At 67.2% G+C, this 111,290-nt stretch carries 107 protein-coding genes, 3 tRNA genes and 2 pseudogenes (1 of these 112 only partly in view); 53 read left to right on the top strand and 59 right to left on the bottom strand.

Annotated features, from left to right (window positions below):
* Positions 1-288 precede the first annotated feature (288 nt).
* Both D106_RS0102170 and D106_RS0102165 read left to right on the top strand, forming a co-directional pair.
* On the top strand, positions 289-531 hold the full coding sequence (locus D106_RS0102170; protein ID WP_018139194.1) for a type II toxin-antitoxin system Phd/YefM family antitoxin: 243 nt from the start codon (positions 289-291) through the stop codon (positions 529-531).
* Positions 528-791, top strand: a complete 264-nt coding sequence (locus D106_RS0102165) for a Txe/YoeB family addiction module toxin (RefSeq protein ID WP_018879057.1) — start codon at positions 528-530, stop codon at positions 789-791. Before D106_RS0102170 ends, D106_RS0102165 begins: the two co-directional genes overlap by 4 nt.
* 43 nt (positions 792-834) lie before the next feature.
* Here D106_RS0102165 and D106_RS15330 read toward each other — a convergent pair whose 3' ends face one another.
* The 3 genes from D106_RS15330 to D106_RS0102150 form a co-directional block, all read right to left on the bottom strand.
* Positions 835-960 (bottom strand): hypothetical protein, encoded by a 126-nt coding sequence (locus tag D106_RS15330; RefSeq protein ID WP_018879056.1) that lies wholly within the window; start codon positions 958-960, stop codon positions 835-837.
* Positions 961-1,258: 298 nt separating this feature from the next.
* Positions 1,259-1,909, bottom strand: coding sequence for an SOS response-associated peptidase (locus D106_RS0102155; RefSeq protein WP_018879055.1), 651 nt, complete (start codon positions 1,907-1,909; stop codon positions 1,259-1,261).
* Positions 1,910-2,042: 133 nt separating this feature from the next.
* Positions 2,043-2,405, bottom strand: coding sequence for a DUF1622 domain-containing protein (locus D106_RS0102150; RefSeq protein ID WP_017942547.1), 363 nt, complete (start codon positions 2,403-2,405; stop codon positions 2,043-2,045).
* 142 nt (positions 2,406-2,547) lie between these two features.
* Between D106_RS0102150 and D106_RS0102145 the strand changes: the two genes are divergently transcribed.
* Complete coding sequence (locus D106_RS0102145) at positions 2,548-3,357, top strand: Mut7-C RNAse domain-containing protein (protein ID WP_018879054.1); 810 nt, start codon at positions 2,548-2,550, stop codon at positions 3,355-3,357.
* A gap of 133 nt (positions 3,358-3,490) precedes the next feature.
* Here the strand turns inward: D106_RS0102145 and D106_RS15045 are convergent.
* The 7 genes and pseudogenes from D106_RS15045 to D106_RS0102110 form a co-directional block, all read right to left on the bottom strand.
* Positions 3,491-3,679, bottom strand: a pseudogene (locus D106_RS15045) (transposase); the annotation flags it as partial.
* Positions 3,680-3,743: 64 nt separating this feature from the next.
* Positions 3,744-4,883: a DNA polymerase IV gene (gene dinB / locus D106_RS0102135; protein WP_231372843.1), complete on the bottom strand. Its 1,140-nt coding sequence runs from the start codon at positions 4,881-4,883 to the stop codon at positions 3,744-3,746.
* A 403-nt stretch (positions 4,884-5,286) separates the two neighbouring features.
* Positions 5,287-6,417 carry a DUF5610 domain-containing protein gene (locus D106_RS0102130; RefSeq protein ID WP_018879051.1) on the bottom strand — a complete coding sequence of 377 codons (1,131 nt, stop codon included), beginning with the start codon at positions 6,415-6,417 and terminating at the stop codon, positions 5,287-5,289.
* 481 nt (positions 6,418-6,898) lie between these two features.
* On the bottom strand, positions 6,899-7,243 hold the full coding sequence (locus D106_RS14415) for a PilZ domain-containing protein (RefSeq protein WP_038028152.1): 345 nt from the start codon (positions 7,241-7,243) through the stop codon (positions 6,899-6,901).
* A 185-nt stretch (positions 7,244-7,428) separates the two neighbouring features.
* A pseudogene (locus D106_RS14515) lies at positions 7,429-8,037 on the bottom strand (SOS response-associated peptidase).
* 11 nt (positions 8,038-8,048) lie between these two features.
* Entirely contained in the window at positions 8,049-9,299 is a 1,251-nt protein-coding gene (locus tag D106_RS0102115; protein WP_018879049.1) for a ribonuclease H-like domain-containing protein, read from the bottom strand.
* A complete protein-coding gene (locus tag D106_RS0102110; RefSeq protein WP_018879048.1) occupies positions 9,286-11,721 on the bottom strand; it encodes a DEAD/DEAH box helicase in 2,436 nt (811 codons plus the stop codon). The genes D106_RS0102115 and D106_RS0102110 overlap by 14 nt, the downstream gene beginning before the upstream one ends.
* Before the next feature lie 105 nt (positions 11,722-11,826).
* Between D106_RS0102110 and lexA the strand changes: the two genes are divergently transcribed.
* Entirely contained in the window at positions 11,827-12,477 is a 651-nt protein-coding gene (gene lexA / locus D106_RS0102105; RefSeq protein WP_018879047.1) for a transcriptional repressor LexA, read from the top strand.
* Between the two features lie 146 nt (positions 12,478-12,623).
* Here the strand turns inward: lexA and D106_RS0102100 are convergent, their stop codons facing one another.
* The gene (locus D106_RS0102100; RefSeq protein ID WP_026280543.1) at positions 12,624-13,388 is read right to left on the bottom strand and encodes an SDR family NAD(P)-dependent oxidoreductase; all 765 of its coding nucleotides are present in this window, start codon (positions 13,386-13,388) and stop codon (positions 12,624-12,626) included.
* A gap of 532 nt (positions 13,389-13,920) precedes the next feature.
* Here D106_RS0102100 and D106_RS15355 point away from each other — a divergent pair.
* The 4 genes from D106_RS15355 (at position 13,921) to D106_RS0102080 (ending at position 18,041) form a co-directional block, all read left to right on the top strand.
* Positions 13,921-14,295, top strand: coding sequence for a hypothetical protein (locus tag D106_RS15355; protein ID WP_018875403.1), 375 nt, complete (start codon positions 13,921-13,923; stop codon positions 14,293-14,295).
* Positions 14,296-14,724: 429 nt separating this feature from the next.
* Positions 14,725-15,483 carry a bifunctional 2-polyprenyl-6-hydroxyphenol methylase/3-demethylubiquinol 3-O-methyltransferase UbiG gene (gene ubiG, locus D106_RS0102090; RefSeq protein WP_026280213.1) on the top strand — a complete coding sequence of 253 codons (759 nt, stop codon included), beginning with the start codon at positions 14,725-14,727 and terminating at the stop codon, positions 15,481-15,483.
* A gap of 16 nt (positions 15,484-15,499) precedes the next feature.
* Positions 15,500-16,399 (top strand): histone deacetylase, encoded by a 900-nt coding sequence (locus D106_RS0102085; protein ID WP_018879045.1) that lies wholly within the window; start codon positions 15,500-15,502, stop codon positions 16,397-16,399.
* Positions 16,400-17,090: 691 nt separating this feature from the next.
* The gene (locus D106_RS0102080) at positions 17,091-18,041 is read left to right on the top strand and encodes a PDC sensor domain-containing protein (RefSeq protein ID WP_018879044.1); all 951 of its coding nucleotides are present in this window, start codon (positions 17,091-17,093) and stop codon (positions 18,039-18,041) included.
* A gap of 278 nt (positions 18,042-18,319) precedes the next feature.
* Here the strand turns inward: D106_RS0102080 and D106_RS0102075 are convergent, their stop codons facing one another.
* Together D106_RS0102075 and D106_RS0102070 are read right to left on the bottom strand one after the other, a co-directional pair.
* Entirely contained in the window at positions 18,320-18,967 is a 648-nt protein-coding gene (locus D106_RS0102075) for a bifunctional 2-polyprenyl-6-hydroxyphenol methylase/3-demethylubiquinol 3-O-methyltransferase UbiG (protein ID WP_018875399.1), read from the bottom strand.
* A 141-nt stretch (positions 18,968-19,108) separates the two neighbouring features.
* On the bottom strand, positions 19,109-20,680 hold the full coding sequence (locus tag D106_RS0102070) for a deoxyribodipyrimidine photo-lyase (RefSeq protein WP_018879043.1): 1,572 nt from the start codon (positions 20,678-20,680) through the stop codon (positions 19,109-19,111).
* A gap of 216 nt (positions 20,681-20,896) precedes the next feature.
* Here D106_RS0102070 and D106_RS0102065 point away from each other — a divergent pair, with 216 nt between their 5' ends.
* From D106_RS0102065 to D106_RS0102055, 3 genes are read left to right on the top strand one after another with little or no spacing between them, the layout of a single operon-like run.
* Positions 20,897-21,670, top strand: a complete 774-nt coding sequence (locus D106_RS0102065; protein WP_018875397.1) for an SDR family NAD(P)-dependent oxidoreductase — start codon at positions 20,897-20,899, stop codon at positions 21,668-21,670.
* A gap of 6 nt (positions 21,671-21,676) precedes the next feature.
* Entirely contained in the window at positions 21,677-22,636 is a 960-nt protein-coding gene (locus tag D106_RS0102060; RefSeq protein WP_018879042.1) for an NAD(P)/FAD-dependent oxidoreductase, read from the top strand.
* On the top strand, positions 22,633-23,889 hold the full coding sequence (locus tag D106_RS0102055; protein ID WP_018879041.1) for an FAD-binding domain-containing protein: 1,257 nt from the start codon (positions 22,633-22,635) through the stop codon (positions 23,887-23,889). The genes D106_RS0102060 and D106_RS0102055 overlap by 4 nt, the downstream gene beginning before the upstream one ends.
* A 15-nt stretch (positions 23,890-23,904) precedes the next feature.
* Here the strand turns inward: D106_RS0102055 and D106_RS0102050 are convergent, their stop codons facing one another.
* Complete coding sequence (locus D106_RS0102050; protein ID WP_026280542.1) at positions 23,905-24,447, bottom strand: cyclin-dependent kinase inhibitor 3 family protein; 543 nt, start codon at positions 24,445-24,447, stop codon at positions 23,905-23,907.
* Positions 24,448-24,576: 129 nt separating this feature from the next.
* Here D106_RS0102050 and D106_RS0102045 point away from each other — a divergent pair, with 129 nt between their 5' ends.
* Positions 24,577-27,720, top strand: coding sequence for an error-prone DNA polymerase (locus tag D106_RS0102045; protein ID WP_026280541.1), 3,144 nt, complete (start codon positions 24,577-24,579; stop codon positions 27,718-27,720).
* A gap of 200 nt (positions 27,721-27,920) precedes the next feature.
* Here the strand turns inward: D106_RS0102045 and D106_RS0102040 are convergent, their stop codons facing one another.
* The 5 genes from D106_RS0102040 to D106_RS0102020 all read right to left on the bottom strand — a co-directional run bounded on the left by D106_RS0102040 (position 27,921) and on the right by D106_RS0102020 (position 33,879).
* Positions 27,921-28,973, bottom strand: a complete 1,053-nt coding sequence (locus tag D106_RS0102040) for a glycosyltransferase family 10 domain-containing protein (RefSeq protein ID WP_018879038.1) — start codon at positions 28,971-28,973, stop codon at positions 27,921-27,923.
* A complete protein-coding gene (locus D106_RS0102035; protein ID WP_018877742.1) occupies positions 28,970-29,935 on the bottom strand; it encodes a GDP-L-fucose synthase in 966 nt (321 codons plus the stop codon). The genes D106_RS0102040 and D106_RS0102035 overlap by 4 nt, the downstream gene beginning before the upstream one ends.
* Positions 29,928-31,013: a GDP-mannose 4,6-dehydratase gene (gene gmd / locus D106_RS0102030; RefSeq protein ID WP_018879037.1), complete on the bottom strand. Its 1,086-nt coding sequence runs from the start codon at positions 31,011-31,013 to the stop codon at positions 29,928-29,930. Before gmd ends, D106_RS0102035 begins: the two co-directional genes overlap by 8 nt.
* Before the next feature lie 86 nt (positions 31,014-31,099).
* The gene (locus D106_RS0102025) at positions 31,100-32,530 is read right to left on the bottom strand and encodes a mannose-1-phosphate guanylyltransferase/mannose-6-phosphate isomerase (RefSeq protein WP_018879036.1); all 1,431 of its coding nucleotides are present in this window, start codon (positions 32,528-32,530) and stop codon (positions 31,100-31,102) included.
* 5 nt (positions 32,531-32,535) lie between these two features.
* The gene (locus D106_RS0102020; protein WP_018877745.1) at positions 32,536-33,879 is read right to left on the bottom strand and encodes a phosphomannomutase/phosphoglucomutase; all 1,344 of its coding nucleotides are present in this window, start codon (positions 33,877-33,879) and stop codon (positions 32,536-32,538) included.
* Between the two features lie 182 nt (positions 33,880-34,061).
* Here D106_RS0102020 and D106_RS0102015 point away from each other — a divergent pair, with 182 nt between their 5' ends.
* Positions 34,062-34,823 carry a class I SAM-dependent methyltransferase gene (locus D106_RS0102015; RefSeq protein ID WP_018867422.1) on the top strand — a complete coding sequence of 254 codons (762 nt, stop codon included), beginning with the start codon at positions 34,062-34,064 and terminating at the stop codon, positions 34,821-34,823.
* Between the two features lie 136 nt (positions 34,824-34,959).
* Here the strand turns inward: D106_RS0102015 and D106_RS0102010 are convergent, their stop codons facing one another.
* The 4 genes from D106_RS0102010 to D106_RS0101995 all read right to left on the bottom strand — a co-directional run bounded on the left by D106_RS0102010 (position 34,960) and on the right by D106_RS0101995 (position 38,581).
* A complete protein-coding gene (locus D106_RS0102010) occupies positions 34,960-36,234 on the bottom strand; it encodes a diguanylate cyclase (protein ID WP_018879035.1) in 1,275 nt (424 codons plus the stop codon).
* Positions 36,235-36,322: 88 nt separating this feature from the next.
* Entirely contained in the window at positions 36,323-36,715 is a 393-nt protein-coding gene (locus D106_RS0102005; RefSeq protein WP_018145798.1) for a CBS domain-containing protein, read from the bottom strand.
* 11 nt (positions 36,716-36,726) lie between these two features.
* Positions 36,727-37,074 (bottom strand): hypothetical protein, encoded by a 348-nt coding sequence (locus D106_RS0102000; protein WP_018879034.1) that lies wholly within the window; start codon positions 37,072-37,074, stop codon positions 36,727-36,729.
* 4 nt (positions 37,075-37,078) lie between these two features.
* Positions 37,079-38,581, bottom strand: coding sequence for a DUF1538 domain-containing protein (locus tag D106_RS0101995; RefSeq protein ID WP_018867419.1), 1,503 nt, complete (start codon positions 38,579-38,581; stop codon positions 37,079-37,081).
* A gap of 60 nt (positions 38,582-38,641) precedes the next feature.
* Between D106_RS0101995 and D106_RS0101990 the strand changes: the two genes are divergently transcribed.
* Positions 38,642-39,346, top strand: a complete 705-nt coding sequence (locus tag D106_RS0101990) for an SDR family NAD(P)-dependent oxidoreductase (RefSeq protein ID WP_018879033.1) — start codon at positions 38,642-38,644, stop codon at positions 39,344-39,346.
* Positions 39,347-39,441: 95 nt separating this feature from the next.
* Positions 39,442-40,089: an OmpW family protein gene (locus D106_RS0101985; protein WP_018879032.1), complete on the top strand. Its 648-nt coding sequence runs from the start codon at positions 39,442-39,444 to the stop codon at positions 40,087-40,089.
* A 26-nt stretch (positions 40,090-40,115) separates the two neighbouring features.
* Here D106_RS0101985 and D106_RS0101980 read toward each other — a convergent pair whose 3' ends face one another.
* From D106_RS0101980 to D106_RS0101970, 3 genes are read right to left on the bottom strand one after another with little or no spacing between them, the layout of a single operon-like run.
* Entirely contained in the window at positions 40,116-40,538 is a 423-nt protein-coding gene (locus D106_RS0101980; protein ID WP_018879031.1) for an HIT domain-containing protein, read from the bottom strand.
* A complete protein-coding gene (locus tag D106_RS0101975) occupies positions 40,528-42,498 on the bottom strand; it encodes a M1 family metallopeptidase (protein WP_018879030.1) in 1,971 nt (656 codons plus the stop codon). Before D106_RS0101975 ends, D106_RS0101980 begins: the two co-directional genes overlap by 11 nt.
* A gap of 3 nt (positions 42,499-42,501) precedes the next feature.
* Positions 42,502-43,659, bottom strand: a complete 1,158-nt coding sequence (locus D106_RS0101970) for a ChaN family lipoprotein (RefSeq protein WP_026280210.1) — start codon at positions 43,657-43,659, stop codon at positions 42,502-42,504.
* 126 nt (positions 43,660-43,785) lie between these two features.
* On the opposite strand from D106_RS0101970, the gene D106_RS0101965 reads away from it, so the two are divergent.
* Both D106_RS0101965 and D106_RS0101960 read left to right on the top strand, forming a co-directional pair.
* On the top strand, positions 43,786-44,565 hold the full coding sequence (locus D106_RS0101965) for an FkbM family methyltransferase (RefSeq protein WP_038032756.1): 780 nt from the start codon (positions 43,786-43,788) through the stop codon (positions 44,563-44,565).
* 31 nt (positions 44,566-44,596) lie between these two features.
* On the top strand, positions 44,597-45,400 hold the full coding sequence (locus tag D106_RS0101960; RefSeq protein WP_018879029.1) for a creatininase family protein: 804 nt from the start codon (positions 44,597-44,599) through the stop codon (positions 45,398-45,400).
* Positions 45,401-45,408: 8 nt separating this feature from the next.
* On the opposite strand, the gene ribA is transcribed toward D106_RS0101960, so the two are convergent.
* Entirely contained in the window at positions 45,409-46,554 is a 1,146-nt protein-coding gene (ribA, locus tag D106_RS0101955) for a GTP cyclohydrolase II RibA (RefSeq protein ID WP_026279290.1), read from the bottom strand.
* Between the two features lie 194 nt (positions 46,555-46,748).
* Between ribA and D106_RS0101950 the strand changes: the two genes are divergently transcribed.
* On the top strand, positions 46,749-47,534 hold the full coding sequence (locus D106_RS0101950; protein ID WP_018877753.1) for a RibD family protein: 786 nt from the start codon (positions 46,749-46,751) through the stop codon (positions 47,532-47,534).
* Positions 47,535-47,591: 57 nt separating this feature from the next.
* Here D106_RS0101950 and thrC read toward each other — a convergent pair whose 3' ends face one another.
* From thrC to alaC, 3 genes are all read right to left on the bottom strand, one after another.
* Positions 47,592-48,734 carry a threonine synthase gene (thrC, locus tag D106_RS0101945; protein WP_018867409.1) on the bottom strand — a complete coding sequence of 381 codons (1,143 nt, stop codon included), beginning with the start codon at positions 48,732-48,734 and terminating at the stop codon, positions 47,592-47,594.
* A gap of 40 nt (positions 48,735-48,774) precedes the next feature.
* Positions 48,775-50,088 (bottom strand): homoserine dehydrogenase, encoded by a 1,314-nt coding sequence (locus tag D106_RS0101940; protein WP_018877755.1) that lies wholly within the window; start codon positions 50,086-50,088, stop codon positions 48,775-48,777.
* Between the two features lie 73 nt (positions 50,089-50,161).
* On the bottom strand, positions 50,162-51,385 hold the full coding sequence (alaC, locus tag D106_RS0101935) for an alanine transaminase (protein ID WP_018875376.1): 1,224 nt from the start codon (positions 51,383-51,385) through the stop codon (positions 50,162-50,164).
* A 189-nt stretch (positions 51,386-51,574) separates the two neighbouring features.
* Between alaC and D106_RS0101930 the strand changes: the two genes are divergently transcribed.
* Positions 51,575-51,949 (top strand): Mth938-like domain-containing protein, encoded by a 375-nt coding sequence (locus D106_RS0101930; protein ID WP_018879028.1) that lies wholly within the window; start codon positions 51,575-51,577, stop codon positions 51,947-51,949.
* 26 nt (positions 51,950-51,975) lie between these two features.
* Here D106_RS0101930 and rpoS read toward each other — a convergent pair whose 3' ends face one another.
* From rpoS to surE, 5 genes are read right to left on the bottom strand one after another with little or no spacing between them, the layout of a single operon-like run.
* Positions 51,976-53,064, bottom strand: coding sequence for an RNA polymerase sigma factor RpoS (gene rpoS, locus D106_RS0101925; protein WP_018867405.1), 1,089 nt, complete (start codon positions 53,062-53,064; stop codon positions 51,976-51,978).
* Between the two features lie 23 nt (positions 53,065-53,087).
* A complete protein-coding gene (locus D106_RS0101920) occupies positions 53,088-53,873 on the bottom strand; it encodes a peptidoglycan DD-metalloendopeptidase family protein (RefSeq protein ID WP_026279289.1) in 786 nt (261 codons plus the stop codon).
* Between the two features lie 3 nt (positions 53,874-53,876).
* On the bottom strand, positions 53,877-54,461 hold the full coding sequence (locus tag D106_RS0101915) for a YqaA family protein (protein WP_018879027.1): 585 nt from the start codon (positions 54,459-54,461) through the stop codon (positions 53,877-53,879).
* Positions 54,462-54,517: 56 nt separating this feature from the next.
* Entirely contained in the window at positions 54,518-55,183 is a 666-nt protein-coding gene (locus tag D106_RS0101910; RefSeq protein WP_018867401.1) for a protein-L-isoaspartate(D-aspartate) O-methyltransferase, read from the bottom strand.
* Positions 55,173-55,943, bottom strand: coding sequence for a 5'/3'-nucleotidase SurE (gene surE, locus D106_RS0101905; RefSeq protein WP_018875374.1), 771 nt, complete (start codon positions 55,941-55,943; stop codon positions 55,173-55,175). The genes D106_RS0101910 and surE overlap by 11 nt, the downstream gene beginning before the upstream one ends.
* Before the next feature lie 109 nt (positions 55,944-56,052).
* Here surE and D106_RS0101900 point away from each other — a divergent pair, with 109 nt between their 5' ends.
* The 3 genes from D106_RS0101900 to D106_RS0101890 all read left to right on the top strand — a co-directional run bounded on the left by D106_RS0101900 (position 56,053) and on the right by D106_RS0101890 (position 58,480).
* Positions 56,053-56,610: a Smr/MutS family protein gene (locus D106_RS0101900; RefSeq protein ID WP_018867399.1), complete on the top strand. Its 558-nt coding sequence runs from the start codon at positions 56,053-56,055 to the stop codon at positions 56,608-56,610.
* Between the two features lie 608 nt (positions 56,611-57,218).
* Positions 57,219-57,827, top strand: a complete 609-nt coding sequence (locus D106_RS0101895; protein WP_018867398.1) for a DUF3365 domain-containing protein — start codon at positions 57,219-57,221, stop codon at positions 57,825-57,827.
* Between the two features lie 221 nt (positions 57,828-58,048).
* A complete protein-coding gene (locus D106_RS0101890; RefSeq protein ID WP_026279288.1) occupies positions 58,049-58,480 on the top strand; it encodes a PAS sensor domain-containing protein in 432 nt (143 codons plus the stop codon).
* Between the two features lie 11 nt (positions 58,481-58,491).
* Here the strand turns inward: D106_RS0101890 and truD are convergent, their stop codons facing one another.
* The 5 genes from truD to mrcB are packed head-to-tail and all read right to left on the bottom strand — an operon-like array spanning position 58,492 to position 65,128.
* Positions 58,492-59,568 (bottom strand): tRNA pseudouridine(13) synthase TruD, encoded by a 1,077-nt coding sequence (gene truD / locus D106_RS0101885; RefSeq protein ID WP_018879026.1) that lies wholly within the window; start codon positions 59,566-59,568, stop codon positions 58,492-58,494.
* On the bottom strand, positions 59,565-60,248 hold the full coding sequence (gene tsaB, locus D106_RS0101880; protein WP_018879025.1) for a tRNA (adenosine(37)-N6)-threonylcarbamoyltransferase complex dimerization subunit type 1 TsaB: 684 nt from the start codon (positions 60,246-60,248) through the stop codon (positions 59,565-59,567). Before tsaB ends, truD begins: the two co-directional genes overlap by 4 nt.
* Entirely contained in the window at positions 60,239-62,251 is a 2,013-nt protein-coding gene (locus D106_RS0101875; RefSeq protein ID WP_155986296.1) for an ATP-dependent DNA helicase, read from the bottom strand. Before D106_RS0101875 ends, tsaB begins: the two co-directional genes overlap by 10 nt.
* Positions 62,208-62,732 carry a tetratricopeptide repeat protein gene (locus D106_RS0101870; RefSeq protein ID WP_018879023.1) on the bottom strand — a complete coding sequence of 175 codons (525 nt, stop codon included), beginning with the start codon at positions 62,730-62,732 and terminating at the stop codon, positions 62,208-62,210. Before D106_RS0101870 ends, D106_RS0101875 begins: the two co-directional genes overlap by 44 nt.
* A gap of 41 nt (positions 62,733-62,773) precedes the next feature.
* Positions 62,774-65,128 (bottom strand): penicillin-binding protein 1B, encoded by a 2,355-nt coding sequence (gene mrcB, locus D106_RS0101865; protein WP_081620047.1) that lies wholly within the window; start codon positions 65,126-65,128, stop codon positions 62,774-62,776.
* A gap of 140 nt (positions 65,129-65,268) precedes the next feature.
* Here mrcB and D106_RS0101860 point away from each other — a divergent pair, with 140 nt between their 5' ends.
* The 4 genes from D106_RS0101860 (at position 65,269) to D106_RS0101845 (ending at position 68,858) form a co-directional block, all read left to right on the top strand.
* Positions 65,269-66,831, top strand: a complete 1,563-nt coding sequence (locus tag D106_RS0101860; protein WP_018879021.1) for a bifunctional aminoglycoside phosphotransferase/ATP-binding protein — start codon at positions 65,269-65,271, stop codon at positions 66,829-66,831.
* Between the two features lie 61 nt (positions 66,832-66,892).
* Positions 66,893-67,693, top strand: coding sequence for a hypothetical protein (locus D106_RS0101855; RefSeq protein ID WP_018875365.1), 801 nt, complete (start codon positions 66,893-66,895; stop codon positions 67,691-67,693).
* Positions 67,671-68,225: a C40 family peptidase gene (locus tag D106_RS0101850; protein WP_018879020.1), complete on the top strand. Its 555-nt coding sequence runs from the start codon at positions 67,671-67,673 to the stop codon at positions 68,223-68,225. The genes D106_RS0101855 and D106_RS0101850 overlap by 23 nt, the downstream gene beginning before the upstream one ends.
* Positions 68,226-68,330: 105 nt before the next feature.
* The gene (locus tag D106_RS0101845) at positions 68,331-68,858 is read left to right on the top strand and encodes a DUF302 domain-containing protein (RefSeq protein WP_038045500.1); all 528 of its coding nucleotides are present in this window, start codon (positions 68,331-68,333) and stop codon (positions 68,856-68,858) included.
* Positions 68,859-68,954: 96 nt separating this feature from the next.
* On the opposite strand, the gene secF is transcribed toward D106_RS0101845, so the two are convergent.
* The 5 genes from secF to queA all read right to left on the bottom strand — a co-directional run bounded on the left by secF (position 68,955) and on the right by queA (position 74,408).
* The gene (gene secF / locus D106_RS0101840) at positions 68,955-69,902 is read right to left on the bottom strand and encodes a protein translocase subunit SecF (protein ID WP_018867387.1); all 948 of its coding nucleotides are present in this window, start codon (positions 69,900-69,902) and stop codon (positions 68,955-68,957) included.
* Positions 69,903-69,918: 16 nt separating this feature from the next.
* Entirely contained in the window at positions 69,919-71,787 is a 1,869-nt protein-coding gene (gene secD, locus D106_RS0101835) for a protein translocase subunit SecD (protein ID WP_018875361.1), read from the bottom strand.
* 25 nt (positions 71,788-71,812) lie between these two features.
* Positions 71,813-72,142: a preprotein translocase subunit YajC gene (yajC, locus tag D106_RS0101830; RefSeq protein ID WP_018867385.1), complete on the bottom strand. Its 330-nt coding sequence runs from the start codon at positions 72,140-72,142 to the stop codon at positions 71,813-71,815.
* Positions 72,143-72,226: 84 nt separating this feature from the next.
* Complete coding sequence (tgt, locus tag D106_RS0101825) at positions 72,227-73,342, bottom strand: tRNA guanosine(34) transglycosylase Tgt (RefSeq protein WP_018879018.1); 1,116 nt, start codon at positions 73,340-73,342, stop codon at positions 72,227-72,229.
* The gene (queA, locus tag D106_RS0101820; RefSeq protein WP_018879017.1) at positions 73,332-74,408 is read right to left on the bottom strand and encodes a tRNA preQ1(34) S-adenosylmethionine ribosyltransferase-isomerase QueA; all 1,077 of its coding nucleotides are present in this window, start codon (positions 74,406-74,408) and stop codon (positions 73,332-73,334) included. The genes tgt and queA overlap by 11 nt, the downstream gene beginning before the upstream one ends.
* Positions 74,409-74,666: 258 nt before the next feature.
* On the opposite strand from queA, the gene D106_RS0101815 reads away from it, so the two are divergent.
* The 6 genes from D106_RS0101815 (at position 74,667) to D106_RS0101790 (ending at position 77,044) form a co-directional block, all read left to right on the top strand.
* Positions 74,667-74,753 (top strand) — tRNA-Leu (locus D106_RS0101815).
* Positions 74,754-74,811: 58 nt separating this feature from the next.
* Positions 74,812-74,887, top strand: a tRNA-Thr gene (locus D106_RS0101810).
* 199 nt (positions 74,888-75,086) lie between these two features.
* The gene (locus D106_RS0101805) at positions 75,087-75,299 is read left to right on the top strand and encodes a DUF2892 domain-containing protein (protein ID WP_018879016.1); all 213 of its coding nucleotides are present in this window, start codon (positions 75,087-75,089) and stop codon (positions 75,297-75,299) included.
* A 123-nt stretch (positions 75,300-75,422) separates the two neighbouring features.
* Positions 75,423-75,626, top strand: coding sequence for a DUF2892 domain-containing protein (locus D106_RS0101800; RefSeq protein WP_018867381.1), 204 nt, complete (start codon positions 75,423-75,425; stop codon positions 75,624-75,626).
* A 130-nt stretch (positions 75,627-75,756) separates the two neighbouring features.
* Entirely contained in the window at positions 75,757-76,410 is a 654-nt protein-coding gene (locus tag D106_RS0101795; protein WP_026280539.1) for a phosphoribosyltransferase, read from the top strand.
* A complete protein-coding gene (locus D106_RS0101790; protein WP_026280538.1) occupies positions 76,397-77,044 on the top strand; it encodes a dienelactone hydrolase family protein in 648 nt (215 codons plus the stop codon). Before D106_RS0101795 ends, D106_RS0101790 begins: the two co-directional genes overlap by 14 nt.
* Here D106_RS0101790 and D106_RS0101785 read toward each other — a convergent pair.
* Positions 77,034-78,089: an NAD(P)-dependent alcohol dehydrogenase gene (locus tag D106_RS0101785; protein WP_026280537.1), complete on the bottom strand. Its 1,056-nt coding sequence runs from the start codon at positions 78,087-78,089 to the stop codon at positions 77,034-77,036. The two genes, D106_RS0101790 and D106_RS0101785, sit on opposite strands and share 11 nt — an antisense overlap.
* A 165-nt stretch (positions 78,090-78,254) precedes the next feature.
* On the opposite strand from D106_RS0101785, the gene D106_RS0101780 reads away from it, so the two are divergent.
* Together D106_RS0101780 and D106_RS0101775 are read left to right on the top strand one after the other, a co-directional pair.
* A complete protein-coding gene (locus D106_RS0101780) occupies positions 78,255-79,025 on the top strand; it encodes a hypothetical protein (protein WP_018879011.1) in 771 nt (256 codons plus the stop codon).
* Between the two features lie 194 nt (positions 79,026-79,219).
* The gene (locus D106_RS0101775; protein WP_018867376.1) at positions 79,220-79,720 is read left to right on the top strand and encodes a heme-binding protein; all 501 of its coding nucleotides are present in this window, start codon (positions 79,220-79,222) and stop codon (positions 79,718-79,720) included.
* Between the two features lie 63 nt (positions 79,721-79,783).
* Here D106_RS0101775 and D106_RS0101770 read toward each other — a convergent pair whose 3' ends face one another.
* Positions 79,784-80,416 (bottom strand): MarC family protein, encoded by a 633-nt coding sequence (locus D106_RS0101770; protein ID WP_018867375.1) that lies wholly within the window; start codon positions 80,414-80,416, stop codon positions 79,784-79,786.
* Positions 80,417-80,560: 144 nt separating this feature from the next.
* Here D106_RS0101770 and D106_RS0101765 point away from each other — a divergent pair, with 144 nt between their 5' ends.
* Together D106_RS0101765 and D106_RS0101760 are read left to right on the top strand one after the other, a co-directional pair.
* Positions 80,561-82,687 carry a TonB-dependent siderophore receptor gene (locus D106_RS0101765; RefSeq protein WP_018879010.1) on the top strand — a complete coding sequence of 709 codons (2,127 nt, stop codon included), beginning with the start codon at positions 80,561-80,563 and terminating at the stop codon, positions 82,685-82,687.
* A 34-nt stretch (positions 82,688-82,721) separates the two neighbouring features.
* A complete protein-coding gene (locus tag D106_RS0101760; RefSeq protein WP_018879009.1) occupies positions 82,722-83,801 on the top strand; it encodes a lipoate--protein ligase in 1,080 nt (359 codons plus the stop codon).
* Between the two features lie 97 nt (positions 83,802-83,898).
* Here the strand turns inward: D106_RS0101760 and D106_RS0101755 are convergent, their stop codons facing one another.
* A complete protein-coding gene (locus tag D106_RS0101755; protein ID WP_026280536.1) occupies positions 83,899-84,252 on the bottom strand; it encodes a metalloregulator ArsR/SmtB family transcription factor in 354 nt (117 codons plus the stop codon).
* Positions 84,253-84,604: 352 nt separating this feature from the next.
* Here D106_RS0101755 and D106_RS0101750 point away from each other — a divergent pair, with 352 nt between their 5' ends.
* Positions 84,605-86,560: a DEAD/DEAH box helicase gene (locus D106_RS0101750; RefSeq protein ID WP_018879007.1), complete on the top strand. Its 1,956-nt coding sequence runs from the start codon at positions 84,605-84,607 to the stop codon at positions 86,558-86,560.
* Between the two features lie 86 nt (positions 86,561-86,646).
* On the opposite strand, the gene D106_RS0101745 is transcribed toward D106_RS0101750, so the two are convergent.
* Complete coding sequence (locus D106_RS0101745; protein WP_018875348.1) at positions 86,647-87,165, bottom strand: DUF302 domain-containing protein; 519 nt, start codon at positions 87,163-87,165, stop codon at positions 86,647-86,649.
* 159 nt (positions 87,166-87,324) lie between these two features.
* Positions 87,325-87,945 carry a methyltransferase domain-containing protein gene (locus D106_RS0101740; RefSeq protein WP_018879006.1) on the bottom strand — a complete coding sequence of 207 codons (621 nt, stop codon included), beginning with the start codon at positions 87,943-87,945 and terminating at the stop codon, positions 87,325-87,327.
* Between the two features lie 72 nt (positions 87,946-88,017).
* On the opposite strand from D106_RS0101740, the gene D106_RS0101735 reads away from it, so the two are divergent.
* From D106_RS0101735 to D106_RS0101680, 12 genes are all read left to right on the top strand, one after another.
* The gene (locus tag D106_RS0101735) at positions 88,018-88,725 is read left to right on the top strand and encodes an MBL fold metallo-hydrolase (protein WP_018875347.1); all 708 of its coding nucleotides are present in this window, start codon (positions 88,018-88,020) and stop codon (positions 88,723-88,725) included.
* 81 nt (positions 88,726-88,806) lie between these two features.
* Positions 88,807-88,883 (top strand) — tRNA-Arg (locus D106_RS0101730).
* A 617-nt stretch (positions 88,884-89,500) separates the two neighbouring features.
* Complete coding sequence (locus D106_RS0101725; RefSeq protein WP_018879005.1) at positions 89,501-91,183, top strand: NADH-quinone oxidoreductase subunit L; 1,683 nt, start codon at positions 89,501-89,503, stop codon at positions 91,181-91,183.
* 1 nt (position 91,184) lies between these two features.
* The gene (locus tag D106_RS0101720) at positions 91,185-91,934 is read left to right on the top strand and encodes a hypothetical protein (RefSeq protein WP_026280535.1); all 750 of its coding nucleotides are present in this window, start codon (positions 91,185-91,187) and stop codon (positions 91,932-91,934) included.
* Complete coding sequence (locus D106_RS0101715) at positions 91,931-95,068, top strand: DUF2309 domain-containing protein (protein WP_018879003.1); 3,138 nt, start codon at positions 91,931-91,933, stop codon at positions 95,066-95,068. The genes D106_RS0101720 and D106_RS0101715 overlap by 4 nt, the downstream gene beginning before the upstream one ends.
* The gene (locus D106_RS0101710) at positions 95,065-95,391 is read left to right on the top strand and encodes a P-II family nitrogen regulator (RefSeq protein WP_018867364.1); all 327 of its coding nucleotides are present in this window, start codon (positions 95,065-95,067) and stop codon (positions 95,389-95,391) included. The genes D106_RS0101715 and D106_RS0101710 overlap by 4 nt, the downstream gene beginning before the upstream one ends.
* Positions 95,392-95,556: 165 nt before the next feature.
* Positions 95,557-95,877 (top strand): rhodanese-like domain-containing protein, encoded by a 321-nt coding sequence (locus tag D106_RS0101705; protein WP_018867363.1) that lies wholly within the window; start codon positions 95,557-95,559, stop codon positions 95,875-95,877.
* A 24-nt stretch (positions 95,878-95,901) separates the two neighbouring features.
* Positions 95,902-96,636: a glycosyltransferase gene (locus D106_RS0101700; protein ID WP_018879002.1), complete on the top strand. Its 735-nt coding sequence runs from the start codon at positions 95,902-95,904 to the stop codon at positions 96,634-96,636.
* Positions 96,637-96,720: 84 nt separating this feature from the next.
* Positions 96,721-97,926: a succinyldiaminopimelate transaminase gene (gene dapC, locus D106_RS0101695; RefSeq protein WP_018879001.1), complete on the top strand. Its 1,206-nt coding sequence runs from the start codon at positions 96,721-96,723 to the stop codon at positions 97,924-97,926.
* A gap of 20 nt (positions 97,927-97,946) precedes the next feature.
* Positions 97,947-98,768, top strand: coding sequence for a 2,3,4,5-tetrahydropyridine-2,6-dicarboxylate N-succinyltransferase (gene dapD, locus D106_RS0101690; RefSeq protein ID WP_018867360.1), 822 nt, complete (start codon positions 97,947-97,949; stop codon positions 98,766-98,768).
* Complete coding sequence (locus D106_RS0101685; protein ID WP_018879000.1) at positions 98,761-99,114, top strand: arsenate reductase; 354 nt, start codon at positions 98,761-98,763, stop codon at positions 99,112-99,114. The genes dapD and D106_RS0101685 overlap by 8 nt, the downstream gene beginning before the upstream one ends.
* Positions 99,115-99,127: 13 nt before the next feature.
* The gene (locus D106_RS0101680) at positions 99,128-99,655 is read left to right on the top strand and encodes a DUF2062 domain-containing protein (protein ID WP_018878999.1); all 528 of its coding nucleotides are present in this window, start codon (positions 99,128-99,130) and stop codon (positions 99,653-99,655) included.
* Between the two features lie 6 nt (positions 99,656-99,661).
* Here the strand turns inward: D106_RS0101680 and D106_RS0101675 are convergent, their stop codons facing one another.
* The 3 genes from D106_RS0101675 to D106_RS0101665 are packed head-to-tail and all read right to left on the bottom strand — an operon-like array spanning position 99,662 to position 101,440.
* Positions 99,662-99,874 (bottom strand): hypothetical protein, encoded by a 213-nt coding sequence (locus D106_RS0101675; protein ID WP_018878998.1) that lies wholly within the window; start codon positions 99,872-99,874, stop codon positions 99,662-99,664.
* A complete protein-coding gene (locus D106_RS0101670) occupies positions 99,862-100,641 on the bottom strand; it encodes a type III pantothenate kinase (RefSeq protein WP_018878997.1) in 780 nt (259 codons plus the stop codon). Before D106_RS0101670 ends, D106_RS0101675 begins: the two co-directional genes overlap by 13 nt.
* Positions 100,634-101,440 (bottom strand): biotin--[acetyl-CoA-carboxylase] ligase, encoded by an 807-nt coding sequence (locus D106_RS0101665; RefSeq protein ID WP_018878996.1) that lies wholly within the window; start codon positions 101,438-101,440, stop codon positions 100,634-100,636. Before D106_RS0101665 ends, D106_RS0101670 begins: the two co-directional genes overlap by 8 nt.
* 143 nt (positions 101,441-101,583) lie before the next feature.
* Here D106_RS0101665 and D106_RS0101660 point away from each other — a divergent pair, with 143 nt between their 5' ends.
* A complete protein-coding gene (locus tag D106_RS0101660; protein ID WP_018878995.1) occupies positions 101,584-102,303 on the top strand; it encodes a lytic transglycosylase domain-containing protein in 720 nt (239 codons plus the stop codon).
* 1 nt (position 102,304) lies between these two features.
* On the opposite strand, the gene D106_RS0101655 is transcribed toward D106_RS0101660, so the two are convergent.
* The gene (locus tag D106_RS0101655) at positions 102,305-102,625 is read right to left on the bottom strand and encodes a DUF2007 domain-containing protein (RefSeq protein ID WP_081618691.1); all 321 of its coding nucleotides are present in this window, start codon (positions 102,623-102,625) and stop codon (positions 102,305-102,307) included.
* 48 nt (positions 102,626-102,673) lie between these two features.
* Positions 102,674-103,291: a hypothetical protein gene (locus D106_RS0101650; RefSeq protein ID WP_018878994.1), complete on the bottom strand. Its 618-nt coding sequence runs from the start codon at positions 103,289-103,291 to the stop codon at positions 102,674-102,676.
* A 465-nt stretch (positions 103,292-103,756) separates the two neighbouring features.
* Between D106_RS0101650 and ppk1 the strand changes: the two genes are divergently transcribed.
* Both ppk1 and D106_RS0101640 read left to right on the top strand, forming a co-directional pair.
* The gene (ppk1, locus tag D106_RS0101645; RefSeq protein WP_018878993.1) at positions 103,757-105,841 is read left to right on the top strand and encodes a polyphosphate kinase 1; all 2,085 of its coding nucleotides are present in this window, start codon (positions 103,757-103,759) and stop codon (positions 105,839-105,841) included.
* A 128-nt stretch (positions 105,842-105,969) separates the two neighbouring features.
* A complete protein-coding gene (locus D106_RS0101640; protein ID WP_018878992.1) occupies positions 105,970-107,181 on the top strand; it encodes a response regulator in 1,212 nt (403 codons plus the stop codon).
* A 283-nt stretch (positions 107,182-107,464) separates the two neighbouring features.
* Here the strand turns inward: D106_RS0101640 and D106_RS0101635 are convergent, their stop codons facing one another.
* From D106_RS0101635 to egtD, 4 genes are read right to left on the bottom strand one after another with little or no spacing between them, the layout of a single operon-like run.
* Positions 107,465-108,055 carry a hypothetical protein gene (locus tag D106_RS0101635; RefSeq protein WP_018867349.1) on the bottom strand — a complete coding sequence of 197 codons (591 nt, stop codon included), beginning with the start codon at positions 108,053-108,055 and terminating at the stop codon, positions 107,465-107,467.
* A gap of 26 nt (positions 108,056-108,081) precedes the next feature.
* The gene (gene ppx, locus D106_RS0101630) at positions 108,082-109,581 is read right to left on the bottom strand and encodes an exopolyphosphatase (RefSeq protein WP_018878991.1); all 1,500 of its coding nucleotides are present in this window, start codon (positions 109,579-109,581) and stop codon (positions 108,082-108,084) included.
* Positions 109,582-109,583: 2 nt separating this feature from the next.
* Complete coding sequence (locus tag D106_RS0101625; protein WP_018878990.1) at positions 109,584-110,096, bottom strand: histidine phosphatase family protein; 513 nt, start codon at positions 110,094-110,096, stop codon at positions 109,584-109,586.
* Between the two features lie 5 nt (positions 110,097-110,101).
* Positions 110,102-111,124 (bottom strand): L-histidine N(alpha)-methyltransferase, encoded by a 1,023-nt coding sequence (gene egtD / locus D106_RS0101620; protein WP_018878989.1) that lies wholly within the window; start codon positions 111,122-111,124, stop codon positions 110,102-110,104.
* Between the two features lie 83 nt (positions 111,125-111,207).
* On the opposite strand from egtD, the gene egtC reads away from it, so the two are divergent.
* A protein-coding gene (gene egtC, locus D106_RS0101615; RefSeq protein ID WP_018867345.1) for an ergothioneine biosynthesis protein EgtC crosses the window boundary here: on the top strand, positions 111,208-111,290 show its beginning. The gene runs 700 nt beyond the window's last position; only the first 83 of its 783 coding nucleotides appear in the window; it begins with the start codon at positions 111,208-111,210; the stop codon falls past the right edge of the window.

The raw sequence follows: 111,290 nt of genomic DNA, 5'->3' as shown, positions 1-111,290 counted from the left end.
AGAGAACACCCACCTTCTTCGAAGTACCACACTGCCATCCCGGCCGGAGCGATGCGCAGAGCCGAGATCTCTGACGTCCGCCCCGGCCCCGGAGCCCGAGGTCCCGGATAACCGCTTTGCGGTTTTCGGGATGACGTTGCAGGCTGGACGAAAGGACAATTCCTGGAACGATCCGAACGGTTGGCGCAGTTTCTGCGGTGTCTGGCAGTGACGGAATAGCCGTACGGTTTACGGAACGTACGCCAAGCCGTACTCTTGATCTAAGCCCACACACTTGCGAGGTGCGCCATGACGGGAATTACGGCTACAGAGGCGCGCAGCAACCTCTACCGGCTGATCGACGAAACGGCGGAATCCCATGAGCCGATTGTCATCACCGGCAAGCGGAACAACGCAGTCCTGCTATCCGAGTCGGACTGGTCGGCGATTCAGGAGACCCTGTACCTGCTATCGGTTCCGGGTATGCGCGAGTCGATCCGCGAGGGCATGGATACTCCGGCGGATGAATGCCACGAGGAGCTGGATTGGTGACATGGAAGTTGGTCTACACGCGGCAGGCTCAAAAGGATGCGAAGAAGCTGGCGGCCAGCGGCCTGAAGCCGAAAGCACAGGAACTGCTGACGTTGATCGCGGAAGATCCGTATCGAAAGCCCCCACCGTTCGAGAAGCTGGTGGGTGATCTCTCCGGCGCGTACTCGCGGCGCATCAATATTCACCGCCGGCTTGTGTACCAGGTGCTTGAAGACGACAGAGTGGTCAAGGTGATTCGTTTATGGAGCCACTACGAGTAAGCCGGCTACACGATTCCCCGGAAACGGGGACAGATTGATTTTCTCATGCGTGACGTGACGGCGGACGGCCTGGACGCCGCCGCTCAATGCGACAGCCGATGACCTGCTCCACCTCATCCACAAAACGCTGGTTGCCGGTGAGTTGGCCGCGCTGCAGCGCCTCGCGCATCAGCGACAATCGTTACCGGAAGAGGACATCCATCTTGTTTACATGCCGCAGCAGCCCCACCTCCCGCAGGAGCCCAGGCCTTCGGGCGGCGGGGCGCTGGATACGCCCGATCGGCGAGAGGGCTCGCCTCCTACAGTTATAGGGCCCCAGCCTCGAGAAAGAGGACACCCATCTTCTCCCTGGCGGCAGACCGCGTGGTCTCCGGGGTCAGACCTTGCTTTTTTCCCTTGGTCAGCTAAGGAGGCAAGAAGCAAGGTCTGACCCTCTACCACCTTCCCACCCATCTTCTTCCCTCACATCAGCGCTTCGGCTCGATCAGGCCCGGGTCGTCCTCGACCGGACGATTCACTCGGCTCGAAACGGCGTAATAGCGCAACATGTCCGGCGGAAAGCGGCGAGTCTTGGCCCGGATGTCGTCACGCTCGGACAGTCCTGGATCGAGCCAGTCCCACCGACACTGTGCGTCGAGTATCAGCGGTTGGCGGTCATGGATATGTGCAAGTTGATCGTTGGCGGGTTCAGTGATGATTGCGCAGCAGGCACCCCCATCGACCATGGGTTCCCAGATACCTGCCATCATCAGGATGTCCTGCGCTGCGTCCTCGGTCAGGGTGATGTAGTGCGGCTGCTTGCCCTGTTCGGTCTTGCGCCATTCGTACCAACCGTCGGCCAGCACGATGCAACGCCGGTGCGCAAACGCTGATCGAAAATACCGACTGGTGGCGACCGTCTCGGCCCGAGCGTTGATCGGTCGCGGCCCGTCCTCGACGCGCCTCGGCCGAAAGCCCCAGAACATCGGCTGGAAGGCCGCTGGCGCATCCTCGCCGGCCCGGAACGCTTCCAGATGGGTACCGGGGGCAACGTTGTACCTGGGTACGTCGAACCCCTCGTCGACGGGGACCTGGAAGTACCGCATGGCGAGTTCGCTGGTCGCGCTATAGCGCGTCATCCGTCCGCACATGGCGTCTCTCCCTCCTGGGGTCGTGGGGGTAGCAGCATTCTCGTGTGGCCGACCTCCCGATCGCCTTCCAGTGCTGCTCCAGCATCATCACACCGGACATTGGCCCACCGCTGCGAGTGGGTCAGGTCTTGCTATCGTCCTCCGACTGGTTCCACGGGAGACGGCCCTCGATCTCCAGGTGCAGGGCAAAGACCAGCAGTGTGCGTATGAGAATAATCAGGGCCAGCATGAGTACGTTTTCCATGGAGTACTCGATCGCTACGGTCATGATGATGTCGGCCGCGACCAGGAACTCCAGTCCGAGAATCAGCCCGCGCACGCTACGACGGCGATAATCGACGTAGGCCTCGTGTGTGCTCATGCGGCGCATGTTCACCAGCCAAACCACTGTTGCCAGCACGAATCCACCGATGATCACGGCGATGCCGACTGCTTCGAGCCCTAGTACCAGTGCGTTAGCGATCTGAAGAAAGACATCGTTCATGTCTGCATCCTTTTCGGGTCAGCGACTTGCGGCAAGTCTACTGCCGGCGGTTGGTCGCCGCCCAATGTTGAACCGCCAGGAGTCTGTCGGGCCCGGGGAAGAACGGGGCTGAAGCGCGCCTCTTCCGTGGGGTGGTTTCGGTATGCTCGAAGGCATGTGCCCGCCCAAGGACCGCGAATCCGCATCCCTCGGCCGCGCGACCGCGACCTTCCGGTTGTATGCCGAGCTGAACGACTTCCTCGCGCCCGAACGGCGATACCAGAGCTTTGAACACGCGTTCGACGGAACCCCTTCGGTCAAGGACCGCATCGAGTCGCTGGGCGTGCCGCACACGGAGGTTGACCTGGTACTGGTCGACGGGCGGGCAGTGGATTTCGGCCACCGGCTGCGCGGCGGTGAGCGGGTGGCGGTCTACCCGGTGTTCGAGGCCTTCGACGTAGGCGACGTCTCCCGCCTGCGACCCCAGCCGCTGCGCGAACCACGCTTCATCCTCGATGTGCATCTGGGACGGCTGGCCGGTTACCTGCGTGCGCTGGGCTTCAACTGCCTGTATGCCAACGACTTCTCCGATGGGTTCATCATCCGCACCGCGCAGGACGAGCACCGCATTATCCTCACGCGTGACACTGGCCTGCTGAAGGACGGCCGGGTGACTCACGGGCGGTACGTGCACGCTACGGACCCATTGCAACAGCTTCGCGAGGTGGTCGACCGCTTTCAGCTCGCCGGGCTGTTCGAGCCGTTCTCGCGTTGCATGCGGTGTAACGGCGAACTCCGGTCTATCGATGGCGCTGCACTCGCCGACTCGGTCGAGCCGAGCGAGGTGCCGCCCGGGGTGCTCGAGCGCTTCGTCGCATTCGTGCGCTGCAGCGGCTGCGGCAGGGTCTACTGGCGCGGCAGCCACTACGATCGACTGCGTCAGCGCTTTCGGTCGGTCGGCATCGACATCTGACCCTGTTCGGCCCGGCATGATCTCCGAGGTCATCAAGCCCCTGAAAACGGCGATCTGCAAGATGTTCAGAAGCCAGTGCGCAGGCCCCGGATGGGGCGCGTTACACCCGGGAAACGGGGACAGATTGATTCTCTCATGCCTGACGTGACGGCGGACGGCCTGGACGCCGCCACTCAATGCGACAGCCCATGACCTGCTCCACCCCATCCACAAAACGCCGGTTGCCGGTGAGTTGGCCGCGCTGCAGCGCCTCGCGCATCAGCGACAGCTCCTGTTCCGGTACGCCCTGCTCCACGAACCGCGCATACCGGACACGTCGTTCATCGACATCATCCCCTCAACGTGCTCGCGCGCCGCGTGGCAGCAGCAATGTGCTCCGCGAGCATCTACAGGGGCAGCGTCGTTTGTCGGCTGGCTTCCAGCTGGGTGTTCCGCGACGCCGAGGCCAGCTTGGTGACGCGCACGCCCAGCAGTCGCAGCGGTTGACCCAGGTCGATCCGGCGCAAGCAGCCACGGGACGCGGCCAGAATCGCCTGAGGGTCGTCCGTCCATGTGTCCAACGTAAGGTCGCGAGTAACCGTGCGGAAATCGCTATAGCGCAACTTGATCCCGATCGTCCGGCCCAAGTAGCCCTTGCTACGGAGATCCCTGGCAACCCGTTCGCACAGGGCCACCAGGATGCGAGTCAGCTCGTCCCGATCCGCCCGTGGATGCAGGTCCCGCTCGAAGGTGGACTCTCGGCTGATGGATTTAGGCTCCCGCTCGGTGACTACGGGGCTGTCGTCCCGGCCATGGGCCGCCTCGTGCAGCCACCAGGCATAGGTCTCGCCAAAATGCTGGCGCAACCGATACAGATCGGCCTTCGCCAAATCGCCAATCGAAACGATCCCCAGCGCTTTAAGGCGCTCGGTCGCCTTTGGCCCTATACCGTTCACCTTCCCCACCCCCAGCGCCCAGATGCGCGTCTCGAGGTCGCCTTCGCCCAGCACCGTCATCCCCGCCGGCTTCTCCAGATCCGAGGCGATCTTGGCCAGCAGCTTGTTCGCGGCCAGGCCGATGGAACAAGACAGCCCCGTCTCGGCCTGCACCGCATCGCGAATCACTCGCGCCGTCACCACCGGATCGCCCTTAACATCGGTCAGATCGATGAACAGCTCGTCGATGCCGCGATCCTCGACCTTATCGGCCCGCGCCCGGACCACCTGCTTGAACTGGCGCGAATAGGCCCGATAGGCATCGAAATCCGCCGGCAACAAAACCGCATCCGGCGCCAGCTGCCCCGCCTTCATCAGCCCCATCCCGGAATGCACCCCGAACGCCCGCGCCTCGTAGGTCGCCGTCGTCACCACGCCGCGCCCTCGATAATCGCCGAGCCGTTCGAACCGATACCGCCCATCTGCCCCTCGCTCCGGCACGGAGAGACGTCGCCCGCCGATCACCGCGGGCCGCCCCCGCAGCTCCGGATAGCGCAGCAGATCCACGGATGCATAAAACGCATCCATATCGAGATGAGCGATGGTTCTCACGGAATGCCAATCAGACCCGGACTCGGCTTTAAGGCACGCAGCACGCTGCGCGCCCTGAAGGGGCAGTCTAACAGCCAGCATCCCGACCACACCGATGAATTACCGCCCCATCCCACCCTACTGTGGGAGGCCAGCCTCTGGCCGAGGGGCATGGCTGGCGCTGGATCGACCAGAGGGCTGGCCTCCCACAACAAAGAAAGAGGACAACAGAGAAAGAGGACACCCATCTTCTTCCTGGACGAGGCGTTTCGCACCCGAAATGGGGCGATGACGCGCTCTGGCTCAGCGCGCGGGGACGCGAACGGGTCCCAGCCTAGCCGAGCCCTTCGGCAACCGCTTGGGATCGCATTCCAGCGACGCAGGGGCGGTTGCGCGGCTCGCCACGCTCGCGCGGGCCGGACGACTAACCCAGCGCGTCGAGCAGCCGTGTCAGGTTGTCCCGGAACTGCTGCTGGCGCTCGGCCTCGGCCTCCCGGAACCGCGCATCCTGCTCGACCAGGGTGTTCAGGATCTGCCCGCCCGTGTCGACGGGATTGTCCAGGAACTGGAGCGCTGGCTGGCTGAAGCGTTCCTGGAGGGCCTCCACCAGTTGCCCGAGGCGCTGTGCCGCGCGGGAGTGTTCAGGCGCGTCCAGTTGCTGTGTCTGTTCGTAGGCCTGGGTCATGCGGTAGGTCTCGGTGCGCGTCATGTTCAGCTCCATCGACTGGAGCCGGTCGGTATCGAAACGCAGGTCCGGCAGCATCTCGAACGCCCGCTGAACATCGCCATGGAAGAATTCGTCCGCGAGCGAGCCGATATCGCGCACCAGCTCCTCGACGGCACGCAGTTCGTCCGGGTCCAGGTCACCCTGCACGGAGAACTGGTAGCCGCTCGCCGCGTACCGGCTGACATCCAGCCAGCCATCGGCTGCCCCGTCCTGCACCTGGACCTGGGTCTGCAGCCGCGCGTCCTGGACGCTCTGAAACCGGATCTGAACCTCCGCACCCGACTGGGTGGTGATGTTCAGTTCCAGGCTCTCGGCGCGCGAGAAGCGCTCGCTCATTGACAGGGCCGTGGTGCCGGCCAGGCTGCGCTCGGCGGGAGGCAGCCGGAGGTCTTCCAGGGCCGCGAAGGTCAGGCGTTCGGTCTCGTCCACGTCCTCGGCGATGCGGCCTTCCAACAGGTTGAGCCCCGACAGGACCTCCCGCGCCTCCCGAAAGCCCTGTTCCACGCCCTGGGTCGCCTGCTCCCTCAGCGCCTCCAGCTCGGCGCCCGACGCGCCGCGGGCCCGGGCATTCGCCAGCCCCATCTCCACGAAGGTCGCGATCCGGTCGGCCAGCTTTTCCGGGGTGAAGTCGCTGGCATCCAGACGCTTGAGGCTGCCAAGGCTTTCGCCGGGGATGGCCCGCGCCAGGTTCTGCAGGATCTGATTCTGCAGGGCGTTCAGGCTGCGGCCGGAGCCGCCGTCGGCCTGCGCAAGGCCCTGGCGCGCAAAGCCAGACCGCCCTGCGGGGCCCTTTAGGGAGATTGGGTGGAAACTGGTATCGACAGGCATGGCGGCGCACTCACACACGGGGACGGGTACGGCGTTAACGGCCGCCGGTGGAGATTCTTTAGCCTACCTTCGGGGCAAGGGAGCACCCAGCGTAAGACGGTGCCCCCTCTGCTCCGGGCGCCACTGCGTTATCCCGGCTGGGCGAATCGAGGAGCCGGGAGCTCTGCAGTTGGCCCCTGCCCCGGTGCACCAGATCCCGGATAACCACTGGGCGTTACTGGAATGACCGCCTAGTCGGAAACAGAACGGCCTGTAGGAGGCTGCTTGCAGGCGAAGCCCCTGCCCGCGTCTGGCTTTGGCAGGGGCTTCGCCTGCAAGCAGCCTCCTACGGGGCCCCGGGTCTCTCAGGGCCATCGGGGTTGGTCAGGGGGCGCGGGTGCGAGCGAAATCGGTATTGTGCGCGGGTCAAAGGGCCAGGCCTGGCCTTTTTCTCTTGGCCAATCGCTGGGCCGAGCAGCAGGATTCGCTCTTGGGGTTCGGATTATCGCGAATCGGGTGGGAGTCCGATGGACTCGCGCATCAGATCGAGCAGGCCCTCGACACTCGACGGATCCTCGGTATCGAACATGACGCCCGCGCCATGCTCATCCACCCGCATCACGATGCACTGCCAAACATAGGTCCGGCCGTCGGCGCCCTCTTCCGGGCTCACCGTCACTTTCAGTCTTGAATGCTCGGAGATACCTGAAACGGGCATCTCTACGTAAAGGCCGCTAAGGCTGACATCGCGGACCCACCCATTTGCCCGGAATGCGGGGGCACCCTGCAACGGCTGTACTTCCGCGGTCATGCGAACGCCCCTGCGTCGCCCTTCCCGAAGTTCCATCGACCACCCCTCTGCCGCGAAGCCGCAATCTCCGACATTTCCATGTGCCTCGTCCCTAACTGTCAGGGTACCGAAATGCGCACCCGCGGTCAGACGGGCCGGGTCCCGATCGTTGCGTCTCGGGACAGCTAGCTGGTATGGCCCAGGACGGACGGGGCGTCGTTTTGCGGCCGGTTCACTCGGGTCTAAACGGGGTATGCCTGCAAGGCGCTGGGCGGCAGGCGCCGGGTCATGTGACGAACCTGCTCGCGGTCCGTGATGGCGGGGTCCAGCCAATCCCAGCGGCATGTGGCGTCCAGCGCGAGGGGCTGTCGGGCGTGATTGAACGCCAGCTGCTCGGACGAGGGCTCGGTAATGATCGCGCAGCAGGCCCCACCCTCCGCGGTCGGCCCCCCAGATGCCGGCGAGGAACAGCACGTCCTGCAGCGCGTGGTCGGTCAGGGTGATGGAATGCGGCTGCCTGCCCCGTCCGGTCAGTTGCCATTCGAACCAGCCGTCCGCCGGGATGATGCAGCGCCGATGCGCGAAGGCGCTCCGAAAGTACGGGCTGCTGGCCATCTTTTCGGCACGCGCATGGACTGGCTGCGGCCCTTCGGTGACGCCTTTCGGCCGGGCAAGCCTCAGTGCATGGTGTGAAACGTGGCCCTGGCTTGCTCGTCCGCCCGGAACGCCTCGATGTCCGTGCCTGGTGCCACGTTGTACCGCGGGGCATCAAGGTCCTGGTCAATCGGTGTCTCGAAATAGCGCCAGGCCAGTTCGCTGGTGGCCGAGTAGCGCGCAAATCGTCCACACATGTCGTCTCGCCTTACCGGGCCGTTGCGTCGATCCGCCCCTGCAGTCTTGCGATCCGTGCCTTGGCCCGGGGCCCGGATGCCAGTTGCCCGGCATACTGCAGCGCGCGTTTCCAGTCCCGGCGCTGGTGCTCGTGGTATTTGGCCAGCGCCTCCAGTGCCTCCTGGACGCCCTGCTCCGCCAGCGCCTCCCAGACGGGCACGGCCTGGTCATATCGCCCCTCGCGACGCCATTCGCGCGCAAGCCACAACCGGCCGGCTGGCGATAGCTGGTGCTGGTGGGATTCGAGCAGCCGCCGGGCAGTGTCCGCGCCCTGCAGGCGTTCCTGTAGGCGCGCGGCGCCCTCCACCGATGCCCCATGGGCCGCGGGCTGTAACAGCACGGACGCCAGCGCCGGACCCAGCAGGGTCAGGGACAGGATGTCGTCGGTGTTGTGCCGGACGACGCGTTCCAGTTCCTCGCTGCGCCCGGAGGCAAGATAGGCCTTCCAGGCCCACGGGGCCTCGGCTCCGGGCAGATCGTCCTGACGATCGAGTCCCAGCAGGCGCTCCTCGACCGTTCGCAGGCGACAGTCCGGCCAGGCGTGGCCAAACAGGCTGCGCACCGGGTGCAGGAAATCGGTGTGCGCGGCCTCCTGCGCATCCGGGCGTCGCTGCATACGACGACGATCTCGGAGCAGCGGCAGATCGAAGGTCTTGCCGTTGTAGCTGACGAGGTGGTCGCACTCGCTCAGCGCGGCGTCGACCGCTTCCAGCAGGGCACCCTCGCCCGCGAACGCCGTCATCAACCACTGACGCAGGCGGACCCGGTCATCCCGAAGGGTCGCCAGCCCGACCAGAAACGCGACCGTCCCGGCACCCCCGGCGAGGCCCGTGGTCTCGGTATCGATAAAACCCAGGCGCTGATCGGTGTTCCAGAACGGCATTGCCGGTTCGCGCGCCCGTGCCAGGGTATGCCGGCCATGGGCGTGGCGATCCGGCATCGCGCGGTCGAGCTGGATCACCTGTGGCGTCAGGAGTTCGCCATCCAAGCGCCTGGCCAGTTCTTCGGGCGGGATGGCGGATTCGGCGGCTGTACGGTTCGGCCGTGTTCGACCGGTGCCCGCCCCACCCATACGGTCGAGCCGGGCCCGGATCTCGTCCAGCACGTTGCCCTTGCCCGATGCGGCCCCGGCACTGTGAGGATCCGCCGAGGTCCGGCCAGGGGCCGGCGGTTCGCTACCGGACTGGCGGCGCAGGGTGTTCAGGCGGTCATGCAGACCCATGGGATTCCAGGCCCTCCAGGACCGTGATCGCAGCCTGTTTCGGCGAGAACCCGCGCACCTCGTCACTGGCCAGGATGGGTCCGATGCAGCCCGGACAGCCGTGGGCACAGTCGCACTGCCGGATGAGGGTCAATGCGTCGCCGATGACCCGTTGGCGCGCATCGAACAGGGGCGCGGACAGGCCGACGCCGCCCGGATAGTGGTCGTACAGAAACACGGCCGGGCGAAAGCGGCCCTCCTGTTCCGGATCGCACTCGCCGCCATCCAGCGTGCGCAACTGGCCGCGGCCGTTCGCGCCCACGGTGGCAAACCAGCGGGCATCACCATCGCCCACCGCCCGGCCCAGATCCTGCGGCTCGGACATCACCACCAGTGCGGCCACGTGGTGCATGGCGTAGGCGGCACCGAGAAAGCCATCCAGGGCCTCGTGGCGAGAGGCGAAGCGCTGTTCCAGCGCCTCCGGGGCCATCTGCCACCAGACGGCCGTCGTGTGCATCTCCTGGTCCGGCAGGTGGATGTTGCCGTACCCGATGTTCTCGTGGGTGTAGTAGCGGATCTTCTTGTAGCCGGGAATGCGCCGGACGATGTGCACCTCGCCGCGGGCGGCCTCACCCTCCCCTGCGGGTGAACGCTCGAAGTCATCCAGGATCTTCAGACGCGTGTAGTCGATCGCGTCGGTGTAGTAGTCCGCGCGGGTGCGCGTGACAAAGGCCTTGCGCCCGGTCCAGTCGAGCCGCTCGACCTGGTAGGGCACGGCCTGGACCAGATAGATCGCCCCTTCGTACAGCGTCTCGGCCGCACTGGAGAAATCCACCTCGGCGATGATCTGTTGCTGGCCGTCGGTCGTGTCCACGACCACGAAGTTGCCCTCGGCGACGGAGCGCAGGCTGACGCTCTGGGCGGGGTAGCTGTCCTCGGTCCAGTGCCAGGTATCCGACTCGCGGTGCAGGACGCCCTGCTCCTCCAGGTAGGCCAGCAGAGACTCCAGATCCTCGCCACCAAAGGTCTCGCCCTTGCGGAAGGGCAGCTCGAAGGCCGCGCAGCGCACGTGATCCAGCAGGATCAGAAGCTGATCCGGCGCAATACGCGCCTGCTCCGGGGACTGGCCGAGGAAGAATTCGGGGTTGCGGATGATGTACTGGTCCAGCGGATCGGAACTGGCGACCAGCACCCCCAAGGACGGGCGGTTGCGCCGGCCGGCCCGACCCAGGCGCTGCCAGGTGCTGGCAATGGTCCCGGGGTACCCGGTCAGCAGGCAGACATCCAGGCTGCCAATATCAACCCCCAGCTCCAGCGCGGAGGTGGCGATGACGCAATCGACGTTGCCGCTGCGCAGCGCCTTCTCGGTCTGGCGGCGCTCGTTCGGGAGGTAACCACCCCGGTACGCCGCGACGCGCGAGGCCTTGCGCGGGTCGTTGTCGAACACGTCTTTCATGTAGCGGGTGATCACTTCGACCATCAGTCGGGTGCGCGCAAAGATGATGGTGGTGAGCTTGCCGCGCAGGGCCATGCGTGCGATTCGCGTGACCTGGGAACGGGCCGAGGCGCGGATGCCGAGGTCCGCATTGACCACCGGCGGGTTCCACAGCAGCAGATGGCGTTCCCCGGCCGGTGCCCCGCTCTCGGTGATCGCCGTCACCGGCTCGCCGACCAGACCCGAGGCCAGTTCTTCCGGGTTGGCGATGGTCGCCGAGCTCATGATGAAAACCGGGTCCGCTCCATAGAACCGGCAGATACGGCGTAGCCGCCGCATCACGTTCGCCACGTGGGAACCGAACACGCCGCGATAGGTGTGCGTCTCGTCGATCACCACGTACTGCAGGCTCTCGAAGAACTGGGCCCACTTGGTGTGGTGCGGCAGGACGCCCTGGTGAAGCATGTCCGGGTTGGTCACGACGATGTCGCCCCGGGTGCGCACCGCCTTGCGGGCATCCCCCGGGGTATCGCCGTCGAACGTGTAGGCACGGACTCCCAGGTCCCCGGCCTCATTGAGCTCCATGAGCTCCGCGACCTGGTCCTGCGAGAGCGCCTTGGTCGGGAACAGGTACAACGCCTTGGCCTTGTTCTCGCGGGCTGCCTGCAGCACCGGCAGGTTGTAGCAAAGCGTCTTGCCCGAGGCGGTCGGCGTGACCACCACGGTGTGGCGGCCGGCGCGGATCTGATCCCAGGCCTCGTGCTGGTGGCTGTAAAGCTGCTCCACGCCCCGCGACCGGAGGGCGCCGGCAATGGCCGGGTCCAGATCCACTGGGAGATCCGCGTGCTGCGCGGGCCGCGCCGGCAGGACCAGCTCACCGGTAATGCGCTTGGCGTAGCGCTCCTTGATGCGCTCGACCAGGCGTCGTGCACCCGACTCGCCACCCTGGGGTTCGGCGCTCAGCTCGGGGAGAGAATCTTCGGGGAGGACGCGCGCCGGTTCGGTCATGGCAATCTTCTCGCGGGAGCCGTACAGTGGCGATCATAGCCCGGAGAACAAACGGAGAACAATGTTCCCGGTCCAGCACGATCCAACACCAGGAGAGCGAATGCCATGGAGGCACTGACCCCGCACCAACGTAGCGTGCTCGAGGCCCTGCAGCGATTCGCGGCGGAGGGGCACGCCCCGAGCCTGGAAGAGCTGGCACAGGCGCTGGGGCTGCGCTCGCGAGGCTCGCTGCACAAGCACATCCGGGCGCTGGAAGCCGCGGGCTACGTCCAGCCTGCCCGGGGCCGTCATCGCGGCATCCGGCTGGCCAATGAACTGCCGGCGTTCACGGATACCCAGTACCCCGCAACGGATGCGGACGCGTGGGCCCCGAACACCCTGCCCCTGCTGGGCCGGATCGCGGCGGGCCAGCCCATCGAGGCCCTGGCGCATCCCGAGCCCGTGGAGGTACCCGCCCACCTGCGCGGGCGCGGCGAGTGCTACGTGCTCGAGGTGAAGGGCGACTCGATGCAGGATGTCGGCATCCTGGACGGAGACTGGGTGGTCATCGAGTCGCGCAGCGAGGCCCGCAACGGCGCGATCGTGGTCGCCCTGATCGATGACGGAGTCGCCACGCTGAAGCGGATCGAACAGAAGCCGGGTGGCGTCCTGCTGCATGCGGAGAACCCGGCCTACACACCCCTTTTCGTCACCCCGGACCAGCTGCGCATCCAGGGAGTGCTCGTCGGCCAGATGCGCCGTTACCCCCCGGTCTAGGTGGGATCTATCGATAGGTTGTAGGGGTGGCACCCCAGATTCCCCAATCCTGCGTTGCGGCGCTTGCGGGTAGAACCACTACCCGCTGGACGACGACACTTTACGTTCGCCCCAACGAAGACCGAGGACCGCCGGTTCCTTCGGCGTTACTGCGAGCAGAGGCCGCCGTCAACAACATACGTGTTGCCAGTGCAGCCCGAAGCAGCGTCAGACAGCAGGAAAACCGCCATACCGGCACACTCCTCGTTGCTGACGTAGCGGCCCAACGGAATGCGTGCCTCGAAGGCCTGGTGCACCTCGTCGGCGTGACCGGGCTTCGCTTGCTCCTCTATGGACTGCATCATGCGATTCGCGACCGGCCCCGGGTTGAGTGTATTCACACGGATGTTCTCCGGCCCCAGCTCAGCGGCCAGGCACTTCATCATGCCGACCACCGCATGCTTGCTGGACACGTACGGCGACAAGCCCACGGCGCCGCGCAGCCCGGCCACGCTGGAGGTGATCACGATACTCCCGCCGCTGCCACGTCGCAGCGCCGGCAAAGCGGCCTCCGCGCCCAGGCGCACGCCCTGCACGTTGACGGCGAAGACCTTCTCCCAGGCTGCATCGGAGCGGCTTTCGAATGGGCCGACCTCGCCCTCGATCCCGGCGTTGAGGAACACCCCGTCGAGACGGCCGAAGCGTTCCAGCGCGGCCGCCACCATGCGCTCGTTATCCTCACGCTGAGTGACGTCCACCGCCATCCCGATCGCCCGCTCACCCAGGGACCGGGCGATGGCTTCGACCGGTCCGGTCTCGCGGTCGGTAATCACCAGGCTGGCACCCAGCTCGTACGCCATGCGCGCAGTGCACTCGCCTATACCTCCGGCGCCACCGGTAATTGCGATCACCTTTCCTTCCAGACCCCTCATGCTGCTTCTCCTGATCACAAACGCTCCGAGAACAATCCCATTATTCGCTCGGTCCGGTCCAACACCAACCAAGAGGCCACCCACCCCTGGTCAGATCCAGCATCGCAACTGTGCCCGGCAAGCTCTCCAGCCAGTCCGGAACACCACAAGCCTCCTGCAAAAGCCTGCTTGCAGGCGAATACCCGGCCCGCTCGGCTTTGGCCGGGGCTTGGCCTGCAGGCAGGCGCCCACCGCGCCCAGAATCCCTCAGGGCTATGGGAGAGGCATCTGGGGTACACGATCCTGCGGTGCGCCCGCCGCCGCGATCAAAACCGGCGTCGTGAGGTCCGTTAGGGAAACGCTGATCGATGTACCCACTCGCGTGGGTGCCACAGGTTTTCCGAGACCAGGCGCGACGCGCAGCGGGTAGCGGTTCTACCCGCGCGTCTTTGATGCATTCGGGGCGCAACACAGGATCGGGGAGCCGGGCAAACCAATCCCGTGGCCGAGATGGCGTGAGTCAGGTCCCCGATGCCACGACCTTGAGGGGCCCGTGGTCGTCGCAGTGGTCACCATGGGGGTGATGCAGGTGGCCATCTACCAGGTAATCGACGTGGTCCCCGTGCGGAACGGGCTCGTGGCCGCAGCCGGGACCGTGCACGTGATTCGGGTCATGACCTTGGCACTGGTGGTCCGGGGTGCAGTGATCCGGGTTCGTTTCGCTCACCTCGATGACATGCTCGTCAACATGGTCGCCATGCGGATGGTGGAGATGGCCATCATGCAGGTAATCGACGTGTCCGTTGTGCTCCACCGCGGTGTGTCCGCAGCCGGGTCCGTGTTCATGCTCGTGATTCGGATGTTCCTGGCAACTCATGACGCTCCCTCCTGCTGGACTAGGCAATTGCACCCTTTAGGGAAACACTGATCCATGTTTTAGGTGTCCGTGGCGATTTCCTCAACTCGTTGGTTGATACGACGTCACAGCAAGTTCCGTACGTTGTGCTGATCAATGACAAGGTTGGCTGCCGGTAACCGGCCGATACGGCCGCGAAGAGCCGGACTCTCTGACGTCACCCCGCCTGTCTCCAAGGGCCGTTAACCGCTGCGCGGATTCCGATCGGCCCGGGACACCAAACGCCTCCTGCAGGGGCCTGCTTGCAGGCGAATCCCCTGCCCGCACCCGACTTTTGACGGGTCTTCGTCTGCAGGCAGGCGCCTACTGGGCCCAGAATCTCTCAGGGCTATGGGGCGTGATCAGGGGTACACGGGAATGCGGATCGTCCGCAGCTGCGATCAAAACCGGCGACGTGTGGTCGGAAAGAGACCTTTGTGCCGATGGCGAGCGACCCAGCCCATGACTTCTCCGAATGTGGAACGTGACCAAACCGTAGACCCGGACGAGGTGGAGCGCTACCGCGCCCTGGCCGAGATGTGGTGGCAACCGGATGGAAGACTCTGGCCCCTGCACGTGCTGAACGGCCTGCGCAGCGACTACATCCGGGACCAACTCTGTCGCTCGCTCGAGCGGAACGCGGAGGCCGAGCGCCCCCTGGCCGGCCTGCGCATGCTCGATATCGGGTGTGGCGGCGGGTTGCTGAGCGAGGCCATGGCCCGCCTGGGCGCGGATGTACTGGGCGTGGACGTCGTTGACCGCAACATTGCCGCTGCGCGGCTTCATGCCGCGGAGCAGGGCCTGGATATCGGGTACGAAGTGAACACCGCGGAGGCCCTCGCCGCGCGTGGCGAGACCTTCGATGTGATCCTGAACATGGAGGTGGTCGAACATGTGGCGGACCTGCCCGCGTTCATGGGGAGCGTCAACCGCATGCTGCGTCCCGGCGGGCACACCTTCGTGGCCACCATCAATCGCAATCCGGTCTCGTTCGTGGTGGCGATTGTCGGGGCGGAGTATCTGTTCCGCATCCTGCCCCGGGGCACTCATCAGTGGAAGCGCTTTGTGACGCCTCGGGAAACGCGGGACCTGCTGGCGCGGGACGGCCTGGAGCCTGTGGCGCAGACGGGAGTCAAGGTGAATCCGCTTTCCCGCCGGATGTGGCTGTCGAGATCGATGAGTGTCAATTACATGATCCTGGCACAGAAGTCCGAAGCCTGAAGGACAAGTCCGCCGTATGCCGCTTCCGCTGATCCATCATCCGCGCTACACGATCGAACTGCCGGATGGGCATCCATTCCCCATGGCAAAGTTCCGGGTCCTGCGGGACCGGCTGGAAACCGAGCTGGGCGACACGACAATCGACTGGCTGCAACCGGAGATCGCCCCTCGGGGGGCTCTGGCCCGCGTGCATACACCGGCCTACCTGGATGCCTTCCTGTCCGGCCAGACCAGCAAAGCCGCCCAGAGGCGCAGCGGGTTCCAGTGGTCGGAAGCGCTGGTGGAGCGCGTGCGACTGGAGACGGGCGGCACCCTGCTGACCGTGGAGGCCGCACTGAGCGACGGCCTGGCTCTGAATACCGCCGGCGGCACCCACCATGCCCACGCGGGGTTCGCGAGCGGGTACTGCCTGATCAACGATATTGCCGTCGCAGCGGCCCATGCGCGCGCTATGGGATGGGTCCAGCGTGTCCTGATCATCGACCTCGACGTCCACCAGGGCGATGGGACGGCCGCCATCTTCGCGGATACCCCCGAGGTGGTGACCTTCTCCATGCACGCGGGCAGCAATTTCCCGGCGCGCAAGACGCCCGGCGACCACGACATCGAACTCGCCCGCGGCACCGGCGATGATGCGTATCTGGCCACCCTGCGAGATGCCCTTGCGACCCTGATCGACGACGTGCGCCCGGACCTGGTGGTGTACGACGCCGGCGTCGATGTACATCAAGCGGATCGGCTGGGGCATCTGGAGCTGACCGATGCGGGCCTCGAGGCGCGTGACCGGCACGTGCTGCAGGTCTGTCGCGAGAGGGCCGCGCCCGTGGCAGCGGTGATCGGCGGGGGTTACGACCGCGACATCACGGCGCTTGCCGATCGCCATGCGATTCTCCATCGGACCGCCGCGTCCCTGTGACCGAGAAAGAGGACCGAGCAAGAGGGCACCCATCTTCCTCCCGGTGCCCACGGTCATCCCGGCCGGAGCGAAGCGGAGAGGGGGATCTCTGACGTCCGCTCCTGCCTCGGCGGCCGAGATCCCGGATAACCGCTGCGCGGTTTCCGGGATGACCACGGAAGAGGACACCCATCTTGTTCACATGCCGCCACAGCCCCCTTCTCCGGTAGGAGCCCAGCCCTCTGGGCGATGGGGCGCCGGACATGCCCGATCGGCGAGAGGGCTCGCCTCCTACAGTAGGGAGGCTTCAGCCTCGGTGACGAACAGGCGCAAGCGCTTTGGGGCGGTATCGTCGTTTCGGTGATGGCTGGCTTCTCGCGCAGCTCGCTGACGGAACCTGCGGTGATCAGGTGCTTACCTTTGGATTTCGCGGGCCGGCGCTTGTCTTTTGCCGCTGCCTCGGCCAGAGGGCCGACCCGAGCTGTTGAGCGCGCGCCGCGCTGTGGTAGCTGTCTCTACGAATAGTCCCATCAAGGGGCCACTTATAGCCCGTAATGGTGACACGCCCAACGCCGTGGCCTATCCGACGTCAGGATGCGTCGAGTCGGTTGTTGCGCCACCACCGGTCCTGCGGCACCCTCGCCAGACGGTCGCCCTTGGCGGGCGCGTTCCCATCGGTATCCTCCGAGCGAAGGCCATGAGTGAAGCGACAATGACGGCGGTGGCCCGGCAGCGACTGCTGCTTCAGGGGCAACTGTCGACCGCCCTGGCGCGGCTGGTGGACCCCTGCGCCGAGAGGTGGGGCGAGCGTGAGGCCCTCGAGCAGAGACTCGCCGTGGCGCTGGGCGCACTGCCGTCCTGCAAGTACCTCTATGTGCTCGATCCGCGCGCTCACCAGGTGACCGCCAACGTGTCCCCGGAAGGCCCCTTGCCGGACCAGGCCGGGCGGGATCGCAGTACCCGGCCCTACCTGGCCGATGCCCTGGCGGGTGCCGAATTCTCCATGTCGTCGGCCTACATCAGCCGCAATCGGCGCCGCCCTACCCTGACGGCTGTGCAACGTCTGACCGAAAGCGACGGCACACTGCTGGGATTCCTGGGGGCGGACTTCGACCTGCGGGAGCTGCCCCTGACCCGCGACCTCTATCAGCAGCCGGACCAATGGATGCAGCTGAAGGGGGATCCAGCGATCCGCGGGGGCCTGTTCAACCAGCATCGGGTGGACAGCCCGCTCGACACCCGGATCGACGAGGTACTGGATCTCCTGACCGAGCTGGTGGCCGCCCACGGCGTATTCCACGGCAAGCTGCATTTCTCCAGTTCCCGGGCCACCTTGTGGCTGCGCGACGACCCGTTCCGCTACCGCTTGCTGGACTACGAGGACCTCACGGATCCCGGGATCTGTCTCGCCTATCCCCAGCGGTCCTACCCCGAGGAGGCCTTACTCTCCACGGATCAGGTCGCAGCGGTGTTCCGTACCTTCCGCGAGCTGCGCTTCATGGACGACACGATCTACCTGCGCTCCGGCTCCCTCAATATCTTCAACGGCATGGTTGGCCTCAACTTCTCCTGTGATGGGTCCCACTACATGAGCGGGCAGGAGTTTCTCGCCAAACGCCTGGACTTCTGGCTGGGCTCCGGAGAAGAGCACGAACGCCCGTAACCCCTCGGTGCCTGGATGTCTGCCTTCGGATTGACCCCACATCGCCCCGAGCGGAGAGACGGCGAAGCGTGAGGAAGTGGGCGCCCTTCTCCTTCCACGCGCCACACCGTCATCCCGGCCGAAGCAAAGCGCAGAGCCGGGATCTCTGGCGCCCGCCCCGGCCCCGGAGCCCGAGTTCCCGAATAACCGCTGTGCGTTTCCGGAATGACCGCCTGTTCGGAACTTCGCCTGCAAGCAGGCTCCTACGGGGGTTGGTGGTCTGGATCGATGAGTGGCCGCTATATGCTGCTGGCGCGCTGGCTGGCATCCTGACCGGCGGTCGTACTGGCAGGTCTCGCCACCACCAGACAGGAGGCGCGAGCCCCGTGGGTGGCGAGTACGGTCCATTCCTCGACCACCAGCCCGGCCGCCGCCAGCTGGGCACGGAGATCCGCCTCGTAGGTCACCTGCCCGAAATCGATGGTAGTGAGCCGTCGCAGCAGCGGCTTGAACCACTCCATCCAGCGAGAGGGCCGACGCTGGATGGTCTGCGTGAACAGGAAGCGACCGTCCGGTCGTAGCTGGCCAGTGGCATGGCGCAGGGCCTGTTCTGGATCGGGCAGCAGCATGAAGCTCGCCGAGAAATACACCACGTCGTAGGGGCCGCCCGCGTGGTCGTACACGGATTCCTGACGCGCCTCGACGCAGTCGGCCAACGGTGACTCCGCCAACCGCCGCTGGGCCCGACGGACGTAGTCGCCGTCGATGTCGATCCCCGTGACACGCAATTCCTTGCGTCTGACACCCGGTGCGTTGGCCAGTAATGCCCCGGCCGTGCCGATCCCCACGTCCAGAACCCGTGCCCCGTCGGGAATCCGTTCCAGCGCCGCCGCGTACCAGTGAGCCGTCAGCCGCAGGATCAGGAAATCATAGATCGCGCTTCGCATGGCATGCCTCGACCGGTACCGGTGACGATTGACGGAGCGAGCCCGCCCTACCGAGCCGGCCGTAACGCCCTACTCTATCGCGTACACATGCAGGACAGCCGCGCTGTTCGACGAGCACCGAAGCCGTACCCCGGAAGCCGCTCACGGATCCGGGTCCGGGAACAGGTCCATCTGATCCCGCGTACGCGCCTGCCTCGTCCGGCCCGGGGTACGCGCAGAAGGGCGGCGCCGGCTGCCATGGCGCTGGTGGATGCCGGCCGTCTCCTGACGGGAAGCCCCGGTCCCGCGCACCGACTTGAAGCGTTCACGTGCCAGCCGCGCCGCGTGCTCGTGATCCACCACCGGCAGCGGATAGTCGTGGCCAATGCGGCAACCGGATTCACGCTGCAGACCCTCTGTCATCTTCCAGGGCTGGTGAATCCAGTCGCCCGGTACTCGCGCCAGTTCCGGTACCCATTGCCGAATAAACACGCCGTCCGGATCCTGATCCAGCGATTGCTTCACCGGGTTGTAGATGCGCAGGGCGTTGATACCCGTCGTTCCCGACTGCATCTGCATCTGGCTATAGTGGATGCCGGGCTCGTAGTCCGTGAACATGCGTGCCAGATGCTGCGCGGGCCGGCGCCAGTGGAGCCAGAGGTGATATGAGGCGAACGCGACGACCATCGCGCGCATACGGAAGTTGATCCAGCCGTGATCGCGCAAGGCGCGCATGCACGCATCGACCAGGGGGTATCCCGTGAGGCCGTCTTGCCAGGCACGAAAACGGTGCTCATCAAAGGCGTCTTCACGCAGTCCATCGCAGGCACGATGCAGGTTCTGGAACTCGATGTCCGGGGCATCTTCCAGCTTCTGCATGAAGTGGCAGTGCCAGTGCAACCGCTCCTCGAACTGGCGCAGCGACCTCTTCCATGCAGCCTGCCGGCGATCCAGGCCGCGCGGCGCGCCCACCTCCCTCTGACGTTCGCGCGAGGCCTGCAGCACGCGGCGCAACGAAACCGTGCCGTAAGCCAGATGCGGGCTCAGCCGCGAACTGGCGGTCCAGGCCCGCGCGGGGCTGCTGATACCACCGGCATAGTGCTCTGCGCGCTCGCGCAGGAACTCGCGCACAACGCGGCGCCCGGCTTGCAACCCCGGGGACTGCAGATCGATCGCGGCGTCGGCCGCAACACCCGCCGGAGCCTGCGGCAGGCGGTCGACCCCGCCGGCCACCGCGGGTCCAGCAGCCAAAGCCCCAGGTGCGCCAAAGGGGCGTTCACGCATCAAATCCTCCCACTGGGACGCCCAGCCATCGCGGTTGCGCAGCCCGCGCACGACCCCATGCTGACGATACTCGCGCCACGGGACACCGCGATCGCGCAGCAGGCGTGCGACCGCACGATCACGGTCATAGGTCCAGCGATTCCCGGTTTCCTGATGGCTGTACACGGCTGCAACCGGGATCTCGTCGAGTAGCTGCTGGAGCACCTCCACCGCAGAGCCCTCGCGCACGACGAGGGACCGACCAAGATCGGACAAGGCCTGGTCCAGTTCCAGGAGGCTGGCCCGGATGAAATCCCAATGGCGCCGGCTCGTATCCGGCAGCTCCCAGTAGCCGGGCTCCACAATGTACAGCGGCAGTATGGGTCCCGCCTGTGCGGCGTGATGAAGCGGGCCGTGATCATCGACGCGCAGATCGCGCTTGAACCATACGAGGTGGACGGGCTTGGGCATCTGTCACGGACTCCGCAAGGTGGGGCTGGGCGGGCCTGCATGGAAGCCGCCGCCCGGTCTTCCCAGTGCAGACACCCGGCGGCGCTCGGGGTTCGTGCGGGGCAAAGCGACAACCCGCTCAGGGGCGGCTCGAAGGTCCCTGTTGAACTTGCCCTCCGGAGACAGGACGAACGCTTTGTCTTGCCCCATGTAAGTAGCCCGAAGGAGCCACGCGCGATGACGAAACGGACAGTCCTGGTGACCGGCGCAACCGGCGGGGTGGCAAGCGCGCTGTTGCGATCCCTCGATCCCGCATATGACCGGGTCGCTCTTGTCTCGCGCAACGCCGAGGGGCTGGAAGCCCTTCGCGGGCAGCTTCCGAATGACCTCGAGGCCTGTACGATCGCCGCGGATGTCAGCACCGCTGAAGGTGCGGATGCGGCCGTGGTCCGGGCCTCCGAACATTTCGGCGAGCCCCCCACGCGACTCGCTCACTGTGCCGGCAGCGCGCTGCTGGCCCCGTTGCACCGAACCACAGAGGCGCAGTATCGCGACTGCATGGCGGCCAACCAGGACAGCGCCTTTTACACTTTGCGCGCCTGGGTGAAGGCCCGACTCCAGACGGACGAACCCCGCGGCAGCGCCGTTCTGTTCAGCTCGGTCGTTGCTCAGATCGGCGTGTCCAATCACGAGGCGATTGCGATGGCCAAGGGTGCGATCGCCAGCCTGGTCCCGGCCGCTGCCGCGACCTACGCCGGCCACGGCATCCGGGTTAACGGGATTGCACCCGGGCTGACACGGACGGGCGCCACCGAACGGTTGTTTGCCTCCCCGCGTGCCGAGGCACAGATCGTGGCGCAGTATCCGCTGCAGCGTTACGGGCAGGCGGAAGACCTCGCGCGGGCTGTCACATGGTTGTTGTCCGACGAGGCCGGATGGGTCACCGGCCAGGTCCTGTCGGTGGACGGCGGGTTCTCCCGCGTGCGCCCAATGGTCCCGACAGGCGGCTGAAGGGTTGTGGCACGCATCGCGATCATTGGTACCGGGATCTCCGGGCTCGCAGCCGCCCGGCGGCTGCACGATGCCGGTCATGACTGTCTCGTGCTGGAGAAGAGCCGGGGCCTCGGCGGACGCATGGCGACGCGGCGCACGGATGGCCTGAGCTTCGATCACGGGGCCCAGTATTTCACTGCTCGTGGGGCAGGCTTTCGCCGTCAGGTACAGGCCTGGCAAGCGCAGGGTGTGGTGGCGGAATGGGGAGCCGACCGGCTTGTGGGCCACACCGACATGACGGCCCCGGCCGGTGCCCTGGCTGCACCCCTGGAGGTGCGGCGCAACTCCCGAGTCGACGGCCTTCGACGTTCAGACGGGGTCTGGTATCTACAGATCGAGTCGGTGCCTGAACATGCCGGCCTTGAGGGCCCGTTCGACGCAGTCCTGCTCGCCCTGCCCGCACCGCAGGCCGCAGAGCTGGCGGCCACCGCCGAGACGGGGTTTGCGGAGCTCGCGGGCGTTCGCTATGCCCCCTGCATTGCGTTGATGGCCGCCGTCGAAGGCCAGACCGCCCTGCACGAAACGTCGCGCGAATTGTCCGGGCAACCACTGGCATGGGTTGCCCGGAACAGCACCAAACCTGGCCGAAATGCGGAATCCGAGGCTCTCGTGGCCCACGCTGGGCCCGACTGGTCCCGCGAGCACATCCAGGAAGACCCGGATCAACTGGCCCATCCGCTACTGAGCGCCCTGCGGCCCCTGCTCGGCTCCGCCCGCCTGCTCCAGCATCAGGTCCACCGGTGGCTGTACGCGCGAGTCGAGCAGGCCGCCGGCCGCCCCTGCCTCTGGGACGCCGGGCAGCGCCTGGGCGCCTGCGGGGACTGGGCCCTGGGACCGCGCGTCGAGTCGGCATTCGACAGCGGCCAGGCCCTAGCGGACGCGGTCCTCGAGAACCTTCCCGCCCTGCACAGGGGCACCCCATGACCGGCCTCGTCGACACCGACGGCGACCCACCAGACGAACGCGCCGCCCTTTTCCCGCCGTCACGGGCGGCCGCCCTGGAGCGGCTGTCGGATTTTGTCCCCCGCGCGGGGCGTCACTATGCGGCCCAGCGCAACCGCGATCCCGGGCCCGGTGGACGCGACAACGTATCGCTGCTTTCGCCCTACATCCGCCACCGGATCATTAGCGAACACGAGGTGATCGCACGGGTCCTGGCCCGGCATTCGCCCGAGGCGGCCGAGAAGTTTATCCAGGAAGTCTTCTGGCGTACCTACTGGAAAGGGTGGCTGCAGATGCGCCCCCGCGTCTGGCGTGCCTTCGTGGCAGAACGCGACAGCGATCGGGCACGCCTCGCCGAAGACGATGGCCTGCGCGAGGCCGTCGCCGCGGCCGAGGCCGGGCGCAGCGGAGTCGACGGATTCGACCAATGGGCCCGCGAACTGGTCGCAACCGGGTATCTGCACAACCATGCGCGCATGTGGTTTGCGTCGATCTGGATCTTCACTCTGAGGCTGCCGTGGACGTTGGGGGCGGACTTCTTCCTGCGCCATCTGCTCGATGCCGACCCTGCCTCCAACACCCTGGGCTGGCGCTGGGTCGCGGGCATCCAGACGCCGGGCAAGACCTACCTCGCAACGACCGACAATATTGCCCGGTTTACCGACAATCGGTTCGGTCCGCACGGTCTGGCGTCCGAAGCGCCCGCTATCCGCGACGAGAGTCCGCCTGCTGCTGGGGCCCTCCCGGGCCCGCGAACCCTGCCGCGCGGCCGGCGCGTGCTCCTCCTGTTGCATGGCGACGACTTCAGCGGTCAGGAAGTATTGCCGAAGGAGACCGACGTGGCGGCAATCGCCGTCGCCCGGCGCGGCCACCCTGACATGCCCTGGCCCTTTGGGGCCGCGACTGGCCACTGGGTAGACACGCTAGCCGAGGATGCGGCGCGGCGCGCGGGCGAGAGCCTGCAGCAACCCGCAACCGTTCTCCCGCAACTCCATGCGGAGACCCTCCGGTCGCAGTGTGCCGCCGCCGGCGTGACCACCATCGCCACACCGGAGGCGCCTGTCGGGCCCCTGGCCGACGCCCTGGATGTCATTGCTCACGAGCTGGCGGAAGACGGAATCGAGGTCATTCCGCTGCGCCGGATGTGGGACGACCTCGCCTGGCCCCATGCCACCCACGGATTCTTCCGGTTCAAGCGCCAGATCCCGGAACTGCTCGCCCGGAACGGCCTGTAACGCCAGGCAGTCCGATCAAGTGGGGAGCGGACGATTCAGCAGGTAGCGCTCCTGGTCGGGGCTCTCGATCGCACCGGGGCGGGCCTTGCGCACCGTCTGAATGGCCTCGTCCGGCGTGTATCCGCGTTCAATGAGCGTAAGGGCCGCGATGGTCCCCGCGCGGCCCTGGCCGCCACCACAGTGGAAAACGACGCGTTCGCCGGATCGCAACCACTGCTGGACCCGAGGACCGACGTCCCGCCAGCCCCCTTCCCAGGGACGGTCCGGGGTGGCCATGTCGCCGATCGGCAGGTGCAGCCAGTGCATGCCCATCGCCTGCACCGTCTTCCCGAGATCAGGCAGGCCAAGGCTCGTCAGTTCATCGTCCTGATTCAGGGTCACGACCACGCCCGCGCCCCAATCCCTCAGAGCCGCAAGATCGGCCTGAACATCCCGCGGCCCGCAGACCCGTTCATTCGGGCGTTTTCCGGGGCAGCGGGTCATGCCAATGGCCCCGCCCTCGGGAAGCGGAACACTGCCGATATCGAGAACGGGCGAATCGGTGCTTGGCGGGTTCACAAGGCGCTCCAGCGCGTCAGGAATGGCGCCTCAGTGTAGCGCCCCTGCAGGCGGTGAGGTGCATTCCGGGACCCTCCGCGCGGGCCCGGTTTCTTGCGCGCGCCGCTGTACTGTTTTTATATACAGTATATGGAAGACACCCCGCCCCCTCAGCCCGCAAGCCCGGCGTATGCCGAGTTGACGAGCGTCAGCAACTTCTCGTTCCTGCGCGGGGCCTCGCACCCGGAGGAGCTGGTGGAGCGCGCCCGGGCGCTGGGCTACTGCGCGCTGGCGCTGACGGATATCGCCTCACTGGCCGGCGTGGTCCGCGCGCACGCGGCGGCGAAGGACTGCGGGTTGCACCTGATCCTCGGGGCGACCTTCCGGCGGGCACACGGCCCCGCCCTGACCCTGCTGGTGCGCAATGCGGCGGGCTATGCCGCGCTGTGTCGTCTGATCACCCGGGCGCGCGGGGCGGCGGGCAAGGGGCACTACCACCTGACGCAAGCGGACCTCGACGCCCTGCCCGCCGAGGCGCGGGCCGGCTGGCACGTCCTGCTGCGTATCGAACCCGAGATCGCGGAGCCGACGCTCGCCGAAACGGCCCGCTGGCTGGCCGGGTGGGCCGTGCCGGACCAGGCCCATCTGGCGGTCAGCCAGTTGCGCACGCCGGAGGACGCCCCACTCGCGACCCGCGCACGGCAGCTCGCCGAGGCGACGGGGATCCCGATCGTCGCCTGCGGCGATGTGCACATGCACGCTCGCGGCCGGCGTGCCCTGCAGGACGTGCTGACCGCGCTGCGCCTGCGCACCACGGTTGCCGAGGCGGCCCCGGCGCGCTTCCCCAACGGCGAGCGCTGCCTGCGCCCGCGCGACGACCTGGCGGCGTTGTATCCCGCCGCCTGGATCGCGGCCAGTGTGCGGATCGCGCGGGACTGCAACTTCTCGCTGGACGCGGTCACCTACCGCTATCCGACCGATCCCCTGCCCCGGGACACGAGCCCGGCCGCCTATTTGCGCGAGGAGACCCTGAAGGGCGCACGCGGGCGCTGGCCCGACGGCATCCCGCCGAAGGTGTCCGAACAGATCGAGCGCGAGCTCGGGATCATCGCGCAGCTCGGCTACGAGCCCTACTTCCTGACGGTCTACGACATCGTGCGCTTTGCCCGCGGCCGCGGGATCCTGTGCCAGGGGCGCGGCTCGGCGGCGAATTCCGCGGTCTGTTATGCCCTCGGGATCACGGCGGTGGATCCCTCGCGCTCCAGCATGCTGTTCGAGCGCTTCATCTCCGCCGAGCGTGGCGAGCCGCCGGATATCGATGTCGACTTCGAGCACGAGCGCCGCGAGGAGGTGATCCAGTACATCTACCGGCGCTACGGCCGCGAGCGCGCGGCGCTGGCCTGTACGGTAATCCGCTACCGCCGGCGCAGCGCCCTGCGCGACGTCGGCCGCGCGCTGGGCATCTCGCGCGCGCGGCTGGATGCGCTGACCGCCAACCTCGCCTGGTGGGACGACGGCATCCCCGCCGAGCGCCTGCGCGAGGTCGGGCTGGACCCGGACGGCGCCCTGGCCCGCCAGTGGCAGACCCTGACCGCCGAACTGCTGGGCTTTCCCCGCCACCTGTCACAGCACACCGGCGGCTTCGTGATCGCCGAGGGCCGGCTGGACGAGCTGGTGCCGATCGAGAACGCGGCGATGCCGGAGCGCTCGGTGATCCAGTGGGACAAGGACGATCTCGACGCGGTGGGGCTGTTGAAGATCGACGTGCTGGCGCTGGGCATGCTCTCCTGCGTGCGCCGCGCGCTGGAGCTGATGGCGCGCCACCGGGGACGCGACTGGGGCCTGGCCGACATCCCCGCCGAGGACCCGGCGGTCTACCGCATGCTGCAGAAGGCCGACACCCTGGGCGTATTCCAGATCGAGTCGCGCGCGCAGATGAGCATGCTGCCGCGCCTGAAACCGGCGAACTTCTACGACCTGGTGATCGAGATCGCCATCGTGCGTCCCGGTCCGATCCAGGGCGAGATGGTGCACCCGTATCTGAAGCGCCGTGCCCACCCGGAGCGGGTGCGCTATCCGAATGCCGAGATCCAGCGCGTACTCGGGCGCACCCTGGGCGTGCCGATCTTCCAGGAGCAGGTGATCGAGCTGGCGATGGTCGCTGCAGGCTTCTCCGCCGGCGAGGCGGACGGGCTGCGCCGCGCGATCGGGGCCTGGCGGCGCACCGGCCAGCTCGCACGCTACCGCGAGCGCCTGATGGACGGCATGCGGCAACGCGGCTATCCGGAGAAGTTCGCCGAGCAGCTGTACAAGCAGATCCTCGGCTTTGGCGAGTACGGCTTTCCCGAGTCGCACTCGGCCAGCTTTGCGCTGATCACCTATGTCTCGTCCTGGCTCAAGTGCCACGAACCGGCGATCTTTGCCTGCGCGCTGCTGAACAGCCAGCCGATGGGCTTCTACGCCCCGGCACAGATCGTCGCCGACGCCCGCCGCCACGGCGTGGAGGTACGCCCGGTGGACGTGCGCTGCAGTGACTGGGACTGCACGGTGGAGCCCGTAGCCGGAAGCGACGCGCTGGCCCTGCGCCTGGGCCTGAACCGGGTCGGCGGGCTCGCGCAGGGCGTGGCCGGGCGCGTCGTCGCCGCGCGCACCGAGCGCCCGTTCGCGGACGTGCCGGATCTGGTCGCCCGCGCCGCCCTGACCCGCGCCCAGGCCAACCGTCTGGCCCGCGCCGATGCCCTCAAGGGGCTGGCCGGAAACCGCCACCAGGCGCGCTGGGCGACCGAGGCGGTGGAGGAACCCCTGCCCCTGTTCGCCGACGCCCCGGCCGACACGGTGCGCGAGGCCGACGTAACCCCGATCCTGCCGCGCCCGGATGCGGTGGATGATCTGGTGCAGGACTACGCTACCCAGGGCCTGAGCCTGGGCCCGCACCCGCTGGCGCTGATGCGCCCGTTTCTGGAGCAAAGACGTTTACCCACCGCCGCCCGGCTGCTGGAGTGCCCCGGGCATCCCGGTGCCCGCTATGCCGGCCTTGTGATCACCCGCCAGCGGCCCGGCTCGGCCAACGGCACGGTGTTCCTGACCCTGGAGGACGAGAGCGGCACGCTGAACCTGATCGTCTGGCCGGACCGGGTGGAGCGCTTTCGCGCCGAGGTACTGCACGGCCGCCTGCTGGAGGCCCACGGGGAATGGCAGTACAGCGAGGGGGTCGGCCACCTGATCGTGCAGCGCCTGATCGACCGCAGCGCCTGGCTGGGCGAGCTGACCACCCGCTCCCGCGACTTCGGCTGAACAAGCATTCGTCATTGGCGCAGCGAATAAAGGGCCAGGGCCTTATTCACCACGAAGCTCACGAAGGCACGAAGAAACACCACAGAGCACACGGAGCCTACCGAGAATTTCCGGGATGCATCGCTGAATCGATCACGTAAACCGGCTCTGGTTGACTAGGCGTGATCGCTCGATCGGTTAACCCCAGCCAGGGAGATGCATCAACCGGCGCGGCCGGAGAGGTGGCCGATGCGCTGGGTGAGTTTTTCCCAGGCGCCCTCCAGGGCGGCCAGCGGGTCGCGGCGGCGCAGGGCCCGGCGCGAGTGGATCCACTGGCCGGTCGGCCCGGCCGGTTCGGTGTCGTGCGCGGCCTCGATGATGCGCGCGACGACGGCGAACTGGTTGTACTCCTCCAGCACGCGACGCCGGGCCTCGAGGATATGCGGCAGCCGCTGTTCGTATTCGTTGTCGCGGATCGCGCGGCGAATGCGCTCGGCCGTCCCTTCGACATCGTCGATGTCGATGGCAATGAAGCTCTCCGGCGGGAAGTAGTCCGCGGCATCCGGCGCGCCGTAGTAGAACGGCAGCGTGGCGCCGAGGAAGGCGTCCGCCAGCTTCTCGGTCCAGTGATGCGGCCCCACGTAGTTCTCCACCGCGACGTGATAGCGATAGGCATCTAGGCACTCGGCCTTGTCATCCAGCGGCTGCACGCCCTTGCCGAAGATTTCCAGCTCGGGCAGTTGGGCCTTCAGTGCCCAGGTGAAGTCGTAGCGCCGCCGATGCAGGGTGTGCCGCTGGCGCTTGGCCGAGCACATGGTGGCAATGTCGCGGCTCTTTTCCAGCGGCGGGTGTGCCCGCATGTCGTTGTACGGCCGTTCACCCTGGCTGCCGAAGCCGTAGTACCAGATCATCCCCTGCTGGGAATGGATGCGCCGCCGGTGCTTGAGCGCCCATTCCGGGTGCGAGGTCAGTACCCGGCCGAACTGGCGCGTAAAGCGCCGGCCGTAGGACTTGATCGAGGGCGGCTCCATGGTCACCAGCAGGGTGTGCTCGGCGCCACAGGCGAGGCGTTCGCTGTAATGCCGGTTGCGCCCGGTGTTGGACGGGAATTCGTCGTACACCACCAGCCAGTCGTACTCGGTGGCCTGCGGGTCGAAGGTGAACTCGCAACGCCCCCAGCGCGCCTCGCCGTCCGGCAACTGGTGACGCCAGATCGCCTCGCGCATCGTCGACAGGAACTTGACCCGGATCCGGTCCGTCGGCGAATCGCTCACCGGTTGGCTCCGCCGTGTTCCAGGAACTCGGCATAGGCCCCGGCCAGCCCTTCGTCGAGCCCGATGCGGGCCTTCCAGCCCAGCGCCGCGAGGCGCGACACATCCAGCTGCTTGCGCGGGGTACCGTCCGGCTTCGAGCGGTCAAAGCGCAGCTCGCCCCGGAAGCCGACCACGCCGGCCACCCGCTGCGCCAGTTCGGCAATGGTCAGATCCTCGCCCGTGCCCACGTTGATGTGGCTCAGCATCGGCTCGGTGTGCTCCGCGTACGTGGTCTGGTCGAGGTTCATCACGTGCACGCAGGCCCCCGCCATGTCATCCACATGCAGGAACTCGCGGCGCGGGGTCCCGCTGCCCCAGACGGTCACGTAATCGGCGCCGGCCTGTTTCGCCTCGTGAAAGCGCCGGATCAGCCCGGGGATCACGTGGCTGTTCTCCGGGTGGTAGTTGTCGCCCGGGCCGTAGAGGTTGGTCGGCATGACCGAGCGATAGTCCGTGCCGTACTGCCGGTTGTAGCTCTCGCACAGCTTGATGCCCGCGATCTTGGCGATGGCGTAGGGCTCGTTGGTCGGCTCCAGCGGCCCGGTCAGCAGGGCGGCCTCCGCGATCGGCTGCGGGGCCTCGCGCGGGTAGATGCAGCTGGAGCCAAGAAAGAGCAACCGCCGTACGCCGGCGCCGTGGGCGGCGTGAATTACGTTGGTCTGGATCGCCAGGTTGTCGCGGATGAACTCGGCCGGATAGGTGTTGTTGGCGTGAATCCCGCCCACCTTCGCCGCCGCCAGATAGACCTGGTCCGGGCGTTCCACGCGCATGAACGCCTCCACCGCGGCCTGATCGGTCAGGTCGAGCTCGGCGTGGGTGCGGGTCAGCAGCTCCACGCCCGGCCAGTCCTCGAGCTGGCGGCAGATGGCGCTGCCCACCATCCCCCGATGCCCGGCGACGAAGACGCGCTGCGGCTTACTCATGGCGGCTCAGGGTGCGGTAGCCGTGGTCGCGCACCAGCTCGTCGCGTTCGGCGCTTCTGAGGTCTTCGCGCACCATCTCGGCCACCAGTTCCTCGAAGCGGATGCGCGGTTCCCAGCCCAGCTCGCGCCTGGCCTTGCTGGCATCCCCCAGCAGGGTCTCGACCTCGGTGGGCCGGAAATAGCGCGGGTCTACCGACACAATGCAGCGGCCCTTGTCGTCAAAGCCCTGCTCGTCCACGCCCTCCCCGCGCCATTCGATGCGCATGCCCAGCTCATGGGCCGCGGCGTCGACAAAGTCGCGTACGCTGTGCTGTTCGCCAGTGGCGATCACGTAGTCGTCCGGGGTGTCCTGCTGCAGCATCAGCCACTGCATCTCGACGTAGTCGCGGGCATGGCCCCAGTCGCGTTTCGCGTCCAGGTTGCCGAGGTACAGCCGTTCCTGCAGCCCGAGTTTGATGCGCGCGAGGGCGCGGGTGATCTTGCGGGTGACGAAGGTCTCCCCGCGTACCGGGGATTCGTGGTTGAACAGGATGCCGTTGCAGGCATACATGCCGTACGCCTCGCGGTAGTTGACCACGATCCAGTAGGCATACAGCTTGGCCACCGCATAGGGGCTGCGCGGGTAGAACGGGGTGGTTTCGTCCTGCGGCGTGGCCTGCACCTTGCCGTAGAGCTCCGAGGTGCTCGCCTGGTAGAAGCGCGTGGTCTGCTCCATGCCGAGGATGCGGATTGCCTCCAGCAGGCGCAGGGTGCCCAGGGCATCCGAGTTGGCGGTGTATTCCGGCTCCTCGAAGGAGACCGCCACGTGCGACTGCGCGGCCAGGTTGTAGATCTCGTCCGGCTGCACCTGCTGGATGATGCGGATCAGGCAGGTGGAGTCGGTCAGATCGCCGTGGTGCAGAATGAAGCGGCGATCGCTCTCGTGCGGGTCCTGATACAGGTGGTCGATGCGATCGGTATTGAACAGCGAGGAACGACGCTTGATGCCGTGTACCTCGTAGCCCTTGTCCAGCAGGAACTCGGCTAGGTAGGCCCCGTCCTGTCCGGTGATCCCGGTGATCAATGCCACTTTGGCCATATCGACTCCCGCTGCCGGGCGGCGTGCGCCCCACGCCCCGCCCAAAACGCGGGATCATACCATTCCCGCCCCCGGCGGCACGTGCTTCAGGCGCGCCCGTAGACGTCCTCCAGGCGCACGATGTCGTCCTCGCCCAGATAGCTGCCGGACTGCACCTCGATCAGTTCCAGCGGCAGCGCACCGGGGTTCTCCAGGCAGTGCACCTGCCCGATCGGGATGAAGGTCGACTCGTTCTCGGTGACCAGGTAGTTCTGTTCGCCGTTGGTGACGCGCGCGGTCCCGCTGACGACCACCCAGTGTTCCGCCCGGTGGTGATGCATCTGCAGCGACAGGCGCGCGCCGGGATTCACGGTGATGCGCTTGACCTGGTAGCGCGACCCGGTATCGATGGATTCATAGCAGCCCCAGGGCCGGTACACCACGGTGTGGTCCACGTGCTCGCTACGATCGGCCGCCTGCAGGCGTTCGACGATGCGCTTGACGTCCTGCACCCGGTCGCGGTCGGCCACCAGCACGGCGTCGCGGGTGGCCACTACCGCCAGATTGCGCAGCCCGATGCCCGCGACCAGCAGACCATCGGCATCGACCACGCAGCCCTCGCTGTCTTCCAGCAGGCAGTCCCCGCGCAGGGTGTTGCCCTGCTCGTCCACGCCCCGCACCCCCGCGAGAGCCGACCACGAGCCGATATCACTCCAGCCAGCCGCCAGCGGCGTGACGGCCGCGTGCTCGGTCCGCTCCATCACGGCGTAATCGACCGAGATATGGGGGGCCGCCGCAAACGCGTCGGGGTCCACCCGGAGGAAGTCGAGGTCTTCCCGCGCGTTCTCCAGGGCGCTCCGGCAAGCAGACACGATGACGGGTTCGAAACGTTCCAGTTCTTCCAGATACTGCGACGCCCGAAACACGAACATCCCGCTGTTCCAGAGGTAATCGCCGCGCTCGATGTACTCGCGGGCGGTGGCCGCGTCCGGCTTTTCCACGAAGCGGGCGACGCGCGCGCCATCCGCGCCCAGTGCATCGCCCTGCTGGATATAGCCATAGCCGGTCTCCGGCGCCGTGGGCACGATCCCGAAGGTCACGAGATGCCCCGCCTCGGCCAGCGCCATCGCCCGCACCACCGCGTCCCGGAAGGCCTCGGGATCGCCGATGTGGTGATCCGCCGCCAACACCAGGAGCAGCGGATCGCGCCCCTCGGACCGCGCCTGCAATGCCGCCAGCGCGATCGCCGGGGCGGTATTGCGGCCCTCGGGCTCCAGCAGGATGCGTGCCTGCTGTACGCCCGCCGCGCGCAGTTGTTCGGCCGCCAGGAAACGGTGCTCGACATTGGCCAGCACCAGCGGCGGGGCCGCGCCCAGACCGTCCAGTCGCTGGGCGGTCTGCTGCAGCAGGGTCTGTTCCCCGGTCAGGGGCAGGAACTGTTTCGGATAATGGCTGCGGGATACCGGCCACAGGCGGGTGCCCGAGCCGCCGGCCAGGATCACCGGTTGCAGTTCGATCCGGCTTTGCGTCTGTTCCATCGTCCTTAACCCCGTATCAGGCGGGAAATCTCGTCCACGCGGCGCTCCAGCAGGGCCGGGTCCGCGCGGGTCTCCACGTTCAGGCGCAGCAGCGGTTCGGTATTCGAGCTGCGCAGGTTGAACCGCCAGTCGGCGAATTCCAGGCTGACGCCATCCGTGTGATCCTCCTCCCCGCCCTGCCCGGCGTAGGCCTGCAGCACGCGCTCGCTGGCCGCTGCGGCGTCCTCCACCTCGAAGTTCAACTCGCCGCTGCAGGGGTAGCGGGCCATGCGCTCGGCGACCATCTCGCCCAGGGACTGTTCGCGCCGCCCCATCAGTTCGGCCACTCGCAGCCACGGCAGCATGCCGGTATCGCAGTAGTAGAAATCGCGGAAATAGTGGTGCGCGCTCATCTCGCCACCGTAGATGGCGTCCTCGAGGCGCAGCCGCTCTTTCATGAAGGCATGCCCGGTCTTCGACTGGATCGGCTCGCCGCCCGCGGCGCGCACCATCTCGATGGTGTTCCAGGTCAGGCGCGGATCATGGACGATACGCTCGCCGGCATGGCCGTCCAGGCAGGCCTCCGCGAGCAGGCCGACGATGTAGTACCCCTCGATGAAGTTCCCCTGGGCGTCGAACAGGAAACAGCGGTCGAAGTCCCCGTCCCAGGCCACGCCCAGATCCGCGCCATGAGTCCGCACCGCATTGGCGGTGGCGGCGCGGTTCTCCGGCAGTAGCGGGTTCGGGATGCCATTGGGAAATCGACCGTCCGGCTCGAAATTGACCCGGATCAGCTCGAACGGCAGATGCGGCTCCAGCGCCTCCAGCACCGGGCCCGCGCCGCCGTTGCCCGGATTGACCACGATCTTCAGGGGCGGCAGGGCCTCGCGTTGGATCGAGGCAAGCAGCCGCGCCACGTAGTCGCCCCGGTGGTCCAGATGCCGGATCTGCCCATTGGGCATGGGCCGGAAATCCCCCCGCTCGGCCCGGTGACGAATCGCCTGCAGGCCCGAGTCGCCACTGATCGGGCGCGCCTCGCTGCGCACCAGTTTCAGGCCGTTGTAGTCCAGCGGGTTGTGGCTGGCCGTAACCATGATCCCGCCACCGGCGCCGTAGTGCGCCGTTGCGAAGTAGACCTCCTCCGTGCCGCACATACCGATGTCCGCCACGTCGCTACCGCCCGCGGTCAAGCCCTCGATCAGCGCCCGCGCCAGTTCCGGGCTGGACAGGCGAATATCGTGGCCGACCACGGTTCGCCCCGGCCGAATCTCCTCGGCAAACGCACGCCCGATGGCCCTTACCACCTCCGGGTTGAGCTGATCCGGCACCCGCCCGCGTACGTCATAGGCCTTGAAACAGTCGATCTTCATTCACGTCCCTTTTCCGCATTCTTCGCGACAACGGCGCGCAAGCCCTTCCCGCGTATTCCTTCATGATACATAGCCGGAACGCCGCGCGAGGCCCTGCCAGCATCACCGGCGTCAGTAGCGTTACTTGACGTTCCGCGCGCATGCCCCCGAACATGGTGGGTTTATCAAACGAGGAAAAGCCGATGAGTGAGCCGCAAGTGAAGACCGAGGAGAAGAAACAGCATTTCGACGACATCTACGTCGCCGAGACGCCGGTACCGTTCAAGGAGCGCATCATCGACGCGCTCGACTACATCTCCGACGACTTCAACCGGCAAACCTTCGACCGGCTGATCCTCCCCTGGGCCGAGAAGCAGGCGGCCGCCGGCAAGACCCTGAACTACGTGGACCTGTGCTGCTGCTTCGGCAACACCACCATGGCCGCCATCCACAACATGGATGTCGAGGCGATCCGCGCCAACTGGGCCGACGAACAGGCCTGCAAGACCGTCGCCGCGCCGCGCCGCCTGCCGATGAAGACCACCGGGATCGATATCTCCGGCAATGCCCTGGCCTACGGCAAGAGCGCCGGGCTGTTCGACGAGACCTTCGAGGCCGATCTGAACCAGCCGGCGCCGGAGACCCAGGCCGCGATCGAAAAGGCCATGGCCGACGCCGATATCGTGATCTCCACCGCGTCGCTGGTCTACCTCGACCCGCCGGCCATCGAGAAGCTGGTGCGCTCCTTCGCCGAGACCCCGCGCGAGGGCTATATGCTCGTCAACTTCCTGAACCCCTTCGCGCTGGAAAAGGCCGACGCCACCAAGCGCCTGCTGCTGGAACACCTGGAGTTCGTGGGCAGCACCGCCAGCCGGCACCGCCGGCTGTCGCCGCTGGAACAGGAGAACTACCCGGGCGAAGACTGGGCGCTGCTGGAGATCTGGGTCCTGCGCCGCCGCGCGTAGTCCGCGGGCGCGGCTGGGGTGCGACGCCGCGCCCCGCATATCGTCCCTGAAATTGCCCGCTGAAAGCGAAAGGGCCGGCCCATTCGGGTCGGCCCCTTTTTGCTGGCCGGGGGTGTGTCGGGTTTGAGTGCTCGGCTCAGAGCAGCACGACGCGGTTCCGACCCGACTCCTTGGCCTGGTACATCGCCTCGTCCACCCGACGGGCCAGCGTCTTCGGCGTATCGCCCGGGCGCATCTCGCTGACACCGAAACTGGCGGCCACCGAGATCGGGCAGGGTGTTTCCATTGCGGCCACCGCCTTGCGCAGTTTCTCCGCCATCGCCTCGGCCCCGGCGCCGGTCGTCTCGGGCACCACCACCATGAACTCCTCCCCGCCCCAGCGACCGAGGGAATCCGCCTCGCGCAGGGCGCCGCGGACGGTTTCCGCGAGGCGCTTGAGCACCTCGTCCCCGGTCTCGTGGCCGTAGTCGTCGTTGAAGTCCTTGAAGCGGTCGATATCGAACATGATCAGGGACAACGGACGCCCGTAGCGTCGGCTGCGCTCCATCTCCGCCTCGAGGGTATCGCCGAGACTCAGACGATTGGCCAGACCCGTCAGCCAGTCGGTGTGCGCCAGCCGCCGGATCTCGTCTTCCATGCGCACCCGATCGGTCACGTCCTTGCCGATCGACACGTAGTGGGTTACTTCGCCCCCGGCATTGGTGACCGGGCTGATGCTCTGCTCCATGTGCATCAGGGAGCCATCCCGGCGCCGATTCACGAACTCGCCGCGAAAGGCATCCCCCCGCTTCAGCGTGTCCCACATCTCGCGATAGAAATCGGCATCCTGCTGGCCGGATTTCAGGATGCGCGGGTTCTGCCCCAGGGCCTCGTTGCGGCTGTAGCCGGTCTGTTCCTCGAAGGCCGCATTCACGTAGGTGATGGTGCCCTCGGGGTCGGTAATCAGGACCGGGTCCGCGGATACCTCCAGCGCGGTGGACAGCAGCCGGATCTCGTCATCGCGGCGCCGTTCGTCGGTGATGTCCTGCTGCACCGACACGAAGTGGGTCACCCGGCGGTCGTCATCCTCCGCATACACCGGCGAGATGTGCCAGCGAACCCGATACCAGGAACCGTCCTTGCGGTAGTTGATGGCCTCGCCATCGAAACACTCCCCGCTGGCCAGGGCACCCCGCATCCGGTCCAGCACCGCGCGCGAGGTGGCCGGGCCCTGCAGCATGCGCGGGGTCTGGCCCAGGGCCTCGTCGCGATCGTAGCCGGTCATGTGCTCGAAGCCGGCATTCACGTAGACGATCCGCGGGCCCGCATCCAGATCGGCATCGGTGATGACCACCGAGTTGTGCGACTGCTCGATGGCCGCATCCAGAAGGCGGAGTTTCTCGAACCCCTCGATGAACGACATGGGCGGCATGGCATGGCCTTCCGGAAACGAATGGGCGCGGGGACGGGCCCCGCGAAGTATACGGCCGAGGAATCGGACTCGTCCGCGAAGGCGGGGTTCAGTCCATATCGGCCATCTCGAGGATCGAGCCGACAATGTCGCTGGTGGTCACAATGCCCTCGAGCTCGTTGCCCTTGAGCACGACCAGCCGCCGGATCCCCTGGCTCACCATCAACCGCGCCACATATTTCACGTCCATCTCGGCGGGCACCGTGATCACCGGCTTGGTGCAGACATCATAGACGTTGGAGAGGTCAATATCGCCCTCCTCCGCCACGATCGTCTTCAGGATCGTGGTGTAGGTGATGATGCCGTAGGCATCGTGGGCGTGCTGCTTCTCCACCACCAGGGACTTCACGCCATGCTTGCGCATCAACTGCATGGCCTCGCGCAACGGCGCCAGGGGGGACACGGTCACCACGTTGGGTCTGAGAATCTCGCTTACCAGCATAATCGTCTCCGTCAGAGTTCTTCCTTGACCTGTTCCTGGAACTGCTCGATCTGGTTGCGCCCGATACCGGCCAGGTGGGCGAGATCCACCGTAAAGGCAATCCCGCGCGGATCATTGGCCAGATCGAGCTCTCTGGAAATGGACTTGAGCACGCCCAGGGCCACTTTCTTCTCCAGTACCCACAACAGGACCGACTGACTCCCCTCGTAGGTCATGCCGAGGAAGGTCTTGCGCGCCTCGGCCCCGATGCCGCGCGCGTCCATGATGGTTACTCCACCCGCGCCGGCCTCCTTGGCCGTGGCGATTGCCTGTTCCTCCAGGTCATCCGAGAGGACGGCCACCAGTGCGGAAAATCTCATTGCGCTACTCCTCCTGGTTACGCGTGAACCAGCGTTCGTACAGATCCACGGCGATCGCGTAGAGCATCACCGTGACGATGGGAAAGATGGACGCAAACGCGATCAGGCCGAAGCCGTCGATCAGGACGTTGCGGTCCTCCAGGTGCGTCGCGAGACCAATCCCCAGTGCCGTCACCAGGGGTACGGTCACCTCCGAGGTGGTCACGCCGCCCAGGTCGAAGGCCAGCGCCACGATCTGCTTCGGCGCGAGGATGGTCAGCACGATCACCAGCAGGTAGCCGCCCATGATGTAGTGGTGGATGGAATCGCCCGCCAGGATCCGGTGCACCCCGATGGTGATGCCAATGGCTACCCCCAGCGCCACCAGGATGCGGATCACATCGCCGCGCAGGGAGCCACGCGCCGCCTCCTCCGCCTTCTGGCCGATTGCAATCAGGGCCGGTTCCGCCATCGTGGTGGCAAAACCGATGGAAAACGCGAACAGATAGACCCACAGGAACAGCTCGTTGGTGATCAGCTGCTCGGCCATGCTCTCGCCGATCGGGAACAGGCCCAGCTTGAGCCCGACCACAAAGGCGTACAGCCCCAGCACCACCAGCACGAAACCGAAGATCACCCGCGGCAGATACGGGATGCGCTTGCGCAGCACGAAATACTGGAACACCACGATGACCGCGATGATCGGCGCCACGTCGCGCAGCATCAGCAGCAGGTCCATGCCCATCGTGGCCAGCCAGTGACCCTCGGCCCCCGGCAGATCCGTGTCCGGATCCATCGCGGCGGTCTCGGCGTTGGTCGGCGCCCCGATATCGGCGCCGGTGAACACGATGATGCCGTAGAGCTGCACGGTGATCATCGGCACCATCACGGCCAGCGCCACCAGCCCGAAACCGTCACGCAGCGGATTCCGCCCGCTGATCGAGGCGGCCAGCCCCAAACCCAAAGCCGCCACCAGGGGCACGGTCACGATGTTCGTGGTCACCCCGCCGGAGTCGTAGGCCAGACCGACAATCTCTTCCGGGGCAAAGAAGGTGACCAGCACCACGAGCACGTAGCCGGTCAGGATGTACCAGTGCAGCGGGTGGCCCAGCACCGTGCGCAGGATCCCCAGCGCCACCACGGCCCCGACTGACAACGCGACGATCAGGCGCAGCACGAATCCCTCGATCCGCCCCTCGCTGATCAGCTCCGCCTGCTCCGCGACCGCGATCAGGGCCGGTTCCGCGATCACCGTGGCGAAGCCGAGGGTAAAACCGAACGCCATCAGCAGCAGCAACGAACCCCGCCGGGCCAGCGCGTTCGAAAGGTTCTTGCCGATGGGGAAGATGCCCATCTCCAGACCCTGCAGGAACAGCGCCACGCCAAAGACCACGATGGCCAGCCCGACCACCATGGACAGCAGGCCATCCGGCACCGTACGCAGCACCAGCGCCTGGAACACCGCCACCACGATCACGATGGGCGCGAGATTGCGCGCCGCATGACCCAGGGTGTGGAGAAAGTTCATGCGCTCCCTTCCCGGGATATGACCCCGGAATCAATTCCCCGCCTGGCGGTCGCAGGGTGTATGGAATCCCTGCAGATACCCTATCGCGCCGTGGTGGTCGGCGCCACGGGCGGCCTCGGTGCCGCGTTCGTGCAACATCTGGAACAGGACCCGAACTGCACGCAGGTAGTCGCACTCGGTCGCCAGAGCGACCCGCCCGTGGATCTCCTCGACGAGGCCAGTATCGAACATGCCGCCGCCTGGCTGCGCGAGCAGGCACCGGAATGGGACCTGATCCTCGATGCCACCGGCATCCTGGCCATCGACGGCCAGGGCCCGGAAAAGCGCCTGCGCGACCTCGATCCGGCCGTCATGGCCCGAGCCTTCGCCATCAACGCCATCGGCCCGGCGCTGTTGTTCAAGCACCTGGCACCGCTGCTCCCGCGTAACCGCAAGGGGGTTCTGGCCACCCTGTCGGCCCGGGTCGGCTCCATCGAGGACAACCACCTCGGCGGCTGGGTCAGCTATCGCGCCTCCAAGGCGTCACTCAACCAGATCGTGCGGACCACCGCCCTGGAACTGCGGTTCAGCCACCGTCAGGCCGTCGTGGTCGCCCTGCAGCCCGGCACCTGCGCCACCCGCCTGTCGGAGCCATATCGGGCGCGCGCGCCAGAGGTGCTGAGCCCCGAGTACGCAACCGGCCGCCTGCTGGACGTCCTGGACCGGCTGGATGCCGAGCAATCCGGGAGTTTCCACGACTTCGAGGGCCAGCGATTGCCGTTCTGAAAACCATCAGCGGAGATGATCTGCATCAACGAATACTGATACGCGCGGCGCGATAGTACCTCCGAACGACCATCACGCCTTCGGAGGAACCGAACATGCGACACACCCTGACCTTCCGCTCCCTGGCGCTGGCCGGCCTCCTGGCCCCTGCCGCCCTGATCCCGGCCCACGCCACCGCCGCCAACGCCGACGTCTCCGCCGGCGACTGGCTGATCCGCGGCGGCCTGACCCACGTGGCCCCCAAATCCGACAACGGCTCACTCGCAAACCTCGGCAATGCCCAGGTTGACGTGGGTTCGAACACCCGTCCCTCCGGCAACATCACCTACATGATGACGGACAACCTGGGTCTGGAACTCCTGGTCGCGATCCCGTTCAAGCATGACCTGAACGTGGGCGGTGCCGACATCGGCAGCACCCGCCACCTGCCGCCGACCCTGAGCCTGCAGTACCACTTCAACACCGGTACCGCGGTGCGCCCCTACGTGGGTGCCGGCATCAACTACACCTACTTCTTCGATGAAGACACCAGCGACGCGCTTGGCGCCGACATCGACCTCGACGATTCCTGGGGCGCCGCGGTGCAGGCCGGGATCGACTTCGCGGTGGACGACAACTGGTTCGTGAATGCCGAAGTGCGCTGGATCGACATCGATACCGACGTGTCGCTGGGTGGCGCCCATCTCGGTACCGTCAACATCGACCCCTGGACCTTCGGGATGAACGTCGGCTACCGCTTCTGACGCATACCCTGAAGCAAGACGCCGGCCTAACCGCCGACGTCTTCTACGAGGCCGAGGACCCGCGCGATGCGGTCCTCGGCCTCTTGTGTTTCCAGACCCCGCGATTTCGGCGCACCCCAGACGGGGCCGGGCCAGGCCGGGTCCCCCTCGAAGCGCGCCACGTGGTGCAGATGCAACTGCTCCACGATGTTGCCCAGCTTGGCCACGTTCAGCGCTCGCGGGACGAAGGCCTGCTCCATCGCCCGGGCCAGGGCGCGCGATTCGCGGGCGAGCTGGGTGGCATCCTCCACCGCGAGTGCATGCAGTTCCCGCAGGTCGGGGTGCCGCGGGACCAGGATGAACCAGGGGTAGTCCCAGTGATCCATCAATCGGACGCTGGACAGCGGCCACTCCGCCACGGCCCAGGTGTCCGCGACGAGCCGCGGATCGAGTCGAAACTCAGTCGTCATTGGCCAACTCCTGCCAGATCCCGGGTTGCGACCAGAGGCCCGTCTCCCAGTCTCCGTGCGCGGTCCCCAGCAGATAGCTGTAGTGCGACCGATGCCGCAAGGCGGCCGCGGCACTACGCCGGGCCTCCGAATCCGGGCCGCTGATCACCACCAGTTGCGTGCCGGGGACCGTCCAGGCCCGGGCGCTGGTTCCCGTTTCCAGGCCCGGCTCCACGGCCGCGGGCTCCGGTGCGGGCCCGCGCGCGTCCAGCCATTCCGCGACGGCGGCATGCGTGCCCAGCAGGATCCGCGTGCCCCCCATGCCCTCCGCGACCTCGGGCACACGCCCCAGCCAGGGCGCGACCTCGGCGGCCCCGGCATCCCCGAGCGCAAACACCCTCGCCTCCGGGTCCAGGGCGCCCTGACGCAGAATCTCCGGCGACTCGCCATCAGCCAGATGCCGGAACAGCCGCCAGTCCGGATCGACGGCGATCGCCCGCGGCCGCCTGTCGGTCTCGATCGAAACCGGCCGGGACACGCTCTCCAGCTCGATCCAGTGCGTTTCGCGCCCCTCCTCGGTCTTCAGCACCAGCGGCACACGCAGGTGCCACGGGTCGTCGTCATCCGCTTGACGCAGTTGCCCCGTCACCTGCCACCCGTTCCCGCGCGGCTCCAGCCGCAGCGCAACCAGTTCAAGCGTCGGCGCCCCCGTACGTTCGATCCATTGCTCGAAGAAGGGGCGCAGGTCCTCCTCCGTCTCCCGGTCGAAGGCCTCGCTCACGGCCGCCCAGTCGGCCTCGCGAAAAAGCCACTCGGCATACAGCTCGCGCACGCCGGCGCGCAGGGCCTCCTCCCCAATCCGGTCCTCTAGCATCCGCCACAGCATCGCTCCGCGGTGATACCCGGCAATCCGCGCGGCGCCGGAATTCCCGCCCCGGAAGCTACCATGTGGCCGGTCCTGCCCACTGGGCAGGGCCGCGTAGTCACGCAGCCACTGCCCGCGCTCCTCACGCCCCTCACCACGATCACGCTTGAACTGGTAATCGGCCATGAAGGTGGTCAGCCCTTCCGACCAGTTGCCGCCCGAGGCGTCCACGTACACCCCCGTCCCCCACCAGGCGTGGAGCACTTCGTGTCCGAGGGAGGTATGGGGGATAAACGGCAACGGAATCACGCGCTCGCCCATCAGCGTAAAACCCGGGAAGGCCAGCCCCACCGGCCGCGGACTCGCGGCGATGGTGAAGGTGTCGTAGGGATATGGCCCGATCGCCTCGCTGAAGCGCTCGATATAGCCTGCCGCCTGCTCGCGATAGGTCGCGCCGAATTCGGCCTCCAGGTGAGCCGGAAACAGCGTGCGCACCGTGACCGTTCCAACCTCCTGCTCGACCGCGTCCCAGGGTCCGGTGGCCACGGCCAGCGCGCGTCCCGCCGGGTGTTCGAAGGTCGTGCGGTACCGGTCGCCTTCGCGCTCCTCCGCCACCTGCGAGCCGGATGCGACCGCCCGATGGCCGCCGAGACTGGTCACTTCAATACGCACGGCATGCGGCTCCTGCTCCGGTCGGCGCGGATACCAGTCCGCCCCCGCCGGCAGATATCCGCCCTCCGGGGCCAGGAATCCGCTTCCGGGTCGCGCATCGTCCAGTGCGGGCAGACGTGCGCCGTAGCGAATCACCAGGGCGCCGGCATCGGCCTCCGGCGCGCGCGCCAGCTCCAGCCAGCCATCTCCGCTACGCTCGAACTCGACGGGGTGCCCGCCCAGCGACACGGCGTCCACGGCAATCCCCGGATCGAGCCGGAAGCGCCGCAGAGTGGCCGGATCCACCTGCGCCGGGTCCGCCTCGTAGCGGCCCTCCAGCCGCGACTGGCCGGGATCCAGTTCCACCTGCACCACCACCACCCCGGCAACCGAGGCCGCGCCGGGGAGCGGTGCCAGAAGCAATCCTACGGCGATGATGACGCCCGCAAGCAAGCCGGTTCGCATGGTTCAGTCCCCGCGCGGGAAACGCGCTACCCGCTCCAGCTGCTCGCCCTCGCGCTCGATCTCCAGGGGCAGCCAGGTACCGGGCGCGACGGCCCGCACCACGCGCTGCAGGTCGCTCGCCGCGCGGATGGATCGGTCCCCGGCCCGCAGGACGCGATCCCCCGCCTGCAAGCCCGCGGCCTCGCCTACCGAGTCTGGCTGGACCCGCAGGATGCGAATACCCGGCTGGTCATCGGCCTCCAGGTGTACCCCAAGCAGGGCCCCCGAAAGTTCGAATCGATCGTCGCGCGGGACCCCGAATACGGCATCCGCCAGGTCCGGGTCGGTTTCCGCGCATTCCCCGGGCTCGCGCGGCAAAAGCACCGCCGTGTCGGTCACGCCCAGATCGGCGAGCTGGTGGGGTACCCCGTAGCCGTATTCCAGATGCCCCGAGCCGATGATCGCCGCCACCAGCGGAGGACGCTCGCCGCCCGCCTCGAGATGCGCGGAGATGGCACCCGCCATCATGCGGTCCCAGGCCACCTGGGTCGCGACAAAGCGCTCCGCATCCGGCCCCATCCCGGCCGGGTGGCGTTCCAGTACGGATTCCAGATACGCGCGGTACCCGTCGCTGGGCGCGGCCGGGGCGGACACGCCGTCGCGTGCCTCCTCGTCCAACGCGTCCCAGCCTTCATGGCCCAGCCGCCGGATCGACTCCCGCTCCAGGTTCAGCGCCAGCAGGGGCACGTCATGCAAACGGGCGAAGTGCAGGATGGGCCAGTACAGGTCGGGATCGAAGCCCCAGTGGGTATACCAGCCACTCGCTTCCAAGAAGGCCTCCGGGTCCAGTTCGCCCGCGACCCAGGCATCCAGGACCGGCTGTTTGGAACGCGGCAGCATCTCGAGGCCGATCACCAGGTCCGGGCGATACCCATGCAGTGCCGCCAGGGTCGCCAATTGCCAGCGATGATGATCCATTCGGTCATGGCGCTCGCCCAGCAGGACCGCATCACGCCTTGCCAGGTCGGCATACAACTCGGCCGTATCCAGCCGCTCGCCGCCCGGCGCCGACCAGACGCCAGCGGCGGCACAGTCATCACCGGCCTGGGCAACGCTCACCAGCGAAACGGCCAGCAGACCCGAAGAAACCAGCCGTTTCAGCATCCGAAAACCTGCATTCATGCATCGCTCCTCGTCCCGCCCGTTCTACCCGGCCGCTCGTGCCAGGCACGTAACGGCCAACCCTCCTGAAGACTCTGCTAGACCGCCGGCGTTCCCCCGTGGCCCCGGCTCGGTTAGCCTGCCGGGATGAATACATCCCCGCAAAGCCCTTCCCGCATGGCCTGGCTGGACCAGGCGATAGGTGTCCTGCGCTCGCTGATCATCTACCGCCGCCCTGGCCGGCAGCGAGGCCTGCAGCGCATGTATGCCCCGTTGGTCCAGCCCGGCGACCTGGTGTTCGACATCGGGGCCCACGTCGGCGACCGCACCCTGGCCTTTGCCGCCCTGGGCGCCCGGGTCGTGGCACTGGAACCCCAGCCCCAGCTCCTGCCCTGGTTGCGGCGCGCCGTGCGCGGCCGGCCGGGTATCGCGATCCGCCGCGAGGTCGCCGGGCCGCGCCCCGGCTCCGCGCAGTTGCAGATCAGCCGGCGCCACCCCACGGTCTCCTCGGCTTCGCGCCCCTGGGTCCGATCGCTGCGCAACCACAACCGGAGCTTCCAGCACGTGCACTGGGACGACGAGATCACGGTCCCCATGGTCACCCTCGACCAGTTGATCGAGGAATACGGCACCCCCGCCTTCTGCAAGATCGATGTCGAAGGCCTGGAGGCCGAGGTCCTGCGCGGACTCACCCACGCGGTCCCGGCCCTCTCGTTCGAATTCGTCGCCGGTGCGCTGGACGTCACCCGCGACTGCCTCCGGCAACTGGACGCGCTCGATACCTACGAGTACAACCTGATCCCCGGCGAACAACGCCGGTACCGCTTTGCCCAATGGCAGTCCGGCGCGGAAATCCTGACCTGGCTGGAGGCACACGGCGACCGCCTGGGTTCGGGCGATCTCTATGCCCGCCGCCCTGTCGCTTGACGCCACGCCCCCAGGCGGCAAGGCTGGACGCATGAGTGCCCGAGACCTCCTCTGGTGGCAGGACCGTACAAGCGCCGGGATCGCCGAACTCGCCGCGCGCGACGCCGTTGCGCTCCTGCCCCTGTCGGCGATCGAGCAACACGGCCCGCACCTCCCGCTGGACACCGACTACCGCATCGGCCTCGGTCTCCTGCAGGCGGCCTGCAAGACCCTTCCGGCAGATCTGCCGCGGGTCGTCCTTCCGCCCGTGGCCGTCGCTACCAGTCATGAACACACTGACTTCTCTGGCACGCTGACCCTGCGCCCCGAGACCGCGCTGGCCCTGCTGCGTGATCTTGGCGAGAGCGTGGCACGCAGCGGTCTTCGCCGACTGCTGATCGTGAACAGCCACGGCGGCAACACCGCGATCTGCGACCTGGCCGCGCTGGAGCTGCGCCGGGACCACAGTATGCTGGTGGTCAAGCATCACTACTTCACCCAGCCCCCGCCGTCCGAATTCGGCATCCCGGCCGAGGAACTCCGCCACGGCCTGCACGGAGGGCTGATCGAGACCGCGATGATGCGCTTCCTCGCGCCGGAGACCGTCCACATGGACGCGGCCGCGGACGCGCCGTCGCTGGGGGCCACGCTGGCCGAGACAATGGAGGTGCTGGAACCCGAGGGCCGCGCGTCCTTCGCCTGGATGGCGCAGGACCTCAATCACTCAGGGGTCGTGGGCGATGCCCGCGCGGCGACCGCGGACCTCGGCGAACGCCTGGTGGCGCACTATGCCGGAATCCTGGCCGCCGCCATCCGGGACACGGCCCGCTTCGATCTGGCGCAACTGCGCGCCTGACCGGTCCCTCAGCCGCGCTCGGCCTCCGAGGCCAGCAGTTCCTGCAGCCAGTGACCGCCGCGGTCGGCCTTGGTGCTGAGGTAGCGCAGGTTGTGCGGATTCAGCTTGCCGTGCACCGGCTCGCGCGCCACCACGTCGATGCCGCCGGCCCGCAGCGCCTCGATCTTGCCGGGGTTGTTGGTCAGCAGACGGACGGTATCGATACCCAGGAATTCCAGCATCTCCACGGCCGCATCGTAGCGCCGCCCGTCCGCCTCGAAGCCCAGCTGGCAGTCGGAGTCGATGGTGTCCAGACCGGCCGTCTGCATGGTGTACGCGCGCAGCTTGTTGGCCAGCCCGATGCCGCGGCCTTCCTGCGCCAGGTACAGCAGCACGCCCCCACCCGACTCGTTGATGGTCTTCACACCCAGCCGCAACTGGTCGCCGCAGTCGCAGCGCAGGCTGCCGAACAGATCGCCGGTCAGGCAGGCCGAATGCAGTCGCACCGGGACCGCCTCGGGCCAGTCCCGGGGCTCGCCGATCAAAACGGCCACATGCTCCAGAATCCCGTTACCCTCGCGGAACAGCATGAAGCGCGTGACCGGAGCATCCGCGAGCGGCACGGGGGCCTCGCTGACGTAGGCCAGCTCCAGCCGCGGATGCTGGGCCACGGCCCGGGCCTCCTGCTCGTCTACATCCAGGAACATGCCATCGGCAAGCGCCGACTGTATCGCCTCGGGCACCGGTTCGGGCACCGGGGCGGCCACCACCGCCGGCAACAGGCGACCCGCCCGCACCAGTTCCAGGGCGGCGACTTCCGCCGGCAATGCCCGCGTCACCGTCGGCTGGCCGAGGGCGGCATCGGGGTGTCCGGCCTCGTTCGAGGCCTCGGGGGCACTGGCCAGAGTAAACAGCGCCTCGGGATCGGTGTCCGGGGCGAACTCGAGGGCCACGCCCTCCCAGCCTTCCTGCAGCGGCTGGGCCCAGCCCATTGCAGAGGCCCGGTGCGCAGTTAGAATCAGTCGAGGCGACGCCCCGGTCATGTGGGTCAAACGATCCAGCAGAACGGGGGTCAGACCCTCGACGGCCGCAACGAGTACACTCGACTGCGAACCACTTACCAGGACCGGATGGCCCCGGCGCAGATCAAAGATCCCGCGATCGGCGTTGTGCATCGGGTACGTCCATAGGGAGTTTTGTTTATGACCCGCCCGCAACCCGCGAATTCCCCGAAGGCGAGCCCCGGATACTCCAGACGTGTCATCAGGAACCTGCCGAATTCGGGACTGATCGGCTACGCGTGCGGGAGATCGGCCCCTAGCCTACCCCAACTGGCCGGTCGCGGTCCCGTAACCCCGGAATTTGCAGCATGACGGCATATCCGGTCACCGAGGAACAAGCCTGGCGCTGGCTGCTGGCCCAGCGGGCCGATCCCGGGTGCTGCCCCCTGCCCGGGCCCCTGGCGCCGGGTGCCCACGAATTGCTGGATCTCTACGGCCCGATCGTCGAGGCGCCCAGCATCACCGTGGCCCAGCTCGGGCAAAGCCTGGACGGACGCATCGCCACTGCCAGCGGCCATTCGCACTACGTTACCGGCCCCGAGGATATCGAGCGCCTGCACCGCCTGCGGGCCCTGGTGGATGCCGTCATCGTCGGCGCCGGAACCGTGGTCGCGGACGACCCCCGTCTGACCGTGCGCAAGACCGAGGGCCCGAATCCGGTGCGCGTGATCCTGGACCCCGACGGCCGCATCCCCGCCGATGCCCATGTCTTCCGCCATGCCGAGGTCCGCACGCTCGTCCTCCACGCGGCCGGCTACGGCCCCTGCGGGCTTCCCGAACACGTGGAATGCCTGGAGATGCCCACCGGGGACGACGGGCGCTTCGACCCGGCACAGATCCGCGGGCGGCTGGCGGAGATGGGCCTGCACCGCCTGCTGGTCGAGGGTGGCGGGCAAACGGTTTCGCGCTTCCTGCAGGCCGACACCCTGGACCGCCTGCACCTCACCATCGCACCGATGCTGATCGGGTCCGGGCGCCCCGGCGTCACGCTGCCGGAGATCGACTCGCTGGATCAGGCCCTGCGCCCGCCCTGCCGGATCTTCCGACTGGGGGGGGACACCCTGTTCGACCTGGACCTGCGCAGCAAGCCCTGAGTACCGCGCGTGCGGCCCCGGCAGCGCCCGTCAGGCGACTCCGGGGGCACCGCGGCGTCAGCTCAGGTTGTCACGAATTGCGCGGGAGACGGCGTCCAGTTCGGCCGGCACCTTGGTCGGCTGCACCACGCTCTGCGCGATCGCGGTGTCCGGGTCCTTCAGTCCGTTGCCCGTGAGCGTGCACACGACCGTCGAGCCTTCCGGGATCTTGCCGTCGCGGATGTCGCGCAGGGCGCCGGCCAGGGATGCGGCCGAGGCCGGCTCGCAGAACACGCCCTCCTTCTCGGCCAGCAGCTTCTGCGCGGCCAGGATCTCGTCGTCCTGGCATTCGTCGAACCAGCCACCCGACTCTTCGCGCACCGTCCACGCCATGTCCCAGGACTGCGGATGGCCAATGCGAATCGCGGTCGCCACGGTATCCGGGTTGTCCACCATCGCGCCGCGCATGAACGGCGCGGAGCCCGAGGCCTGGTAGCCCACCATATGCGGGCGGTTACCCACCATGCCGCCTCCGGCATATTTGCAGTGGCCCTTGCAATAGGCGCAGGCATCGGTCACGTCGTCACTGCTCTTGGCCGCCATCTCGCTGTAGCCGATCCAGTGCGCGGTGATGTTACCCGCGTTGCCCACCGGCAGGCAGTGATAGTCCGGGGCCCGACCCAGCTCCTCGACGATTTCGAAAGCGGCGGTCTTCTGGCCCTGCAGGCGATACGGATTGACCGAGTTCACCAGGGTCACCGGGGTGTTGGAGGCCACTTCCTTGACCAGGCGCATGCCGTCGTCGAAGTTGCCCTCGATCTGAATCACCGTCGCGCCATGCATCATCGCCTGGGCCAGCTTGCCCATCGCGATCTTGCCATCCGGGATCACCACGAACGCGGTGATCCCGGCGCGGGCGGCATAGGCAGCCGCCGCCGCGGAGGTGTTGCCGGTGGAGGCGCAGACGATCGCCCGCGAGCCCTCTTCCACCGCCTTGGTCACGGCCATGGTCATGCCACGGTCCTTGAACGAACCGGTGGGGTTCAGGCCCTCGAACTTCACGTAGATCTCGACCTCCCGCGCCAGATCACGCGGGATGTTGTTCAGCCGGATCAGCGGCGTGTTGCCCTCGCCCAGCGAGATGATGCGGGTGTCGTCATGCACCGGCAGGCGGTCGCGGTAGCGTTCAATCAGTCCGGTATAGCGGTGTCCAAAGGCCATGATGTTCTCTGTCGTTGCGGTTGCAGTCCGGGCGCCGGGATCAGCGCGCCAGCCCTTCCATGCGGATACGGGTAATCGGGGTCAGCAGGTGATCCAGCGCCTCGAGCGCGGTAATCGCCTCGTTCATCGCACCCTCGCGCACCTTGTGCGTCAGCATGATGATCGTCGCCTCGCCGCGCTCCGGATCCGGTTCACGCTGCAGGATGGCCTCGATGCTGATGCCGTGCTCGCCGAGGATGCGGGTGATGTCGGCCAGCACGCCCGGACGGTCCTGCGTGCGCAGACGCAGGTAGAACGACGTCTCGACGTCCGCCAGATCCAGCACCGGCTTGTCCGACAAGGCATCCGGCTGGAAGGCCAGATGCGGCACGCGATTCTCGGGATCGGTGGTCAGGGCACGCACCACGTCGACCAGATCGGCCACCACGGCCGAGGCGGTGGCCTCCGCGCCCGCACCCGCACCGTAGTAAAGCGTCGGGCCCACGGCGTCGGCGTTGACCAGCACCGCGTTCATCACGCCGTCCACGTTGGCGATCAACCGGCGTTCCGGGATCAGCGTGGGGTGCACCCGCAGCTCGTAGCCCTTGGGCGTGCGCCGGGCGATACCCAGGTGCTTGATGCGGTAGCCCAGCTCGGCGGCGAAACCGACATCCTCGCGGGTGATGTTGCTGATGCCTTCCACCGCCACGCGGTCGAACTGCAGCGGAATGCCGAAGGCAATGGAGGCCAGGATCGCGAGCTTGTGGGCCGCATCGATGCCCTCCACGTCAAAGGTCGGGTCGGCCTCGGCATAGCCCAGTGCCTGGGCCTCGGCCAGCACGTCCTCGAAATCGCGACCCTTGTCGCGCATCTCGGTCAGGATGAAGTTGCCGGTGCCGTTGATGATGCCGGCCAGCCATTCGATCTGGTTGCCGGCCAGGCCCTCGCGAATCGCCTTGATAATCGGGATGCCACCGGCCACCGCGGCCTCGAAGGCGACCATCACGCCCTTTTGCTGGGCGCGCTCGAAGATCGTGTTGCCGTGCAAAGCGATCAGGGCCTTGTTCGCGGTGACCACGTGCTTGCCGGCGTCGATCGCGGCCAGCACCAGGTTCAGGGCCGGGTCGGTCCCGCCCATCAGTTCGACGACGACCTCGACCTCGGGGTCATTCACGACCGCCGCCGGATCGGTGGTCAGCCGAATCTGCGAACAGTCACATTCCCGCTCGCGGTTGACATCGCGCGCGGCGGCCGCCACGACCTGGATATCGCGACCCGCGCGGCGGGCGATCTCGGTGCCGTTGCGCGCGAGCACGTTCACCGTGCCGCAGCCCACCGTACCCAGTCCAAGAATTCCGATCTTTACCGGCGTCATAGCCTTGCTGTCCTTGACGTCAGGCGCCGTCCGGCGCCCGGTGTTGATTGCATTCGAACGCGGCCCGCGCGCCTCAGGCGTTCGAACCCGAGCTTTCCTCGGCCGCGTCGGCGAGGATCGAGTCGGCCCGGAACATCGCCTTGATCCCGCGCAGCGCCTGGCGGGTGCGCTGTTCGTTCTCGATCAGGCTGAAGCGCACGTGGTCATCGCCATAGTTGCCGAACCCGATGCCCGGCGAGACGGCCACCTTGGCGTCACGCAGCATCTTCTTCGCGAACTCCAGCGATCCCATCTCGCGGTACGGTTCCGGGATCGGGGCCCAGACGAACATGGTCGCCTTCGGCTTTTCCACCTGCCAGCCGAGCTTGTTGAGGCCGTCGCAGAGTACATCCCGGCGCACGCGGTACAACTCGCGGATCTCCTCGACACAGTCCTGCGGACCTTCCAGCGCCGCGATCGCGGCCACCTGGATCGGGGTAAAGGTCCCGTAATCGAGGTAGGACTTGATGCGCGCGAGGGCGGCCACCAGCGTCGGATTGCCGCACATGAAGCCCACGCGCCAGCCGGGCATGTTGTAGGTCTTGGACAGGGTGTAGAACTCCACCGCAATGTCCTTGGCACCCGGCACCTCGAAGATCGACGGCGCCTTGTAGCCGTCGAAGCTGATCTCGGCATACGCCAGATCGTGCACGATCCAGATGCCGTGTTCCTTGCAGATCGCCACCACCCGCTCGAAGAACTCGAGGTCCACGCATTGCGTGGTCGGGTTCGCCGGGAAGTTCAGGATCAGCATCTTCGGCTTCGGCCAGGAGTCCTGGATTGCGCGCTCCAGCTCGGCGAAGAAGTCGACATCCGGCGTCAGCGGCACATGGCGCACATCGGCGCCGGCGATCACGCAGCCATACGGATGAATGGGATACGCCGGGTTCGGCACCAGGACGGCATCCCCCGGCCCCAGGGTCGCCAGTGCCAGGTGCGCCAGGCCCTCCTTGGAACCGATGGTCACGATGGCCTCGGTCTCCGGGTCCAGATCCACGTCGAACTGGGTCTTGTACCAGCGGGTGATCGCACGCCGCAGGCGCGGGATGCCCTTGGACACGGAGTACCGATGGGTATCGCCGCGCTGGGCCGCCTCGCACAGCTTGTCCACGATGTGCTGCGGCGTCGGCTGGTCGGGGTTGCCCATCCCGAAGTCGATGATGTCCTCGCCACGGGCGCGGGCCTCGGCCTTCAACTGGTTCACGATGTTGAAGACGTAGGGCGGGAGGCGCTCAATACGGGGGAAGACGTCGGTCACGGGTCTGGGTCCTGGTTGGGGCCTTGGCGGTTGTTTTCCGGGACCCTGTAGGCCCCTCCGGATGCCGCACCGGAAAGCGCGCCAAAGTATAACCCGGGCCCGGACCTGTCAACGAATCGGGGCGCCGCTGCCCTCGCGCGAGGGCACCCGTTCTTGAGTCATTCACGGCGCCGGAGTAGCGTACGCAGCATGTTGTTCTCCGAAGTCACCAGCGAAGAGTCCTACATCGTGACCGGCTACGAGGCCGGTCGCGTCGGGATCAATCAGGTGGCCCACAGCCGCAGCCTGATTGTCCGCCCGCACCAGCTGCAAACCGACTGGCCGGTGCAGGCGGCGGACGAGCTGCGGGTGGATCACCTGCAAGCCGTACTGGACACCCCGCCCGAGGTGCTGCTGATCGGCACCGGCGAGCTGCAGCGGTTTCCGGACCGTGCGGTCTGGCGACACCTTCGCTCTCAGGGGCTGGGCGTGGAGATCATGGATACCGCGGCGGCCTGCCGCACCTACAACCTGATCATGGCGGAGGGCCGCGACGTCGCCGCAGCTCTGATCATCGAGGGGTAGTCGGACCACCGCCCGGGGAACCCGGGTCAGGAGTTCGGCAGGACCTCGTCGCCCTTCATCCCGCGCGATTCGAGCAGCTTGCGCAGCCGCTTGAGGGCATCCATCTGAATTTGCCGCACGCGTTCGCGGGTCACGCCGATCTCCGACCCCACCTGCTCCAGCGTCGAGCGTTCGAAACCGTGCAGCCCGAAACGCCGCACCAGCACCTCGCGCTGTTTGTGGTCGAGCTCCGCCAGCCAGGCCTCCACCAGGTGGTGGAGGTCCTGATCCTCCAGCAGTGTGGACGGCTCCGGAGCATTCGCATCGGCGAGGATGTCGGTCAGCGAGCGGTCCCCGTCCGGGCCCGACGGCAGGTCCATCGAGGTCGAGGGCTCGGACATCGCGCGCAGCTTCTGGATCTCGGCCACCGGCTTGCCGAGGCGCTGCGCCAGCTCCTCCTCGCTCGGGTCGCGGCCGAGTTCCTGGGTCAGGTTACGCGCGATCCGCGCATGCATGCGCAGTTCCTTGCTGACATGCACGGGAATGCGGATCGTCCGCCCCTGATTCATCAGGGCCCGCTCGATGGTCTGGCGGATCCACCAGGTCGCATAGGTGGAAAACCGGAACCCCCGCTCCGGGTCGAACTTCTCGACCGCGTGCATCAGACCGAGGTTGCCTTCCTCGATCAGATCCAGCAGTGGCAGCCCCCGGTTGAGGTAACGCCTGGCAATCTTTACCACCAGCCGCAGGTTGCACTCGATCATGCGGCGCCGACCGGCGTCATCGCCCTGACGTGCCAGCCGGGCGTACTTGCGTTCTTCATCGGGGGTCAGCAGCGGACGGTATTCAATATCGCGCAGGTAGATCTGGATGGCATCCAGCTCGGCCGGCCGGGCATCACGCAGGGTCTTCGGCCGCACGGGGGCCTCGGTTTCCGGCTCAAGGCCAACCGTGACCTCGGGGGCCACCTGCGCCGCGTCGTCCTCGGCATCTTCAGGATCTTCGGGGGCTTGCATGGACTCGACCGGCCGGGCCAGATCTTCGGGCAGCGCCTCCCCGTCTTCGTCCTCGGCCGGGCCTTCGGTCAGGCGTTCGTCATCCAGTTCCGGGTCCACCGGCTGCCGGGTCTTGGCCATGTAGTGTCCTGCTCTTGATCGTTTCAGCGATCCGGGAGATAGCGCGTCGGGTCTACCGGCGTCCCATCCACCCGGATCTCGAAATGCAGCATCGGGCGCTCGGCCCCCGACGAGCCCAGACGCGCGATCGTGTCACCCGCCTGCACCCGGTCACCCTCCGAAACCAGCAGTTCATCGTTGTGCCCGTAGGCGCTGAGGAACCGCGCATCGTGTTTGAGGATGACCAATCGACCATACCCCACGAGACCGCCGCCTGCATAGACCACTTCGCCGGCCCGCGTCGCGCGGACGTTATCTCCACGTTCGCCGCCGATCGCCAGGCCTCGCCGCGTGCCGCTACTGGAGAAGCCGCGCAATACCTGGCCGTCCGCGGGCCATTGCCAGCCCCCCGGATCGGCAGGCGCCGAACTCGGACTGGAACTCGAACTGCTGGAGGTCGAGCTGGACGCCCCACTGCTGGAGCTGCTGCCACTCCCGGAACTGCCGGACGAGGACGATCGCGAACTCGGCGCGGACGATGCCTGAGGCGCGCTGGGCGGGGACGAGCGGGCGGCGCCCCGCAGCCGCAGGCGCTGCCCCGGGTGGATCAAATAGGGGGCATCGATCGCGTTGCGCCGCGCGAGGTCACGCCATTCGAGCCCATAGCGCTGGGCAATTCGATAAAGCGTCTCGTTGCGCTGCACGACGTGCGTATCCGGCATCGAGGCCCCGCTCCCGCTGGGGGCCCGCGCCGCGCAACCGGCCAGCGTGCCCACGATCAGGGCCAGCAGTACGATCGTCAGCACCCCCTGAACCGCGTGCAGGCGCATCGGTCAGTCCATGACCAGGTAAACCGCCATGACCGCGACCAGCAGGATCACTGCGGCCCAGCCCAGGCGTTCCATGTACGGGCGCAGGTGCTGCTCCGCGCGCGGACCGGCCCAGGCCATGAACAGCGCCACCAGAAAGAAGCGCAGCCCGCGCCCGACCAGCGAGGCGATGAAGAACGGCAGCAAGGCCATCGACAAGGCCCCGGCGGTGACGGTGAACAGCTTGTAGGGGATCGGCGAGAAACCGGCAATCAGCACCACCCATACCCCCCAGGTCGCGAACCAGGCCTCGGCCTGGCGCAACTCCTCGCCATACCCCACCTGCCGCAACCAGGGGCCGATCCACTCGAACGCCAGCCAGCCAATCAGGTAACCCAGCAGACCGCCGAGGGCAGAAAACAGTGTCGTCAGCGCGGCCAGACGCCAGGCCGAGCGCGGGCGAGCGGCCGCCATGGGCGCCAGCATCACGTCCGGCGGGACCGGAAAGAACGAGGATTCGGCGAACGAAAGCCCGGCCAGATAGCGCGGCGCGTGGGGGTGACGGGACCATCCCATCACCCGGTCGTATAGGGGCTCGAAGAGCTTCATCGGCGCCACACCACCATCGGCTCAGTCACACCCACCCGGAAGGGGCGTCACCCGCGTCACTGCTCGGCCCCCGGTAGCATGGGCACGAACATCACGGCATCCAGGATGTCGCGCACGTAGGCCTCCTCCGTCCGGGTGTAGCGCACCAGTTGCTGGCGCCCGTCCGGACCCTCCACCGGCGCGACCAACCGGCCGCCCAGCGCCAGCTGGGTCAGCAGCGCCTCCGGCACCTCCCGGGGAGCGGCGGTCAGGATGATGCCGTCGAACGGCCCCTTCTCCGGCCACCCTTCCCCACCGTCGCTGTGGCGCAGGTTCACGTTGTTGATCCCCAGACGACTGAGAAGCTCGCGCGCGTTGCGGCTCAGCGCCTGGATGCGTTCCACCGAAAAAACCCGATCCACGATCTGGGCCAGCACGGCGGCCTGATAGCCCGAGCCCGTCCCGATCTCCAGGACCGTGCGCGGGCGATCACCTTCCAGCAGGGCCTCGGTCATCCGCGCAACGATAAAGGGCTGGGAAATGGTCTGGCGATGACCGATCGGCAAGGCCGTGTTCTCGTAGGCACGGTGCCCCAGAGCCTCTTCTACGAACAGGTGGCGCGGGATGCTGCGCACGGCCTCCAGGACCCGTGGATCGCGAATCCCCTGCCCCTCCAGGATCCGGACCAGGCGATCGCGCGCCCGCTGCGAGGTCAGGCCCGCGCCGGCGGCATCAGGAACCATGCCCAGCCTCCGGCAGGGAATCGTCCAGCCAGCGCCCTACCGTATCGATCGCGTCAAAGCGGGTCAGGTCCACCTGGATCGGCGTGACCGAGACATACCCCTCGCGCACCGCATGGAAATCCGTACCGGGCCCGGCATCCTGTTCCGAACCGGCCGGCCCGACCCAGTAGATCGGACGCCCGCGGGGATCCTCGTCCGCGATCATCGGCTCGGCCCGGTGGCGATGCCCCAGGCGCGTGGCCTGGACCCCGCGGATCTCGGCGCGCGGCAGGTCGGGGACGTTCACGTTCAGGATGGTGGCCGCCGGCAGCGGCACGCGATTGATGCGGTCCAGCAGCTCGACCACCACGCTCGCGGCGGCGTCGTAATGGCGCAGGTCCGGCCCCACCAGCGAGACCGCGATCGCCGGGAGTCCCAGGAAGCGCCCCTCCATCGCGGCGGCGACCGTGCCCGAATAAAGCACGTCATCCCCCATGTTGGCACCGGCATTGATGCCGGAGATCACCACGTCCGGTTCCTGCTGCAAAAGGCCGGTGATCGCCAGGTGGACACAGTCGGTCGGCGTCCCGTCCACCTGCACGTCGCCCCCCTGAAGGTGACGCGTGCGCAGCGGCCGCACCAGGGTCAGACTGTTGCTCGCGCCACTGCGATCGCGGTCGGGCGCCACCACATGGACCTCGGCAATCCGGCGCAGATGCGTCGCCAGGCACTGAATGCCCGGGGCGTGAATTCCATCGTCGTTGCTAACCAGAATGCGCATGCAGGAAAGGGGCCGTTGAGAGGGCTCTTAATATACTGGAAACCGTCCGGGCCGGGCCCGTCGCTCGACACGATCGCGCCCGCCCCCCGAAAAGTGCGAGTATCCTGCCATGAACTCCGGGGATGATCCCAACGATTTCGACGAATTCCTGCAGGCGGTTGGCAACGTTCGTCGACTCCACAGCGATCAGGCCGACGTGCGGCCGCCGCGGCCCGCCGCCCGGGCCCGCCAGCGCGACGCCGACGAGGCCCAGGCCCACGCCGACTGGCTCAGCGATCCACTCAACGCCGCTGACCTGCAGCCCGGCGATGAACTCCGCTTCGCGCGCCCGGGTATCAGCCAGCGGGTATTCCGCAAGCTGCGCGGCGGGCATTACCGCATCCAGGACGAGATCGACCTGCATGGCCTGTTCGCCGACGAGGCGCGCCGCGCCATCGGCCTGTTCCTGGACGACGCCCGCCGGGAAGGCGCCCTGTGCGTTCGCATCGTGCATGGCAAGGGACTGCGCTCGCGCCAGCAAGGCCCGGTCCTCAAGGGCCTCACCGACCACTGGCTGCGCCAGCGCGACGACGTACTGGCCTTTTGTTCCGCACGCCCGGCCGACGGTGGAACCGGGGCGGTCTACGTCCTGCTCAAACGCCCGCGCAACCCGGATTCCGCTCGCTGAGGGAGACGCTGATTTAATCGCACGTCCGCGTTGGTGCCCCCCCCAGTTGTTCGAGACAAACGTTCCGAGACAAGGCGCGTCGTGCAGCGGGTAGTGGTTCTACCCGCCCGTTTCTGATGGATTCGGGGCGCAACGCAGGATCGGGCCATATTCATTCAGAATCGGGGGGCACCAACCCCACAAGCTATTGAAAGCAGGGGCTCGGCCGCCCGTTGTTATCAAAAACGGGCATGCGCACGGCGTTGCGGCTCCCGTGTGCAGAATGACTGCACGGCAGTCACCGCGCCTTGTTCGCACGCAAAAGCGACTCGAGCGCGGACGTGCGATTAAATCAGCGTCTCCCTGAGCCCCCACGCGCACGGGCCGCGACCGCCGCAACCAACGACGCACTCACATACGGCCCTTGCCATATTCGCAATTCGCGATATTCACGCTTAGACTGAGTTGAGGCCTGTGAGGTGTTTTACGGAATTCGGTAGGGAAACAAGCCTGCTCGGCTAAACTTTCCGTACCCCCTTCCTTGCATTCCAACCATTATCGGTCCATGCTTTGTACAGCTCTTGTATAGGTACAGGACGCAACGGACTCTGCACTGCGAGGTATTTGCCATGAAGAACTGGAAGCTTGCCCCCCTGGCCCTCGGCCTGATCGCATTCACCGCCGGCAGCGGCTACGCCAGTGCCGACACGATGCCCCAGCTGAGCCAGGATGATCTGCAGGAACGCATCGCCGCCAATCGTGACGCCATCCAGAAGTTCGCCAGCACCCTGCAGGGCGAGCTGATGTCCGCCATGCAATCGGGCGGCCCGACCGAGGCCATCCAGGTCTGCAACGAACGCGCCCCCGAGATTGCACGTGACATCTCGGCCGAGACCGGCATCGAGATCGGTCGCACCAGCCTGAAGCTGCGTAACCAGAACAACGCCCCGGACCGCTGGGAACGCCTCACCCTGCAGGGCTTCGAGGCCCAGCACGCGGCCGGCACACCGGCCGCGGATCTCCCGCCCCGCTTCGGCGTGGTCGAGGCCGAAGACGGCGAGCCGAAGTTCCGCTTCATGGCCGCCATCCCGACCGGCGGGGCCTGCCTCACCTGCCACGGATCCGAGGTCAGCGGCGAAGTAAAGCACGCGCTGGAACGTCTGTACCCCGAAGATCAGGCGACCGGCTTCCGCGAGGGTGACGTGCGCGGCGCCTTCACCGTGACCCAGGAGATGTGAATCTTCGTGTGGCTCCGGCGAACAGCCCGTACCCCATCGAGAAAGGCCGCCTTCGGGCGGCCTTTTTTACGTCCGTGCCACGCGAAAACATCCCGGCTGGTGTCCGATTTTTGAACACAGTGGCACCGGAACGTGCTATTTTCGTGCCATACAAGCGCGGAGGTTGCGCCCGGTACAGGGCCCTGGCGCGCTCGACTCGCAGACCAGATCGCTACACGTTTATGACCCGAACGATAGACACCGAACTCCTCGCCCTCGCCGTGGACGCCTCCAACGACGGCATCGTCATCGCCGAGCGCGAGGGCGACGACAACATCCTGATCTACGTCAATCGGGCCTTCGAAGAACTCACCGGCTACCGCTCCGAAGAGATCCTCTACCGTGACTGCCGGTTCCTCCAGGGCCACGACACCGATCAGGAGGTGCGCCAGGAGATCCGCTCGGCCATCGAGGAAAACCGCCCCTGCCGCGTGACCCTGCGCAATTACCGCAAGGACGGCAGCCTGTTCTGGAACGAACTGTCGCTGACCCCGGTATTCAACGACGAGGACCGGCTCACGTACTACATCGGCATCCAGAAGGACATCACCGACCGCGTGGAGGCCGAACAGCGCGCCGAACGCGCCGAAAGCAAGCTCAAGAACTCCGCCTGAGCCCGCCCCGGTCAGCCCGACCGGTCCGCGTCCCGCGCGTTGCCAATCGCGTCCAGGACCCCCGTCGCATATTCCCCGGCCCCCAGTTCCAGCGACAACCACAGGTCGTCGCCCTCCCAGCGCCATGCAACGGCCCGCGGTACCATGCGCAGTGATCGGCGGGCGGCCCGGACACCCTCCTGCTCCAGTCCTTCCGCCAATACCGGTTCTTCTGCAGCGATGGCCGCCTCCAGCGCCGCCACCTCGCCCGCCGTCTGCATGGCGCCACGGCCCCACAGGGGCCCGGTCGGATGGATGTCAAGGCGGGCGGCACGGGCCTCCAGCTCGGCATCCACCTCCGGTACCGCGAACACGCTGCCGGAGCCTTCCAGATTGGCCACGTCCCCCGGCAACAACCGGTCCCAGTCGCCACGGCGCACGCGGGCCGCGAGTACCGCGTTGAAGATCGCCGAGCGCGCGGCGGAGAGCAGGAGACTGCGCTGATTGCGGCTGCGCGGCGCCCGCCCGCCACCCAGCCAGACGCGCGCCCGTTCCAGGTTATCGCGACCAAAGCGCTGCGCGCCGAAGTAATTCGGGATGCCCCCGTCACGCACCGCCGCCAGGATCGATTCCGCCGCCGCCCGGTCACCCTGCACGGCGCCCAGTCGGATCTCGAAGCGGTTGCCGGCCAGGTGGCCGGTGCGCAGCTTGCGCGCGTGGCGCATCACGCGCAGCACCCGCATCCAGCTGCCCGTCGCCTCGGCCTCCTGTGCGGTATTCCAGGCCTCGGCCCGGCCGGCCCAATCCGGCTCGGACTCGGGCGGGCACTGCACGCTGAACCACTGGCGGGTAACGGCCTGACGGTCCTTGCGCCCGGCGTAGCTCACCCGGCCGCGTCCCGCACCTGACTCGCGTCCCAGCCACACGGCCACGTCCTCCGAGTTCAGCAGGCGCTTCTCGATCTCCAGCCAGACATGCTCGCCTTGCCCCTCGGGCGTCGTGGCGGGTACCTCCTCGACCCGAAAGTCCTCCGGCTGCGCCTTGATCGTGGCGACCAGCGGTGGCAACCACGGGTAGGGAGTGGCGTCGTTTTCGGTTTCCCGGCTCATCGCGGCGTGGCCGGGCGGGCGACATCGTTGCGGATATACTCCGGCTGCGCATACTCGGGGGCCACGGCCTCGCCACGCTCCCAGGCGTCCACTGCCAGCAGGGCGATCTCGCGGGCATCCGGCAGCGCGTCGGGATCCACGGCGGCCATGGCCAGCCCGTGCGCGGCCGCCAGTTCGGGGAAGGCGGCGAACGCGGATCCCAGACCGAAACGCTCGCCCTCGGGCCAGGCAGGCGCCAGGCTGGCAGGCGCCCCGACCTGTTCCGCCGCCGTCTCCACGCGGTCCCCCCGGACCGGACAAAGGCTCCAGTAAATCTCGCCCATGCGCGCGTCCAGTGCCGCCAGTACGGCTGCCGGCCGTCGCCCCTCCCGCAGGGCCTGTTGCGCCAGGGCCTGCAGCGTGGAGACCGGCACCACGGGGCGATCCAGCGCGAAAGCCATCCCCTGTGCCACCCCCAGGCCGAGGCGGACGCCCGTGAAGGCCCCGGGGCCGCGGCCCACCGCCACGCCATCCAGGCTGGCGCGCGGGATATCTGCCTCGCGCAGCAGCTGTTCCACCTGCCCCAGGATCAATTCCCCGTGGCGCCGCGCCGCGCGCTCGGCAACGCCCAGGATCTCGCCATCGATATACAGGGCGGCCGAACACTGTTCAGTTGCGGTTTCGAGCGCAATCAGGCGCATGTATTCGTCTCCCGGGCCTGCTCCAGGAAGCGCAGCGCGGCCGCCGGTTCCCGGGTGCGATGGAACGGCGGCAGGCTGGCGAGAAAACGCCGACCGTAGGATTTTCCGGTCAGGCGCGGATCGCACAGGGCCAGGATGCCGGCATCATCAGCATCCCGGATCAACCGCCCCGCGCCCTGCTTCAGGGCCAGCACGGCCTGCGGCAGGGTGAACTCCATGAACGGCGAGCGACCTTCGGCCTCCAGCGCGGACGCGCGCGCCTGCAGGACGGGATCGTTGGGCGCGGCGAACGGCAGGCGATCGATGATCACGATCGACAGCGCCTCGCCGCGGATGTCCACTCCTTCCCAGAAGCTGTGGGCCCCCAGCAGCCAGGCCGTCCCCGACTCGCGAAACCGCGCCAGCAAATCGCCCCGCGGCTGTTCGCCCTGGACCAGCAGCTCGCGATCGCGGGGCAGTTCGGCGCGCAGGATAGCGGCCGCCTCCTGCAAGGCCCGGTGACTGGTAAACAGGAAGAACCCGCCGCCCGGGTTGTCCCGCAACAGCGGCCACGCCCAGGCAATGCAGGCCCGGGTATATCCCGGATCGTTGGGATTGGGCAGCGGTGGCTGCGGATGCACCAGGCAGGCCTGACGGGGAAAATCGAAGGGACTGTCCAGGCGTTCACTGGCCACGTCCGCGGGGAGTCCGAGCCGTCGCGCCGCATGGCTGAAGTCCTCTCCCACGGCGAGCGTGGCCGAGGTAAAGATCCATGCCGCCGGACGCGCGGCCCGGCGCTGCGCGAGCGGACGCGCCGCATCCAGCGGCGTCCGATGCAGCGTCAGGCTCTGGCTGAAGCGCTCGGCCCAGGCCACGGTATCCGGGGTCTCCTCGCGCCATTCCCGCAGGCGCTCCAGCAACAGGGCGCTGCGCCCGCGCAGCTGCTCCAGCCCCGGCGCCCGCGCCGCGGCGGCCTCCAGGGCGTCCCCGACAAACCCCAGGGTCGCGTCAAGGCGGTCCAGCAACGGATCCAGGGCACCCTCCGGGTTGACCGTATCCCAGCTGGAACGCCCCTCCCAGGTCCGCGACGCCTCGAGGAACTCGGCGACGCACGCCTCCAGTTCCGCGACCCGCTGGCGAATGTCCAGCATCTCCGGCGCATGCTGTTCCTGTTCACGCCGCGTGTCCCGCCCCAGCTCCCGCAGGGCGCGCGTGCCGACGGCAATCCCGAAGAACGATCCGGCAATATCCGGCAACTGGTGCGCCTCGTCGACGATCACCGCGTCCACCTCGGGCAGCAGTTCTCCGAAACCTTCCTCCTTCAGGGCCATGTCCGCGAGCAGCAGGTGGTGGTTGACCACCACTACGTCCGCCTCCTGGGCACGCTTGCGCGCCTGCACCACAAAGCAATCGTTGTAGTTCGGGCATTCCCCGCCCAGGCAGTTGTCCACGGTCGAGGTCACCTGCGGCCAGAGTCGCGAGTCCTCCGCGAGGATCCCGGCCAGCCCCAGATCCCCGGTGTCACTGGTGCGCGCGAACCGCTGCAGGGCCTCGATCACCGGCAACTGGTCACGGCGTACTCCGCCACCGGTCGCGCCGCCCGCCTCGGCCGCTGCCAGTTCCAGGCGATAGTGGCAAAGGTAGTTGGCCCGGCCCTTCAGCAGGGCTGCGCGCGGACGATAGCCCAGCGCCTCGCAGACCACCGGCAGGTCGCGTTCGAAGAGCTGGTCCTGCAGGGTCTTGGTACCGGTGGAGATCAGGGCGCGGCGGCGCGCCTGCAGGATCGGCACCAGATAGGCGAAGGTCTTGCCCACCCCGGTGGCCGCCTCGACCAGCAGGGCGGTGGGTGCGGTGGCCAGGGCCTCCTCCACCGCCACGGCCATGCGCTGCTGCGGCTCGCGCGGGCGAAAGCCGGCAACGGCCTCCGCCAGGTCGCCCCCCGGGCTCAGGGCGTGAACGGCCGCCGATCCCGCCGCCGCGTCAGACAACGTCGGCTTCCAGACGGCGGATCGCCTCGCGGGCATCCTCGGCACCGGCGGCATCGCCCAGGGCCTCGCGCGCCGCGAGGATCACGCGCCAGTTTTTCAGCCCGAGCTCGCGGTCGGTCCCACCCGCCAGCCGCAGCGAACGCTCCGCCAGGCGCTCGGCCTGTTCGTGGCGACCCTGTTCCAGACGCAGGGCGGCCATCTGATGCCAGAGGCCCGCATCCCGTGGCGCGATGCGCAAGGCCCGTTCCAGGCGTTGTTCCGCCCGCGCGGTATCCCCGGCCTGGCGCGCCGACTCGGCCTGCTGGGCCAGCTGCAGGGCCGCGCCAGGGGTCGGGTCGCGTTCCGGCTCGGGGGCATCACGCTCCTCTTGCGCCGGATCCTCATCAACGGCCCTCTCGGTCGCGTCGGGCGCGGGCGCGCCGGCGTCGCGCGGCGCCGGGGTCGCGCAGGCCGCCAGTACAAGCGCCAGCGCGAAGACACCCGCGCCCTGTACCGCCCGCCAGCCGCCCTTGGCCATCCGCGGCTTCCGGGACCGGTCCTCTGCAATACGGAACATCTTCACCGAAATAACCTCTCGAACCAGCCCTGCGAGCCGGAATCACTGCCCAGGTCGCACTCGGCGCGCCCTTCGGGCCCCGAATTCTGCCAGAACGGCAGCGTCTTCACCGCCTCGCAGGCATGGTCCTCGTTTTCCACCCGCAGGCCGGAGGCCAGGTCCACCTCCTGATAGCCCACGCCGGGGTGGCCTTCCAGCCGCAGAGAGTGCACGCCCACCCCGGCCATGATCTCCGCCCAGACCGGCGCGGCGGAGACGCCACCGGTGAGTCCAGTCGGGCGATTGTCGTCCATCCCCAGCCAGACCACCGCCACATGCCGATCATCGAAGCCGGCGAACCAGCTGTCCCGAAAGTTGTTCGTGGTACCGGTCTTGCCAGCCACCACCTGACCACTCAGCCGCGCCGCGATCCGCCGCCCGGTCCCCTCGCGAGTCACGTCGTGCAGGGCATGGGTCAGGACGCGCACGGAACCATCCGACACCGCCCCCTGGAGCGACAGGCCGTAGTGGGACAGGACCTCGTCGTTCTGGTCCAGGACATCCCGGATCACCCGGGTACCCGTCGCGTAGCCGCCGTTCGCCAGCGCCTGGTAGAGCCCGGCCACCTCCAGCGGTGACAGCTCGATCGCGCCCAGCGCCAGCGAAGGCAACGGGGTCGGCGTCCGCTGCAGCCCCAGCGTCTGCAGCAGGTTGACCACCTGGGAAATACCGATCTCCTCCGCCAGGCGGACGGTCGCCACGTTGTAGGACTGCACCAGGGCCTCCCAGGCCGTGACCGTCCCCCGGTTCTCGCGATCGAAATTGCGCGGCGTCCAGGGCTCCCCGTGCGGCAGCTGCAGGGTCAGCGGGCTGTCATCCAGGAGGGTCGCCAGGGTGTAACGATTCGGGTTGGTCAGGGCCGCGAGATAGACGAACGGCTTGATCACCGACCCCACCTGGCGCTGGGCCTCCACGGCCCGGTTGTACCCGGGATAGCGCGGGTTGCGATCCCCCACCACCCCCAGCACTTCGCCCGCCTGCGGATCGGTCACGACCGCCGCGGCCTGCAGGTTGTCGAGGTCGGAACCGCCCCCGCGGCTCCGGACCAGCTCGTCCACACCCCGCACCAGGCGATCCTCCAGCCGCATCTGCACCACCGGATCCATGGTCGTGAAGATCCGCAGGCCCTCGCTGCGCAGATCCTCGTCCGCGTAGTCGGCCCGCAGCTCACGCCGCACCAGGTCGAGAAAGGCCGGAAAACGGCTGCGCCCCTCCGGCATTACCGGGGAGACATCAAGTGCGGTTGCCAGGGCCCGATCCACGCGCTCGCGACTCGCCAGACCGGTCTCCGCCATCGCCTCCAGGACCCGGTCGCGGCGCTGCGTGGCCCGCTCCGGGAAGCGGCGCGGATCGTAATAACTCGCTCCCCGCGCCAGACCGACCAGCAGCGCCAGCTGATCCAGGCGCAGTTCGTTCAATGGACGCTGATAGTAGAACTGGGCCGCCTGGCCAAAGCCATGGATCGCCCGCTCGCCGGTCTGCCCGAGGAACACCTCGTTCAGATACGCCTCGAGGATCTCCCGCTTGTCGTAGCGGTGTTCCAGCAACAGGGCCATCACCGCTTCATTCAGCTTGCGGCTCAGCGTCTGCTCGCGCGTCAGGTAGAAGTTCTTGACCAGCTGCTGGGTCAGCGTGCTGCCCCCCTGGACCGTGCGCCCGGCACGCAGGTTGGCGACCGCCGCGCGCCCGATGCCCACCGGATCGATCCCGCGATGCGACATGAACCGCCGATCCTCGATCGCCAGCAGCGCCCCGATCAGCTCGCGCGGTACCTCGTCGAGATCGACCAGGATGCGATCCTCACCATGGGTCGGATAGATGCTGCCAATCAGCAACGGCTCCACCCGCATCAGGTCCACATTGCGGCCCCCGGACTGCTCCGCCACCGACTGCACCCGGCCGTTCGCCAGGCGCACGCGTACCGAATAGGCCGGCTCCGGTCCGTCCCCGAACGTGAACGGCCGGGTGGTCAGCCGCACGGTACCGCCGCTGACGTGAAACTCGCCCGGGCCCGAACCCTCCGGCGTCTCGCGGTAATTCAGCGCGCGCAGCTCCATCTCCAGCGCATCCGCCGTCAGCGGGCGGCCGGCAAACAGCTCCAGCGGCCGCGCATACACCCGGGCGGGCAATGCCCAGCGCTGGCCCTCGAACCGTTCGCGGATCTCGCGGTCCAGATGATGGACATAGAGCCCCCCGATCCCCACGGCGGCCAGCAGCAGGCCGGCCAGGGTCCAGCCCCCCGCGCCCAGCAGGCGCCGGACCCGCCCCCTGCGGGGCGCGTTTCGATGACGGGGACGCTGGCGGCTCTTTCGTGGCATGGACTGGCTGGGGGGCGACGTGACCGGAACGGCTGCAATGGTAACCTGACCGACAAGCAAAAACGGGTGCATGCCCGGCGATTCCGGGAAAAACATCCGGCGCCGACGCTCGCCCGCCTGAACCTCCAAGCGGAGCCCCCATGACCGAACTGGAACAGCACCAGAAACGCCTGCGCCAACTGGTCCAGGGCAACGGCTTCCCGACGCCCCTGCCGGACACCAGAGCGGTTCGGACCATCGAGACCCATATCTCCACCGTGATCCTCGCCGGCGACGAGGCCTACAAGTTCAAGAAACCGCTGGATCTCGGCTTTCTCGACTTCACCACGCTGGACGCCCGCCGCCATTACTGCGAGACCGAGCTGGAGATTAACCGCCGCCTGGCGCCCCAGCTCTATCGGGAGGTCGTGACCCTCAATGGTGACGACGCGCATCCGGTCATCAATGGCGACGGACCCGTGCTCGACTACGCCGTGCGCATGCGTCGCTTCGACCGCGAGCGTCAGCTCGACCGACTGCTGGACCGGGACCGGCTCCCCACGGCGGCCATGGATGCGCTCGGTCACTACATCGCGGCCTTCCATGAGCGCACCGAGCGGACCGATGCTCAATCCGAGTACGGGACCGCCGAGGCCGCGACCCAACCCATGCTGGACAACTTCCCGGCCCTGTCCGAATCGGTCACCGGCGCCTCGGATCGGGCGCGCCTCGAGCGCCTGAAACAATGGACTCGAACGGAAATCAATCGGCTGTGGCCCTTTCTTCAGGAACGTCATGATGCCGGGTTCGTGCGCCACGGCCATGGTGACCTGCACCTCGGGAACCTGGTCTACGTCACGGACGAGGATGGCGACGAGGTCCCGGTCGCCTTCGACGCCATCGAATTCGATCCCGCCCTGCGCTGGATCGACGTGATGTCCGAGATCGCCTTCACCACCATGGATCTCCTGGCCCGCCGCTCCCGCGCCCATGCCTGGCGGCTGCTGAATGCCTATCTCGAGGGGCGCGAAGACTTCGATGGTCTTGCCCTGCTGCCGCTGTACCAGGTCTACCGTGCCCTGATCCGGGCCAAGGTCCAGGGCATACACGGAGCCGAGCCCCAGCTGCCGTCCGATGAACAAGCGGCCCACCGGGCGGAGATGAGTCGCTACCTCGCCCTCGCGGACCGGTTGACCGAGGCTGGCTCGCCGCGCCTCGTCCTGATGCACGGCGTCTCCGGCAGTGGCAAGACCGTCGTCAGTACCCAGGTGCTGGAGGCCCTGGGGGCGATCCGGCTGCGCTCCGACATCGAGCGCAAGCGGATGGAGGAGCCGGTGGACTACAGCGCCGCCGGGCGCGCCCGGATCTACGAACACCTGTTGCAGCGCGCGGAACGCCTGCTGTCGCTCGGACTGACCGTCGTCGTGGATGCCACCTTCCTCACCCGCGAGCAACGTGCTCCGTTCCAGGCCCTGGCCCGGCGCCATGCGGCCGGGTTCGCCGTGGTCGCCTGCCAGGCGCGCGAAGACGTTCTGCGCGACCGCCTGGAGCGCCGCGCCCGCGCGGGCACCGACGCCTCGGATGCCGGTATCGAGGTCATGCAACAGCAGCAGCCCCAACAGGAATGGCCGACCGATGCCGAAGGCTGCATCGAGGTCGCCCCGGATGCACCGCTCGACCCCGATGCCCTCGCGCACCGCCTGCTCCAGCCCGTCGCAACCTGAGCAACGCGCTACAATGAGGCCCACGAGCACCACAGTCCGCCCGGAAACCGGAGACACCCCCATGCATCGTTGCCGTACTGGCCCGTTCGACCGCCTCCGCCAGGCCCTTGCACCGCTCGCCGCCTGCGGGCTGCTGGCGCTGGGCTCTGCGGCCCAGGCCGATGCCCTGCTCCACTATGTGGACGACGAGGGGCTGGAGAGCCAGATCCTGGTGCGCGGTGACATCGTTCGCATGGAGCTGAACGAGGCGATCAGCGGCACCTCCGGCTATATGCTGTTCGACGCCACCAACGACCAGCTGACCGTCGTGGACGACACCGAACAGACCTACACCCCGCTGACCCGCGAGGTTATGGACCAGCAAATGCGCGCGATGACCGATATGGTCAGCGATCTGCGTCGCCAGATGGAGCAGCTTCCGCCGGAGGTGCGCCAGCAACTGGAATCGCAACTGGGCATCGGCGCGGAAGGCTTCGATGCCGAAATCAGCACCCGGACCACCGGCGAGCAGCGCGAGATCGGCGATTTCGTCTGTGACGAGCACGAGGTCCTGATCGATGGTCAGGTGCAGAGTACGGTCTGCGTGTCGGACCCGGCCCGTCTGGGATTGGAGGAACACGACTTCGCCACCCTGGGCGCCCTGATGGATCGCCTGTATGAGCTGTCCCTCAGCGCCCTCGAGGCCGGTGGCCCGATGGCCTCGCAGATGGGCGCGTCCCTGCTGCCGCGCGTGGATGGCATCCCCCTGGAGGTCAGCGAACACGACGGCGTGACCACTCGCCTCGCGGGCATCTCCACCGACGACCTGAGTCCCGAGCTCTTCACTGTCCCCGACCGCTATGCCGAACGCGATCTTTTCTGACGCCATCCCGCGCTTCCTGCCCCTCGCTCTGGTGGGCAGCGGCCTGCTGTTCCTCGCGGCCTGCAGCGCCGGCCCCGAGCCGCGCGGCACGGAGACCGCCACCACCATCGCCACCCCCCAGCCGCTGCCGCAGGGGCCGATGAGTCCAGCGCCCGAGGCCGGTCTGGAGCGTTCGGAGGTCGTCCTCACGGCCCTGGGGCACCTGGACACGCCCTATCGCTACGGGGGAACCGACGCCTCCGGACTCGACTGTTCCGCCCTGGTGCAGCGCGCCTACCGCGAGGCCGGTCGCAGCGTGCCGCGCACCACTCGCGACCAGGCCCGGGCCGCCACGCGGCGCGACGGCGCCCCGACGCCGGGTGACGTCGTGTTCTTCGCGATCAACGGGAGTCAAATCGATCACGTCGGGGTCTACGTCGGAGACGGACGTTTCGTACATGCACCCAGCTCCCGGGGCCAGGTGCGTATCGAGCAACTGGACAACCCCTACTGGGCCCCTCGAACCCGGTTTGCCGGTCATTTCTTCGACTGAACCCGGCATCCCGGAAAACGCGGTGCCGGCCGCCCCGAGGGGCGTTGGCGGCGACACCCGCCCTCGCTCATCCAGCCTTCGAACCCGCTACCTGAGGAAGGAACCATGAAAACGACCAACCCCGTAACACGCGCATTGCGGACCTCGGCCCTCGCCATCACCCTCGGGCTTGGCGTCGGCTTCGCCACCAGCACCGCGCACGCCTTCGGCCCCGAGACCGTGATCGAGACCCAGGAACGCGTGGTGTACAGCATCGAGGGCGAGTTCGACTTCTACTACGAGATGATCGAGGACGCCATCGCCGCCGAGGGACTGGTGATCAACAATCGTGGCTACATTGCCGACATGCTGGACCGCACCGCCGACCAGGAAAGTGGCGAAGGCCTGTACCTGAACGGCATGTCCGTGGACTTCTGCAGTGCCACCTACTCGCGCGCGACCATGGATGCGGACCCTCACAACATCACCTTCTGCCCCTACGTGATCGCAATCTACGAACTCTCCGACGAGCCCGGCACCATCTACGTGGGCTACCAGCGCGTCCCGGAGATCGGCGATGAGGCCTCCGCGGAAGCCCTGCGCGACGTCAACAAACTGGTCGACCGCATCGTGCAGAACGCCCTGTCCTTCTGAACCAGGCGGCCCGTCCGACACGAAAAAAGCCCGGGCCTTGCGGCTCCGGGCTTTTTCTTTCCGGGCCGCAACGTGCAACCCGGTGTGACGCCCCCCTCAGGGCGTCTGATCTTCCTCGGCCCCTTCCTTCTTCACCGGCAGCAGGACCTGTCGATCCACGCCCAGCATCAAGGCCGCCGTCGCCGCGATGAAGATGGACGAGTAGGTCCCGACAATGACCCCGATGATCAGGGCGATCGAGAAGTTCTGCAATGCAGCCCCCCCGAGGAACGCGAGCGAGAACAGCACCAGCAGGGTTGTCATACTCGTGACGATGGTACGCGCCAGGGTCTTGTTGACGGCGTTGTTCATTACCTGCTCCGTCCCCTGCTTGCGCAGGACCCGGAAGTTTTCCCGTATTCGGTCGTACACGACGATGGTGTCGTTGAGCGAGTAGCCAATCACCGCCAGTACCGCTGCCAGCACGCCCAGGTCGAACTCCAGCTGCAGCAACGAAAAGATCCCCAGAGTGATCAGGACGTCGTGTACCAGGGCCAGCACCGAACCGATGGAAAACCGCCACTCGAAGCGAACCGCCACGTAGATCAGGATGCCCGCCAGGGCATAGATCATCGCCAGGCCGCCCTGCTCGCGCAGCTCCTCCCCGACCGCCGGGCCGACAAACTCCACCCGACGCAGGTCCGGGTCCTGCGGTCCACCATCCTGCAGCGTGTTCAGCACGCGGTTGGAGAGCATCGCCGGATCGTCGTCATCCTCGCTTGGCGGCAGACGGATCAGCACATCGCGCGAGGTCCCGAAGGTCTGCACCTGGGCCCCGGCAAAGCCCCCGGCCGCGAGGGTCTCACGGATCGGATCCAGCTCGACCGCCTCGGGATAGCCGACCTCCACCAGGGTACCCCCGGTAAAGTCGATCCCGAAGTTCAAGCCGCGGGTTGCCAGCATGGCGATGGAAGCCAGGATCAGGATCAGCGAGATGGCGATCGTGATCTTGCGCTTGCCCAGGAAATCGATATTCGATTCGGCGAAATTCAGATGCGGAAGCATGCGGGTCTCCCGGCGCTCAGATGGCCAGGCGCGTCAGCCGGCGCTGGCGCCCGTAGGTCAGATTGACGATGGCGCGGGTCACGATGATCGCGGTAAACATCGAAGCGATGATCCCGATCGACAGCGTGATCGCGAAGCCCTTGATCGGACCGGTACCGAACAGGAACAGCACCAGGGCCGCAATCAGCGTCGTCACGTTGGCGTCCGCGATAGTCGTGAAGGCCCGGTCATAGCCGGAGGAGATCGCCGCCTGCGGTGACAACCCGTTGCGAATCTCCTCGCGTATGCGCTCGAAGATCAGCACGTTGGCGTCCACCGCCATACCGACCGTCAGCACGATCCCGGCGATCCCCGGCAGGGTCAATGTCGCCTGCAGCATCGAGAGCACCGACACGATGAAGATCAGGTTCAGGGCCAGTGCCACGTTCGCGATCAGGCCGAACACGCGGTAGTAGAGGATCATGAAGATCATCACGGCGATAAAGCCGATCACCACCGACTGCATGCCGCGGTCGATGTTCTCCTGCCCCAGGCTTGGCCCGACCGTGCGTTCTTCCACGATGGACATCGGCGCGGCCAGCGCCCCGGCACGCAGCAGCAGCGCGAGGTTGCGCGCCTCGCGGGTGCTGTCGAGTCCCGAGATCTGGAAGCGCCGACCCAGCGGCTCATTGATGCGCGCAACGTTGATCACCTCTTCGCTGCGCGAGGTCCGCAGGACCTGCTCACCGTCTTCCTCCACCGTCTCGGTGGTCGTCTCGATGAACACCGAGGCCATCAGGCGCCCCACGTTGTCCGAGGTCACCCGCGAGAAGATCCGCGCCCCCTGGCCATCCAGGTTAATGAACACGGCCGGCCCGCCGGTGTCTTGCGCAATACCGGAAGAGGCGTCGGTGATGTAGTCACCGGTCAGCATGACCTGGCGCTGCAGCAGCACCGGCGTCCCGTCACGCTCGCGATACAGACGCGTGCCCGACGGCGCACGGCCGGACTCCGCCGCCTCCATCGGGTCCCCGGATTCCGATACCAGGCGGAACTCCAGCGTCGCCGTCGCACCCAGCACCTCCTTGGCCCTGGCGGTGTCCTGCACCCCCGGAAGCTGCACGACGATGCGGTTCTCGCCCTGCTGGGCAATGATCGGCTCGGCCACGCCCAGTTCATCGACGCGCGAACGCAGGGTCGAGATATTCTGCTGCAGGGCCTGCCGCCGCAGTTCGGTCAGGTGGTCGTCGTCCAGCGTCGCCACCATCCGGATGGAGTCGCCGGAGCCGCGGACGTCCCACTCCAGTTCGCCGCGGTACTCGCGGGTCAGCCAGCTTTCGGCCGCTTCATAGTTCGCCTCGTTGCCGAACATCACGGTGAGGTCGCTGGAGCTGCGTTCGATCGTGTCAAAGGACAGCCGTTCGTCGCGCATGCGCCCGCGCAACTCGTTCGCGTAGCGCTCCATCGCCGTGCCGATCACCGCCTCCAGATCCACCTCCATCAGGAAGTGCACACCGCCGCGCAGGTCGAGGCCCAGAGCCATCGGCTGGCCATTGATCGCCCGCAGCCAGTTCGGCGTGGCCGGGGCCAGGTTCAGGGCCACCGTATGGTTGTCGTCCAGGGCGTTGCGCAGGATCTCGGCGGCGGCCGACTGCTCGTCGGTGGTCTCGAAGCGCAGCAATATCTGACCGTCGTCCTGCTCCTCGACCTGCTTTGGCGTCACGCCCTGGGCACCCAGGATGGTGCCCATGAGGTCCCGGATGTTCTCGTCGATCTCGCCGGTCATCGGATTCCCGATCTGGACCGAGGGGTCCTCCGGAAACAGGTTGGGCGCGGCGTACAGCCCCGCACCCAGAACGACCACGACGATCAGGGCGTACAGCCACGCCGGATAGGAATTGCGCATATTCGGAGACCCTGAAGGGCGGGGTTTAAAGGTCTTTGAGCGTGCCCTTGGGCATCACGGAGGCGACCGACTGCTTCTGCACGGCCACGTTTACGCCATCGGCGATATCAACCTTGATGAAGTCGTCGCTGACCTCGGTGATCTTGCCGGCCACACCGCCGTTGGTGACGATCTCGTCACCCTTGGACAGCGCCTCGACCATGTTGCGATGCTCCTTGGCGCGCTTGCTCTGCGGACGGATGATCAGGAAGTACATGATCGCGAAGAAAATAACGATCATGATCAGGAACTCGATCATGCCGCCGCCGGCGGCTCCGCCTTCCTGGGCATGCGCTGCAGAAATCAGAAAGTCCATCGAAACACTCCGTCTGTCGGTTCGGGTCGAGCCCCGCCCCGCCGCGAAAACCGCAGCCGGACGGCACGAAAAATAACGCGCGGATTATGGCACAGGCGGGACGGCCATGCCGCGCCGCGCATAGAAATCGGCGACGAACGCATCGAGCGTCCCCGCCGCGATTGCCTCGCGCATTCCGCGCATCAGGTCCTGGTAGTAATGCAGATTATGGGTGGTCGCCAGGCGCGAGCCGAGGATCTCGTTGCACTTGTCGAGATGCTTGAGATAGGCCCGCGAATAGTGACGACAGGTGTAGCACCCGCATTCCGGGTCAATCGGCCCGGTATCCTCGCGAAAACGGGCATTGCGAATGCGCAGCACGCCCTCGCGGGTGTACAGAAAACCGTTGCGCGCGTTGCGGGTGGGCATCACGCAGTCAAACATGTCCACGCCGCGACGCACTGCCTCGACGATATCCTCCGGGCGTCCCACGCCCATCAGGTAGCGTGGGCGATCCGGCGGCAACAGCGGCAGGGTCACGTCCAGGGTCTGCAGCCGCTCGTCCTCCGGCTCGCCCACCGACAATCCCCCGATCGCGTAGCCGTCAAAGCCAATCGCCTGCAGGCCTTCCGCCGATTCCCGGCGCAGCTCGGGGTACATCCCGCCCTGCACAATCCCGAACAGGGCCGCCGGGTTGTCGCCATGCGCCGCGCGCGAACGTGCCGCCCAGCGCAGGGACAATTCCATGGACTGGCGCGCCTCGTCCTCCGTGGCGGGGTACGGCGTGCACTCGTCGAAGATCATCACGATGTCCGAGCCCAGCTCGCGCTGCACCTGCATCGACGACTCCGGCGTCATCAGCACCTTCGAGCCATCCACCGGCGACTGGAAGCGCACGCCCTCCTCCGAGATCTTGCGCATCTCGGCCAGCGAAAAGACCTGGAATCCCCCGGAATCGGTCAGGATCGGCCCCTCCCAGTGCATGAAGTCGTGCAGGTCGCCATGCGCGCGGATGACCTCCGTGCCCGGGCGCAGCATCAGGTGGAAAGTATTGCCAAGGATGATCTCCGCCCCAAGCTCGCGCAGCTCTTCCGGAGTCATCGCCTTGACCGTGCCGTAGGTCCCTACCGGCATGAAGGCCGGCGTCTCGACCGTCCCGCGCGGAAAATGCAGGCGGCCGCGCCGCGCCGGGCCGTCGGCGGCCAGGTTTTCAAACTCCATCAGGGCCTCCGGTATCGGCGCTCAGGCTGGGCGGGAGGTCATCGGCCCGCCCCGGCGCCAGCCACATCGCATCGCCGTAACTGAAGAACCGGTACCGCTGCGCGACCGCATGGGCGTAAGCATCCAGGATCCGGTGATAACCGGCGAACGCCGCCACCAGCATCAGCAGCGTGCTCTGTGGCAGATGAAAATTGGTCACCATCCGGTCCACCACGCGGAACGTGTAACCCGGCTGGATGAACAGCCGGGTCTCGCCCTGGAACGGCTCAAGCGCGCCCCCGGCCGCTGCGGTCTCCAGCGAGCGCACGCACGTCGTGCCCACTGCCACCACACGCCCGCCGCGGGCCTTGCACGCCGCCACGGCGGCGCAGGCCTCGGGCGAGACCTCCAGCCACTCCGCATGCATCTCGTGCGCGGCGGTGTCCTCCACCTTGACTGGCTGGAAGGTCCCGGCCCCCACGTGCAGGGTCACCGTCGCCGTGTCCACCCCGGCCTCGCGCAGCCGCGCGAGCAGCGCGTCGTCAAAATGCAGCCCCGCGGTGGGCGCGGCGACCGCACCCTCGCGGCGGGCGAACACCGTCTGGTAGCGATCCGCATCATGGGCCTCGTCAGCCCGCTCGATATACGGCGGCAGTGGCACATGGCCGTGCACGCGCAACAGAGCCAGCACGTCCCCGGCCTCCACCAGCGCCAACCGGAAGAACGGCCCCTCGCGCCCGGTCACCTCGACCGTGAAAGCATCCGCGAGCCGCAGGCAGGTCCCCACCTTTGGCGCCCGGCTGGCCCGAACCATGGCCAGCACCTGCCCGGTCGATTCGATGCGTTCGACCAGCACCTCGACCTGGCCCCCGCTCTCCTTCTGCCCGAATACTCGCGCCGGTATCACTCGGGTGTCGTTCAGCACGAGCAGATCGCCCGGGCGCAGCAGGTTCTCGATCTCCGCAAACCCGGCATCCCGCGGGCGCTCGTCCTCCAGCACCAGCAGGCGCGACCCCACACGGTCCGGCAGTGGATACTGGGCAATCAGCTCCGGCGGGAGCTCGTAATCAAAGTCGGCAACACGCATGGCGCGCGATGCTACCACGCGCCACGCCAGCGCGGCGCGGCATGCCCCGGCCCGCGAAGCCCGTTTCTGCCGCGGGAAACCTGCGCTACACTACGGTCGCGCTGAACAAAGTCGACCTGGCTTTTTCAGCGCGCGCAGCGCTGCAAACGCGTTTTGCAGCCTGCTTTGGAATCCACCCCCGTTGAGGGCGATTCCGACGGCACATCCGTGTGCCGCGGGGAGACGCCGACCCATCGGCATCTCTCCGGCACCCCACAAGCCGGGATGGCGGAACTGGTAGACGCGCCGGACTCAAAATCCGGTTCTGGCAACAGAGTGCGAGTTCGATTCTCGCTCCCGGCACCATCATTTTCTCGGGCCCTCCGCCAGGGCCCGCCCGGGGCGCACGACTCCCCGACACCAGGCCGGTGTAGCTCAGTTGGTAGAGCATCTGATTTGTAATCAGAGGGTCGCAGGTTCGACTCCTGTCGCCGGCTCCATTTTTCGGGCTCCCACAGCCAGTGGTGTTCTCTCCTGACGCACATCCCTACCTTGACGATCGCCCCGCGGGGTGTAATCTCGGAGATACGAGGTTGTCCAGAGGCGCCCCACAGGGAAGCCGAGTCAGCAGGCCCGGCTTTCCCCCGGGCTACGCCCCGCAGACAACCCCCTCGGGCTCTGCCCCAAGGAGGCGTCATCATGTCCACAGACCGCTTTTTCATGTTGTTCGCAGGGATCGTCGTGCTGGTCAGTGCCCTGCTCGCCTGGCTGGTCAGCCCCTGGTGGCTGCTGCTCGCGGCCTTTATCGGCGTCCACCTGATTCAGGCCGCGTTTACCGGCTTCTGCCCCCTGATCATGATCCTGAAGTCGATGGGGCTGATGGGGCTGAAGCCTGGCGAGATCTTCCGCTGAGTCCCTACAGGCCACTTTGGGCTCAACGTTCCCCGTAGGGTGCGACCGCCCCGCACCCCTTGTAATCACGGGCGACAGACTACATATTAGCGATTACTAATACGAAACCCGGAGGCATCATCCATGAGCATTGACCGCATCGTCCTCGCCTTTGCCGGCACCGTCGTGATCATCAGCGCCATCCTCGCCTGGCTCTTCACCCCGATGTGGCTGATCCTGACCCTGTTCGTTGGCTTCAACCTGCTGCAGTCCGCCTTTACCGGCTTCTGCCCGCTGGCGATGATCCTGAAGGCCATGGGCGTGAAGCCCGGGGAAGCCTTCAACTAAGCCCCTCGACCAGACCATCTCCTCGCGAGGCCCGGGCGCCATTGGCCCCGGGCCTTTCCTTTTGGCGTTCCCCGGTGCGCGATACGGTGGCCTACACTCACGGGAGTAATCCCCTGCGCGAGGTGCCCGCATGCGCTTCCGAGACCGCAATGAAGCCGGTGAGCGGCTCGCCCGCGCCCTGGACCGTTATCGAGGTCAGCCCGGGGTCGTCTATGCGTTGCCACGAGGCGGGGTGCCGCTGGGCGCTGCGGTCGCGAGGCATCTGGGCATGCCCCTGGACCTTTTGATCCCGCGCAAGATCGGTCACCCGTTCCACCCCGAGTACGCCATCTGTGCCGTACCGGAACACGGCGAACGGGTCTGCAATCCGCGCGAGGCGGAGCGCGTGGATCCCGACTGGCTGGAGCAGGCCGAGGCGCGCGAGCGCTCGGAGGCCCGGCGCCGGCGCGAGTTGTACTGCACGGCACCCGCGCCGGAGGTGACCGGCAAAATGGCCATCATCGTCGATGACGGGATCGCGACTGGCCTGACCATGCGGGCCGCGATCCGCGACGCCCGCCAGCGCCGGCCCCGCCAGCTCGTCGTGGCCATCCCCGTCGCGCCGGCGGAGACCGCCGCGCTGCTAGAAACCGAGGCAGACGAACTGGTCACCCTGGATATCCCGGAATATTTTCGCGGGTCCGTCGGGGCTTATTACGAAGATTTCGAGCAGACCTCGGATGACGAAGTGATCGCCTTGCTCGCCTCGGTCCACCAGTCGCAACGCCCCGATGTCTCCCGCTGAGGACCGTAACGTAAGCCTCGTCTTGGATGGCGATCCCCACCAGGGCATCCTCGACCTGCCCGGGTCGCCCATTGGGCTGGTCATTTTCGCGCATGGCAGCGGCAGCAGCCGCCTGAGCCCCCGCAATCACCAGGTCGCCGGCACCCTGCAGGACAGCGGCCTGGCCACCCTGATGTTCGACCTCCTGACCGAGGAGGAGGACCGGACCTACGCCAATCGCTTCGACATCGAGCTGCTCGGCCGGCGGCTGGTGCAGGCCTGCCAATGGGCGACGGCACAGCCCACCCTGGCGGCCCTGCCGCTGGGACTGTTCGGCGCGAGCACCGGCGCGGCCGCTGCCTTGCGGGCCGCCGCGGCCGCGCCACAAGCGATCCGGGCGGTCGTCTCGCGCGGCGGCCGTCCGGACCTGGCGGGTAACGCCCTGCAACGGGTGGAAAGCCCCACGCTGCTGATCGTGGGCGGCCTCGACACCACCGTCATCCAGCTCAATCGCCAGGCGCAGGCGCTGATGCACGCCCGTTGCGATCTGGAGATCATCCCCGGTGCCACCCATCTGTTCGAGGAACCCGGCACGCTGGAGCAGGCGGCGGACCTCGCGGCGGCCTGGTTCCGTCAGTGGCTCCCTACGGCGTGATCGCCACTTTTAGCACGCCGTCGCGCTGATGCGAAAACAGGTCGTAGGCGGCCTCGATATCGGCCAGCTTGTAGCGGTGCGTCACCATCGGCGTCAGGTCCACGCGCCCCGAAGCGACCACCTCCATCAGCCGCCGCATGCGCTCCTTCCCGCCGGGGCACAGCGTCGTCACGATGGTGTGGTCCCCCAGTCCGGCCGCGATTGCATCCAGCGGCATCGAGAGCTTGCCCGAGTAAACCCCGAGACTGGATAGCGTCCCGCCCGGTTTCAGGATGCGCAGGCTGGCCTCGAAGGTTTCCTGCTGCCCCAGGGCCTCGATGGATACATCCACCCCGCGGCCCCCGGTCAGGTCCATAATCGCTTCGACCGGGTCCTGTTCGTGGAAGTTGATCGCCACATCCGCGCCCAGCTTGCGGGCGGTCTCCAGGCGTTCCGGCACGCCATCGACCACGATGATCCGGGTCGCGCCCATCAGCTTGGCGCCCGCCGTGGCACACAGGCCGATCGGGCCCTGCGCGAACACCGCCACCGTGTCGCCGATATGGATGTGCCCGCTCTCCGCACCGCCGAAACCCGTGCTCATGATGTCGGGGCACATCAGGACCTGCTCGTCACTGAGCCCGTCCGGCACCGGGGTCAGGTTGGCCTGGGCGTTGGGAATACGCACGTACTCCGCCTGGCAGCCATCGATCGTGTTCCCAAGCTGCCAGCCCCCCATGGCCTTGCCACCGCACTGACTGGAGATGCCTTCCTGACAGGAATGGCACTGCCCGCAGGGCGTAATGGCCCCCGCGATCACACGCTGGCCCACCTCGTAGCCGGTCACCGCGCTGCCCAGCTGTTCGATCACCCCGACGGGTTCGTGCCCGACGATGCGCCCGGCCTCCACGGGATACTCGCCCTTGAGGATATGGATATCGGTCCCGCAGATCGTGGTGGTCGTCACCCGCAGCAGGGCATCCGTCGGCCCGATCTCCGGGATGGGCCGATCCTGAATCTCGATCCGACCCGGCTCGACGAAAACCGCCGCCTTCATCGTACTCATGCTCGCCTCCTCGGGTTGTGGCCGGTTGCTGCATCCGGCTTCATGCGCAACCTGTTTATCGAACATAGCAGGCCGTCCGCCTGGTCACTTGGGCCGCGCCTTGCGATCGCGACCCGACGATCGCCTGCCGTACAATAAGGCTACATCCGCCGTTCAGGATCGCATGTGATCTCGCTCATCCCCCGCCTGTTTCAACGCGCGCCGGCCCTCGACCCGGAAAGCCGTGCATGGATCCACGCGATCTTCGACTGGGCCGGGAACGAACCCCACCTGGGCCCGCTTCTGCGCAAAGCGCATCTGGTATTGCCCACGGCCGAGCATTTCCCCGGCCAGGCGGACAACCGGCAGGGGATGGCACAGCTGGTCTTTGATCGCGTTCTGGAGCATGCCGGGCTCGCCGACGGCCCGTTTCGGCTCTCGCATCCCGGCAACCTGATGGACGCCCCGGTCCCGTGGGACGCCATGGGCACGGCCCGCGCCGCCTCGAACGAAGCGACAGCCCAGAGCGCGGGAGTGGGTATCCCCTACGATCCGGAACTGGTCCCCCATTCCCAGGCCCTGATCGCCCACTTCGCACGCGAGATCGCCCTGCGTCTGCTCGCCACGGCGCGCCAGACCCCACCGGCCCTGGAAGGCAACGAGGCGCACATCGCGGAGCTTCTGGCCACCCGCATGGGCTTCGGCGTAATGCTGGCCAATACCGCCTTTCAGGTCCGCGTGAATCAGTGCGGTGCCTGCAAGGGCCCGTCTGCCGAACGTGAAGCCGCGCTGTCCCGCGATGATCTTGCCTATGCCCTGGGTCTGTTCTGCCGCGATCAGGGGATACCGCCGGGACGCGCCCGCGTCCATCTGAATACCCCGCTTCGGCCCGCCCTGCGCCATGCCCTGCGCGACCTCGCCCGCCGTGATCGCGAAGTCGCCAGCGGCGCGGCCTGAGCCAGCTCGACGACCACTCGCGCCAGCGTTATTTGATGCGTTTTATAAGGAAAACACAGTAACTTGCCGGCGAAACAGATCGTTTCCTCAAGCAGGCTGAGCAGCCGGTCCGCGCGCATCGTGGACCGCTTGAAGGGCACGACCGGGCGATCTAGTGATCAGGGTGCGAAACCCCGGCTCCCTGGAGGCCCGTAATGAAGACTCTGCGCTACGCTCTTGCCGCCCCCATCGCCCTCGTACTGGCTGCCGCGCCACTGCATGCCAGCGAGGGGACGTTCGATACCCCCACCCTGATCCCCGAACTCGCGGTCAAGGCCGCCGAGGCGGCGGTACAGGCCTGCCGCGATCGCGACACCCAGGTGACCGCGGCGGTGGTCGACCGCCACGGGACGCCCCAGGCGCTCAAGCGTGATCGCTTCGCCGGGCCTCATACCGTGGACACCGCTATCAGCAAGGCCTGGACCGCCGTCAGCTTCCGCACCGACACCCTGGAACTGCGCGAAATGACCGATCCCGGCGCGGCCGGTTACGGGATCCAGCATCTGCCCCGGGTCAGCATCCTGGGCGGGGGCAAGCAGATCATGGCCGGGGGCCGCATTATCGGCGGCATCGGCATCTCCGGCGCGCCCAGCGGTCAGATCGACGATGAATGCGCGGCCGCCGGCATGGACGCGATCGCCGACGACCTGCTCTGATCCACGCGACGCGGGGGCCTTCCCGCCGCGCGCGGCAGGCCCCCGCTCGATATCACCCTCCCTTCATGCCCCCAGCAAACCGCTGCGCTGCAGCCCGTCAAAGATAAACTGCATGGCCAGCGCGCTCAGCAGGACCCCCAGGATGCGCGTCAGCACATGCGCCCCGGTCACGCCCAGCCAGTGCTGCAGCCGCGAGGCCACCAGAAGGCACACCAACGCGAGGACCATCACGGCGACCAGCGCGCCCAGCACCACCGCCTGAGCGGCGGGATCGCCCTCGGCCCGGCTCATCATCAGAATGGCGGCTCCCATCGCGCCGGGGCCGGCCAGCAACGGCGTCGCCAGCGGGAAGATCGACAGGTCCTTGCGCGTCCGGGCCTCCTGCGTCTCCGCCGCCGTCGCCGATACGCCGCCGGAACTGCGGGCGAACACCATATCGATCCCGATCAGCAGCAGCAGGATGCCGCCTGCGGTATACAGCGCCGCCAGCGAAATGCCCAGAATCGAAAGCAGCGCCTCTCCGACCAGCGCGAACAGCAGGAGAATACCGCCGGCCACCAGCGCCCCGCGAATCGCCATAGCTCGCCGCTGGGCCGGGCTCATGCCCTGACTGAGCACGGCGAACACCACCGCCACATCCACCGGCCCGATGGTCACGAAGAACGTGGTCAGTGCGACGATTCCCAGTTCCAGCATGGCGGATCCCTCCTCTCGCGGCCCCTTCCGGGGGGCATGGCACAAACCTGAATGAGCCCGACACTTCGAGGTGTAAGTTGCCCTTCGTGTTTCACGAACCTACTTTAGCGCGCTCTGAAATACCGATTGGGGAGCCATCCAGCCATGAAACGTCGTGTTGTCGGTCAGCTGACGCTGGCCAGTCTGCTTGCGTCACCCGCCCTTGCCCACGCCCAGGACGCCGCGCACACTCTGGGCACCGTGTCGGTCACGGCGACGGGCTACGAGACGCTGATCGACGAGACCCCCGCCTCGGTCACCGTGATCGAGTCCAGCGAGATCCGCAACCGCGAGGCGCGCACCCTGGGCGATCTGCTGCGGGGCCAGCCGGGTATCGCCACCGCGGTGGACGGATCGGTGGGCTCCGATCCGATCATCCGCGGCCTCAAGCGCGACCAGGTCCTGGTGCTGGTGGACGGCGTACGCATCAACGCCATGCAGCCGCCGGCGCGTGGCTCGCTGGCGTCCTACGTGAACGTGGACCTGATCGAACGCATCGAGATCGTGCGCGGTCCGGGCTCCGTACTCTATGGCGCCGGCGCCATGGGCGGCGTGATCAACATCATCACCCGCGGCGGCGACTTCACCGAGGAGCCCGAGACCCGCGGTTTCTCGCGCCTGGGTGTCACCTCGGTGGATGACGGCATCCGGGGCGCGGTCGGCGTGACCGTCTCCAACGACCGCAACGTGCTGGACCTGTCCACCGCGTATCTGAACACCGACGACTACAAGAACGGCGACGGCGACCGCCTGCGCAATTCCGGCACCGAACAGAACGCCTACCACCTGCGCTATCGCGGCAAGCTGGCGCCGGGCCACGAGGTCCAGTTCCGCGCCCAGCGCGACGAACGCAAGGACGTCTGGTACCTCGCCTCGCGCAACTTCAACGAGAACGACCCCAGCGGACTCCCCGACGGCGCGCCCCCGCTGGGACTCAACACCCACTACACCCCGCGCCAGACACGAGACCTCTTCGAACTCCGCTACGAGGGCGAACTGTCCGGCGCCTGGGCCCCGCGCGTCGAGGCCTCTGTCTATCGACACGAACTCACGCGGGGCAACTACGACTGGAACGCGGAACTGGGCCGCGACTACCGAACCTCGGATACCGACTTCACCACCGATGGCCTGCGCGTCCAGACCGAACTCGTCCCCACCGACGACCAGATCCTCCTGGTCGGAGCCGAGGCCTGGCGGCTTCGTGCAAGCCCCGTTTCGTTCATCGGCACCGAGGCCAACGGGTTCCGACCGGAAAATGCCGCGCCCACCCCGTTGGTCGAGAATGGGCGCATTGAATCCGCAGGGGTCTTCGTCCAGCACGAGACCTACCTTGACTCGGCGACCCTCAACCTAGGCGCCCGCTATGACGAAGTACGCGGCAGTGCCGACGCCGCAGCGAACGTGCCTGGGCCTCTGGACAAGACCGATCGCAACTTCAGCTGGTCGGCCGGGCTCACCTGGCACCTGGACGAGGCCTTCAACCCCTACTTCAGCCTGTCCGAGGGCTACCGCTCCGCCAGCCTGCTCGAGCGCTACCTGAGCTACCCCTACAGCGACGGCTTTACCTGGCAGAGCGACCCGCAGCTGGACCCGGAACGCAACCGCACCTTCGAGGTGGGCGCCCGCGGCCACATTGGCGCGACCTCGTACACTGTCGCGGCCTACGAGAGCCGGATCCGCGACTACATTGGCGGACGGGTGGTCGAAGGTGCGCCACGGCCTACCAAGGAAACCGTCAACCTCGACGAGGCCCGCATCCATGGTGTCGAGGCGCTGGTGGAGCATGCCTTCAACGACGCGATTACCGGCTACGCGAGCGGTACCTGGATCCGCGGCGAGAACCGTGACAGCCGCTTCGACGAACCGCTGACCCAGATGCCGCCGCCGGAGGCCAGCATCGGCCTGAGCCATACCGTGGCCCAGGGCTGGCAGTGGGATGCGCGTGTGCGCGCCGTAGCGAGTCAGAGCCGCACGGCGGACACGTTCACCGACGGAACCGAGCGCAACACCTCCGGGTTCGCCACCGCCGACCTCGCCGTGGGCTACCGCTTCGGGCCCAGCGCGGGCTTTCGTTCCAACGAGATCACCTTCAGCGTGACCAACATCGCGAACAAGACCTACCGCGAGCATGTCAACGAAATGACCGAGGCGCGCCTGGACCCGGCCAACGGTGTCCAGGACATCTGGGCCCCGGGCCGCAGCTTCGGCCTCACCTGGAATGCAGAATTCTGAGCGACTGCCTCACGAAAAAGACAAGGAAACCGCTATGCGTTTACGCGTAATCGACTTCGGCCAGCAGCCGGCCGTGCGCTCCCAGGCCGTCTACCACGGCATCGCCGAGGCTATGGGCAAGGACGACGACCCGGTGCTCACCCTGGTCAACCCGGACGATCCCTACGTCTGCGTGGGCCTGCACCAGGAGATCGCCCTGGAGGCGGACGAGGACTTCTGCAAGGAACAGAACCTGCCCATCATCCGCCGTCACGTTGGCGGTGGTGCGGTCTATCTGGACCACAATCAGATGTTCTTCCACTTCATCTATCCGTCGTCAAAGGCGCCGCGGATCGTCTCGGACATCTACAAGAAGTTCATTGACCCGGTGATCCACACCTATCAGGACCTGGGCGTGAACGCGACCTTCCGGCCGGTGAACGACATCCACGTGGACGGCCGCAAGATCGGTGGCACGGGTGCCGCCAGCATCGGCAATGCCACCGTGATGGTCGGCAGCTTCATGTTTGACTTCGACACCGCCACCATGGCGCGCTGCCTCAAGGTGCCGTCGGAGAAGTTCCGCGACAAGCTGCGCGCCGGCATGGAGGACTACATCACCACACTGTCCCGCGAACTCGGCGAGATGCCGGACCGCGAGACGGTGCGCGACGCCTTCCTGAAACGGGTGGCCAGCGATCTCGACGTCGAGGTCGAGATGAGCGAGCCCACCGCCGAGGAAACCGCCGCCATCGAGGAACAGATGGCCGAGCTCACGGACCCTGAATGGACCTACCGCAAGGGCCGCAAATTCGTGGAGATGGGCGTCAAGATCGCCGCGGGCACCCACCTGACCGAGGGGGCCCACAAGGCCGCCGGCGGCCTGATCCGGGCCCAGCTCATGGAGAAGGACGATCACATCGCGGATCTCCTGCTCTCCGGCGATTTCACGGTCTTCCCGGAAGACGGCATGGACCGCATCGCCGACGCCCTGCACGGCCAGCCGCTGGACCAGGAGGCCCTGCAAACCGCCGCGACCGCCTGCATGCAGGAGATCGGCCTGGATGCCCCGGGTATCGAACCCGGCGACATCGCCACCGCGATCCTGGCCTGCGTCCACCGCGAACCGCACTGATCACCCCCGCCCCACCGGAGGTGCAAACGAAAACGGCCGGCGTCCTGCAAGGGGCGCCGGCCGTTTTGTCATGCCGCGTATCCCGGTGGTGCGCTGATCAAGCCGAGTCGAGGAACTCGGCACGGCTGGGCGCGGTAGCCAGCCGCGACCGGTCCCCCGCATAGGGCTCCGCTCCCGCCGCCGCGCGTTCGGCGGCCTGCAGGGTCGCGCCCGCCCACTCCGGCAAATCGGACGCAATCCGGTAATAGATCCAGTTGCTCTCCCGCCGCGTCCGCACCACCTTGTGCTGACGCAAGGCCGCCAGGTGACGCGACACCTTCGGCTGGGACATCTCCAGAGAATGCGTCAGCTCGCACACACACAGTTCCCCTTCCGCCTGCATCAGCAACAGCGACCGCAGCCGTGTCTCGTCCGCCAGCAGGTTGAACAAATCCGTTGGTTTAAGCGACATATTGCATCCAGCAAATCAGGGTTGGCGAACTATATCCCGACCACGCAGGTTGGGCAATTCGACCGAGCCAGCCATATGCGGCCCCACCGGTAAGACGCAGCGAGCCCATTGGATATTTCGGCGGCGCCCCAAAACGATTCGATCCGCCCGCGCGCCTGGCCTCCAAACGAGGGACGATCAGCATCACGTTCGATCTCGTCCCCGCCCAGGAACGACTGCCAGGCAGGGACGCCCCCAAGAAAGTCCCGAAGTTTTCGCTTGTTAGGGCTTCGATTCGTGTATGATGCCGGGTTGGCAGTTGCCATCCGATTTTCGCCGGGCCTTTGTTTCCGGCCTGTGTGAGTACCCCCCAATGTCCGATTCCCCCTCCTTCTCCCAGCTCGGGCTTTCCGAGTCGCTGGTTCGTGCCCTGTCGAATATGGGCTTCACCACCCCGACCCCGGTTCAAGCCGCCTGCATCCCTGCATTGCTGGAAGGCCGCGACGTCCTGGGCGAGGCCCAGACCGGCACCGGCAAGACCGGCGCCTTCGGCCTGCCGCTGATCGACCTGATCGACGCCGGCGAGCGCGTGCCCCAGGCACTGGTGCTGGCCCCGACCCGCGAACTGGCCAATCAGGTCGCGGGCGCGCTGACCGAATTCGCCTCCGGGTTCGACGGCATCGACGTGCTGCCCGTCTACGGCGGTCAGCCGATGGGCGAGCAGCTGCGCGCCCTGCGCAAGGGCCCGCAAATCGTGGTCGGCACCCCTGGCCGCGTGGTGGACCACATCAAGCGGGGCACGCTGAGCCTGGAGGCCCTGCGGGTCGTGGTGCTGGACGAGGCCGACGAGATGCTGCGCATGGGCTTTGTCGAAGAGATCGAGTGGATCCTGGAGCAGACCCCGGAAGCGCGTCAGACGACCCTGTTCTCGGCCACCATGCCGGGCCCGATTCGTCGTATCGCGCATCGCCATATGCGCGAGCCGGAAGAGATCAAGATTGGTGCCGGCAACGAGGCCGGCACCGATATCGACCAGAGCTACTGCCTGGTCGACGCCCGCCACAAGCTGGAGGCCCTGACCCGGCTGATGGAAACCGAAGAAGACCTGGATGGCGCGGTGGTCTTCGCCCGCACCAAGGCCTCCACGGTGGAGATCGCCGACGCCCTCGGCCTCGCCGGCATCAAGGCCTCGGCCCTGAACGGCGACATGGAACAGGGCGAACGGGAGCGCGTCGTCAGCGACCTGCGCGACGGCCGCCTGGACGTGATCGTTGCGACCGATGTCGCCGCCCGCGGCATCGATGTGCCGCGCATCAGCCACGTCTTCAACTTCGATGCCCCCGGCGATGCCGAGGTCTATGTGCACCGCATTGGCCGTACCGGCCGTGCCGGGCGCAAGGGCCGCGCGATCCTGTTCCTGGAGCCGCGCAAGCGCCGCATGCTCAAGGACATCGAACGCCTGACCGGCAAGCCGGTCCGCGAGCAGCCGCTTCCCGATCGCCAGGCCGTCCAGGCCCGTCGCGAGGCGCGTTTCGCGGAACAAGTCCAGGCCCTGCTGGGCAGTGAACAGGCCAGCGCGCACGACGCCCTGGTCGAGCGCCTGCTGGCCGACGGCACGGTATCCGAACGCGACCTGGCCCTGGCCCTGGTCGCCCTTGCCACCGCCGACAGCCCGCTGGATGCCAACGCCCGTCAGGGTACCGACCCGCTGCTGGCCGCCGCCCGCGCGCCCCATGCCGACCGCGGCAACAGTCGTCGCGACGCGAAGCCCCGGGGCGAGCGCCCCTCACGCGGCAAGGATCGCGAGCCGGAAGCGGATATGGTGCGCTACTACATGCCCGTGGGCCGCAACAACGGTGTGGCACCGGGCGCCATCGTCGGCGCACTCGCCAATGAGGGCGGGCTGAACGGCCGCGACATCGGCCGCATCGGGCTGCGCGACGACCACAGCCATGTCGATCTACCGGCCTCGCTGGACGAGGCTGCCATTCGCCGCCTGGGCAACATCCACGTCGCGAATCGCAAGCTGGAGCTGACCCGCCAGGCGCCCCGCCCCGGCCAGTCGGCCCACCAGGACGACGCACGGCCCGCCCCCGCGCGCAAGCCCGGCAAATCCCGCAATGAGCGGTCCGAGCCGGCGGCCCGGAAGTCGCGGCCCATGGGCAAGCCGGCACCCGCCAAGCGCGGCCCGGCCCCGGCCAACCGCAAGCGCCCGGCCTATGCGGCGCCGGGCAAACGCCCCGCCGGCAAGGGCACGGGGTCCCCGAAGGCCTCCGGTCCACGCGCGGACGGCACGCTGATGATCAAGCGCAAGGTCGCGAACGGCTAACCCGCCCCAACCCGCGAAGACGACGGCTGGCTCAGGCCAGAAGCCCGCGACACCTCTGGGTGTCGCGGGCTTTTTCGTTTACAGCGTCAGAAATCGCCGGTACGGCCCGCCTCGACAATGCTGTAGATCGTGTCGCGGACCTCGCGCGCGGTCGCCTCGAGGTCCTCGGGCAGGTCCGTCGCGTGCAGCATCATGTCCATGTTGGTGGTCACGATCCAGCCCTGCCCCTCGTCGTCCTCCACCACGGCGATCCGGCAAGGCAGAAAGCTGGCGAAGATGATGTCGTGCTGCACCATCTGATTGGCAATCAGCGCATCACAGAAGGCCAGGATGCGCATGTAGTTGCCCTCGCCCCCCATCGCCCGCACCTGCTCGGACAGCGGCAGATCCGCGACCTCCTGGAAATTGCGCAGGTTGGCCCGCAGCTTCATCGACTCGATAGCGTCATCAATGCTTACGCCATCCTCGATGCGCACCAGCTCCACGCTGTGTCGAACCATCTGCTGCAGGGTCTCGCGATCCAGCTCCTCCACATCGGTGGAATCCGACGCAGCCAGAGGCAACGGCAGCAGCATCAACAGCAACACCAGCATCCAGACTTTCATCGCGCTCTCCTGATTCGGGTGGACGGAAGGGTTCGCCGGCCGGGGCGGCATGTGAATCCTTCCTTACCGAAATCTAGATCATGCTGGCGCGCTTCACCCGCTCTCCCGCACTGGACGACGGGAGATACCCCGCGATCAAAGCATTCTGCCCCCCCTGCACTAACGCCGGATCAGGCGGTGCAGAAGCTCGTACTTGCCGTTGGTGTGATCGGTGCGACCCGCCTCGTCACGCCAGTCCCAGCGATCCGCCGGAAACAGTTCCCGCATGGCCGGCAGCGCGCAATGGAAGGGCGGCCCACCCTCCCGGCCGGTCTGCATGAAACACGCAAACAGCTCACCGCCCGGGCGCAACCAGGCGTGCAGCTGGCGTTCATAGGCCGGCCACTGAGCGAGCGGCAGGGCACACAGGGAGGTTTGCTCGTAAACCCCGTCTACCGGTGCCTCCGGCCGCCAGGACAGCATATCGGCCTGAACCACATCGGCTTCCAGGCCGGCATGGTCCAGATCGCTCCGCAGCTGTTCGACGGGCGTTGGCGCCACGTCCAGTCCAATCACGCGAAAGCCCCGTGCCGCCAGGGTCGGGACTTCGTGGCCAAACCCGCAGCCGGGCACCACGATACGGGCCCCCGGCTTCAGGGCGGTGCGTTGCAACCATTGCTCCAGCGAGGGGCTGGGCCCACCGCGATCCCAGCGGGTCGAGCCCGCCTGATAGCGGGCCTCCCAGTCCGCCTCCGCATCGACGGAAGCGGAATCGGCAGGGGAACTTTCGGAATTTGGCATCGGACTCCTTCTCGGCACAGGATAGGAACCCGATAGACCATACCAAAGCGCCAACGACTCACGGAGATCCCGATGGACCGGAACCAACTGCCCTACCGCATCCACCGCCAGGAACTCGGCCCCATGGAGAACTTCGTCTACCTGATCGAGGATCGCGCCAGTCACCGCGGCGCCGTGGTCGACCCCGCCTGGGAGCCCGAGGCGATCATCCGTCAGGCACGGGAGAACGACGTCGAGATCTCCGACATCCTGCTGACTCACAGCCATCACGATCACATCAACGGCGTCGAGGCCATCCTGGAGCAATACCCGAATGCCCGGCTGCACCTGCTCAAGCCGGAGGCCGAATTCTGGGGCAAGCAACTGGAACGCCCGGAGCTGCACCACGGCGGCGATGCGATGCGCCTGGGCGATACCGAGATCCGCTTCCTGCATACGCCCGGCCACACGCCCGGCTCTGCCTGCTTTCACATGCCCGCGGGCGACGACCTCATCACCGGGGACACCCTGTTCGTCTTCGGCTGCGGTCGCTGCGACCTGGCCGGCGGCGACCCGGAACAGATGTTCCATACCCTGAACGGTCTGCGTGAAGGCCTGCCGGCGCATACCTGCATCCACCCGGGCCACAACTACGCCGACAAAGCCGAATCCACACTGGAAGAACAGGACGCCGGCAACCCCTTCCTGCACTTCCACGACAAGGACGACTTCGTCCACTACCGCATGGTCGAGCACGACCGCGTGCGCAGCACGCCCTACCACCCCATCCCCCGGAGCTGAGACGGGCCGAAAAACAAAGAATCCGTCCCGATGGCTTGCATCCCCCGGGACCAATCGCGATAATGCGCGCCTTCAGACGATGCGCCCGTAGCTCAGCTGGATAGAGTACCTGGCTACGAACCAGGTGGTCGGAGGTTCGAATCCTTCCGGGCGCGCCATATTCCAGAGAAAAGGCACCCACAGCCGGGTGCCTTTTTTCGTTTGGGCCAGCACAAAGGATTCGAACCTCCGTTCAACAATACGGTTCGACCCCGAGCGCAGCGAGGAACGTGTCAGCCCACAGCCGGCAGCCGGGAGGTCAACACGTACCGCGTCGCCGCCATCCTTTCGGGCGCGCCAGATTTCGGAGAAAGGGATCCGTGACTTACAGTCGCTGGTCCCTTTTTCGTTCTGGCTCAGGGCTCGTGCCACTCCTGTGACAAACCCGAATTACGCCAATTGGGCTCCTCGTGCCCGATTAGTACCTGGCTTCGCGAGTCATTCCGTTCCTTGTGTTCGTAGGAACGCCTTCGATCGTGCCCCTACAGCCAGCCCTCAGGTGCGGCGCAACGCATCTCCTTCTATATTTTCCACGGGCCGGCTCCCGGGAATGCGCCGTTTGCGCAATCATGCCCCCGACCCGTACTTTTAGCGTAGCAACCGGGTTTCGATGACGCCTCGGTAGTGCTCCCGGCGTTTTCCCAAGCTGGGCGCCGTGCAGGCCTCGGGCAGGACGCGATCGGAGGTGGACGACCCGCAACACGCGGGGCGTTACCCGAAAGAGCGGGGTGGGACGATGATGGAACTGCAGTGGCTGATCGCCCTGCTGCCCTTTCTGGCAGCACTGCTGGTTCACCTCCTTGCGGGCCGGCTGGGCCACCGGGTCGCGCGCCTGAGCGTGGGGATCAACGTCATCGTCGTAGGGATCGCCGCGTTCCAGCTGGCGCTCTACATCGCGGGCGACACCGGGCCGCAGTGGATGGGCCTGGCCAACGGCTGGGGCAGCCTGCAGCTGGACCCGCTCAGCGCCATCATGGCGCTGGTCGTGGCCGGGATCAGCCTGGTGGTGCACGTCTACTCGATCCGCTACATGTTCGAGGAGCCCGGGTACGCCCGCTTCTTCATGCTGCTGGACCTGATGACTGGATCCATCCTCCTGATGGTGATGGCCGGCGACCTGATCACCCTCCTGATCGGCTGGCACCTGATCGGGGTAGTCCTCTACTTCCTGCTTACGCACAACACCGAACCGCCGCGCGCGCAGCGCTACGCCTTCTGGACGTTCATCACCTACCGTCTGGGGGACCTGCCGCTGGTGCTGGCCACCGTGATCCTGTTCCAGGCCTACGGCGTACTCGACCTGCCCACCCTCTTCGACCGTATCGCCGAAAGCCCCGATGCCCGCACCGTCATGGGGCTGCCCGTCACCGGGACGGTGGCCTTCCTGGTGGCGCTGGCCGCCTTCGCGAAGTCGGCCCAGTTCCCGCTGCACACCTGGCTGCCCTACACCATGGAGGGGCCCACGCCCGTGTCGGCCCTGATGCATGCGGGGATCGTCAACGCCGGCGGCATCATCATCAACCGCTTCGCCCCGGTGTTTGTCCACAGTAGCGAGGTCCTCCATCTGCTCTTCATCGTGGGCCTGCTGACCGCCGTGATCGGCTCGCTGATGATGCTTTCGCAGAACGACATCAAGAAGTCGCTGGGCTACTCCACCATGGGGCAGATGGGCTTCATGGTGATGGAAACCGGTGCCGGCGCCTTCGCGCTGTCGATCTTTCATCTGATCGCCCACGGCCTGTTCAAGGGCACCCTGTTCCTCGGAGCCGGCAACGTGATCGGGGCCGCGCGCCGCCATGACGGGGTTCCCAACGAGCCTCTCTACGACTTCCTCGTGGAGCGCAAATCGGCCCCCGCACGCGTGCCCTGGTTCATCATCGGGGCGGTCACGCTGATCGTGCCGCTGGTGATCCTGGTCGGCGCACATGCCTGGGTTGCGGAGCGCTTCTTCCAGCAACAGGGCGCGATCGTGCTGCTGTTCTTCGGCTGGATCACCGGGGTCCAGGTGCTCTTCACCGCCCAGCGGCTCGATACCGAGAATCCGCTGCGCATGATGGCCCTGATCATCCTGTCCTTCGCCGTGATCGTGATCGGCTACGTGCTCGTGGGCCACAGCTTCGAGGCCTTCCTCTACCCGGATGCCGCATTCCGTGACGCACTCTACTCGGCGGCGGGTATCGACAAGCTCACCTTCGATGTCCTGGTCGTCCTGCTGGCCGTGGTGTTCGTCCTCGGCTGGATCGGGGCCTACCTGAGCCGGACGCGCCAGGGCCCGATGGACAAGCTGCCGGCCGGCGCGCGGCTGATGCTGTACTCGCTGCTGTCGCGCGAGCTTTATGTAGCCGACGTCCACGAACGTGTCACGGACCGGCTGCTGGCCCTGTCCAGACGCCTCAATATCTGGCTGAGGTGGCGCTGACATGTCAGTGTTTCTATTGATACTCGCCGCGTTCTTCCTGCCGCTCTTCCCGGCCACGATGCTGTTCACGCGGCTCGCCGTCAGCACCCAGCCTCTGCCGGTACGGCTCGCACTCGTCGTCTTCTGGCCCCAGATCGGGGTCGTCCTGATCCTCTGGGGCGAACTGGAGCCAGGTCCGATTCTCGCGACCTGGGCCGTGATGAGTGCGCTGTTCTACGCCTTCCGGATGCTGACCGTGCGCGAGGTCGGGCGCTGGAACGCCATGCTGGCCGTATCTGCCTGGCCCCTGGTCTGGCTCTACGCCCTGCAAACACCCGCGCCGGTTGATCTCGTCGCCGTGACGCTGGCACTGACCACCGCCCCTGTCCTGATGCTGGTGGTGCACGAAGTCCTCGTCGGACGCCTGGGAGCCGCCTACACGGGGCTCCACGGCGGTCTGGCACGCGATCTGCCGCGCCTCTCGGGGATCATTGTGGTGGCAACGCTCGCGGCAATGGCCCTGCCCTTGTTCCCCGGCTTCTTCGCCCTGCTGACCCTACTGGGCAGTGCGCCCGTCGGCTTCGCCATTGGCATCCTGCTGATCTGGCTGCTATGGAGCTGGGCGGGGGCCCGTCTGCTGCAGGGCACGGTATTCGGTCCGCGCAGCGGACCCGTGGCTGCCGATCTGACGGCCCCCCGCGCATGGGGCTTCGCCGGTCTCGTCGTGGCCCTGACAGGCGCCGGGCTCATCTGGACCGGAGGTGCGCTGTGACCCTTTCCCTCGGCCGCCAGCTGAAGATCCGCTCCATGGTGCACATGGCCGCCGAGCCGATCCCCAACTTCTGGCCCATGCGCACCTTCATCCACCACAACCCGTTGCACGGGCTGGAGGACCACCCCTTCCCCGAGGCGATCGAGCGTGGCCGGGCCCTGTTCCACGGGCGCGGCTTCCTGGCCCGCGCCGACTACCAGTGGCTGCTCGCCGATGGCCGCATCGACCCGGATGCGCTGGACACAGCGATCGACCGGGCGCTTGGTGGCTATCCAGCCCTGCAGGCCACCGGTGGCCACGCGCTGATCCATCCCCTGCTCACGCGCTGTCGCGAACCGGCCCGTCGACCGTGCGTGCTGGCCGCGGCGGAGGACGTGGCGGCCATCCTCGCCGGCGGTGTTCCATCCGCGGGGGACGGCGTGGATGTGGAACGCATCGAGGACATCCTGCGCCGGGCGTTCCCGCCGGAGCGGCCGCTCTACGAGGCGCTGGACCACCTCTACGACACCCGCATCGCCGAGACCCTGGACGAGCTCCTGATCAAGACCTGCCTCGACTTCTTCGACGAGGGCCAGTCCGCCTGGCCCATGCCCGGGCGCGAACAGGGCCTGTTCGCCGCCTGGAGCCAGCTTGCACAGCGCAACCTGCGGCTGTTCCTGCGCGGCCTGCACATCAAGAAAATCCTGGATCAGAGCGACACCCCGGAGGGCATCATCGCCTTCGTCCTCGACGAACTCGGCATCCCCGAGCCGTCCTGGCCCGGGCTGATCGTGCGCGAACTCACCCATCTGCACGGCTGGGCCGGCTTTATCCGCTGGCGCGAACGGGCGCCTCGCTATCACTGGGCCCGCGAATATCCAGCGGACCTGGTCGACTTCCTGGCGATTCGCCTTGTGCTGTCACTGTCCCTGGTCCGCGAACACGCGCGGCGCCGTCGGATGCCACGCAACCGGTTCGAACTCGAGGCCCGGATTACCGAGCGCCCGGCGGAATCCTTCCTGCGCCACGAACTGTTCACCGGCGCCGTGCTGCCCACGCGGGCCGAGGCCGTCGAGGACGCAGTGGCGCGCGGTCGGCCGGCCGAAATCGCCCGGCTCATCGGGGCTTACATCCCCGAGAAGCGCCAGGCTGAAGCCGGGACCCAGTCACGCGCCCTCGAAGAACTGGCACAGCGCGCCGGCACACCGAATGCCTTCCGCGAGCTCTCACCGGAACGCCTGGCCGAGGTGCTGACGGAACTGGAGGCATTCGAACGGCACGAGGGCATGATCTGGCTGGAGGCCATGGAGACAACCTACCGCCGCGCGCTGCTGTCACGCCTTCACCCGACTCCCGCGCCACCCCGCGAAAAGCGCCCCTTTGCGCAGATGCTGTTTTGTATCGATGTGCGCTCGGAACGCATTCGCCGCCAGCTCGAGACGCTTGGCGACTACCAGACCTACGGGATCGCCGGATTCTTCGGTGTCCCGGTCAGCTTCATCGCGCTGGGCAAGGGTAGCGAGGATCACCTGTGTCCCGTACTGCTGACCCCGAAGAACCTGGTCCTCGAGGTGACGACCGGCGCCGAGAAACTGGAGACGGATCTGTATTCCTCGGCGGAACACCTGCTGCACGACCTGAAGCATTCGGTCCTGTCGCCCTACTTCACGGTCGAGGCCATTGGCCTGCTCTTCGGTTTCGACATGGTCGGCAAGACCCTCGCGCCGCGGCTCTACAATCGCTGGCGCCACCGCATCGAATCGGACAAGCCGTCCACCCGTTTGCTGGTCGACAAGCTCACCCGAGAACAGGCGGACTCGGTCGTTCGCGCGCTGCAGCGGGTCATCATCGTGGAGGCGATTCACAAGGAGTTCGGCATCGAGCGCGAATCGATCACCGATGCGATCATCCGCGAACTGCGCGAGGCGGCCCTGGGGCGCCACACGGGGCAGACCCACTTCGCGCAGGCGTTCGCCCTTGGCAAACGCGCCGAGGCGGATTTTATCCAGACCCTGCAACAGCGCTACCGCATCAATCGCTCGTATGCGCAGATGCAGCTCGAACGCCTCGGGCGCATCGGCTTCTCCCTCGACGAGCAGACCTACTTCGTCGCCCAGGCGCTGCGCTCCATCGGGCTCACTGAACAGTTCTCCCGCTTCATCATCCTGACCGGGCACGGCAGCCAGTCGCACAACAATCCCTACGAGTCCGCCCTCGACTGCGGTGCCTGCGGCGGGAGTCACGGCCTCGTCAGTGCCCGTGTCCTGGCGCATATGGGCAACAAGCCGGAGGTGCGTCGGCGCCTGCGGCGCGAGGGCATCCCCATCCCGGACGATGCCTGGTTCCTGCCGGCATTCCACAACACGACCAGCGACGCGATCGAGTTGCACGACCTGGATCTGCTCCCCGCCAGTCATCTCGTCTACCTCGAGCGCCTGCGCAACGGGTTGCAGGCAGCGCGGCGCCGCACCGCCGCCGAGCGGCTGCAGACCCTGCCGCCGGAGGGCGGGCCGGAACTCGAGCCCATCCAGGCCGCGCGGATGGCCCAGCGCAACACGGTGGACTGGACCCAGGTGCGGCCCGAATGGGGCCTGGCGCGCAACGCGGGCTTCATCATCGGGCGCCGCCACCTGACCGAGGGCAGCGACCTCGACGGCCGTACCTTCCTGCACTCCTACGACTATCGCCTCGACCCGCGCGGGCGTCTGCTCGCGAATATCCTGACCGGCCCGCTCGTGGTCGCCCAGTGGATCAACATGGAGCACTACTTCTCCACGGTCGACAACGAACACTATGGCAGCGGCAGCAAGGTCTACCACAACGTGGCGTGCCGCCTCGGTGTCATCACCGGCAACCTCAGTGACCTGCGAACCGGCCTCCCCGCCCAGACCGTACTGCGCGACGGCCGGCCCTACCATGACCCGATCCGCCTGCTGGCCGTCATCGAGGCGCCCTTTGAACACGCCCGGGCGGCGATCGACGGCGTCGCCAAGGTCCGGAGCCTGGTCACCAACGGATGGATCCTGGTAGTGATCCTCGACCCCGAGACCCACCGGATCCATCGCTTCGCGGACGGCCAGTGGCTGGAAGAGCCGCTGCCCCGGGCCGCTCATGGCCAAACCGATCCAACGGCTGCGGAGGAGACCCGCGCATGAACGACGTGAACCTGAATCCCCTCAAGAAGCTGGAGATCATTCTCGAGGGCGAACACCAGGCCTTTGCCACCGATCTGCTCGACCGAGCCGGCGTCAAGGGCTACACCATCATGGGCAACCTCTCGGGAAAGGGCAGCCAGGGCTTCCACGAAGGCCATCTGATGTTCAACGAGGACGACGTGCTGATCATGATCATCGCCGCCGTACCCGAGGAACTGGTCGAGCCGATCCTCGAGGGCTTCACCCCCTTCTTCAACCAGCACAGTGGCGTGATCTTCATCTCCGACATCCAGGTCAGTCGTCTGGTGAAATTCAAGGGCTGAAATCCACCCCCGGGCGGCTGCGGCGCTCCCGGGAACACCTGCTGTTCGACGGCCAGGGGTGGCCGGTTCACAGGCAACATGCCAATCCCTGGCGTGCATCCCGCCTCTTGCAATGCGCCACTCCCGAGGCCAGCCTGAGTCACTCCCCAGTCACGGTTCACCACCATGCGCCAGATGTCCCCCCGGGAATTGCACGACTATCTCTCGCAGGCAAAGAGCCCGCCGAAGCTGCTGGATGTGCGCGAGCCCTGGGAATTCCGGCACTGCCACATCGAGGGCTCGCAACTGCTCCCGATGGGCCAGATCCCGACCGCGTACCAGGACCTGAATCCGGAGGACGAGATCGTGGTGATCTGTCACCACGGCGTCCGCAGCCAGCAGGTCTGCGGCTTTCTGCAGCGGGTCGGGTTCAACAACGTGATCAACCTGTCCGGCGGCATTGATGCCTGGGCACGCGAGGTCGATCCCCACATGGCGACCTATTGATCAGGGTGCCCCCCTGGCCGCTGCGTGACCCCCGCACCCACCCTTTCGGTCATCATTCCGGCCTGGAACGAGGCCGAGTGGCTGCCACGAACCCTGACGGCCGTCCAGGAGGCCCTGTCGGGCCTTGATCGCCCCAGCGAGATCATCGTGGTGGACAACGCCTCCACGGACGCGACCCCGCAGATCGCGCAGCGCGCCGGCTGTCGTGTCGTCTTCGAGCCGGCACGCAGGATCAGCCGCGCCCGCAACGCCGGCGCCGAGGCGGCCACCGGGGACGACCTGCTGTTCGTGGATGCCGACACCTGGCCGGATCGCGACCTGCTTCGGGCCACCCTGGAGGCACTGGACAGCGGCCGCGTCTGTGGCGGCGGTGCCCGGGTAGATTTCGACCACCTGAATCACCGCATCTACCGCTGGGGTGCCGGCGCCTGGAATGCGCTGGCCGCGCGCCTGGGGCTGGCCGCCGGCTGTTACGTCTTCTGTACCCGCGAGGCCTTCACCGCCGTCGGCGGCTTCAGCGAAACTGTGTACGCCGGGGAAGAGGTCTTCCTGTCGCGCGCCCTGCGCCGCTGGGGCCGGGCACACGGCCAGCGCGTGGAAATCCTGGACACCCCCGTGTTGACCTCCGGGCGCAAGGCGGACTGGTTTCACCCCGGCCGTCACATCCTGGTGGTGCTGCAGGTCCTGCTGCTCCCCTGGAGCCTGCGCTCCCGCCGCCTCAGCTGGTTCTGGTATACCCGTCCAGGTAGTCGCGACTGAACGATCGCGGTGCCGTCGCCCCGCCGGGTTCGCTATACTGCGCGGTCTTTCGGTTCGCGCCCTGCAGAGGAACCCCCGGACGCCATGAATCCCCGCCTCGACCGGCTCCAGCCTTACCCGTTCGAACGCCTGCGGGCCCTGTTCGCGGACCTGCGCCAGCCGGAAGGGCTGGAGCCCATCGCGCTGTCGATCGGCGAACCACGCCATGCGCTTCCGGGTTTCGTCGAACCCGCCCTGCGCGACGCCGTACAGGGTTACAACCACTACCCCACCACTCGCGGCGAACCGGCCCTGCGCGAGACGATCGCCGCCTGGCTGCAACGCCGGTTCAACTTGGATACCGTGAAGCCCGAGCGCCAGGTGCTGCCGGTCAGCGGTACCCGCGAGGCCCTGTTCGCGATCGCCCAGGCCGTCGTCGCGGAGAAGCCCGGGGCGCGCGTGCTGATGCCGAATCCCTTCTACCAGATCTACGAGGGTGCGGCCCTGCTGGCCGGGGCAGAACCGGCCTTCTACGACCTGGCGCCGGAGAACGGCTATCTACCCGACTTCTCCACGATCGACGTCGCCACCTGGGATGCGGTGCAGCTCGTCTACATCTGCAACCCGGGCAACCCGGCCGGCGCCTGCATGTCCGAGGCGGCGATGCAGGACCTGATCCGTCTGGCCGAACGCCATGACTTCGTGCTCGCGGCCGACGAGTGCTACTCCGAGATCTATCACCCGGAGGCCACCCCACCGGCTGGCCTGCTGGGTGCCGCGGCGCGCATGGGCAATAGCGGGTTCGAACGCTGCATCGTGTTCCACAGCCTGTCCAAGCGTTCGAACCTCCCGGGGCTGCGCTCCGGATTCGTGGCGGGCGATGCCGAGCTGCTGGACCGCTTCGCGCTGTACCGTACCTACCATGGCTGCACCCTGCCGCCGCCCACCCAAGTCGTCAGTCGCGTGGCCTGGGCGGACGAGGCCCATGTCGCGCACAATCGGGCCCTGTACGCGGAGAAGTTCGCGGCGGTCACCCCGCGGCTACAGGCCATACTCGACGTCACCACACCGGCCGCCGGTTTTTACCTCTGGCCACGGGTTCCCGATGGCGACGACGAGGCCTTTGCCCGCCGCCTGTACGCCGAGGCCGGGGTGACCGTGCTGCCCGGGCGCTACCTCTCGCGCAGCGACCCGACCTCCGGGCACAACCCCGGTGCCGGGCATGTCCGCATGGCCCTGGTCGCCGAGCCGGCCGCCTGTGTCGAGGCCGCCGAGCGCATTGCCAGCCTGTATGAATCCATTACCTATTAATACGTTGCAAGGAAAACCTCATGTCCGATATCCAGAGCACCATCGAAACCGCCTTTGAACGCCGCGCCGAGATCAACCCGCGCAACGTGGAGACCAATGTCCGCGATGCGGTGAACGAGGCGCTGGAGATGCTGGACACCGGCCGTGCCCGAGTCGCCGAGAAGAAGGGCGGCGAATGGGTGGTGAACGAATGGCTGAAGAAGGCCGTACTGCTGTCGTTCCGCATCTCGGAGAACGAGTTCATCAAGGGCGGCTTCACCAACTACTACGACAAGGTCCCGTCCAAGTACGCCGACACCTCCAGCCGTGACTTCCGCGAGGCCGGCGTGCGCGTCGTGCCGCCGGCGACCGCGCGCCGCGGGAGCTTCATCGCCCCCAACACGGTGCTGATGCCGTCCTACGTAAACATCGGCGCCTATGTGGATGAAGGCACGATGGTCGATACCTGGGCCACCGTCGGTTCCTGCGCCCAGATCGGCAAGAATGTGCATCTCTCCGGCGGCGTCGGGATCGGCGGCGTGCTGGAGCCGCTGCAGGCGGCCCCGACCATCATCGAAGACAACTGCTTCATCGGTGCCCGCTCCGAGGTGGTCGAGGGCGTGATCGTCGAGGAAGGCGCGGTCATCTCCATGGGCGTGTATCTCGGCCAGTCCACCCGGATCTACGATCGCGAAAACGACGAGATCCTCTATGGCCGCGTACCGGCCGGCTCCGTGGTGGTCTCCGGCACCCTGCCCTCCAAGGACGGCAAGTACTCGCTGTACTGCGCGGTGATTGTGAAGCGCGTGGACGAGAAGACCAAGGCCAAGGTCGGCCTGAACGCCCTGCTGCGCGATGTCTGAGATCGCGCTCTTCGGGATCGCCAACTGCGATACCGTCCGCAAGGCCCGCCGGGCGCTGGATGCGGCCGGCGTGGATGTTCGCTTCGTCGACGTTCGCAAGGACGGGCTGGAGGAGGCCCGGCTGCGCAACTGGGTCGATGCGCTTGGCTGGGAGGCCCTGGTCAACCGACGCGGCACGACCTGGCGCCAGCTTCCCGCCGAACAGCGCGACGGGCTGGACCGCGAACGCGCGATCGCCCTGATGCTCGAACACCCGGCCCTGATCAAGCGGCCGGTGATCGAACAGGGGGACGCGATCACGGTCGGCTGGACCCCCGACATCGCGGCCCGCTGGGGGGCTGCCTGAGGCCCTCGGCGGCATGCTGAGGCGGGCCGGCATTCGCTGGCGGGCGATGCGCTGGCGCGCCCACCACTGGCTGGCCCGTCATCCCCGACTGCACACCGGCCTGCATGCCGCCGGGAGCATGAAGAGCGGCCCGGAGGCCATGGCCCGCGGGGTTGCCATCGGGCTGTTCATTGGCCTGACGCCCACGGTCGGCTTTCAGACCGTATTGATGATCATCCTCTGCATCGCGCTAGCCGGGAATTTCCCGACGGCCTTCGTGGCCTCATTGATCAGCAACCCCCTGACCACGGCCCCCCTGTACTGGGGCTACCACTCGCTGGGCGAGGCAGTCTTTCGCTACATGCCCCTGCTCACCCACGACCCGGACGCCTGGTACCTGCAGGGGATCGGCGACGAGATTACCTTCACCTTGCTGGGCAGTCTGCTGATCGCCACGCCCACCGCTATGGCCGGCTACTGGATCTCCCATCAACTGTCTGCCGCCTGGCAGCGCCACCGGGACCGGCGGCGCGCCGAGCGGGCCCGGCGCCGCGGCCCCTGAGCCTCGTCACTCGGTCGCCTCCTCGGCGGCCCCTTCCCCTGCCGGCGCACCACTGGGTTCCGGCCATTCCAGCCGGACATCCAGCAACTCCACCGTGCCCCGGTCGCGCTCCAGGGGCGGTACGTCGGCGTAGGGGTCCGGATCCAGCCGGCCGTCGTGCCACACCCACACGAAGTACCCCAGGTTCATCAGCGCGAGCACCAGGATCAGCCAGCGCATCCGGTGTCCTCCGCGCGCGACAGTGCCCACAGCCCGTCCAGCACCAGGTTGGGGATGATCCGCGATTCCTCGCGCAACAGCGGCGCCAGCCAGTAGGCATCCCCGCCGGTCAGCCAGCAGGGGGCCTCCTCGCCCAGCACGTCGCGGGAGCGCGCGATCAGCCCGTCCAGCGCCCCGGCCAGCCCCAGGCCCCAGCCACGCTCCAGCGCATCCGCACTGTTCAGCCCGGGCGACGGGTCGAGGTCCTCGGGCCACTGCGTCGCCTCGCGCGGCGCGATACGATCGGCCAGACGGGGCTGCAGCGCCTCCCAGCCGAGCTGGCGCCCCGGCAGTATGTAGCCGCCTGCATGACACCCGTCCGCCTGCAACACGTCGACGGTGACCGCGGTTCCGGCATCCACCAGGATGACCGGCATGTCGCCAACGGCCCGCGCCGCGACCAGCGCGCAGTACCGATCCACCCCCAGCTGGCCGGCTGCGTAGTCGGTCCGCAGGCCGTTCGGCCCGGCAGCCGCGACCCGGACCGCGTGGACCGAGGCCGCCAGCCCGGCGCTGTCCAATTCCTCGGCGAACGCCGCCCCGCGATCACCCGCCACCCGCGAGACCCATACGGCGTCGATGGTCGAGTCCTGCGCCATGGATGCGAGGGCGCGGGCGCAGCCCGCGGGCTCCGGGGCCGCGCCGGAGCCCAGCACATCGCCATCCCGACTGCGCACCTGCCATTTCACCCGGCTACTGCCGATATCCACCAGCGCGATGTCAGACATGTTCAAGACTCCGTACCGAAACCTCGCCCGAGTGCAGATGACGCACCGATCCGTCCGCGAATGCCGCCACCAGACAGCCGCTGGCCGGGTCGATCCCCAGCGCCCGGGCCTGCGCTCCATCGTCCAGAAGCTCGATGGCCTGCCCGCGCAACAGATCGAGCCGCTCCAGCTCGGACTCCAGCGAGGCCACGCCCTCGCGCACCAGGACGGGATGCAGGCGGCAAAGCCGGTCGACCACCCGCGCGGCCAGTTCCAGGCCGTCCGGTGCGCCGCCCGGACAATGACTGGCGAGATCGGTAACCGCGCGGTCCAGTTCCAGTGTATCCGCGGCCTCGCGATTAATCCCGATCCCGGCCACCAGCCGGCCCGGCCGCTCCCGACCGGGTGCCCGCTGCTCCATCAGGATTCCGCCGAGCTTGGCGCCCTGGATCATCAGGTCATTGGGCCACTTGAGCCGCACGGACTCCAGACCCAGCCCCTCCAGGGCCTGGATTACCCCGATCCCCACACCCACCGGATAGGCGGGCGGCACCGGGCCCCGCGCGATGGGCCACGCCAGCGACAGAGCGAGGCTCGCCCCGGGCCGCGACTGCCAGATCCGGCCCCGCCGGCCGCGGCCCGCGGTCTGGGTATGTGCCACGCAGACACGCGGTCGCTCATCGTCCGTGGCAGCCGCCTCCAGGAGATAGCGGTTGGTCGAATCGACCGATTCCAGGACCTCGACCCGAGGGGGTGCGACGTCACTGCCCGCCAGCAGGCCGTCGACGCGCTCTTTCAGCCATGCACTTTCCGGCGCCATAATGCAGACTGTGAATGAAGTCTCGGTCATCGGGATCGGTACTCGGCCAGGGGGCACAGGGGTTGGATACCAGAGATACGCGGGGGAAAGCCAGGCACCATGGTAAGCATTCCGTCCGGACGGCGCTGGGGCTGCTGGTACTGGTGGCAGGGCTGGTCGCGGGCGGAACCAGCGCGGACGAGCTGTACAGCTACCGCGATGCCTCCGGTGCCCGCGTCCTGACCGACGAACGGCCCCAAGGTATCCCGTACGAAACCATCCGCTCGCCCGCGAGCACGGGTACACGGACGCCTTCCAACGGCGGCGACTGGTCTCCCAGCCAGATCTTCGTGTTCGAGGGCCCGGGCGGTGAACGCCTGGTCACCAACCAGCACCGGCAAGACAACGGCATGGAACTGGTCGCCACCTACGGCCGCCCCACCGCGCGCGCCCGCTGCGGCGAGCGCGCCCGCCAGGCGCTGGCCACCGGCGGTGGCGAGTTCGCGGACCTCATTCGTACGGCCGCCACCCGCAAGGGCCTCGACCCTGCGCTGGTCCAGTCGGTCATTCACGTGGAATCCTGCTTCGATCCGCAGGCGGTCTCGCGGGTGGGCGCCCACGGCCTGATGCAGCTGATGCCCGCGACCGCGGCCGATCTCGGGGTCACCGACCGTTTCGATCCGGCCCAGAACATCAACGGCGGCACACGCTATCTGGCCGCCATGCTCGAGCGTTTCGAGGGCAACCTGGATCTCGCCCTGGCCGCCTACAACGCCGGCCCCGGCGCGGTGGAGCGCCACGGCGGCGTCCCGCCGTTCCGCGAAACGCAGACCTATATTCAGCGCATCCGCTCGCAGTACACCGGCAACGGGCGGCCGAACTGACTCAGACTTTGGGCTTGTCGCGCCCGCAATTCCAGCACTGGGTGAACTGCGGCTCGATCACCTCGCCGCAGCGCGGGCACTTCCAGTCCCGGCCGTCGTGTTCCGGCTCGCCCTCCAGATACTCCAGTATCAGGGCTCGCGCCTCCTCGGCCTGCTCCTCGTGCACCACCATGATGCGCGCCCAAGTCTCGGTTGGCGGGACCTCCCCCGCCGCGCCCATGAGCCCCGCCTGGTTCACGTACGCCGGGATGCCGGCCTCTTTCAGCAGGTCCTCGATGAACCCGGCCATCACGGGGTCGGCGGCGGAATAGACAGTCCTCATGGCCGCGACCGTAGCACGCGCGGCAAATCCGACGCAGCGGGCCTACCCCTACTGCACCGTGCCCTGATTGGCCGCCTGGAAGTACTCCATCGCCTTCTGGATCGCGAAGAACGGGGCTTCCTCGAGCGCGGTGCGGGTATGCGGCAGGTTGATGTCCGCGTGGTACTTGCGCATGGCCAGGACATGGATCGGCAGCTCGCGCGCGAACATCGGGTTCTCGAAGTTGAAGTACTGGCCCAGCCCCAGCACCAGATCCTGGCGCTCGTCGGCCGTCAGGTTCTCCGGGGACACCCGGACATCCGGGAGCTGCCCGGCCTGGCCGTCGACCGATACCACCACCTGGCGATCCCCGTCGGCCGCGGCCGGCACGGAATCTCCGTTCACCAGCTGCAGGTTCTCCGACAGGTCCAGGTACCCCTTGGACAGGATATGCCCATGCGGTTGGAACACCTTGCTGGACATGTTGACCGCCCAGAGTTCCATGGTCTCCTTGAGGTCCTGGGCCGCCTGCACCTCGCCCAGGGCGAACAACTGCTGGGCGTAGACGATATCCCACACCCAGACCTGGCCGTATTCGGGCAGCTCGCCCTCGACGGCCAGCGAGACCTTGCGCAGCTCGGGCTGCGATTCGTCGCGCGCATGCAGTGTCAGGGTAAATTCGGCCAACGGACTTCTCCTTACGGCAGCGGATATCGCGCTGCATGATCAAGCCCTAAATTATAGCCGTCCGTCGACCCGTACCGCAGTTCAGGCACGTCGCCCGGGGACTTCGGCCACGCCTGCCCCCCATTCACGGAACTGACATAATGTCGGAGGGGAACACTGGTTAATCTACACATTCGCGTTGGTGCCCCATGTTTCCCGAGACAAGGCGCGGTGCGCAGCCGGTAGTGGGGCTACCGGTAAGCGCCGCAACGCTGCATCGGGGAACATGGGGCACCAACCCCACAAACTATTGAACGCAGGGGCTCGGCCGATTTTGCGCGCGCACGGCGTTGCGGTTCCCTTGTGCAGAATGACTGCACGGCAGTCACCGCGCCTTGTTCGCACGCAAAATCGACTCGAGCGCGAACGTGTAGATTAACCAGTGTTCCCCTAGACTCGCGGGTCCACTTCTGCCGCGAGTCGTGCATGCCGGATGCCGACGTGACCCAGACCGATCTGTTCCTCAATCGCGAGCTGTCCCTGCTGGAATTCAACCGTCGGGTGCTCGCGATCGCCCAGGACCCCGCCTTCCCGCTACTCGAACGCCTGCGCTATCTGAGTATCTCCTCCACCAACCTGGACGAGTTCTTCGAGGTCCGCGTGGGCTCGCTGCGCCAGCAGGTCGAGCTGAACGTGCAGGCCCCCGGTCCGGACGGCCTTTCCGCCGCCGAGCAGCTTCGCCAGATCGCCCCGCGCGCGCACGACCTGGTCGAGGAGCAGTACCGCACCCTGAACGATGAACTGATCCCGGCACTGGCGGCCGAGGGCATCCACTTCGTGCGTCGCACCCACTGGAGCTCCGCGCAGCAGGAATGGGTGCTGCAGTATTTCCGCGAACAGCTGCAGCCGGTCCTGACCCCGATCGGCCTGGACCCGGCGCATCCCTTTCCGCGCATCCTGAACAAGAGCCTGAACTTCATCGTCACGCTCAAGGGCAAGGACGCCTTCGGCCGCGAGTCCGGCCGCGCCGTGGTACAGGCACCGCGTTCTCTCCCGCGTCTGGTGCGCCTCCCGAGGGAGGTCGCCAGCGGCGACAACGATTTCGTCCTGCTGTCGTCCATCCTGCACGCCCATGTTGACGAGCTGTTCCGCGGGATGAAGGTGACCGGCTGCTACCAGTTCCGGCTGACCCGCAACTCCGACCTGTTCGTGCAGGAAGAGGAGATCGACGACCTCCTGAACGCCCTGGAGGGCGAACTGCCCCAGCGCAACTACGGCGCCGGCGTGCGGCTGGAGGTCGCGGACAACTGCCCGCAGGAGGTCGCCGATTTCCTCCTGCAGCAGTTCCATCTGGACCCCGACGACCTGTATCAGGTCACCGGCCTCGTGAACCTGAACCGGCTGATGGCGGTGCACGAACTGGTCGACCGCCCGGACCTCAAGTTCCCGCCCCTGGTCCCGGCCCTGCCTCGCGTGGACGCCAGCGGCAGCGGCATCTTCGCCTGCATCCGCGAGCAGGAGCTATTGCTGCATCATCCGTACCAGTCGTTCATGCCGGTGGTGGATTTCCTGCGCCAGGCCGCGGCCGACCCGCGGGTACTGGCCATCAAGCAGACCCTGTACCGCACGGGCACCCGCTCGCCCCTGGTCGAGACCCTGATCGAGGCGGCGCAGGCCGGCAAGGAGGTCACTGTCGTGATCGAGCTGCGGGCGCGCTTCGACGAGGCCGACAACATCGAGCTGGCCAACCGCATGCAGGATGCCGGGGTGCATGTGACCTACGGCGTGGTCGGCTACAAGACCCACGCCAAGCTTGCCCTGGTGGTGCGCCGGGATGGCGACCAGATTACCCGCTACGCCCACCTCGGCACCGGCAACTATCACTCCGGCACTGCCAAGGCCTACACCGATTTCGGCCTGCTGACGGCCGACCCCGTGCTGACCGAGGACGTCCACCGTGTGTTTCTCCAGCTGACCGGGCTCGGCAAGGTGACCCGGCTGCGCCAGCTCATCCAGGCCCCCTTCCGCCTGCACGACGCGATGCAGGAGAAGATCGAGCGCGAGATCGAGAACCACCGGGCCGGCAAACCGGCGCGCATCGTCGCGCGCATGAACTCCCTGAACGAGGCCACCATCATCCAGGCCCTGTACCAGGCCTCGCAGGCCGGTGTGCCCATCCAGCTGATCGTGCGCGGCATCTGCAGCCTGCGCCCCGGGGTCCCCGGCATATCGGAAACCATCGAGGTGCGCTCGGTACTGGGCCGCTTCCTCGAACACTCGCGGGTGTTCTACTTCGAGAACGCCGGCAACCCCGAGGTGTTCCTTTCCAGCGCCGACTGGATGCCGCGCAACTTCTTCCGCCGCGTCGAGGTGGCTTTCCCGGTGCGCGACCCGGAGCTGCGCGACCGCGTGGCCGAGGAATCCCTGTTCAACTACCTGCGCGACACCGCCACCGCCTGGTCCCTGCAACCGGACGGCAGCTACACCCGCATTCGGCCCGCCGACGACCAGGCCCCCTACTCCGCACAGGAGGTCCTGGCGGCCCGGCTGGCGGGGTCTACCGCCGGCTGACGGGACACCCATGGCCGGCGCGGGGCACCCGGTCGTGGGACTTCGCCGGTCCCCGCTTGACCCCATCCTTCGGACAACCGAACCTGAAGGTCACAACCTCCCTGTGGGCGCGAGCATCCGGACCCCCTATGAAGATCCTGATACTGGAAGACGAAGATCTCATGGCGGATCTCCTGAAGACGCTCGTTCGCGGCCTTTATCCCAATTCCGACATCTTCCACGCGCGCTCCATTACCGAGGCCCTGCGACGTTGGCGCGAGACACACCACGACCTCGTGCTGTCGGACCTGTCGCTGCCCGACGGGAACGGGCTGGACTTCCTGCGACGGGCGGCCATCGATGGCCGCGTCACGCCCATCGTCATCATCACCGCGAACCCGGAGCGTAAGAGTGTCCAGCGCGCCGCTCGCTACGGCGTCCGGGGTTTTATCTCCAAGCCCTTCGAGGCGGAACTGGTGCATGACCGTCTGCAAGCGATACTGGCTACGGGAGCGACTACCGCCGAGTCCCGCGAAGAAGCCGAGGGCGAGCCGGAGGCGCCCGCCCTGGAAAACGCCCTGCAACAGGCCGAATCCGGTGAGCTGAGACTGCCTACACCGATCGATCTTGACGCACTGCGGGAATTGAGGGCGCGGGCCGACACACTCTCGCTGTCCGAACTGGAGAAGGCCTGGCAGGACATTCCATCCCTGGTCACGCGCCTGATCGATGCATCCAACGGCAGTGCTCTGAGGCGCACCGACACCCCCAATACCTCGCTACGCGACGCCCTGCAGGTTCTGGGCATCCCCACCGCCCTGAATCTGGCAATGGCCATGGCCCTCGATCTCACCACCACACTTCAGGACCCCAACCTCCAGACCCGCGCCCGGCATTACCAGGAACAGAGCGAGCGCATGGCCCACCAGGCCGCGGCCCTGGGTCGCAGCCTGCGGGCGGACGCCAGCCTTTGCTTTACCGCCGGACTGATGCATCGCCTGGGCGAGCTCGCGGTCATCGCCACGGCACAGCGCTGCGTCCTTCAGGGCTGCACCCTCGACCCAGCCGCCCTGGATACGGCGCTTGCGGGGGACTGGCCCGCTCGAATGGCCGTAGCGCTGAAGTCGCGTCTACGCCTTTCTCTCCCGTTAAAGCAGATGATTGGGGCCACCCACGGCTTCGGTCTGGGCAGCGGCCACATTCATCTCCCCATCATGCGCACCGCCTTCTTGCTGACCAATGGGGCGGCGGACTCCGCCGAATGCCAGAAGCTACTGGGGCGCCTTGGTCTGTCGGACCAGGACACAACAGGCGGCATACCCGCTCAGCAGGTCTCGCTCCAGAGAAATGCTGATGGGTGAACACGCTCGCGTGGGCACCCCGAGCCCCCGAGGCAGGGGTCACACAGCCGTTAGCGCCTCCACCCCCGTTCTATAAACCCTCGGGGCGCAATGCAGGGTCGGGGAACCTGGAGTACAAGCCCCAAACGTGAGTGAATACAGGGGCACATGCGCCGCACACCATCGGGCCGCACACGCGTGCGGCACCCTCCCGGAACCGAGGCGCTCCTGAACCCAATCCTCTTGTTCCCGATGCAGAGGGTCGCTGGGTTCCCTACCCGTTCACAACACACCTGGTAACGCCTCAGCTCCCGCGGTTTTTTGTATCCGCTTCACTTTGACGCTCGGAGCGCGGCACATCATGCAGTCCGCCCAGCAGGGTGACCTCGGCGTCGCCATGACGCAGCAGGTCCTGCAACAGCACCACGATCCCGGCCACGCAGAGGAACAGCCCGAAGTTCAGTCCGATCGACTGCACATGGCGGAGCACAAAGAAGAACTCCGCCTCCTGCGCCGGAATCCACAGGATCGGCGCCATCACCCCCAGCAACGCCACGAATGCATACACCATGAAACGGATAAAGTGCACCGGTACCCGCCGTATGCTCAGGCCGTACACAATGGTGGCCACGATCAGCACACTCGCCGTCGCCTGAACCGCGATCATGGCCCGGTCGGTGATGAACACGTACCGGCCCTCCTCGTAGGTGGCTTCGCTGAGCCCGCCGAACATGGCCACCAGCAGGGCGTTTCCGACCACATACACCAGACTGAGCAGGAAGGGCAGTGCCAGCAACCGGTTGTGCCGCATCAACCGGAACCCCGTAGCCGACCACCAGATGCCGATCCACAACGGCACCGACAGTACATAGATCCAGACCACCAGCGTCAGCATTGCATCCATCCTTTCCGAATCCGCCGTCAGGCGTACTCGAGTTGCAGTGCGTGGCGGGCCCATTCCTCGCGCTCGGCGTCGAGGTCGGCCCGTGTCAGGGGATGGGCATCCAGCCATCCCGTCGCAAAGCTCAGTGCGAGGCCGTCCGTCGTCGCCTCGATACGCTCCAGCGGCACCGGATCGGGTGCCCGCGAGCGATGCAGCAGCACGGCCAGGCGCAACAGCACCGCCATATACCGGAAGGCGCCCGCACGATCCTCACGCACATCGCCCAGAAGCTTGGGTTTCAGGCTCCGCCGGTGCAGGCGCACCAGCAGTGCAAGCTCCGCCTGCTCCGGCTGCGAGAACCCGGGCAGGTCGGCCCATGTGAGGATGTATTCACCGTGCTTGTGGTACTTGCTGTGGGCCAGGGCGAGGCCGATCTCGTGCAGCTCGGCAGCCCAGTCCAGACGCTCGGCGTCGTCCCCGTCCAGCCCCCAGGCCGCGCGCACCGCGGTGACCAGGCGTGCCACCGTGGCCTGGACGCGCTCGGCCTGGGCCGGGTCCACCGCAAAGCGCCGGCGCAGATGATGAATGGTGCGCCCGCGCACGTCCTCGTGCCGGAAGCGACCCAGCAGGTCATGCACCACTCCCTCGCGCAGCGCCCCGTCGGAGGGATGCAGGCGTTCGATGCCCAGCGCCTCGAACGCGCCCAGCAGGACCGCCAGTCCGCCGGCGATGACCGGCGCCCGCTCTGCCGCCAGGCCGGGGAACTCCAGCCCGTCGATCGAGCCCTGCTCGATCAGTGCGTCCCGCAGACGCTCGAGGGCCTGCCGGTCCATGCCCGGCGCCGGGTCCAGGCCCGACTCCTGCACCATGCGATCCAGCGCGAGGATCGTGCCCGAGGCCCCGAGTGCCTGATCCCATCCCTCGGCCCGGTAGACGCTGGCAATCGGCTGCAGTTCCTGCTCCGCTCGCAGTCGGGCGGCATCGAAGGCCTTGCGACTCAGCTTGCCGTCGGCGAAGAAGCGCCGGGTAAAGGTCACACACCCCATCTCGAGGCTCTCGGCCAGGACCGGCTCGAAGCGTTCCCCGATAATGAACTCGGTGCTGCCGCCGCCGATATCCATCACCAGGCGCCGGCCACTGTCATCCGCCAGCGTGTGGGCCACGCCGAGGTAGATCAGCCGTGCCTCCTCGCGCCCGGCGATGATCTCCACCGGATGTCCGAGGGCGTGCTCCGCCGACCGCAGAAAGGCCCGGCTGTCATGCATCTGGCGCAGCGTGTTGGTCCCAACGACCCGCACATGACCGCGCGGCAGCTGACGCAGCCGCTGGCCGAAACGATCCAGGCAGTCCAAAGCCCGCTGGGCGACCTCCGGATCCAGCTGTCCCTGATCGTCGAGGCCGCTGGCAAGCCGCACCATCTCCTTGAGCCGGTCCACCTTCAGGACCTCGCCATCCTGGCGCCGAGCCACAATCATGTGAAAGCTGTTGGATCCCAGATCGACGGCCGCAACCGTCTCCGTATGGTGAGCCTCCTGCATGCCTAATGCGCCTCCCCATCGGCCAGCCGTTCGAGGACCCGCCGCGGGAGGTGCCAGACAAGGCGCATCGGTCCCGGCAGCGAACCCGCCAGCCCGCAGGCATCGCCCTTGCCCATATGCACCAGACTCCGCCCTCCGGGCGCGCCCAGCAAGCAGCTGACCAGAAGCGACAGGTCGGGCTCGTGGCCCACCAGCACCAACCCGCCATTCGTCGGCAGGTTCCGGGCCAGGGCTTCGACCTCCAGCCCGGCGGGTTGTCCCGGAGCCAGCCATTTCTTCTGTCGCACCGGTACATCCAGCGCCTGGGAAAGGGGGATCGCCGTCTGTCGGGCGCGCAGATAGGGGCTGCACAGGAGCTCCACGGAAGCCGGTAGCAGATCGCCCAGCGCCTGGGCCATGCGCACCGCGCTGACCTGCCCCTTTGCGGTCAGCGGCCGGTCACGATCGGCCCCGTCCCAGTCGCCGGGATTACCGGCCTGGGCATGCCGCACCAGCACCAGCCGCGGTTCCCGCATGCCGATCAGGCCGCCCCGGGCCGCAGCAGAAACAGGGAGTACCACGCCTCGGGCGCCGACCACTCGGCCTCGTGTTCCAGCCCCGCCGCCGCCACCAGACCATCGACCGCCTCGCGGCTGAACTTGCGCGATATCTCGGTGCGGATAATCTCGCCTGCCGCGATCTCCAGGCGAGCCTCGGGCTCCGAGACCTGCACGACCTGGTCGCGACGCGCCACCAGGTGCATCTCGATCCGCGAATGCTCTTCCACGAAGGGCGCGCGGTGATCGAACCCCTCGGGGTCGAAATCCGCCCCCAGCTCGGTATTCAGCACCGACAGCAGATTCAGATTGAACGCCGCGGTGACCCCCGCCGCATCGTTGTAGGCCGCCTCCAGCACCGGACGCGGCTTGACCCGGTCCAGCCCCAGCAACAGGCGATCCTCCGCATTCATGGTCGCGCGGATCCGGGTCAGCAGGGCGGCGGCCTCTGGGTCCTCGAAATTCCCCAGACTGCTGCCGAGAAAGGCGAACAGTCGGGGACCGTCGCCGCGCGCGCCGGAGACCTCGCCCAGGTGGCCCAGGGCCGCCGCATAGTCGCCGCACAGACTGTCCACCCGCAGTTGATCGAAGCGCTGCAAGAGCCGCTCGCCCGCCTCGTCCAGGATCTCGCCACACACGTCATTGGCGACGTAATGGGGCGCCGCCACGCGCCGCTCCAGGGCGGCCAGCAGGTATTCGGTCTTGCGCGAGGTCCCGCTGCCCAGCTCGAACAGCGTCCGGGCGCCGGATGCCTCCACGATCGCATCGGCATGGTGCTCCAGGAGCTCGGCCTCCAGGCGGGTCGGGTAGTATTCCGGCGTGTCGCAAATCGCATCGAACAGCTGCGAACCCCGTGCATCGTAGAAGTACTTCGGCGGCAGGGATCGCGGCGGCTCGAGCATCCCCGCGCGAAAATCGGCCAGTAACTCGGCGTGGGCATCGCGTTCTTCCACCACCCGGCGGCTGTAACGGGAGGAAACGGGTACAGCGCAGGCGTCGGCGGACATGCGGGCTTCCGTATCAAGAGGGTTTGCGGCACGCTAGCATGAAACCACCGACGTCCCAACTGTCCCCAGGGAAGCCCGGATCAATGTGCCGACACCTCGCTTATCTGGGTCCTCCGATCACGCTGCGCAGCCTGATCCTGGATCCCCCCCACAACCTGATCGAACA

The sequence above is a fragment of the Thioalkalivibrio sp. ALE9 genome (assembly GCF_000377445.1).
Lineage (GTDB): Bacteria > Pseudomonadota > Gammaproteobacteria > Ectothiorhodospirales > Ectothiorhodospiraceae > Thioalkalivibrio.
This window is presented reverse-complemented; position numbering and strand designations above follow the sequence as displayed.

Bases quoted from the DNA above. Each gene is read 5' to 3' on its own strand.
- D106_RS0102170 (WP_018139194.1), top strand. From the start codon at position 289: ATGACGGGAATTACGGCTACAGAGGCGCGCAGCAACCTCTACCGGCTG.
- D106_RS15330 (WP_018879056.1), bottom strand. From the start codon at position 960: ATGCGCGAGGCGCTGCAGCGCGGCCAACTCACCGGCAACCAGCGTTTT.
- D106_RS0102155 (WP_018879055.1), bottom strand. From the start codon at position 1,909: ATGACGCGCTATAGCGCGACCAGCGAACTCGCCATGCGGTACTTCCAG.
- D106_RS0102150 (WP_017942547.1), bottom strand. From the start codon at position 2,405: ATGAACGATGTCTTTCTTCAGATCGCTAACGCACTGGTACTAGGGCTC.
- D106_RS0102145 (WP_018879054.1), top strand. From the start codon at position 2,548: ATGCTCGAAGGCATGTGCCCGCCCAAGGACCGCGAATCCGCATCCCTC.
- D106_RS0102130 (WP_018879051.1), bottom strand. From the start codon at position 6,417: ATGCCTGTCGATACCAGTTTCCACCCAATCTCCCTAAAGGGCCCCGCA.
- D106_RS14415 (WP_038028152.1), bottom strand. From the start codon at position 7,243: ATGGAACTTCGGGAAGGGCGACGCAGGGGCGTTCGCATGACCGCGGAA.
- D106_RS0102115 (WP_018879049.1), bottom strand. From the start codon at position 9,299: ATGGGTCTGCATGACCGCCTGAACACCCTGCGCCGCCAGTCCGGTAGC.
- D106_RS0102110 (WP_018879048.1), bottom strand. From the start codon at position 11,721: ATGACCGAACCGGCGCGCGTCCTCCCCGAAGATTCTCTCCCCGAGCTG.
- lexA (WP_018879047.1), top strand. From the start codon at position 11,827: ATGGAGGCACTGACCCCGCACCAACGTAGCGTGCTCGAGGCCCTGCAG.
- D106_RS0102100 (WP_026280543.1), bottom strand. From the start codon at position 13,388: ATGAGGGGTCTGGAAGGAAAGGTGATCGCAATTACCGGTGGCGCCGGA.
- ubiG (WP_026280213.1), top strand. From the start codon at position 14,725: ATGACTTCTCCGAATGTGGAACGTGACCAAACCGTAGACCCGGACGAG.
- D106_RS0102085 (WP_018879045.1), top strand. From the start codon at position 15,500: ATGCCGCTTCCGCTGATCCATCATCCGCGCTACACGATCGAACTGCCG.
- D106_RS0102080 (WP_018879044.1), top strand. From the start codon at position 17,091: ATGACGGCGGTGGCCCGGCAGCGACTGCTGCTTCAGGGGCAACTGTCG.
- D106_RS0102075 (WP_018875399.1), bottom strand. From the start codon at position 18,967: ATGCGAAGCGCGATCTATGATTTCCTGATCCTGCGGCTGACGGCTCAC.
- D106_RS0102070 (WP_018879043.1), bottom strand. From the start codon at position 20,680: ATGCCCAAGCCCGTCCACCTCGTATGGTTCAAGCGCGATCTGCGCGTC.
- D106_RS0102065 (WP_018875397.1), top strand. From the start codon at position 20,897: ATGACGAAACGGACAGTCCTGGTGACCGGCGCAACCGGCGGGGTGGCA.
- D106_RS0102055 (WP_018879041.1), top strand. From the start codon at position 22,633: ATGACCGGCCTCGTCGACACCGACGGCGACCCACCAGACGAACGCGCC.
- D106_RS0102045 (WP_026280541.1), top strand. From the start codon at position 24,577: ATGGAAGACACCCCGCCCCCTCAGCCCGCAAGCCCGGCGTATGCCGAG.
- D106_RS0102035 (WP_018877742.1), bottom strand. From the start codon at position 29,935: ATGAGTAAGCCGCAGCGCGTCTTCGTCGCCGGGCATCGGGGGATGGTG.
- gmd (WP_018879037.1), bottom strand. From the start codon at position 31,013: ATGGCCAAAGTGGCATTGATCACCGGGATCACCGGACAGGACGGGGCC.
- D106_RS0102025 (WP_018879036.1), bottom strand. From the start codon at position 32,530: ATGGAACAGACGCAAAGCCGGATCGAACTGCAACCGGTGATCCTGGCC.
- D106_RS0102020 (WP_018877745.1), bottom strand. From the start codon at position 33,879: ATGAAGATCGACTGTTTCAAGGCCTATGACGTACGCGGGCGGGTGCCG.
- D106_RS0102015 (WP_018867422.1), top strand. From the start codon at position 34,062: ATGAGTGAGCCGCAAGTGAAGACCGAGGAGAAGAAACAGCATTTCGAC.
- D106_RS0102010 (WP_018879035.1), bottom strand. From the start codon at position 36,234: ATGCCGCCCATGTCGTTCATCGAGGGGTTCGAGAAACTCCGCCTTCTG.
- D106_RS0102005 (WP_018145798.1), bottom strand. From the start codon at position 36,715: ATGCTGGTAAGCGAGATTCTCAGACCCAACGTGGTGACCGTGTCCCCC.
- D106_RS0102000 (WP_018879034.1), bottom strand. From the start codon at position 37,074: ATGAGATTTTCCGCACTGGTGGCCGTCCTCTCGGATGACCTGGAGGAA.
- D106_RS0101995 (WP_018867419.1), bottom strand. From the start codon at position 38,581: ATGAACTTTCTCCACACCCTGGGTCATGCGGCGCGCAATCTCGCGCCC.
- D106_RS0101990 (WP_018879033.1), top strand. From the start codon at position 38,642: ATGGAATCCCTGCAGATACCCTATCGCGCCGTGGTGGTCGGCGCCACG.
- D106_RS0101985 (WP_018879032.1), top strand. From the start codon at position 39,442: ATGCGACACACCCTGACCTTCCGCTCCCTGGCGCTGGCCGGCCTCCTG.
- D106_RS0101980 (WP_018879031.1), bottom strand. From the start codon at position 40,538: ATGACGACTGAGTTTCGACTCGATCCGCGGCTCGTCGCGGACACCTGG.
- D106_RS0101975 (WP_018879030.1), bottom strand. From the start codon at position 42,498: ATGCGAACCGGCTTGCTTGCGGGCGTCATCATCGCCGTAGGATTGCTT.
- D106_RS0101970 (WP_026280210.1), bottom strand. From the start codon at position 43,659: ATGAATGCAGGTTTTCGGATGCTGAAACGGCTGGTTTCTTCGGGTCTG.
- D106_RS0101965 (WP_038032756.1), top strand. From the start codon at position 43,786: ATGAATACATCCCCGCAAAGCCCTTCCCGCATGGCCTGGCTGGACCAG.
- D106_RS0101960 (WP_018879029.1), top strand. From the start codon at position 44,597: ATGAGTGCCCGAGACCTCCTCTGGTGGCAGGACCGTACAAGCGCCGGG.
- ribA (WP_026279290.1), bottom strand. From the start codon at position 46,554: ATGCACAACGCCGATCGCGGGATCTTTGATCTGCGCCGGGGCCATCCG.
- D106_RS0101950 (WP_018877753.1), top strand. From the start codon at position 46,749: ATGACGGCATATCCGGTCACCGAGGAACAAGCCTGGCGCTGGCTGCTG.
- thrC (WP_018867409.1), bottom strand. From the start codon at position 48,734: ATGGCCTTTGGACACCGCTATACCGGACTGATTGAACGCTACCGCGAC.
- D106_RS0101940 (WP_018877755.1), bottom strand. From the start codon at position 50,088: ATGACGCCGGTAAAGATCGGAATTCTTGGACTGGGTACGGTGGGCTGC.
- D106_RS0101930 (WP_018879028.1), top strand. From the start codon at position 51,575: ATGTTGTTCTCCGAAGTCACCAGCGAAGAGTCCTACATCGTGACCGGC.
- rpoS (WP_018867405.1), bottom strand. From the start codon at position 53,064: ATGGCCAAGACCCGGCAGCCGGTGGACCCGGAACTGGATGACGAACGC.
- D106_RS0101920 (WP_026279289.1), bottom strand. From the start codon at position 53,873: ATGCGCCTGCACGCGGTTCAGGGGGTGCTGACGATCGTACTGCTGGCC.
- D106_RS0101915 (WP_018879027.1), bottom strand. From the start codon at position 54,461: ATGAAGCTCTTCGAGCCCCTATACGACCGGGTGATGGGATGGTCCCGT.
- D106_RS0101910 (WP_018867401.1), bottom strand. From the start codon at position 55,183: ATGGTTCCTGATGCCGCCGGCGCGGGCCTGACCTCGCAGCGGGCGCGC.
- surE (WP_018875374.1), bottom strand. From the start codon at position 55,943: ATGCGCATTCTGGTTAGCAACGACGATGGAATTCACGCCCCGGGCATT.
- D106_RS0101900 (WP_018867399.1), top strand. From the start codon at position 56,053: ATGAACTCCGGGGATGATCCCAACGATTTCGACGAATTCCTGCAGGCG.
- D106_RS0101895 (WP_018867398.1), top strand. From the start codon at position 57,219: ATGAAGAACTGGAAGCTTGCCCCCCTGGCCCTCGGCCTGATCGCATTC.
- D106_RS0101890 (WP_026279288.1), top strand. From the start codon at position 58,049: ATGACCCGAACGATAGACACCGAACTCCTCGCCCTCGCCGTGGACGCC.
- truD (WP_018879026.1), bottom strand. From the start codon at position 59,568: ATGAGCCGGGAAACCGAAAACGACGCCACTCCCTACCCGTGGTTGCCA.
- tsaB (WP_018879025.1), bottom strand. From the start codon at position 60,248: ATGCGCCTGATTGCGCTCGAAACCGCAACTGAACAGTGTTCGGCCGCC.
- D106_RS0101875 (WP_155986296.1), bottom strand. From the start codon at position 62,251: ATGCCCGCGAGGCGATCCGCCGTCTGGAAGCCGACGTTGTCTGACGCG.
- D106_RS0101870 (WP_018879023.1), bottom strand. From the start codon at position 62,732: ATGGCCAAGGGCGGCTGGCGGGCGGTACAGGGCGCGGGTGTCTTCGCG.
- mrcB (WP_081620047.1), bottom strand. From the start codon at position 65,128: ATGCCACGAAAGAGCCGCCAGCGTCCCCGTCATCGAAACGCGCCCCGC.
- D106_RS0101860 (WP_018879021.1), top strand. From the start codon at position 65,269: ATGACCGAACTGGAACAGCACCAGAAACGCCTGCGCCAACTGGTCCAG.
- D106_RS0101855 (WP_018875365.1), top strand. From the start codon at position 66,893: ATGCATCGTTGCCGTACTGGCCCGTTCGACCGCCTCCGCCAGGCCCTT.
- D106_RS0101850 (WP_018879020.1), top strand. From the start codon at position 67,671: ATGCCGAACGCGATCTTTTCTGACGCCATCCCGCGCTTCCTGCCCCTC.
- D106_RS0101845 (WP_038045500.1), top strand. From the start codon at position 68,331: ATGAAAACGACCAACCCCGTAACACGCGCATTGCGGACCTCGGCCCTC.
- secF (WP_018867387.1), bottom strand. From the start codon at position 69,902: ATGCTTCCGCATCTGAATTTCGCCGAATCGAATATCGATTTCCTGGGC.
- secD (WP_018875361.1), bottom strand. From the start codon at position 71,787: ATGCGCAATTCCTATCCGGCGTGGCTGTACGCCCTGATCGTCGTGGTC.
- yajC (WP_018867385.1), bottom strand. From the start codon at position 72,142: ATGGACTTTCTGATTTCTGCAGCGCATGCCCAGGAAGGCGGAGCCGCC.
- tgt (WP_018879018.1), bottom strand. From the start codon at position 73,342: ATGGAGTTTGAAAACCTGGCCGCCGACGGCCCGGCGCGGCGCGGCCGC.
- queA (WP_018879017.1), bottom strand. From the start codon at position 74,408: ATGCGTGTTGCCGACTTTGATTACGAGCTCCCGCCGGAGCTGATTGCC.
- D106_RS0101805 (WP_018879016.1), top strand. From the start codon at position 75,087: ATGTCCACAGACCGCTTTTTCATGTTGTTCGCAGGGATCGTCGTGCTG.
- D106_RS0101800 (WP_018867381.1), top strand. From the start codon at position 75,423: ATGAGCATTGACCGCATCGTCCTCGCCTTTGCCGGCACCGTCGTGATC.
- D106_RS0101795 (WP_026280539.1), top strand. From the start codon at position 75,757: ATGCGCTTCCGAGACCGCAATGAAGCCGGTGAGCGGCTCGCCCGCGCC.
- D106_RS0101790 (WP_026280538.1), top strand. From the start codon at position 76,397: ATGTCTCCCGCTGAGGACCGTAACGTAAGCCTCGTCTTGGATGGCGAT.
- D106_RS0101785 (WP_026280537.1), bottom strand. From the start codon at position 78,089: ATGAGTACGATGAAGGCGGCGGTTTTCGTCGAGCCGGGTCGGATCGAG.
- D106_RS0101775 (WP_018867376.1), top strand. From the start codon at position 79,220: ATGAAGACTCTGCGCTACGCTCTTGCCGCCCCCATCGCCCTCGTACTG.
- D106_RS0101770 (WP_018867375.1), bottom strand. From the start codon at position 80,416: ATGCTGGAACTGGGAATCGTCGCACTGACCACGTTCTTCGTGACCATC.
- D106_RS0101765 (WP_018879010.1), top strand. From the start codon at position 80,561: ATGAAACGTCGTGTTGTCGGTCAGCTGACGCTGGCCAGTCTGCTTGCG.
- D106_RS0101760 (WP_018879009.1), top strand. From the start codon at position 82,722: ATGCGTTTACGCGTAATCGACTTCGGCCAGCAGCCGGCCGTGCGCTCC.
- D106_RS0101755 (WP_026280536.1), bottom strand. From the start codon at position 84,252: ATGTCGCTTAAACCAACGGATTTGTTCAACCTGCTGGCGGACGAGACA.
- D106_RS0101750 (WP_018879007.1), top strand. From the start codon at position 84,605: ATGTCCGATTCCCCCTCCTTCTCCCAGCTCGGGCTTTCCGAGTCGCTG.
- D106_RS0101745 (WP_018875348.1), bottom strand. From the start codon at position 87,165: ATGAAAGTCTGGATGCTGGTGTTGCTGTTGATGCTGCTGCCGTTGCCT.
- D106_RS0101740 (WP_018879006.1), bottom strand. From the start codon at position 87,945: ATGCCAAATTCCGAAAGTTCCCCTGCCGATTCCGCTTCCGTCGATGCG.
- D106_RS0101735 (WP_018875347.1), top strand. From the start codon at position 88,018: ATGGACCGGAACCAACTGCCCTACCGCATCCACCGCCAGGAACTCGGC.
- D106_RS0101725 (WP_018879005.1), top strand. From the start codon at position 89,501: ATGATGGAACTGCAGTGGCTGATCGCCCTGCTGCCCTTTCTGGCAGCA.
- D106_RS0101720 (WP_026280535.1), top strand. From the start codon at position 91,185: ATGTCAGTGTTTCTATTGATACTCGCCGCGTTCTTCCTGCCGCTCTTC.
- D106_RS0101710 (WP_018867364.1), top strand. From the start codon at position 95,065: ATGAACGACGTGAACCTGAATCCCCTCAAGAAGCTGGAGATCATTCTC.
- D106_RS0101705 (WP_018867363.1), top strand. From the start codon at position 95,557: ATGCGCCAGATGTCCCCCCGGGAATTGCACGACTATCTCTCGCAGGCA.
- dapC (WP_018879001.1), top strand. From the start codon at position 96,721: ATGAATCCCCGCCTCGACCGGCTCCAGCCTTACCCGTTCGAACGCCTG.
- dapD (WP_018867360.1), top strand. From the start codon at position 97,947: ATGTCCGATATCCAGAGCACCATCGAAACCGCCTTTGAACGCCGCGCC.
- D106_RS0101685 (WP_018879000.1), top strand. From the start codon at position 98,761: ATGTCTGAGATCGCGCTCTTCGGGATCGCCAACTGCGATACCGTCCGC.
- D106_RS0101680 (WP_018878999.1), top strand. From the start codon at position 99,128: ATGCTGAGGCGGGCCGGCATTCGCTGGCGGGCGATGCGCTGGCGCGCC.
- D106_RS0101675 (WP_018878998.1), bottom strand. From the start codon at position 99,874: ATGCGCTGGCTGATCCTGGTGCTCGCGCTGATGAACCTGGGGTACTTC.
- D106_RS0101670 (WP_018878997.1), bottom strand. From the start codon at position 100,641: ATGTCTGACATCGCGCTGGTGGATATCGGCAGTAGCCGGGTGAAATGG.
- D106_RS0101665 (WP_018878996.1), bottom strand. From the start codon at position 101,440: ATGGCGCCGGAAAGTGCATGGCTGAAAGAGCGCGTCGACGGCCTGCTG.
- D106_RS0101655 (WP_081618691.1), bottom strand. From the start codon at position 102,625: ATGAGGACTGTCTATTCCGCCGCCGACCCCGTGATGGCCGGGTTCATC.
- ppk1 (WP_018878993.1), top strand. From the start codon at position 103,757: ATGCCGGATGCCGACGTGACCCAGACCGATCTGTTCCTCAATCGCGAG.
- D106_RS0101640 (WP_018878992.1), top strand. From the start codon at position 105,970: ATGAAGATCCTGATACTGGAAGACGAAGATCTCATGGCGGATCTCCTG.
- D106_RS0101635 (WP_018867349.1), bottom strand. From the start codon at position 108,055: ATGCTGACGCTGGTGGTCTGGATCTATGTACTGTCGGTGCCGTTGTGG.
- ppx (WP_018878991.1), bottom strand. From the start codon at position 109,581: ATGCAGGAGGCTCACCATACGGAGACGGTTGCGGCCGTCGATCTGGGA.
- D106_RS0101625 (WP_018878990.1), bottom strand. From the start codon at position 110,096: ATGCGGGAACCGCGGCTGGTGCTGGTGCGGCATGCCCAGGCCGGTAAT.
- egtD (WP_018878989.1), bottom strand. From the start codon at position 111,124: ATGTCCGCCGACGCCTGCGCTGTACCCGTTTCCTCCCGTTACAGCCGC.